The organism is Leifsonia sp. KNZ13-11D (assembly GCF_056754895.1).
On record NZ_JBPGWU010000001.1, the window covers coordinates 2,126,129 to 2,238,244 of the forward strand.

Annotated in this window: 109 protein-coding genes, 1 tRNA gene and 1 pseudogene (2 of these 111 only partly in view); 31 read left to right on the top strand and 80 right to left on the bottom strand. The window is 70.8% G+C overall.

Annotated features, from left to right (window positions below; translation table 11 throughout):
- Together ACR9Y5_RS10630 and polA are read right to left on the bottom strand one after the other, a co-directional pair.
- Positions 1-208, bottom strand: partial view of a DUF885 domain-containing protein gene (locus ACR9Y5_RS10630; protein WP_481297927.1) — the 5' end (the start) only. The gene continues 1,466 nt to the left of window position 1, outside the view; only the first 208 of its 1,674 coding nucleotides appear in the window; the start codon lies at positions 206-208; its stop codon lies beyond the left edge, outside the window.
- Positions 209-290: 82 nt separating this feature from the next.
- Entirely contained in the window at positions 291-2,963 is a 2,673-nt protein-coding gene (gene polA / locus ACR9Y5_RS10635) for a DNA polymerase I (protein WP_481297928.1), read from the bottom strand.
- Positions 2,964-3,020: 57 nt separating this feature from the next.
- Here polA and ACR9Y5_RS10640 point away from each other — a divergent pair, with 57 nt between their 5' ends.
- Positions 3,021-3,425 (top strand): hotdog fold thioesterase, encoded by a 405-nt coding sequence (locus ACR9Y5_RS10640; RefSeq protein ID WP_481297929.1) that lies wholly within the window; start codon positions 3,021-3,023, stop codon positions 3,423-3,425.
- Between the two features lie 115 nt (positions 3,426-3,540).
- On the opposite strand, the gene ACR9Y5_RS10645 is transcribed toward ACR9Y5_RS10640, so the two are convergent.
- Positions 3,541-4,146, bottom strand: a complete 606-nt coding sequence (locus tag ACR9Y5_RS10645; RefSeq protein WP_310129517.1) for an ANTAR domain-containing response regulator — start codon at positions 4,144-4,146, stop codon at positions 3,541-3,543.
- 38 nt (positions 4,147-4,184) lie between these two features.
- On the opposite strand from ACR9Y5_RS10645, the gene ACR9Y5_RS10650 reads away from it, so the two are divergent.
- Positions 4,185-4,267: transfer RNA gene (locus ACR9Y5_RS10650), tRNA-Leu, on the top strand.
- A gap of 52 nt (positions 4,268-4,319) precedes the next feature.
- Here the strand turns inward: ACR9Y5_RS10650 and ACR9Y5_RS10655 are convergent.
- A complete protein-coding gene (locus ACR9Y5_RS10655) occupies positions 4,320-4,820 on the bottom strand; it encodes an FBP domain-containing protein (protein WP_481297930.1) in 501 nt (166 codons plus the stop codon).
- A 100-nt stretch (positions 4,821-4,920) separates the two neighbouring features.
- On the opposite strand from ACR9Y5_RS10655, the gene trxA reads away from it, so the two are divergent.
- Positions 4,921-5,244, top strand: a complete 324-nt coding sequence (trxA, locus tag ACR9Y5_RS10660) for a thioredoxin (protein WP_481297931.1) — start codon at positions 4,921-4,923, stop codon at positions 5,242-5,244.
- 6 nt (positions 5,245-5,250) lie between these two features.
- Here the strand turns inward: trxA and ACR9Y5_RS10665 are convergent, their stop codons facing one another.
- Positions 5,251-6,060, bottom strand: a complete 810-nt coding sequence (locus ACR9Y5_RS10665) for an MBL fold metallo-hydrolase (RefSeq protein WP_481297932.1) — start codon at positions 6,058-6,060, stop codon at positions 5,251-5,253.
- Between the two features lie 47 nt (positions 6,061-6,107).
- Between ACR9Y5_RS10665 and ACR9Y5_RS10670 the strand changes: the two genes are divergently transcribed.
- Both ACR9Y5_RS10670 and ACR9Y5_RS10675 read left to right on the top strand, forming a co-directional pair.
- Positions 6,108-7,139 carry an LLM class flavin-dependent oxidoreductase gene (locus ACR9Y5_RS10670; protein WP_481299555.1) on the top strand — a complete coding sequence of 344 codons (1,032 nt, stop codon included), beginning with the start codon at positions 6,108-6,110 and terminating at the stop codon, positions 7,137-7,139.
- 131 nt (positions 7,140-7,270) lie between these two features.
- Positions 7,271-8,209: a hypothetical protein gene (locus ACR9Y5_RS10675; RefSeq protein WP_481297933.1), complete on the top strand. Its 939-nt coding sequence runs from the start codon at positions 7,271-7,273 to the stop codon at positions 8,207-8,209.
- Between the two features lie 19 nt (positions 8,210-8,228).
- Here the strand turns inward: ACR9Y5_RS10675 and ACR9Y5_RS10680 are convergent, their stop codons facing one another.
- Positions 8,229-8,696: a VOC family protein gene (locus ACR9Y5_RS10680; RefSeq protein WP_481297934.1), complete on the bottom strand. Its 468-nt coding sequence runs from the start codon at positions 8,694-8,696 to the stop codon at positions 8,229-8,231.
- Positions 8,697-8,762: 66 nt separating this feature from the next.
- On the opposite strand from ACR9Y5_RS10680, the gene ACR9Y5_RS10685 reads away from it, so the two are divergent.
- Positions 8,763-9,554, top strand: a complete 792-nt coding sequence (locus ACR9Y5_RS10685; RefSeq protein WP_481297935.1) for an SGNH/GDSL hydrolase family protein — start codon at positions 8,763-8,765, stop codon at positions 9,552-9,554.
- Positions 9,555-9,585: 31 nt separating this feature from the next.
- On the opposite strand, the gene ACR9Y5_RS10690 is transcribed toward ACR9Y5_RS10685, so the two are convergent.
- Complete coding sequence (locus ACR9Y5_RS10690; protein ID WP_481297936.1) at positions 9,586-12,030, bottom strand: phosphoketolase family protein; 2,445 nt, start codon at positions 12,028-12,030, stop codon at positions 9,586-9,588.
- Between the two features lie 161 nt (positions 12,031-12,191).
- Here ACR9Y5_RS10690 and ACR9Y5_RS10695 point away from each other — a divergent pair, with 161 nt between their 5' ends.
- Positions 12,192-13,034, top strand: a complete 843-nt coding sequence (locus ACR9Y5_RS10695; RefSeq protein WP_481297937.1) for an alpha/beta fold hydrolase — start codon at positions 12,192-12,194, stop codon at positions 13,032-13,034.
- Entirely contained in the window at positions 13,031-13,600 is a 570-nt protein-coding gene (locus ACR9Y5_RS10700) for a GNAT family N-acetyltransferase (RefSeq protein ID WP_481297938.1), read from the top strand. The genes ACR9Y5_RS10695 and ACR9Y5_RS10700 overlap by 4 nt, the downstream gene beginning before the upstream one ends.
- A 217-nt stretch (positions 13,601-13,817) precedes the next feature.
- Here ACR9Y5_RS10700 and ACR9Y5_RS10705 read toward each other — a convergent pair whose 3' ends face one another.
- Complete coding sequence (locus ACR9Y5_RS10705) at positions 13,818-16,235, bottom strand: DUF7927 domain-containing protein (RefSeq protein ID WP_481297939.1); 2,418 nt, start codon at positions 16,233-16,235, stop codon at positions 13,818-13,820.
- 211 nt (positions 16,236-16,446) lie between these two features.
- On the opposite strand from ACR9Y5_RS10705, the gene ACR9Y5_RS10710 reads away from it, so the two are divergent.
- The gene (locus ACR9Y5_RS10710) at positions 16,447-17,334 is read left to right on the top strand and encodes an EamA family transporter (RefSeq protein WP_481297940.1); all 888 of its coding nucleotides are present in this window, start codon (positions 16,447-16,449) and stop codon (positions 17,332-17,334) included.
- 104 nt (positions 17,335-17,438) lie between these two features.
- Here the strand turns inward: ACR9Y5_RS10710 and ACR9Y5_RS10715 are convergent, their stop codons facing one another.
- The 48 genes from ACR9Y5_RS10715 to ACR9Y5_RS10950 form a co-directional block, all read right to left on the bottom strand.
- Positions 17,439-18,347 carry an ABC transporter permease gene (locus tag ACR9Y5_RS10715; RefSeq protein ID WP_481297941.1) on the bottom strand — a complete coding sequence of 303 codons (909 nt, stop codon included), beginning with the start codon at positions 18,345-18,347 and terminating at the stop codon, positions 17,439-17,441.
- On the bottom strand, positions 18,334-19,269 hold the full coding sequence (locus tag ACR9Y5_RS10720) for an ABC transporter ATP-binding protein (RefSeq protein WP_481297942.1): 936 nt from the start codon (positions 19,267-19,269) through the stop codon (positions 18,334-18,336). The genes ACR9Y5_RS10715 and ACR9Y5_RS10720 overlap by 14 nt, the downstream gene beginning before the upstream one ends.
- Positions 19,266-20,333, bottom strand: coding sequence for a LolA family protein (locus tag ACR9Y5_RS10725; protein WP_481297943.1), 1,068 nt, complete (start codon positions 20,331-20,333; stop codon positions 19,266-19,268). Before ACR9Y5_RS10725 ends, ACR9Y5_RS10720 begins: the two co-directional genes overlap by 4 nt.
- Before the next feature lie 146 nt (positions 20,334-20,479).
- Positions 20,480-21,895 (bottom strand): pyruvate kinase, encoded by a 1,416-nt coding sequence (pyk, locus tag ACR9Y5_RS10730; protein ID WP_481297944.1) that lies wholly within the window; start codon positions 21,893-21,895, stop codon positions 20,480-20,482.
- Between the two features lie 80 nt (positions 21,896-21,975).
- Positions 21,976-23,433: a glutamate synthase subunit beta gene (locus ACR9Y5_RS10735; RefSeq protein ID WP_481297945.1), complete on the bottom strand. Its 1,458-nt coding sequence runs from the start codon at positions 23,431-23,433 to the stop codon at positions 21,976-21,978.
- Positions 23,434-23,475: 42 nt separating this feature from the next.
- Complete coding sequence (gene gltB / locus ACR9Y5_RS10740) at positions 23,476-28,053, bottom strand: glutamate synthase large subunit (protein ID WP_481297946.1); 4,578 nt, start codon at positions 28,051-28,053, stop codon at positions 23,476-23,478.
- A 167-nt stretch (positions 28,054-28,220) separates the two neighbouring features.
- Positions 28,221-29,210: a prolipoprotein diacylglyceryl transferase gene (gene lgt / locus ACR9Y5_RS10745; RefSeq protein WP_481299556.1), complete on the bottom strand. Its 990-nt coding sequence runs from the start codon at positions 29,208-29,210 to the stop codon at positions 28,221-28,223.
- An 84-nt stretch (positions 29,211-29,294) separates the two neighbouring features.
- A complete protein-coding gene (gene trpA / locus ACR9Y5_RS10750; RefSeq protein WP_481297947.1) occupies positions 29,295-30,095 on the bottom strand; it encodes a tryptophan synthase subunit alpha in 801 nt (266 codons plus the stop codon).
- Positions 30,092-31,303, bottom strand: a complete 1,212-nt coding sequence (trpB, locus tag ACR9Y5_RS10755; RefSeq protein ID WP_481297948.1) for a tryptophan synthase subunit beta — start codon at positions 31,301-31,303, stop codon at positions 30,092-30,094. The genes trpA and trpB overlap by 4 nt, the downstream gene beginning before the upstream one ends.
- Entirely contained in the window at positions 31,303-32,073 is a 771-nt protein-coding gene (gene trpC / locus ACR9Y5_RS10760; protein ID WP_481297949.1) for an indole-3-glycerol phosphate synthase TrpC, read from the bottom strand. The genes trpB and trpC overlap by 1 nt, the downstream gene beginning before the upstream one ends.
- A gap of 3 nt (positions 32,074-32,076) precedes the next feature.
- Entirely contained in the window at positions 32,077-32,307 is a 231-nt protein-coding gene (locus ACR9Y5_RS10765; protein WP_481297950.1) for a DUF6704 family protein, read from the bottom strand.
- 82 nt (positions 32,308-32,389) lie between these two features.
- Positions 32,390-33,151, bottom strand: a complete 762-nt coding sequence (locus ACR9Y5_RS10770; RefSeq protein WP_481297951.1) for a Trp biosynthesis-associated membrane protein — start codon at positions 33,149-33,151, stop codon at positions 32,390-32,392.
- A complete protein-coding gene (locus ACR9Y5_RS10775; protein WP_481297952.1) occupies positions 33,148-34,707 on the bottom strand; it encodes an anthranilate synthase component I in 1,560 nt (519 codons plus the stop codon). Before ACR9Y5_RS10775 ends, ACR9Y5_RS10770 begins: the two co-directional genes overlap by 4 nt.
- Entirely contained in the window at positions 34,704-35,120 is a 417-nt protein-coding gene (hisI, locus tag ACR9Y5_RS10780; RefSeq protein WP_481297953.1) for a phosphoribosyl-AMP cyclohydrolase, read from the bottom strand. The genes ACR9Y5_RS10775 and hisI overlap by 4 nt, the downstream gene beginning before the upstream one ends.
- Positions 35,117-35,881 (bottom strand): imidazole glycerol phosphate synthase subunit HisF, encoded by a 765-nt coding sequence (gene hisF / locus ACR9Y5_RS10785; protein ID WP_481297954.1) that lies wholly within the window; start codon positions 35,879-35,881, stop codon positions 35,117-35,119. Before hisF ends, hisI begins: the two co-directional genes overlap by 4 nt.
- Positions 35,881-36,720 (bottom strand): ATP phosphoribosyltransferase, encoded by an 840-nt coding sequence (gene hisG, locus ACR9Y5_RS10790; RefSeq protein ID WP_481297955.1) that lies wholly within the window; start codon positions 36,718-36,720, stop codon positions 35,881-35,883. Before hisG ends, hisF begins: the two co-directional genes overlap by 1 nt.
- Before the next feature lie 47 nt (positions 36,721-36,767).
- Positions 36,768-37,031 carry a phosphoribosyl-ATP diphosphatase gene (locus tag ACR9Y5_RS10795; RefSeq protein ID WP_481297956.1) on the bottom strand — a complete coding sequence of 88 codons (264 nt, stop codon included), beginning with the start codon at positions 37,029-37,031 and terminating at the stop codon, positions 36,768-36,770.
- 280 nt (positions 37,032-37,311) lie between these two features.
- A complete protein-coding gene (gene rpe, locus ACR9Y5_RS10800) occupies positions 37,312-37,974 on the bottom strand; it encodes a ribulose-phosphate 3-epimerase (protein ID WP_481297957.1) in 663 nt (220 codons plus the stop codon).
- Between the two features lie 20 nt (positions 37,975-37,994).
- Positions 37,995-39,401, bottom strand: a complete 1,407-nt coding sequence (locus tag ACR9Y5_RS10805; protein WP_481297958.1) for an RsmB/NOP family class I SAM-dependent RNA methyltransferase — start codon at positions 39,399-39,401, stop codon at positions 37,995-37,997.
- On the bottom strand, positions 39,398-40,321 hold the full coding sequence (gene fmt, locus ACR9Y5_RS10810) for a methionyl-tRNA formyltransferase (RefSeq protein ID WP_481297959.1): 924 nt from the start codon (positions 40,319-40,321) through the stop codon (positions 39,398-39,400). Before fmt ends, ACR9Y5_RS10805 begins: the two co-directional genes overlap by 4 nt.
- 79 nt (positions 40,322-40,400) lie before the next feature.
- Positions 40,401-42,443 carry a primosomal protein N' family DNA-binding protein gene (locus ACR9Y5_RS10815; RefSeq protein ID WP_481297960.1) on the bottom strand — a complete coding sequence of 681 codons (2,043 nt, stop codon included), beginning with the start codon at positions 42,441-42,443 and terminating at the stop codon, positions 40,401-40,403.
- A 2-nt stretch (positions 42,444-42,445) separates the two neighbouring features.
- Positions 42,446-43,639, bottom strand: coding sequence for a methionine adenosyltransferase (gene metK / locus ACR9Y5_RS10820; protein WP_481297961.1), 1,194 nt, complete (start codon positions 43,637-43,639; stop codon positions 42,446-42,448).
- Between the two features lie 60 nt (positions 43,640-43,699).
- Complete coding sequence (locus ACR9Y5_RS10825) at positions 43,700-45,007, bottom strand: bifunctional phosphopantothenoylcysteine decarboxylase/phosphopantothenate synthase (protein WP_481299557.1); 1,308 nt, start codon at positions 45,005-45,007, stop codon at positions 43,700-43,702.
- A 91-nt stretch (positions 45,008-45,098) separates the two neighbouring features.
- On the bottom strand, positions 45,099-45,359 hold the full coding sequence (rpoZ, locus tag ACR9Y5_RS10830; RefSeq protein ID WP_018191197.1) for a DNA-directed RNA polymerase subunit omega: 261 nt from the start codon (positions 45,357-45,359) through the stop codon (positions 45,099-45,101).
- Positions 45,360-45,466: 107 nt separating this feature from the next.
- Positions 45,467-46,390, bottom strand: coding sequence for a guanylate kinase (gene gmk, locus ACR9Y5_RS10835; protein ID WP_481297962.1), 924 nt, complete (start codon positions 46,388-46,390; stop codon positions 45,467-45,469).
- Entirely contained in the window at positions 46,383-47,252 is an 870-nt protein-coding gene (pyrF, locus tag ACR9Y5_RS10840) for an orotidine-5'-phosphate decarboxylase (protein WP_481297963.1), read from the bottom strand. Before pyrF ends, gmk begins: the two co-directional genes overlap by 8 nt.
- Positions 47,249-50,551, bottom strand: coding sequence for a carbamoyl-phosphate synthase large subunit (gene carB, locus ACR9Y5_RS10845; RefSeq protein ID WP_481297964.1), 3,303 nt, complete (start codon positions 50,549-50,551; stop codon positions 47,249-47,251). The genes pyrF and carB overlap by 4 nt, the downstream gene beginning before the upstream one ends.
- Complete coding sequence (gene carA, locus ACR9Y5_RS10850) at positions 50,551-51,765, bottom strand: glutamine-hydrolyzing carbamoyl-phosphate synthase small subunit (RefSeq protein ID WP_481297965.1); 1,215 nt, start codon at positions 51,763-51,765, stop codon at positions 50,551-50,553. The genes carB and carA overlap by 1 nt, the downstream gene beginning before the upstream one ends.
- Positions 51,725-52,267 carry a PH-like domain-containing protein gene (locus ACR9Y5_RS10855; RefSeq protein WP_481297966.1) on the bottom strand — a complete coding sequence of 181 codons (543 nt, stop codon included), beginning with the start codon at positions 52,265-52,267 and terminating at the stop codon, positions 51,725-51,727. The genes carA and ACR9Y5_RS10855 overlap by 41 nt, the downstream gene beginning before the upstream one ends.
- Positions 52,260-53,576, bottom strand: a complete 1,317-nt coding sequence (locus ACR9Y5_RS10860) for a dihydroorotase (RefSeq protein ID WP_481299558.1) — start codon at positions 53,574-53,576, stop codon at positions 52,260-52,262. Before ACR9Y5_RS10860 ends, ACR9Y5_RS10855 begins: the two co-directional genes overlap by 8 nt.
- A 2-nt stretch (positions 53,577-53,578) precedes the next feature.
- Positions 53,579-54,550, bottom strand: a complete 972-nt coding sequence (locus ACR9Y5_RS10865; protein ID WP_481297967.1) for an aspartate carbamoyltransferase catalytic subunit — start codon at positions 54,548-54,550, stop codon at positions 53,579-53,581.
- Positions 54,547-55,104, bottom strand: coding sequence for a bifunctional pyr operon transcriptional regulator/uracil phosphoribosyltransferase PyrR (gene pyrR, locus ACR9Y5_RS10870; protein ID WP_481297968.1), 558 nt, complete (start codon positions 55,102-55,104; stop codon positions 54,547-54,549). The genes ACR9Y5_RS10865 and pyrR overlap by 4 nt, the downstream gene beginning before the upstream one ends.
- Before the next feature lie 159 nt (positions 55,105-55,263).
- On the bottom strand, positions 55,264-55,992 hold the full coding sequence (locus ACR9Y5_RS10875) for a DsbA family protein (protein ID WP_481299559.1): 729 nt from the start codon (positions 55,990-55,992) through the stop codon (positions 55,264-55,266).
- Positions 55,993-55,997: 5 nt separating this feature from the next.
- Positions 55,998-56,414, bottom strand: a complete 417-nt coding sequence (nusB, locus tag ACR9Y5_RS10880) for a transcription antitermination factor NusB (RefSeq protein ID WP_310129583.1) — start codon at positions 56,412-56,414, stop codon at positions 55,998-56,000.
- Positions 56,415-56,978 (bottom strand): elongation factor P, encoded by a 564-nt coding sequence (gene efp, locus ACR9Y5_RS10885; RefSeq protein WP_310129585.1) that lies wholly within the window; start codon positions 56,976-56,978, stop codon positions 56,415-56,417.
- A 120-nt stretch (positions 56,979-57,098) separates the two neighbouring features.
- Entirely contained in the window at positions 57,099-57,536 is a 438-nt protein-coding gene (locus tag ACR9Y5_RS10890; RefSeq protein WP_481297969.1) for a type II 3-dehydroquinate dehydratase, read from the bottom strand.
- A complete protein-coding gene (locus tag ACR9Y5_RS10895; protein WP_481297970.1) occupies positions 57,536-57,919 on the bottom strand; it encodes a hypothetical protein in 384 nt (127 codons plus the stop codon). Before ACR9Y5_RS10895 ends, ACR9Y5_RS10890 begins: the two co-directional genes overlap by 1 nt.
- Entirely contained in the window at positions 57,916-58,995 is a 1,080-nt protein-coding gene (gene aroB, locus ACR9Y5_RS10900) for a 3-dehydroquinate synthase (protein ID WP_481297971.1), read from the bottom strand. The genes ACR9Y5_RS10895 and aroB overlap by 4 nt, the downstream gene beginning before the upstream one ends.
- Positions 58,992-59,531 (bottom strand): shikimate kinase, encoded by a 540-nt coding sequence (locus tag ACR9Y5_RS10905; RefSeq protein WP_481297972.1) that lies wholly within the window; start codon positions 59,529-59,531, stop codon positions 58,992-58,994. Before ACR9Y5_RS10905 ends, aroB begins: the two co-directional genes overlap by 4 nt.
- The gene (aroC, locus tag ACR9Y5_RS10910) at positions 59,515-60,723 is read right to left on the bottom strand and encodes a chorismate synthase (RefSeq protein ID WP_481297973.1); all 1,209 of its coding nucleotides are present in this window, start codon (positions 60,721-60,723) and stop codon (positions 59,515-59,517) included. Before aroC ends, ACR9Y5_RS10905 begins: the two co-directional genes overlap by 17 nt.
- Before the next feature lie 121 nt (positions 60,724-60,844).
- Positions 60,845-62,086 (bottom strand): shikimate dehydrogenase, encoded by a 1,242-nt coding sequence (locus tag ACR9Y5_RS10915; protein WP_481297974.1) that lies wholly within the window; start codon positions 62,084-62,086, stop codon positions 60,845-60,847.
- Positions 62,079-63,644: an endolytic transglycosylase MltG gene (mltG, locus tag ACR9Y5_RS10920; protein WP_481297975.1), complete on the bottom strand. Its 1,566-nt coding sequence runs from the start codon at positions 63,642-63,644 to the stop codon at positions 62,079-62,081. Before mltG ends, ACR9Y5_RS10915 begins: the two co-directional genes overlap by 8 nt.
- A gap of 1 nt (position 63,645) precedes the next feature.
- Complete coding sequence (gene ruvX, locus ACR9Y5_RS10925; protein ID WP_481297976.1) at positions 63,646-64,113, bottom strand: Holliday junction resolvase RuvX; 468 nt, start codon at positions 64,111-64,113, stop codon at positions 63,646-63,648.
- Positions 64,114-64,117: 4 nt separating this feature from the next.
- Positions 64,118-66,775, bottom strand: a complete 2,658-nt coding sequence (gene alaS / locus ACR9Y5_RS10930; RefSeq protein WP_481297977.1) for an alanine--tRNA ligase — start codon at positions 66,773-66,775, stop codon at positions 64,118-64,120.
- 42 nt (positions 66,776-66,817) lie between these two features.
- Positions 66,818-67,009 (bottom strand): hypothetical protein, encoded by a 192-nt coding sequence (locus ACR9Y5_RS10935; protein ID WP_310129598.1) that lies wholly within the window; start codon positions 67,007-67,009, stop codon positions 66,818-66,820.
- A gap of 58 nt (positions 67,010-67,067) precedes the next feature.
- Positions 67,068-67,499, bottom strand: coding sequence for a DUF948 domain-containing protein (locus ACR9Y5_RS10940; protein ID WP_481297978.1), 432 nt, complete (start codon positions 67,497-67,499; stop codon positions 67,068-67,070).
- Between the two features lie 141 nt (positions 67,500-67,640).
- Positions 67,641-68,264, bottom strand: coding sequence for a 30S ribosomal protein S4 (gene rpsD, locus ACR9Y5_RS10945; RefSeq protein WP_481297979.1), 624 nt, complete (start codon positions 68,262-68,264; stop codon positions 67,641-67,643).
- A gap of 190 nt (positions 68,265-68,454) precedes the next feature.
- Entirely contained in the window at positions 68,455-69,795 is a 1,341-nt protein-coding gene (locus tag ACR9Y5_RS10950) for a replication-associated recombination protein A (protein WP_481297980.1), read from the bottom strand.
- Between the two features lie 158 nt (positions 69,796-69,953).
- On the opposite strand from ACR9Y5_RS10950, the gene ACR9Y5_RS10955 reads away from it, so the two are divergent.
- The 3 genes from ACR9Y5_RS10955 to ACR9Y5_RS10965 all read left to right on the top strand — a co-directional run bounded on the left by ACR9Y5_RS10955 (position 69,954) and on the right by ACR9Y5_RS10965 (position 72,724).
- A complete protein-coding gene (locus ACR9Y5_RS10955) occupies positions 69,954-70,739 on the top strand; it encodes a peptidylprolyl isomerase (RefSeq protein WP_481297981.1) in 786 nt (261 codons plus the stop codon).
- 129 nt (positions 70,740-70,868) lie between these two features.
- A complete protein-coding gene (locus tag ACR9Y5_RS10960) occupies positions 70,869-72,047 on the top strand; it encodes a DUF349 domain-containing protein (RefSeq protein ID WP_481299560.1) in 1,179 nt (392 codons plus the stop codon).
- Between the two features lie 98 nt (positions 72,048-72,145).
- On the top strand, positions 72,146-72,724 hold the full coding sequence (locus tag ACR9Y5_RS10965; protein ID WP_481297982.1) for a type IV toxin-antitoxin system AbiEi family antitoxin: 579 nt from the start codon (positions 72,146-72,148) through the stop codon (positions 72,722-72,724).
- Positions 72,725-72,733: 9 nt separating this feature from the next.
- Here ACR9Y5_RS10965 and ACR9Y5_RS10970 read toward each other — a convergent pair whose 3' ends face one another.
- The 12 genes from ACR9Y5_RS10970 to pdxS form a co-directional block, all read right to left on the bottom strand.
- The gene (locus ACR9Y5_RS10970; protein ID WP_481297983.1) at positions 72,734-74,980 is read right to left on the bottom strand and encodes a RelA/SpoT family protein; all 2,247 of its coding nucleotides are present in this window, start codon (positions 74,978-74,980) and stop codon (positions 72,734-72,736) included.
- Between the two features lie 69 nt (positions 74,981-75,049).
- Entirely contained in the window at positions 75,050-75,418 is a 369-nt protein-coding gene (locus tag ACR9Y5_RS10975) for a rhodanese-like domain-containing protein (RefSeq protein ID WP_481297984.1), read from the bottom strand.
- A 9-nt stretch (positions 75,419-75,427) separates the two neighbouring features.
- A complete protein-coding gene (gene secF / locus ACR9Y5_RS10980; protein WP_481297985.1) occupies positions 75,428-76,447 on the bottom strand; it encodes a protein translocase subunit SecF in 1,020 nt (339 codons plus the stop codon).
- On the bottom strand, positions 76,447-78,177 hold the full coding sequence (gene secD / locus ACR9Y5_RS10985) for a protein translocase subunit SecD (RefSeq protein WP_481297986.1): 1,731 nt from the start codon (positions 78,175-78,177) through the stop codon (positions 76,447-76,449). The genes secF and secD overlap by 1 nt, the downstream gene beginning before the upstream one ends.
- Before the next feature lie 63 nt (positions 78,178-78,240).
- Positions 78,241-78,666 (bottom strand): preprotein translocase subunit YajC, encoded by a 426-nt coding sequence (gene yajC / locus ACR9Y5_RS10990; protein WP_481297987.1) that lies wholly within the window; start codon positions 78,664-78,666, stop codon positions 78,241-78,243.
- Positions 78,667-78,724: 58 nt separating this feature from the next.
- The gene (ruvB, locus tag ACR9Y5_RS10995; protein WP_481297988.1) at positions 78,725-79,762 is read right to left on the bottom strand and encodes a Holliday junction branch migration DNA helicase RuvB; all 1,038 of its coding nucleotides are present in this window, start codon (positions 79,760-79,762) and stop codon (positions 78,725-78,727) included.
- Positions 79,759-80,382, bottom strand: coding sequence for a Holliday junction branch migration protein RuvA (gene ruvA / locus ACR9Y5_RS11000; RefSeq protein ID WP_481297989.1), 624 nt, complete (start codon positions 80,380-80,382; stop codon positions 79,759-79,761). The genes ruvB and ruvA overlap by 4 nt, the downstream gene beginning before the upstream one ends.
- Positions 80,379-80,966 carry a crossover junction endodeoxyribonuclease RuvC gene (gene ruvC / locus ACR9Y5_RS11005; RefSeq protein WP_481299561.1) on the bottom strand — a complete coding sequence of 196 codons (588 nt, stop codon included), beginning with the start codon at positions 80,964-80,966 and terminating at the stop codon, positions 80,379-80,381. The genes ruvA and ruvC overlap by 4 nt, the downstream gene beginning before the upstream one ends.
- Before the next feature lie 15 nt (positions 80,967-80,981).
- Positions 80,982-81,746, bottom strand: a complete 765-nt coding sequence (locus tag ACR9Y5_RS11010; protein ID WP_481297990.1) for a YebC/PmpR family DNA-binding transcriptional regulator — start codon at positions 81,744-81,746, stop codon at positions 80,982-80,984.
- Positions 81,747-81,824: 78 nt separating this feature from the next.
- Positions 81,825-83,474, bottom strand: a complete 1,650-nt coding sequence (locus ACR9Y5_RS11015) for an FAD-dependent oxidoreductase (protein ID WP_481297991.1) — start codon at positions 83,472-83,474, stop codon at positions 81,825-81,827.
- Positions 83,475-83,498: 24 nt separating this feature from the next.
- Positions 83,499-84,155 (bottom strand): pyridoxal 5'-phosphate synthase glutaminase subunit PdxT, encoded by a 657-nt coding sequence (pdxT, locus tag ACR9Y5_RS11020; protein ID WP_481297992.1) that lies wholly within the window; start codon positions 84,153-84,155, stop codon positions 83,499-83,501.
- Entirely contained in the window at positions 84,145-85,047 is a 903-nt protein-coding gene (pdxS, locus tag ACR9Y5_RS11025) for a pyridoxal 5'-phosphate synthase lyase subunit PdxS (RefSeq protein ID WP_481297993.1), read from the bottom strand. The genes pdxT and pdxS overlap by 11 nt, the downstream gene beginning before the upstream one ends.
- 89 nt (positions 85,048-85,136) lie before the next feature.
- Between pdxS and ACR9Y5_RS11030 the strand changes: the two genes are divergently transcribed.
- Positions 85,137-86,447, top strand: a complete 1,311-nt coding sequence (locus tag ACR9Y5_RS11030; RefSeq protein WP_481297994.1) for an aminotransferase class I/II-fold pyridoxal phosphate-dependent enzyme — start codon at positions 85,137-85,139, stop codon at positions 86,445-86,447.
- A gap of 43 nt (positions 86,448-86,490) precedes the next feature.
- Complete coding sequence (gene pdxY, locus ACR9Y5_RS11035) at positions 86,491-87,342, top strand: pyridoxal kinase PdxY (RefSeq protein WP_481297995.1); 852 nt, start codon at positions 86,491-86,493, stop codon at positions 87,340-87,342.
- A gap of 168 nt (positions 87,343-87,510) precedes the next feature.
- Here the strand turns inward: pdxY and ACR9Y5_RS11040 are convergent, their stop codons facing one another.
- Positions 87,511-88,104, bottom strand: a complete 594-nt coding sequence (locus ACR9Y5_RS11040) for an HIT family protein (protein WP_481297996.1) — start codon at positions 88,102-88,104, stop codon at positions 87,511-87,513.
- Complete coding sequence (gene thrS, locus ACR9Y5_RS11045) at positions 88,092-90,089, bottom strand: threonine--tRNA ligase (RefSeq protein WP_481297997.1); 1,998 nt, start codon at positions 90,087-90,089, stop codon at positions 88,092-88,094. Before thrS ends, ACR9Y5_RS11040 begins: the two co-directional genes overlap by 13 nt.
- 231 nt (positions 90,090-90,320) lie before the next feature.
- On the opposite strand from thrS, the gene ACR9Y5_RS11050 reads away from it, so the two are divergent.
- From ACR9Y5_RS11050 to ACR9Y5_RS11060, 3 genes are all read left to right on the top strand, one after another.
- On the top strand, positions 90,321-92,573 hold the full coding sequence (locus tag ACR9Y5_RS11050) for a GH25 family lysozyme (protein WP_481297998.1): 2,253 nt from the start codon (positions 90,321-90,323) through the stop codon (positions 92,571-92,573).
- 188 nt (positions 92,574-92,761) lie between these two features.
- Positions 92,762-93,916, top strand: coding sequence for a cation:proton antiporter (locus ACR9Y5_RS11055; protein ID WP_481297999.1), 1,155 nt, complete (start codon positions 92,762-92,764; stop codon positions 93,914-93,916).
- Positions 93,917-93,978: 62 nt separating this feature from the next.
- Complete coding sequence (locus ACR9Y5_RS11060) at positions 93,979-94,284, top strand: DUF5652 family protein (protein WP_481298000.1); 306 nt, start codon at positions 93,979-93,981, stop codon at positions 94,282-94,284.
- A gap of 14 nt (positions 94,285-94,298) precedes the next feature.
- On the opposite strand, the gene ACR9Y5_RS11065 is transcribed toward ACR9Y5_RS11060, so the two are convergent.
- Entirely contained in the window at positions 94,299-94,703 is a 405-nt protein-coding gene (locus ACR9Y5_RS11065; RefSeq protein ID WP_481298001.1) for a universal stress protein, read from the bottom strand.
- An 86-nt stretch (positions 94,704-94,789) separates the two neighbouring features.
- Positions 94,790-95,164 (bottom strand): annotated as a pseudogene (locus tag ACR9Y5_RS11070) (universal stress protein); the annotation flags it as partial.
- A 70-nt stretch (positions 95,165-95,234) separates the two neighbouring features.
- Here ACR9Y5_RS11070 and ACR9Y5_RS11075 point away from each other — a divergent pair.
- Positions 95,235-95,753, top strand: a complete 519-nt coding sequence (locus tag ACR9Y5_RS11075) for a DUF2127 domain-containing protein (RefSeq protein ID WP_481298002.1) — start codon at positions 95,235-95,237, stop codon at positions 95,751-95,753.
- A gap of 24 nt (positions 95,754-95,777) precedes the next feature.
- On the opposite strand, the gene ACR9Y5_RS11080 is transcribed toward ACR9Y5_RS11075, so the two are convergent.
- The gene (locus tag ACR9Y5_RS11080) at positions 95,778-96,191 is read right to left on the bottom strand and encodes a VOC family protein (protein WP_481298003.1); all 414 of its coding nucleotides are present in this window, start codon (positions 96,189-96,191) and stop codon (positions 95,778-95,780) included.
- A gap of 173 nt (positions 96,192-96,364) precedes the next feature.
- Here ACR9Y5_RS11080 and ACR9Y5_RS11085 point away from each other — a divergent pair, with 173 nt between their 5' ends.
- Positions 96,365-97,045 (top strand): Type 1 glutamine amidotransferase-like domain-containing protein, encoded by a 681-nt coding sequence (locus ACR9Y5_RS11085; protein WP_481298004.1) that lies wholly within the window; start codon positions 96,365-96,367, stop codon positions 97,043-97,045.
- Here ACR9Y5_RS11085 and ACR9Y5_RS11090 read toward each other — a convergent pair.
- Positions 96,996-98,423: an FAD-binding oxidoreductase gene (locus ACR9Y5_RS11090; protein ID WP_481298005.1), complete on the bottom strand. Its 1,428-nt coding sequence runs from the start codon at positions 98,421-98,423 to the stop codon at positions 96,996-96,998. The genes ACR9Y5_RS11085 and ACR9Y5_RS11090 overlap by 50 nt on opposite strands.
- Positions 98,424-98,494: 71 nt before the next feature.
- Positions 98,495-99,547, bottom strand: coding sequence for a hypothetical protein (locus ACR9Y5_RS11095; RefSeq protein ID WP_481298006.1), 1,053 nt, complete (start codon positions 99,545-99,547; stop codon positions 98,495-98,497).
- A gap of 207 nt (positions 99,548-99,754) precedes the next feature.
- On the opposite strand from ACR9Y5_RS11095, the gene ACR9Y5_RS11100 reads away from it, so the two are divergent.
- Together ACR9Y5_RS11100 and ACR9Y5_RS11105 are read left to right on the top strand one after the other, a co-directional pair.
- Positions 99,755-101,389, top strand: coding sequence for an ATP-binding protein (locus tag ACR9Y5_RS11100; RefSeq protein WP_481298007.1), 1,635 nt, complete (start codon positions 99,755-99,757; stop codon positions 101,387-101,389).
- Entirely contained in the window at positions 101,281-102,612 is a 1,332-nt protein-coding gene (locus ACR9Y5_RS11105) for a helix-turn-helix domain-containing protein (protein WP_481298008.1), read from the top strand. Before ACR9Y5_RS11100 ends, ACR9Y5_RS11105 begins: the two co-directional genes overlap by 109 nt.
- On the opposite strand, the gene ACR9Y5_RS11110 is transcribed toward ACR9Y5_RS11105, so the two are convergent.
- Positions 102,613-102,885: a DUF4242 domain-containing protein gene (locus tag ACR9Y5_RS11110; RefSeq protein ID WP_481298009.1), complete on the bottom strand. Its 273-nt coding sequence runs from the start codon at positions 102,883-102,885 to the stop codon at positions 102,613-102,615. It lies immediately after the preceding gene.
- A gap of 260 nt (positions 102,886-103,145) precedes the next feature.
- Between ACR9Y5_RS11110 and ACR9Y5_RS11115 the strand changes: the two genes are divergently transcribed.
- The 5 genes from ACR9Y5_RS11115 to ACR9Y5_RS11135 all read left to right on the top strand — a co-directional run bounded on the left by ACR9Y5_RS11115 (position 103,146) and on the right by ACR9Y5_RS11135 (position 106,150).
- Complete coding sequence (locus ACR9Y5_RS11115) at positions 103,146-103,649, top strand: hypothetical protein (protein ID WP_481298010.1); 504 nt, start codon at positions 103,146-103,148, stop codon at positions 103,647-103,649.
- Between the two features lie 88 nt (positions 103,650-103,737).
- A complete protein-coding gene (locus ACR9Y5_RS11120) occupies positions 103,738-104,241 on the top strand; it encodes a hypothetical protein (protein ID WP_481298011.1) in 504 nt (167 codons plus the stop codon).
- A gap of 55 nt (positions 104,242-104,296) precedes the next feature.
- Complete coding sequence (locus ACR9Y5_RS11125) at positions 104,297-105,421, top strand: alpha/beta fold hydrolase (RefSeq protein ID WP_481298012.1); 1,125 nt, start codon at positions 104,297-104,299, stop codon at positions 105,419-105,421.
- A 51-nt stretch (positions 105,422-105,472) separates the two neighbouring features.
- Positions 105,473-105,727, top strand: coding sequence for a hypothetical protein (locus tag ACR9Y5_RS11130; RefSeq protein WP_481298013.1), 255 nt, complete (start codon positions 105,473-105,475; stop codon positions 105,725-105,727).
- A 51-nt stretch (positions 105,728-105,778) separates the two neighbouring features.
- Positions 105,779-106,150, top strand: a complete 372-nt coding sequence (locus ACR9Y5_RS11135; RefSeq protein WP_481298014.1) for a hypothetical protein — start codon at positions 105,779-105,781, stop codon at positions 106,148-106,150.
- A gap of 12 nt (positions 106,151-106,162) precedes the next feature.
- Here ACR9Y5_RS11135 and ACR9Y5_RS11140 read toward each other — a convergent pair whose 3' ends face one another.
- Positions 106,163-107,026: a PHP domain-containing protein gene (locus ACR9Y5_RS11140; protein ID WP_481298015.1), complete on the bottom strand. Its 864-nt coding sequence runs from the start codon at positions 107,024-107,026 to the stop codon at positions 106,163-106,165.
- A 117-nt stretch (positions 107,027-107,143) separates the two neighbouring features.
- Here ACR9Y5_RS11140 and ACR9Y5_RS11145 point away from each other — a divergent pair, with 117 nt between their 5' ends.
- Positions 107,144-107,503: a hypothetical protein gene (locus ACR9Y5_RS11145; protein ID WP_481298016.1), complete on the top strand. Its 360-nt coding sequence runs from the start codon at positions 107,144-107,146 to the stop codon at positions 107,501-107,503.
- 39 nt (positions 107,504-107,542) lie between these two features.
- Here the strand turns inward: ACR9Y5_RS11145 and ACR9Y5_RS11150 are convergent, their stop codons facing one another.
- Positions 107,543-108,475, bottom strand: a complete 933-nt coding sequence (locus ACR9Y5_RS11150) for an SDR family NAD(P)-dependent oxidoreductase (RefSeq protein WP_481298017.1) — start codon at positions 108,473-108,475, stop codon at positions 107,543-107,545.
- Between the two features lie 48 nt (positions 108,476-108,523).
- On the opposite strand from ACR9Y5_RS11150, the gene ACR9Y5_RS11155 reads away from it, so the two are divergent.
- The gene (locus ACR9Y5_RS11155; RefSeq protein ID WP_481298018.1) at positions 108,524-108,868 is read left to right on the top strand and encodes a MerR family transcriptional regulator; all 345 of its coding nucleotides are present in this window, start codon (positions 108,524-108,526) and stop codon (positions 108,866-108,868) included.
- An 81-nt stretch (positions 108,869-108,949) separates the two neighbouring features.
- Here ACR9Y5_RS11155 and ACR9Y5_RS11160 read toward each other — a convergent pair whose 3' ends face one another.
- The gene (locus tag ACR9Y5_RS11160) at positions 108,950-109,150 is read right to left on the bottom strand and encodes a hypothetical protein (protein WP_481298019.1); all 201 of its coding nucleotides are present in this window, start codon (positions 109,148-109,150) and stop codon (positions 108,950-108,952) included.
- Positions 109,151-109,390: 240 nt separating this feature from the next.
- Between ACR9Y5_RS11160 and ACR9Y5_RS11165 the strand changes: the two genes are divergently transcribed.
- Entirely contained in the window at positions 109,391-110,242 is an 852-nt protein-coding gene (locus ACR9Y5_RS11165; protein WP_481298020.1) for a lipase family alpha/beta hydrolase, read from the top strand.
- Positions 110,243-110,285: 43 nt separating this feature from the next.
- Here ACR9Y5_RS11165 and ACR9Y5_RS11170 read toward each other — a convergent pair whose 3' ends face one another.
- The gene (locus ACR9Y5_RS11170; protein ID WP_481298021.1) at positions 110,286-110,954 is read right to left on the bottom strand and encodes a DUF389 domain-containing protein; all 669 of its coding nucleotides are present in this window, start codon (positions 110,952-110,954) and stop codon (positions 110,286-110,288) included.
- 17 nt (positions 110,955-110,971) lie between these two features.
- Here ACR9Y5_RS11170 and ACR9Y5_RS11175 point away from each other — a divergent pair, with 17 nt between their 5' ends.
- Together ACR9Y5_RS11175 and ACR9Y5_RS11180 are read left to right on the top strand one after the other, a co-directional pair.
- Positions 110,972-111,139: a hypothetical protein gene (locus tag ACR9Y5_RS11175; protein ID WP_481298022.1), complete on the top strand. Its 168-nt coding sequence runs from the start codon at positions 110,972-110,974 to the stop codon at positions 111,137-111,139.
- 551 nt (positions 111,140-111,690) lie between these two features.
- Positions 111,691-112,116, top strand: the beginning of a protein-coding gene (locus ACR9Y5_RS11180) for an AbiTii domain-containing protein (RefSeq protein ID WP_481298023.1). The gene runs 627 nt beyond the window's last position; 426 of the gene's 1,053 nt are visible here — the first part of the coding sequence; it begins with the start codon at positions 111,691-111,693; its stop codon lies off the right edge, out of view.

A 112,116-nucleotide genomic window follows, 5' to 3' on the forward strand; every position in this document is an offset into this window, starting at 1 on the left:
GCTCCGCCGCCTCGATGCGGGCCAGAGCCTCCTTCACTTTGGCGACGGCGGTCTCGGCGCCCGCGGGAGAGTAGTCGGCGTACTCGCCCTCGCGGCCGGGCCGGCCGAGCCAGACGTGGTACTCGGGGAACAGTTCGAGCTGGGTGTCCACCCACTCCTCGGCGATCGTGTCGACCGGGGTGGGTTCGCGCTTCTGATCGTTGGTCATGCTCCGACCATACCGATCGGTGCACCCCTCAGGCAGCGGAAATCCCGCACTGTGCAGAACCCGCGGCCTGTGGAGGAACGGCTCAGTGCGCGGCGGCGTCCCAGTTCGCGCCCCGGCCCACCTGTACGTCGAGCGGCACCCGCAGGTCGGCGGCGCCCGCCATCCGGGCGCGCACGATGGCTTCCAGGGCGTCCCATTCGCCCTGGGCCACCTCGAAGATCAGCTCGTCGTGCACCTGGAGCAGCATCCGGGATTCGAGGCGCTGGTCGATGATGTCGCCCGCGATCCCCAGCATGGCGACCTTCATGATGTCGGCGGCCGACCCTTGGATCGGTGCGTTGAGCGCCTGCCGCTCGGCATTCTCGCGCAGCACACGGTTCGTCGACGTCAGGTCGGCGAACGGACGCCGGCGACCGAAGATCGTCTCGGTGAACCCGTCGACCCTCGCCTGCTCGACCACGTTGCGCAGGTAGTCGCGCACGGCGCCGAAGCGCTCGAAGTAGTCGCTCATGAGCTGCCGCGCCTCGGACGTCTCGATGCGCAGCTGCTTGGACAGGCCGAAGGCGCTCAACCCGTAGGCGAGCCCGTACGACATGGCCTTGACCTTCGTGCGCATGGCCGGGGTGACCTCCGCCGGCGGGACGCCGAAGACGCGCGACCCGACGAACCGGTGAAGGTCCTCCCCCGCGTTGAACGCCTCGATCAGTCCGGGATCCTCCGACAGGTGCGCCATGATGCGCATCTCGATCTGCGAGTAGTCGGCGGTGAGCAGTGTCTCGAATCCCTCGCCCTGCGTGAAGGCGGAGCGGATCTCGCGCCCCTCCTCGGTGCGGATCGGGATGTTCTGGAGGTTCGGGTCGTTCGAGGAGATGCGTCCCGTGCTCGTGCCGGTCTGGTCGTAGGTGGTGTGGATGCGGCCGTCGCTCTCGACGGAGCGCTCCAGCGTCTCGACGATCTGCTTGAGCTTGGTCGCGTCGCGGTGCTGCAGAAGGAGTCCGAGGAACGGATGCGGGTTCTTCTCCTGCAGATCGGCCAGCGATCCGGCGTCGGTGGAGTAGCCGGTCTTGGTGGCGCGCGTCTTCGGCATCCCGAGCTCCTCGAAGAGCACCTGCTGCAGCTGCTTCGGCGAGCCGAGGTTGATCTCGTGGCCGATCTGCGCGTACGCCTGCGCTGCGAAGTCGTTGGCTTTGTCGGTGAGCTGTCCGCGGAGGCGCGCGAGGACGGCGGAGTCGATCGTGACCCCGTTCAGCTCCATCTCGGCGAGCACGGCGACCAGCGGCAGCTCGATGTCGTCGAGCACTCCCCGGGTGCCCTCGTCGAGCGCGATCATCTGCCCCTCGGCGACGCGGCGGATGTACCAGGCCTCGGTCGCCGGGCTGACGGCGTCGTTGATCGGGACGAGCTGGTTCGGGTCGGAGACCGGCAGAGTCTCGCCGAGCACCTCGTACACCTGCTCCGCGAGAGACTGCGCCGCGGCGCCCGGCTTCACCAGCCAGGAGGCGATGCGCGTGTCGAAGGCGAGTCCGTCGACCACGAAACCGGCACGGCTCAGCGCCTTGAACTGCGGCTTGGCGTGGAAGAAGTACTTGGGCGCGCTGCTCGCGAGCCACTCCTCCAGCGCGGCGTAGTCCGGCCGGGCGGCCACCCACGGCACGTAGACGCTGTCGTCGGCGGTCGCCAGACCGAAGCCGGTGACCCCGGCCGGACCGCGCTCCAGCTGCACGGCGATGGCAGCGCCATCGGCGGACGCCTTCGACAGCCAGTTCGCGAGCTCTTCGTCGACCATCGTGCGCACGGCCGGCGCGCTCACGGCACCCGCATCGCCGACCTCGGCGACGGAGACGGCGCCGTCGAGCATCCCCTCTTCTGCCGCCGTCTTCATCAGCCGGTCGAGCAGGGTCTTGAACTGCAGGCGGGCGAAGATGTCGCGCACGGCGTTCTCGTTGAGCGGCTTGCGCTCGAGGTCCTTGGGACCGATCGGCAGCTCGACATCGTCGAGGAGCTGGTTGAGGCGCCGGTTGCGGAGCGCGTTCTCCTTCTGGTCGCGCAGGTTCTGCCCGACGACGCCCTTGATCTCGTCGGCGTGGGCCACGATGTTCTCGACCGTGCCGTACTGCTGCACCCACTTGACGGCGGTCTTCTCGCCGACCTTGTCGATACCGATCAGGTTGTCGCTGGTCTCACCGACCAGCGCAGCGATCTCGGGATACTGGTGCGGCTCGATGCCGTACTTCTCGCGCACGGCCGCCGGGTCGTACACCTTGAGCTCGGACACGCCGCGGACGTTCGGGTAGAGCAGCGTCACGTCGTCGTTGACGAGCTGGATGGTGTCACGGTCGCCCGAGACGAGGAGGACTTTGAAGCCCTGCTCCACGCCCTGCCGGGCGAGGGTGGCGAGGATGTCGTCGGCCTCGTAGTCCTCCTTGGCGATGGTGGTGACGTTCATCGCGTGGAGCGCCTCTTCGAGCAGCGGCACCTGGCCGGCGAACTCGGAGGGCGTCTCCCCGCGGGTGCCCTTGTACTCCGGGTACTCGCGCGTGCGGAAGGAGTAGCGGGAGATGTCGAAGGCCACCGCGAGGTGGGTCGGCTTCTGCTGCTGGAGCAGGTTGATGAACATGGCGATGAAGCCGTGGATCGCGTTGGTGTGCTGCCCTTCGCGGTTCACGAAGCTGTCGACAGGAAGTGCGTAGAAGGCCCGGAATGCCAGCGAATGGCCGTCGATGACGAGAAGGGTAGGCTTTTCGGAGTCTGACACCAGGCCAGCCTACAAGGGGCCGGTGACAGTCCAGACGACCGTCAGGAGAGGCCGAGGATGACCGACGACGCACTCACGTACGTGCAGCAGAGGGGGCTCGGCCGGCTGGCCGAGAAGATGGGCATCGAGATGCTCGAGTTCAGCGTCGAGCGGGCTGTGGCCCGCATGCCCGTCGAGGGCAACACGCAGCCGGCGGACCTCCTGCACGGCGGTGCGTACGTGGTGCTCGGCGAGTCCCTCGGCTCCATGTCGGCCAACCTCTACGCGGGCGAGGGACGCCTCGCGGTCGGCATCGAGATCAACGCGTCCCACACCCGTTCGGCGACGAGCGGCTACGTCACGGGCGTGTGCACGCCCATCCACCTCGGCCGCACTCTGACGACGCACGAGATCGCCGTGACGGACGACCGCGGCCGCCGCTGCTCGACGATCCGCATCACGAACCTGATCAAGGACCTGTGACGCGACCGGCGCGCTGACGATTTGTGCCAATTACTGGCTATTGAGCGCGCATGACCGCGATTTCGCACAAATCCTCGCCCCGGGACGCGCCCAAGGAGAGGGACGCGGCGGGCGGCTACTTCTTGGGGGCGAGCTGCTCGATGATCGCCTGGGCGACGTCGTGCATGGTGAGGCGGCGGTCCATCGACGCCTTCTGGATCCAGCGGAACGCCTCGGGCTCGCTGAGGCCCATCTTCTCGTTCAGGAGGCCCTTGGCGCGGTCGACCAGCTTGCGGGTCTCGAAGCGCTGCACCATGTCGGAGACCTCGGCCTCCAGGGCGATGATCTGCTGGTAGCGCGCGAGCGCGATCTCGATCGCCGGGAGCAGGTCGTTCGGCGTGAACGGCTTGACGACGTACGCGAGCGCGCCCGCCTCGGTGGCCCGCTCGACGAGCTCCTTCTGGCTGAACGCGGTCAGCAGCACGACGGGGGCGATGTGGTCCTTCGAGAGGCGCTCCGCGGCGGAGATGCCGTCGAGCTGCGGCATCTTGACGTCCATGATGACCAGGTCGGGCCGCAGCTCGGTCGCCAGGGCCACGGCGGTCTCGCCGTCGCCGGCCTCACCCACGACCTCGAAACCGTTGTCGCGCAGGATCTCGACGATGTCGAGGCGGATGAGCGATTCGTCCTCCGCCACGACGACGCGGCGGGGTGCGGTGGCGGTGTTCTCCTGGTCAGTCACGCACAAAAGCCTACGGTATTGTTCAGGTGTTGTTGTGCGCCGCCGTGGCGGAATGGCAGACGCGGAGCACTCAAAATGCTTTGTCCGGAAGGGCGTGTGGGTTCGAGTCCCACCGGCGGCACGACTCCCAGCATGACGTCAGAGGGGCGCCCGATCGGCGCCCCGCGGCCGCGTCAGATGCGCGCGCCGACCACCGTCGCCGCGAAGCGGCGCGCCCGCTCGGCCAGGCCGGCGATCCGCTCCTCCACCACCAGGTCGGCGTCGAAACCGACGTACGACGGCGGAGGGGTGCGGCGCACGTTGGCGCTGCATTCGAACGCGCCGCAGACGAGCGTGCCGACGGTGTCGCCATTGCGGCCGGCCGCGCCCGCCCGGCGCGCGGACCAGAACCAGACATCGTTGGTGAGGTGCACATCCTGGCACCAGCCGCACATCGAGGGCGCGTGCGACCGCATCGACGCCTCGGAGGCGCGCAGCACGATGCCGACGGGGCCGTCGTCGGTCGGGATGACGACGTAGCCGCGCTGCGGGAGCCGCGGGTCGCGCCAGCCGAGGTACTCGCGCCTCGCCCAGTCGACCTCGTGCAGGCCGGGAGGCAGGGGCAGCTCCTCGGCTTCGCTGCGGGAGCAGTTGACGAACGACTCGCGGATCTGCTGCGGGCTCAGGATCTCCATACGCACCTCCTGCCTCCATGCTCGCACAGGATGGGCGGGGCACCGCTCCGGCGTGTCGCCCCTTGACTCTGCCCCGAGGGTCAGGGATTAGTGTGCCGCCATGACCACGATCGAGAGCGTCACCGACGCCAGCTTCCAGGAGGATGTGCTCGCCGCCCCGGGCACCACCGTCGTCGAGTTCTGGGCGGAGTGGTGCGGCCCGTGCCGGGCCCTGTCGCCCATCCTGCAGCAGCTGCAGGACGAGCACGGCGACCGCATCCGCATCGTCAAGATCAATGCGGACGAGAACATGGACACAGCGGTCGCCTACAAGGCGCTGGCCCTGCCGGTGATGAAGGTGTTCCGCGACGGCGAGGTGGTGAAGACCATCGTCGGGGCGAAGCCGAAGCCGGCGATGGAACTGGAGCTGGCGCCGTTTCTCTGATGCGCCTCAGGTGAGGTGGTCGTACGCCCCGCTCACCCAGCCGATGTAGCGGTCGGCCGAGCGGAGGACCGCATCCCGTGCGCCCCGCAGCACGACGTTGCCGAGGTTGCCGTACATCCGGTCGAACGGCCGGTCGCACACCGTGTCCGCGATCCGCCGGACCACCGCCGCGGAGAGGGGGATGTCGTTCGGGAAGCTGCGCTGGAACGTCACCCAGCGCTGCGACGGTCCCGGGAACACGGTGTCGCCGCTGAGCACCACCCCGCGGTCCCAGTGCACCACCGCGCTGCCCGGGAAGTGACCGCCGATCGTCCGCAACGTCACGCCGGGCAGGACCTCGATCTCGCCGGTCCAGGACTGGATGGCCGGGTCCTCCCGCTGCACCCAGTGCCGGTCGGCCGCGTTCACGAGCACCGGCGGGTCGCCGAGCATCCGCGACCAGGTCACCTGCGCGCCGAACATGTGCGGGTGGCTCGTCGCGATGACGGCGACGCCGCCCAGGTCCTGCACCGCGGCGGCCGCGGCCTCGTCGACGTAGCCGGGCGGATCCCAGAGCAGGTTGCCGTCGGGGGTCCGCAGCAGCAGGCCCTGCTGCCCGATGCCGACCCGGGGTTCGCTGCGGAGTCCGTACAGGTCCGGCTCGAGCTCGGCGATCGAGATGCGCTCGCCGTCGCGCTGCAGGCGTTGCAGCGTCGTCCACTCCTGCCCGGTCGGCGGCACGTACTGCCGCTCGTCCTCGCAGATCGGACAGGACGCGGGTGGATGCTCCCCCGCGCCGAACTCCACCGCGCATGTCGCGCACAGCCACTCCGCCACACCGGGACTCTAGCGCGAGGAATACGCCGCGCCCAGGGTCGCTTGGACTGGATGTGAAACGCATCGGGTTCCTCAGCTTCGGGCATTACCAGCCCATCCCCGGCTCCGTGTCGCGCACCGCGGCGGACGCCCTGCACCAGGCGATCGACCTGGCCGTGGCCGCCGAGGAGCTGGGCGCCGACGGCGCCTTCTTCCGCGTGCACCACTTCGCGCCGCAGCTGGCGTCGCCTTTCCCGCTGCTCGCGGCCATCGGCGCCCGCACGTCGCGCATCGAGATCGGCACGGCCGTGATCGACATGCGCTACGAGAACCCGCTCTACATGGCCGAGGATGCCGCGGCGGCCGACCTGATCAGCGGCGGCCGGCTGCAGCTGGGCGTCAGCCGCGGCTCACCCGAGACCGCGCTGCGCGGCTCGGAGTCGTTCGGCTACGTGCCGGCCGAGGGCGAGACGGATGCGGACATGGCCCGGCGCCACACGGAGCTGTTCCGGGCGGCGGTCGCGGGCGCGGGCGTCGCGGAGGCGAACCCGGCGATGACCGGCGGACAGCGCGGAGCGCTCGCCATCGAGCCGCAGTCCCCCGGTCTCGGCGACCGGATCTGGTGGGGCGCAGGCACCCGCGCGACGGCGGTGTGGGCCGCCGAGCAGGGCATGAACCTGATGAGCTCGACGCTGCTGACGGAGGACACGGGCGTTCCGTTCTCCGACCTGCAGGCCGAGCAGCTGCAGCAGTACCGCGACGCCTGGGCCGCGGCGGGCTGGGAGCGCGAGCCGCGCGTCTCCGTGAGCCGCAGCATCCTGCCGATCACCACCGACCTCGACCGCCGCTACTTCGGGGCCTCCGCCCTGACCGAGCGGCACGACCAGGTCGGCCACCTCGACGGCGGCCTTGCCCGCTTCGGCAAGAGCTACGTCGGCGAGCCGGAGCGGATCGTGGAGGAGCTGCGCCAGGATGCCGCGGTCGCGGACGCGGACACCATCCTGGTGACCGTGCCGAACCAGCTGGGCGTCGAGTACAACGCCCACCTGCTGGAGACGATCGTCACCCGGATCGCCCCCGAGCTCGGCTGGCGCGACTGACACCCAGCTCGCTGAGCGAACGCTGTGTACCCCGAATGCGGCGTAGACGGCGTCACAGGGACTGCGATGATGGTCGTACCGCACACCCGAATCCGCGGTGACCGTTCCGTTCCGCGTTCTAAGGGTGTGCCATGCGAGCTCCGACTCTCGGCTCTGCGATCGCGTCGGCCGCGCTCGCACTCGCGGTCGGCGGGTCCCTGCTCGCGGCGGTGCCGGCGGGCGCGGTGACGCAGCGCACGGACGGCACGACGCCCACCTCCGCGATCACGGGGATGTGGGCCTGGGGCAACCCCATCGACCCGGCCTCGGACGCCCGCGGCGAGGGTCTGACGCAGTTCGAGCCGCAGGCGCTGGCCGGCTTCGCTGCGGCGCATCACCTCCGCACGGTCTTCCTGTCGGTCCCCTGGGCGGCCGATGAGGGCCCGTTCTCCACCTGGCTGACCGAGGCGGTGCACGCGCTCCACGCGGCCGGCGTGACGAAGGTCGCGGCGCTCGGCGGCGACCCGGCCTGGGCGGACGACCCGTCGCTGGCGGCCACGTGGACGTCCGCCGCCCTGCGCGCGGCGCCGTTCGACGCGGTGCAGTTCGACGTCGAGCCGTGGGCGGTCTCCTCCGACGACCGGCTTCCGGCCGTGGTGGCGCAGTTGCAGGCCATGTACGACGCGGCCCGCGCGGCGGCCGGGTCCGTGCCGATCGGCGCCGACCTGCCCTGGTGGCTCGCCGCCAAACCGCAGCCCGGCGGCGGGACCGCCTTCGACGCGCTCCTCCCCCATCTGACGTCGGTGGCGATCGTCGCGTTCAGCGACCACGCCGCGGGCACGGATGGGATCATCGCCCTCGCGAAGCCCGCCGCGACCGCAGCGGCCGGCAAGCGCATCCCGTTCAGCATCGGCGTCGAGACCGACACGCCGGAGGTCGCGGGCGGCCCGGCGGCGACGTTCGGCGACGACAGCGCGGCCCTGCTCGAGAGCGAGACCGCGAAGGTGCGCACCGCGCTCGGCGGGGTGCGCGGCTACTCCGGAGTGACGGTCGAGCACTTGCTCAGCTGGCAGAACCTGATCGCGCGCTGATCCGGGGAGTCGGCGGCCGTCAGCGGCCGTCCGCGGCCGCCTCCAGCGCGGCGATGTCGAGCTTCCGCATCCCGAGCATCGCCTGGTTCGCGCGTGCGGCGCGCGCAGGGTCCGGGTCGGACTGCAGCTCGATCAGCCGGCGGGGCACGATCTGCCAGCTGACGCCCCAGCGGTCCTTCAGCCAGCCGCACATGCTCTCCTCGCCGCCGTCGGCGGTGAGCGCATCCCACAGCCGGTCGACCTCGGCCTGGTCGTCGCACAGCACCGAGAGCGAGAACGCCTCCGTGAACCCGTTCGCGGGTCCGGTGTTCATCGCCTGGTACTCGACGCCGGCCAGGGTGAAGCGCAGCACGACCAGACCGTCCGGCATCCCCTCCCCGAATCGCTGGACCTCGAGGATGCGCGAATCCGGGATGAGAGACGTGTACAACTCCGCCGCCTCCTCCACGCCGCGCTCGAACCACAGGAACGGACTGACCTTCTGCATGGCATCCCCCTCTAGGCGTCGTTGCCGATGCCGCCCATGGTAGCCGCGCAGGGTAGCGTTGCACCTGTGTCGAGCAGCACCGGGTTCACCAGCTACATCGCCATCGGCGACAGTTTCACGGAGGGCGTCGGCGACGACCTCCCCGACGGCCGTGTGCGCGGCTGGGCCGATTTCGTCGCGCTCGGGATGGCGGCCGCCTCCGACGGGCCGTTCCGGTACGCGAACCTCGCGATCCGCGGCAGGAAGCTCGGGCCGATCGTGGCCGAGCAGGTCGAGCCGGCGATCGCGCAGCATCCCGACCTGGTCAGCCTGAACGGCGGCGGCAACGACATCATGCGGCCGCGCGTCTCGATCGAGAGCGTCGCGAAGACCCTGATGGATGCGGCCGACCGGGTCGTCGCCTCCGGTAGCCACATGCTGCTGCTGAGCGGCGCGAACCCGAGTGCGCACCTGCCCCTCGGCGGCCTGATCCGCCGGCGCGGCGAAGAGCTGGCCATCGCGGTGCGCGAGATGCTCCCCCGCGACGGCATCACGTTCGTGGACAACTGGGCCGACGAGGGCCTCGAGGACATCCGCTACTGGTCCGCCGACCGGCTGCACCTCGGACCGCTCGGCCATGCGCGCGTCGCGAGCAACGTGCTGACCGCGTTCGGCATCCCTGTGCCCACCGAGTGGGGCGTCGAGGAGGTCGCCGCGGCCCCGGGCGAAGAGCGCACGCGCCGGACCGCGGACTACTACCGCCGCTACGTGCTGCCGTGGATCGGGCGGCGGCTCACCGGACGCTCGTCGGGCGACGGTCGCACGGCGAAGATCGCGGAGCTCACGGTCGTCGACCCGGAGACCGCGCGGCCGCTCTGACGGCTCGCTCCCGGCCGGAGGCACGGTGCGCTCAGTCGTTGTCGCCGCCCGTCGTGTCGATCCGGGTGGTCCGCTCGCCGCCGCCCCACTTCCACTCCGCGACCTCGGGGATGTCCTCGCCGTGCTCGCGCGTGTACTGCCGCGCCCGCAGCCGCGCATCCTGCATCTCCTGGCGCAGCCCCGCCTCGCGGGAGGCGAGCCCCGGCACCCGGTCGATCACGTCGATGACGAGGTGGTAGCGGTCGAGGTCGTTGAGCATCACCATGTCGAACGGTGTGGTGGTCGTGCCCTCCTCCCTGTACCCGCGCACATGGAGGTTGTCGTGGCCGTTGCGGCGATAGGTCAGGCGGTGGATCAGCCACGGATACCCGTGGTAAGCGAAGATGACCGGCTTGTCGGCCGTGAAGAGAGCGTCGTACTCGCGATCGTCGAGCCCATGGGGGTGCTCGCCCTCGCTCTGCAGGCGCATCAGGTCGACGACGTTGACCACGCGCACCTTCAGGTCGGGCAGGCGGCGCCGCAGGATGTCGGCGGCCGCGAGCACTTCCAAGGTCGGGATGTCGCCCGCGCAGCCCAGCACGACATCCGGCTCCTCGCCCTCCACCTCCGTGCCCGCCCACGGGAAGATGCCGATACCGCGCGTGCAGTGCGCGATCGCCTCCTCCATGCTCAGCCACTGCGGTGACGGCTGCTTGCCTGCGACGACCACGTTCACGTAGCCGACCGACTTCAGGCAGTGGTCGTACGTCGAGAGCAGCGTGTTCGCGTCGAAGGGCAGGTAGACGCGGACGACGTCGGCCTTCTTGTTGACGACGTGATCGATGAAGCCCGGGTCCTGGTGGGAGGCCCCGTTGTGATCCTGCCGCCAGACGTGCGAGCTGAGCAGGTAGTTGAGGGAGGCGACCGGCCGCCGCCACGGCACCTCGCGCGCCTCCTTCAGCCACTTCGCGTGCTGGTTGAACATCGAGTCGACGATGTGCACGAACGCCTCGTACGACGTGAAGACGCCGTGGCGGCCGGTGAGCAGGTACCCCTCCAGCCAGCCCTGGCACTGGTGCTCGCTCAGCACCTCCATCGCTCGGCCGCGCGGGGCGAGATGGTTGTCGTCATCGATCGGCAGGTACTCGGCGTTCCACTGCTTCGAGGTCGTCTCGAAGACGGCCTGCAGGCGGTTGGAGGCGATCTCGTCCGGCCCGAACAGCCGGAAGTCCGTGGGGTTCGCGATCATCACATCCCGGAGCCAGTCACCCAGCACCCTGGTCGCCTCCGCGACGGTGTCGCCCGGCGCGCCGACGTCGACGGCGTAGTCGCGGAAGTCGGGGAGCCGCAGGTCGTGGCGCAGCAGGCCGCCGTTGGCGACCGGGTTGGCGCTCATCCGCCGCTCCCCCTCCGGAGCAAGCGACGTGATCAGCTCGACCGGACGGCCGTGCTCGTCGAAGAGCTCGTCAGGCCGGTACGAGAGCAGCCACTGCTCCAGCAGCCGGGTGTGCTCCCCGGTGTCGCGCGCGTCGGCCAGCGGCACCTGATGCGAGCGCCAGTTGTTCTCGGCGGGGTGGCCGTCGATCTCAGCCGGGCACGTCCATCCCTTCGGCGTGCGGAGGATGAGCATGGGCCACGCCGGGCGGGAGCCGAGGTCACCTGCCGCCGCGGCCTGCTTGATCGCGGCGATGCGGTCGAGGATATCGTCGAGCGTCGCCGCCATCCGCTTGTGCACCTCGCGCGGGTCCTCCCCGTCGAAGCCGCCCGAGACGAGGTACGGGTCGTAGCCGTAACCGCGCATCAGGTCGAGCAGTTCGGACTCGGGGATGCGCGCCAGCACCGTCGGGTTGGCGATCTTGTAGCCGTTCAGGTGCAGGATCGGGAGCACCACGCCATCCTGTGCGGGGTTCAGGAACTTGTTCGAGTGCCAAGCGGTGGCGAGCGGCCCGGTCTCGGCCTCGCCATCCCCGACGACCGCCGCGACCAGCAGGTCCGGGTTGTCGAAGGCCGCGCCGAACGCGTGCGAGAGCGCGTAGCCCAGCTCCCCGCCCTCGTGGATGGAGCCGGGCGTCTGCGGCGCGGCGTGACTCGGGATGCCGCCGGGGAACGAGAACTGCCGGAAGAGCCGGCGCAGCCCGTCCTCGCTCTGATCGATCGCGCTGTAGATCTCGCTGTAGGTGCCGTCGAGGTAGGCGCTGGCGACGACGCCCGGGCCGCCGTGCCCCGGGCCCGCGATGAAGAGGGTGTCGAGGTCGCGTTCCCGGATGGCGCGATTCAGGTGGGCGTAGATGAAGTTCAGGCCGGGCGTCGTCCCCCAGTGGCCCAGCAGGCGCGGCTTGATGTCGTCGCGCGACAGCGGGCGCCGGAGCAGCGGATTGTCGAGCAGGTAGATCTGGCCGACGGACAGGTAGTTGGCCGCGCGCCACCAGGCGTCGAGCCGGTCGAGCATCTCGTCGCTGAGGCCGTGCTCCGCGGACGCGGTGGTCGTGTCGGTCATCGTGCTCCCTCCGGTCGGCCTGTCGCGCGCCGGTGCCTCCGGACGCGGGGTGGCTTGTCGCGCATCCTACGGCCGGTCCGCTCCGAACAACAGGAGTGGAACAGACGATCGTCCAGACGGGTGCCGGGCCGGTGGCCGTGCGCCGAACAGTGCATGAATCCGTGCCGTCCACGAACGCGGTGGCGACGCTGCTGCTGCACGGCGCCGCCGGGTCATGGACGACCTGGCTGCCGATGATCGCCGCCGCGTCGGCGGAGCGGGGTGGGCCGGTGCCCGACCTCGTCGTGCCGGACCTGCCCGGCTGGGGCGATTCGCCCGCCGAGGTCGCGACGCTGGATGCCGAGGTGCTGGCGCGGGCGTCGGCCGAGGTCATGCGCACCCTGGGGTACCGACGGTGGCGAGTCGTCGGTCACTCGCTGGGCGGGTTCGTGGCCCTCGAGCTCGCGGCGCAGGAGCCGGCGGCGACCGAGTCGGTGGTGCTCGTGTCCGGGACCACGTTCGGCGGCAGGGCGGATGCGCTCGGTCCGCTGCGCCTGTTCGTCGGCGCGGCGCCGCTGCTGCTCCTGGGTGTCGGGATGCGCGGGCTCGCGGCGCTCGGCCCCGGCGGTCCGCGGCTGGTGCGGTGGTCGGAGCGAGCCGGGCTGCTGGCCGTGCTCGCCGCGCCGTTGTTCGCGCGAGGGGTTCCGGGTGTCGTTCACGAGCTCGCCCGCGATCTGCGGCCGGCGGCGTTCGTGCGGGCGCTGGCGTGCGCTCGCCGGTACCCGGCGGCCGAGCGCTGGGGGCGCATCCGCTGTCCGGTGCTGGCGATCCGCGGCCGCAGGGACCTGTTCGTGCCGGCCGGCGACCAGCGGCGGCTGGGGCGTATCGTGCCGGCGCTGCGGTCCCTGACACTGCCCGCGACCGGTCACTTCGCCCACGTCGAACACCCGTCGCTGGTGGCCCGGATCGCGCTGACCGACGGCCCTTGGCCGGTGACGGAGGTGCGCGCTAGCGTCGGGGCATGAGCGACACAGTGGTCCGGCCGGTGGACGACGACCTGTGGGGTGACCTCGAGACGGTGTTCAGCACCCGTGGGGACCCGGCGGGATGCTGGTGCCAATGGTTCCGGGCGCCGGGGAAGCGCTTCGCGGAACTGTCGGTGGACGACAGGCGCGAGCGGCTGCACGACCAGGTGCGCGGCGGCTCCCCGGGCGTCCTCGCCTGGGTGGACGGAGAGCCCGCGGGCTGGGCGGCCGTTGAACCGTACTCGGCGTATCCCAACCTGGCCCGCTCGCCGATCACCAAACGGCTCGAGGGCGACCCTGCCGACCCGTGGGCGGTGACGTGCTTCGTCGTCCGCATCGACTTCCGTCGGCGCGGTGTCGCGCGGGCGCTGCTGCACGGCGCGGTGGACCACGCCCGCGCGCAGGGCGCGGAGGTCGTCGAGGGCTACCCGGTCGACCCGGAGGTGCGTCCGTCGCTCTCGAACGCCGAGCGCTACCACGGCACCGTCTCGCTGTTCCTCGACGGCGGCTTCGAGGTGGTGCGGCGCCCGAGCGCGACGCGCGCGATCATGCGCCGCGCGCTCTGAGCGCGTCGCGCTCCGCCGCTGTCCGCGTCCCTCCCTCCTCCATCGAGGCCTCGTCGAGCCCCTCCGTCGAGTACACGAAAAGTGCACGCCCTCCTGGCGTGTCGCGTGCACAAATCGTGTACTCGACGGAGGGGGTGCGGGGGTGGTGCGGGCGGACAGCGCGAATGCGGGGCGGGAGGAGCGTTCGCTTCTCCCGCCCCGCATGTCGGGCGAACGGTCAGTTCACCTGGCGTCGGACCCTGCGCCGCAGGACGACGGCGAGGGCGACGATGCCGACCAGCACAGCCAGCCCGAGGAGGGCCCACGGCGCGCTCCACGCCACACCCGCGAGGGGCAGCGTCAGGGACGCGGCGTCCTGAACGGTGATCGTGCCTCCGCTGACCGAGACCTGGGCGTTGCCGCCCGGCGAGGAGAGTGTCAGGGAACCGTTCTGAGCCAGCGTGAAGCTCACCGGCTTCGCGAGCAGCGAATGGCCCGCAGGCGCCTTCGTCTCCTCCAGCCAGTAGGTCCCCGGCTGCAGGCCGCCGACCGTCAGAATGCCGGTCTGACCTTGCACCGGCGTCAGGGCGCCGTTCATGACCGGGGCGCCCGGAACTCCGGACTGGTCGGTGAGCAGACGGAACGCCGAACCGTCGATGGGCACGCTCGCGCCGCCGACCCAGCCGAGCTTCCTGACGGTCAGCATGAGCTGGGTGATCGGGGTCGACGTGCTGCAGGTCGCGGCGCACGAAGCGCCCGGGGCCGTGGAGGTCACCGTGTTCACGAGCTTCAGGTCACCGGTGGGCGGCGACCCGACGGTGACCGAGTAGCTGAAGCTCGTCGTCTGGCCCGCCGGCAGGGAACCGCTCCAGCGGAGGTGCGTCGGGTCCTCCAGGACGGCGCCGTTCGTGGCGTCGTTGTTGTAGGCCGCATCGTCCAGGATGCCGGTGAGGTCGTCACGCACCCAGACGTCGCTTGCCGCGAGATCCACCGTCCCGGTGTTGCGGATCGTGATCGTGTACGTGACCTTCTGCCCGGGGACCGCCGACGGGGTGTCCACCGCCTTGTCGTAGGTGTACGCCGGCGTGCCGGTCAGGGCGGTGACGGCCTGCGCGGTGTTGTTCGCGGTGGAGCTGTCGGTGTCGGCCCCGGCGACGGTCGCCGTATTGGTGAGGTTGACCTTCTGGTTCGGCGACTTCGCCGTGAGCACGATCGGCCCGAACGTCGCGCCCGCGTCGAGGACCGAAGGGAGGAGCGCACTGGTGTTGCCTCCGGACGGGTCGGCGACGGCCCAGTTCGACCCGTTCTCCGCGATCGTGAAGCCGGGCGGCGCCTTCGCGCAGGTCAGAACCGTGCCGGACAGGGAGCACCCGGCCGGGGCGGAGGTGATCCGGGCGTTCGTCATCCCGGCAGGGATCGCGTCCTTGATGACGAAGCCGTGCGAGTCGGCTGCCCCCTTGTTCGTGACGTTGAGCGTCCAGGACACATCGGAGCCCGCCGCGAGCGACGCCGGTCCGGTCTTCGTCACCGCGAGGTCGGCCACGGGGATCGCCGTCGAGAGGTAGTAGCCGGGCCCCTGCAACGGATAGGGATAGTCGATGTAGTTGCAGAATCCGTAAATGGCGTCCGGGTTGCAGGTGAAGTAGGGAACCATACCCTTCGTCGCCGCCGACACGGTCACGGACGACACCAGGCCGGCCACCTGCAGCGTCGCGCGCGACGGGATCGTGAGCTGCTCGGACTGCTCCCCCGAGCTCGGCTGCGTCGCACACCACGAGTTCGACTGGCTGGTGACGTAGTTCGGGTTCACCTTCACCGCGTTGGATCCGTAGGTGGCCCCCGCTCCGACGTTCAACAGGGAGACCTGTCCGGCCGCGGGGGCTGCGCCGTTGACCCCCGCGATCGTGGCGTCGTTCCAGTAGTAGGCGCACCAGTTGTACCGGCCGCTTCCGCCGCCCTGAACCGGGAGCAACCACGACTTCTGTCGCATGTAGGCCGACGCCAGGGTGATCTGGGGATTCGCCACGGGGTGGGGGAAGGTGATCGTGTAGGTCGCGGTCGCGCCGCAGTCTTTGACGACGTTGGTCGTGATCGTGTTCTGCCGGGACTCGACCGAGAAGCAGTTCGCGCCCTGGGTTTTCGCGAACACCGCGTCATCGACGAAACGCGGGCCGCTCGGGCCGGAAACCAGGGCGGTGGTCGTGAAGCCGGTGGAGCTGTCGATCGCGATATCGCCGAACGAGGCGAAGGTGCCCGGAATCGGCGCGACGGCACGGCTGCTGCTCGCCTGCGACCAGGTGCCGAGCTGGCTCGTGAAACCGCTGGTGGCCGAGAGGAGCGACACGCTCAGCTCGTCGGCCACGGCGGTGGCCGGTGCCGACTCGATCGTGACCGAGGAGCCGTCGTCGGGCGCGGGCGAATCCGTCGACGACGCATCCGGCGCGCCCGTCGCCGGCGCATCCGGCGCGGGCGCATCCGGCGCGGGCGCATCCGGCGCATCCGTCGCGGGCGCATCCGTCGCGGGAACATCCGTCGCGGGTGCATCCGTCGCCGGCGCATCCGTCGCCGGTCCGTTGCTGTCGACGGCGTGGGCGTCGGGCGCGGAGACCGCGGCGACGGTCACCGCCCCCGCCACGGAGGCCGCAACGAGGAGCATTGCTGAACTGACGAGGGCGACGCGCGCGATCTGACGCCGCCTTCGGGGCGACGCTGGGGATGTGCGACTGGACAGGATGAACCTCGAATCATGTCGGGGGTGCGTGGGGTCTCACCTATGGAGACGAAGCGATCCCCGCTCTATGACGCGCACATCGCAAGCATTCTCGGGATGCGCCGGGAGCGCCGGTGCCTGCGGCTAGGCTGATCCGGTGAGCTCCACCCGTCGCGACCGCATCGTCGGTGCGAGCACCCAGGTGGCGACGGAGGTCAGCATCAACTTCGGCTCGGCGCTCGCCGGGCTGCTCATCCCCGTCGTCGGTTCGATCGTCGTGGTGGCGGCGCGCCAGATCGTGACGGCCGTCGCGGTGCTCCCGTTCTATCGGCCGCGCCGCGCCGAGCTGACGTGGCGCCGGCTGTGGCCGGCTCTCGCGCTGGGCGTCGTGCTCGCGGCCATGAACCTGAGCTTCTACGAAGCGGTGGGACGGCTCGGGCTCGGGATCGCGGCGACGATCGAGTTCCTCGGGCCCTTCGCGCTCGCCCTCGCAGGGTCGCGCCGGCTCCTGGATGCGGGATGCGCGGTCGCAGCAGCCGCCGGTGTCCTGTTGCTGACCGCGACAGAGGGGGCGATCGACCCGATCGGCGTCGTGCTGGCGCTCACAGCCGCGGCGGCGTGGGCGGCGTACATCCTGCTCACCCGCCAGGTGGCCACGCGGCTGCCCGGACTCGAGGGGCTCAGCGTCGCGAGCATCGTGTCGACGGTGCTCACCGTGCCGCTGGCGCTCATCGTGGTCGACTTCGGCGCACTCGACACGCGCGTCCTCCTGCTGCTGCTCGCCCTCGGCGTGCTGTCGTCGGCGGTGCCGTACAGCCTCGATACGTTCATCCTGCGCCGGCTCACCCCGCGTCTCTACGCCGTGATCACGAGCTTCGGCCCTGTGGTGGCGACGATCTTCGGGGTGATCGTCCTGGGCGAGCGGTTCACGCTCGTGCAGCTTTTCGGCATCCTGATCGTCTGCGCCGCCGCGGGAACCGCCATAGCCACCCAGCGCGAGCACCCCCGCTCCCCCTTGGAGCAGACCGCCGAATCCATCCCCTGACCCGGCCCTCCGCCCACCGTCGACTACACGAAAAGTGCACGGAAACCGGGGTCGGAGCGTGCACTTTTCGTGTACTCGACGGTGGGCGGAGGGGGAGGCCGAGTTCAGCTGAGGATGTCTTTGGTGGTGAAGCGGCCGATGGCGAGCGCGCCGAAGACGGCGATGTAGCCGAGCTGGAGGACGGCGTTGGAGGTGAACGAGTCCCAGGCGAGCGGCTGGCGCAGGAAGTCGCCGAAGCCGAGCCAGTAGTGGCTGAACAGCCACGGGTGCAGGGCGTCGAGCTGCGGCAGCTGGTCGAGCACCTGCGACATCACCGCGAGGACGGCGGTGGCGGCCATCGCCCCCACCGGGACGTCGGTCAGCGTGGACAGGAACAGCCCGATCGCGCACAGCCCCAGCAGCGACACCACGATGTAGAGGGCGATCAGCGCCAGGCGGAGGTACGCCTCGCCGAGGCTGACCTGCACCCCCGACAGCAGGGTGACCGGTCCGATCGGGAAGAGCAGCATGCCGATCAGCGCTCCCGCCACCCCGACCACCAGGGCGGCCGCGACGCAGAAGACCGCGCAGCCCGCGTACTTGACGGCGAGCAGCCGCAGCCGCCCGGCCGGCGCGATCACGAGGTAGCGCAGCGTGCCGTGGCTCGCCTCTCCGGCGATCGTGTCGCCCGCCACCACGCCGATCGTCAGCGGCAGGAACAGCGGGACGCAGACGACCAGGGCCGTGAAGGCGACGAAGAGCCCGTTGCTGCTGATCTCGCTCAGGAACGCGGGCCCGCGCGAGCTGCCTCCCGTGATCCGCACCGCCACGGCGATCAGGACGGGGACGGCCGCCAGGGCGGCGAGCATCGCGTAGGTGCGCCAGCGGCGGAACATCACCGAGAGCTCCGAGCCGAGCAGCGCCCAGCCGGCGGCCGGGCGCTCGCGGCGGGCTGCATCCACTCGAACGTCAGCGGCCGCGGACGGGGCCGCCACGGCGGCCCCGGACCCTCCGACCGCGTCACTGCTCGACATCGAATCCCTCCCCCGTGAGCTCGACGAACCGCTCCTCCAGGCTGGACGACCGCACGGCGAACCCGCGGAGCCGGACGCCGTCACGGACGAGCGCCGCCGACAGGTCCTCCGCGGCGGGGCCGGGATCGGACAGCGACGCCTCCACGCCGGAGCCGGTCGCCACGGCGTCCAGTCCGAGGCGGTTGAGCACCCCGATCGCCAGCGACGTGTCCGGCGTCTCGACGGCCACCCGCGGGCCCGAGCCGCGCCGCAGCTCGTCCAGCGAGCCCTGCGCGACCAGCCGCCCGGCGCGCATGATCGCCGCGTGCGTGCACACCTGCTCGATCTCGGCGAGCAGGTGGCTCGAGACGAACACCGTCGTCCCCTCGTCGGCCAGCGAGCGGACCAGCGAGCGCACCTCGCGCGTGCCCTGCGGGTCGAGGCCGTTGGTCGGCTCGTCGAGCACCAGCAGGTCGCGGTCGGTCAGCAGGGCGCCGGCGATGCCGAGCCGCTGCTTCATGCCGAGCGAGTACGCGCGGACGTGCTTGCCTGCCGCATGCGAGAGACCGACCCGGTCGAGCGCTGCTGTCACCCGCGCGGTGCGCGTCGCGCGCGGGGCGTAGCGGTCCGCGGTGTCGCGGCGGACGAGGTTGGCGGTGCCCGAGAGGTACGGCGCGAACGCCGGTCCCTCGACCAGAGCACCGACCCGGGGCAGGATGCGGGAGCCGCGATCGGGCATCCGCTCTCCCAGCACGTGCATCTCACCCGCCGACGGCGCGATCAGGCCCAGCAGCATCCGGATGGTCGTCGTCTTGCCGGACCCGTTGGGACCGAGGAAACCGAACACCGACCCGCGCGGAACGTTCAGGTCGAGGCCGTCGACGACCGCTCGCGACCGGAAGCGCTTGGTGAGGCCACTGGTCGCGATCGCCGCGTCGGTCACCGCGCGAGTGCGGCGGCCGCCGCCTGCAGGGCCGACACCGGGACCGCGCCGGCGAGCACGCGCCCGTCCGTGGTCACGAGCACCGACACCAGCGAGGAGCTGAGGGCTCGCCCTCCGTCCACCGGCTGAGTCAGCTGGGCGACCAGCGGGTCGTCCGTCAGCGCGGCTGGCGCGGAGCCGGCCGGGAGCGCCACGATGGTCGACCATCCGGTGCCCGTCACCGTCGGCTTCGGGTGGTCAGCCGAGGGATGTGCGGCGCCGTCACGCGTCGGAAGCGTCTGCTCCGACACGGTCGCGCCCTTCGGCGGCGTGAAGGAGAAGAGCGAGGCGTCAGGCTTGTCGGTGCTGAACGCCGTGAACCCGGCCTCGAACGCCGGAGCGGTCGCGCCGCGGGCGAGCACCGACACCTTCAGCGGGATGCCGGTCTTGCCGTCGACCGCGATCGACACCGAGCCGACGAGGGTCGCGTCCGTCTTCGGCGTCAGGACCAGGTCGTAGGCGTCACGGTCGGCGACCCGCACGGGGTCACCGAGCGTCACCGAGGTCGACGGGTCGACCGCATCCAGGAAGCGCTGAGCGAGAGCGGAGGGCGTCAGGGTCGTGGCGTCGGGCGCCTCGGGCCGGGCCGTCCGCGTGGGCAGGGTCGCGTGCGTGACCTGCTTCTTGGCCGATTGATACAGCCACACGTCGGAGCCGTTGCGGATCGCATCCCTCTCGGCCAGCGGGTCGAGCACCTGCACGTGCACCCGGGTGGGCCCGTCGACCCAGACCTTCGCGGTGTGGTCCGCCAGGGCCAGCTCGAGGACGCTCGCGGCGCTCGCGTCGTCGGAGGTCGAGGACGGGGACGAGGTGGACGGCAGGCTCGGCAGCCCCAGCTCGGAGCTCTGCTCGACGGTGCCGGAGAAGGAGCGGGTGTCGCTCGCGGCGACGAGACGGAGCACGTCCGCCGGCGACTTCACGGGGAGGTCCCTCGCCCCCGCCGCGAGGGGCGCGACGATCACGGCCGCGGCGATCGCCACGGGGACGACGACGGCGGGCGCCCAGCGCATCCAACGGTGTTCCATAGCCCGAGGATACGCGCGCCGGAGGGCCGCCGACCCTCCGGATTCCATGGGAGAACGGGAGTTCATCCCCTGGTCGGATACGGCGTCATACCCGAGGACGACAGGCAAGAGGCCCCGCCACGGGGCGGGGCCTCTTCCTACCGGTGCTAGAGGACGTCGCCGACCTTGTGCACGCGGATGTCGTTCGTGGTTCCGGGGATCCCGGGAGGGGAGCCGGAGATGATGATCACCTTGTCGCCGTCGACGGCGCGGCCGGTCGACTTGAGGGCCTCGTCCACCTGCGCAACCATCTGGTCGGTGTGGGTGACACGGCCGACGACGAACGACTCGACGCCCCAGAACAGCGACATGCGGCGGCGGACCGACTCCTCGGGCGTGAACGCCAGGATCGGGATCTTGTTGCGCAGGCGCGCCATGCGGCGGGCCGACTCACCCGACTCGGTGAACACGCAGAGGAACTTGGCCTCGACGAAGTCGGCGACCTCGACGGCGGCCAGCGTGATCGCGCCCGACTGGGTGCGGGGCCGGGTGCCGAGCGGAAGGATGCGCTCCAGGCCGTGCTCCTCGGTGGACGTGACGATGCGCGACATGGTCTGCACGGTGACGGTCGGGTACTCGCCGACGCTGGTCTCGCCGGAGAGCATGACGGCGTCCGCACCGTCGAGCACCGCGTTCGCGACGTCCGAGGTCTCGGCGCGGGTCGGCACGGGGCTCGAGATCATGGACTCGAGCATCTGCGTCGCGACGATGACCGGCTTGGCGGCGCGGCGCGCCAGCTCGACCGCGCGCTTCTGCACGATCGGGACCGCCTCGAGCGGGAGCTCCACACCGAGGTCGCCGCGGGCGACCATGATGGCGTCGAACGCCTCGATGATCTCCTCCAGCGCATCCACCGCCTGCGGCTTCTCGACCTTGGCGACGACGGGGATCTTGCGCCCCTCCTCCGCCATGATCTCGTGCACGCGCTCGATGTCCCGGGCGTTCCGCACGAACGACAGGGCGATGAGGTCGGCGCCGAGCTTCAGGCCCCAGCGCAGGTCGGCCTCGTCCTTCTCGGACAGCGCCGGGACGTTCACGGCGACGCCCGGCAGGTTGATGCCCTTGTTGTTGGAGACGGGACCGGCGACGATGACCTCGGTGGTGACCACCGGGGCGTCGACGTCGATGACGCGGACGCGGACCTTGCCGTCGTCGATCAGCAGGTAGTCGCCCGGCTTCACGTCGTCGGGCAGGCCCTTGAAGGTGGTCGAGGAGATCTCCTTGGTGCCGATGATGTCCTCGGTGGTGATCTTGAAGATGTCGCCCTCGGCGAGCTCGTAGGGGCCGGCCTCGAACTTGCCGAGGCGGATCTTCGGGCCCTGGAGGTCGACGAGGACAGCGACCGGCTTGCCCGCGTCGTCGGCGGCCTTGCGCACGTTCGCGTAGACCGCCTCGTGCACCTCGTAGCTGCCGTGACTCAGGTTCATGCGGGCCACGTCCACACCCGCGTCGATGATCGCGCGGATGTTGTCGTAGCTGGAGGTCGCGGGCCCGAGGGTCGCGACGATTTTGGCCCTTCTCATGCTTTTCTGTTCGCTCCGTGATTCTGCGCCGACGGCGCGTGATTTCGTGGTGGCGCCCGGTCGTGCGGGCATCGCCTCGCTCAGACGAGGATGCCGCGGTCGGTGGGACGGATCGGAGACGGCAACTGCGTCTCCCCTTCAAGATACCGGTCCACGGCGGCCGCCGCTGCCCGGCCCTCTGCGATAGCCCACACGATGAGGGACTGACCACGGCCGGCGTCACCGGCGACGAAGACGCCCTCCTGCTCCGTCTGGTACTGCCCGTCGCGCGCGACGTTGCCGCGCTGGTCGAACGGCAGACCCAGCTGCGACGAGAGGTCCTGCTGCTCCGGACCGGTGAACCCGAGGGCGAGCAGCACCAGGTCGGCGGGGATCTCGCGCTCGGTGCCGGCCTTGGGCACGCGGCGCCCGTCCAGGTACTCGGTCTCGGCCACGCGCAGCGCCCGGACCTCGCCGAACTCGTTCGCCAGGAACTCGACGGTCGACGCGAGGTACTCGCGCCTGCCGCCCTCCTCGTGCGCCGACTGGACCTCAAACAGTGTCGGCGTGGTGGGCCACGGCTGGTGCTCGGGGCGCTCCGCCGGCGGCTGCTTGCCGATGGCCAGGTTGGTCACGCTGGCGGCGCCCTGGCGGTGCGCGGTTCCGATGCAGTCGGCGCCGGTGTCGCCGCCGCCGAGGACGATGACGTGCTTGCCGTCCGCCGTGATCTGGTCGGCGATGTCGTCGCCGGCGCCCGCCTTGTTCTGCTGCACCAGGTACTCCATGGCGAAGTGGACGCCCGAGAGCTCACGCCCAGGGATGGGCAGGTCGCGCGGCACCATGGCGCCGGTCGCGACGACGACCGCGTCGTACCGGGCGCGCAGGTCGTCCCAGGTGATGTCGGTGCCGATGTCGACGCCCGCACGGAAGCGGGTACCCTCGGCCATCATCTGGTTGAGCCGTGCCTCCAGGTGCTTCTTCTCCATCTTGAAGTCCGGGATGCCGTAGCGGAGCAGGCCGCCGATCCGGTCGTCGCGCTCGTACACCGCGACGGTGTGGCCGGCACGGGTCAGCTGCTGCGCGGCGGCGAGGCCAGCGGGGCCGGAGCCGACGACGGCGACGGTCTTGCCGGTCAGGCGCTCCGGCGGGTGCGGCTGCACCCAGCCGTTCTGCCACGCCTGGTCGATGATCGAGACCTCGACCTGCTTGATCGTGACGGCCGGCTGGTTGATGCCGAGCACACACGACGACTCGCACGGCGCCGGGCACAGGCGGCCCGTGAACTCCGGGAAGTTGTTGGTCGCGTGGAGGCGGTCGATGGCCTGACGGCCCTCCCCGCGCCACATCAGGTCGTTCCACTCCGGAATCAGGTTGCCCAGCGGGCAGCCGGAGTGGCAGAACGGGACGCCGCAGTCCATGCAGCGTCCGGCCTGGCGGCGCAGCTGCGCCGGGTCCTGGGCCTCGTAGACCTCTTTCCAGTCCATCAGCCGGACGGAGACGGGGCGGCGCTTCGGCAGCTCACGCTCCGTCACCTTCAGAAAGCCTTTAGGGTCAGCCACCGGTCACCTCCATTGCGACGAATCCTCGTGGATCAGGCAGCATCATCCGCCGGTCACCTCCAGAATCCGGTTCCACACGATGTCGCCGTCGGGGTCGAGACCCTCGTCGACGGCTTCTTGACGCATCTGCAGCACGGCCGCGTAGTCGCGCGGCAGCACCTTCACGAACTTCGCGACGGTCGCGTCGAAGTCCTCCAGCATCCCCGTCGCCAGCGCCGAGCCGGTCTCGGCGACGTGCTGCTCCAGCAGGTCGCGGACGATCTCGATGTCGGCGCTCCCGAGCGGGAGGAGCTCCAGCTCGCCGCTCGCGAGCGCATCGCGGTTCACGCGCTCGGGCTTCAGGCCGTGGACGTAGGCCGTGCCGCCGGACATTCCGGCGCCCAGGTTCCGGCCGGTGCCGCCGAGGATCACGGCGAGGCCGCCGGTCATGTACTCGAGCGCGTGGTCGCCCACGCCCTCGACGACCGCAGTCGCGCCCGAGTTGCGCACCAGGAACCGCTCGCCCACGATGCCGCGGATGAACATGCTGCCCTGCGTCGCGCCGTAGCCGATCACGTTGCCCGCGATGACGTTGCGCTCGGCGGGGAACACGCTGTCCCGCGGCGGCCGCACGACGATCCGACCGCCCGAGAGGCCCTTGCCGACGTAGTCGTTCGAGTCGCCCTCCAGCCGCAGCGTGATGCCCGCCGGGAGGAACGCGCCGAGCGACTGGCCGGCGGAGCCGGTCAGCGTGATGTCGATGGAGCCCGTCGGCAGCCCGTTCTCGCCGTGGCGCAGAGTGACCTCGTGGCCCAGCATCGTGCCGACCGCGCGCTCGGTGTTGCGGATCGGGAGCGACAGCTCCAGGTGGCCGCCGTGCTCGAGCACGTCGCTGGCCGCCTCGATCAGCTGCACGTCGAAGTGCCGCTCGAGCTCGTGGTCCTGCGTGCGGCCATTGCGCCGCGGCGCCTCCGGGCCGAACGCGGGGCCGTGCAGGATGGGTGACAGGTCGAGGCCGGACGCCTTCCAGTGGTCGATCGCGCGGTCCACGTCGAGCAGCTCGGCGTGTCCGATCGCCTCTTCCAGCGAGCGGAAGCCGAGGGCGGCGAGGTACTCGCGCACCTCCTCCGCGATGAACTCGAAGAAGTTGACCACGAACTCCGGCTTGCCCGAGAACCGGGCGCGCAGCTCGGGGTTCTGGGTGGCGACGCCGACCGGGCAGGTGTCGAGGTGGCAGACGCGCATCATGATGCAGCCGGAGACGACGAGCGGCGCGGTCGCGAAACCGAACTCCTCGGCGCCCAGCAGCGCACCGACGATGACGTCGCGGCCGGTCTTCAGCTGGCCGTCCACCTGCACGACGACGCGCTCGCGCATCCCGTTCAGCATCAGCGTCTGCTGCGTCTCGGCGAGACCCAGCTCCCACGGCGTGCCCGCGTGCTTCAGCGAGTTGACCGGCGAGGCGCCGGTGCCGCCGTCGTGCCCGGAGACCAGGATGACGTCGGCCAGCGCCTTCGCCGTGCCCGCCGCGACTGCGCCGATGCCCGACTCGGAGACGAGCTTGACATGGATGCGGGCGCTCGGGTTGGCGCGCTTCAGGTCGAAGATGAGCTGCTTGAGGTCTTCGATCGAATAGATGTCGTGGTGCGGGGGCGGCGAGATGAGGCCGACGCCCGCCGTCGCGTGACGGGTGCGGGCGACCCACGGGTACACCTTGGTGGGCGGCAGCTGGCCGCCCTCCCCCGGCTTCGCGCCCTGGGCGAGCTTGATCTGGATGTCGTCGGCGTGCGTCAGGTACATCGACGTCACGCCGAAGCGGCCCGACGCGACCTGCTTGATCGCGCTGCGGCGCTCCGGGTCGAGCAGACGGTCGAGGTCCTCGCCGCCCTCACCGGTGTTCGACTTGGCGCCGAGCCGGTTCATGGCGATCGCGAGCGTCTCGTGCGCCTCCTGCGAGATCGAGCCGTAGCTCATCGCACCCGTGGAGAACCGCTTGACGATGGACTCCACCGACTCGACCTCGTCGATCGGCACCGGCGGCCGCTCGCCCGTCTTGAGCGAGAACATCCCGCGCAGGGTCATCAGCGACTCGGCCTGGTCGTCGACCAGCCGGGTGTACTCGCGGAAGACGTCGTAGCGGCGGGTGCGCGTCGCGTGCTGGAGGCGGAACACCGTCTCCGGGTTGAAGAGGTGCGGCGAGCCGTCGCGGCGCCACTGGTACTCGCCGCCGGTCGCCAGGCGCTCGTGCGCGAGCGCGGCGCCCTCCGCCGGGTAGGCGCTCTCGTGGCGTGCCAGGTTCTCGGCCGCGATCACGTCGATCCCGACGCCGCCGAGCTTGCTGGTGGTGCCCGTGAAGTACTGGTCCACGAACTCCTGACTCAGGCCGACTGCTTCGAACGCCTGGGCGCCCGCGTACGACGAGACGGTCGAGATGCCCATCTTGGACATGATCTTGAGTACGCCCTTGCCGAGCGCCTTGATCACGTTCTTGACGGCCTTCTCGGGCGTGACACCGGTGATCATGCCGCTGCGGACGAGCTCCTCGCAGGTCTCCATCGCGAGGTACGGGTTGATCGCCGAGGCGCCGTAGCCGATCAGCAGCGCGACGTGGTGCACCTCGCGCACGTCGCCCGCCTCCACGATGAGACCGGCCTTCATGCGGGTCTCGGAGCGGATCAGGTGGTGGTGCACCGCGGCGAGCATGAGCAGCGACGGGATGGGCGCCAGGTCTTTCGTGGAGTCGCGGTCGCTCAGCACGATGAACTGCGCGCCGGCCGCGATCGCCTCGTCGACCTCGTCGCACATCTCGGCGAGCCGGCGCTCGAGCGCGTCCGGTCCGGCGTCCGACCGGTACAGGCCGCGCACGGTCGTGGTCAGGCGGCTGCCGGGGCGCGGGTCGATGTGCTGGATCTTCGCCAGCTCGTCGTTGTCGATCACCGGGAAGTCGAGCACGACCTGCTTGGCGTGCTCGGGACCGGCCGTCAGCAGGTTCCGCTCCGGGCCGAGGCCCAGCTTCAGCGAGGTGACGACCTCTTCGCGGATCGAGTCGAGCGGCGGGTTCGTCACCTGGGCGAACTGCTGCGTGAAGTAGTCGAAGAGCAGGCGCGGGCGCTCCGAGAGCACCGCGACCGGCGTGTCCGACCCCATCGCGCCGAGCGGCTCGGCGCCGGTGGTCGCCATCGGCTTCAGGAGGATTCGGACCTCCTCCTCGGTGTAGCCGAACGTCCGCTGGCGGCGCACGATCGACGCCGGGGTGTGCACGATGTGCTCGCGCTCCGGGAGGTCCTTGAGGTTGATCCGGCCCTCGTCCAGCCACTCTCCGTACGGAGCTCCGGCGGCGAGCTCGGACTTGATCTCCTCGTCCTCGATCAGCCGGCCGGCGACCGTGTCGACGAGGAACATGCGGCCGGGGCGCAGCCGGCCCTTGCGGACCACGCGGCTGGGGTCGATGTCGAGCACGCCGATCTCGGAGGCGAGCACGACGAGCCCGTCGTTCGTCACGACGTAGCGGCCGGGACGCAGCCCGTTGCGGTCGAGGGTCGCACCGACGAGGGAGCCGTCGGTGAAGACGATCGCGGCGGGGCCGTCCCACGGCTCCATGAGCATCGAGTGGTACTCGTAGAACGCGCGGCGGACCGGGTCGATCTCGGTCTGGTTCTCCCACGCCTCCGGCACCATCATCATGACGGCGTGGGGCAGCGGGCGGCCGCTCAGCGAGATGAGCTCCACGACCTCGTCGAAGGACGCCGAGTCGCTCGCCCCGGGCGTGACGATCGGGAAGATCGGGCGCAGGTCGCCGAGCAGCTCGCTCTCCAGCTGCGACTGGCGCGCGCGCATCCAGTTGCGGTTGCCCTGCACGGTGTTGATCTCGCCGTTGTGGGCGATCATGCGGAACGGCTGCGCCAGCGGCCACGACGGGAACGTGTTCGTGGAGTAGCGGGAGTGCACCAGCGCGAGCTTGGAGGCGAAGCGCTCGTCCGACAGGTCGGGGTAGAACGGCTCCAGCTGGAGGGTCGTCACCATGCCCTTGTAGACGAGGGTGCGGCTCGACAGCGACGAGAAGTACAGGTCGAGCTCGCGCTCGGCGCGCTTGCGCAGGAAGAAGGTCTGCCGGTCGATCGCGATGCCGGAGACCGGCTGGCCGTCGTCGCCCACCCGCGTGGAGGCGACGAACAGCTGCTCGATCACGGGCATGGCCTGGCGCGCGAGCGTGCCCAGCTCCTCGGGGCGGACCGGCACCTCGCGCCAGCCGAGCACCGTCAGCTCGTGCTCGCCGGCGATCGCTTCGACGGCGGCCTTGACCTCGGCGCGCTCGGACCCGTCGGTCGGGAGGAACGCGTTGCCGACGGCGTAGCGGCCGGCAGCGGGCAGCTCGAACCCTGCGACGGCACGCAGGAACGCGTCCGGCACCTGGGTGATGATGCCCGCACCGTCACCGGTGCCGGCGTCGGAGCCGACCGCGCCGCGGTGCTCCAGGTGACGCAGCGCCTCGAGCGCGGCGTCGATGATGTCGTGCCCGGCCGTGCCCCGGAGGGTCGCGACCATGGCGAGACCGCAGGCGTCCTTCTCGTGGGCAGGGTCGTACAGGCCCTGCGGGCCTGGCACGGTCCCGAAGCGGGAATGGGGAGGCGTGAGCGCCATCTGTCGACCGTCCTCACAGTGTCGTGGATGTGGGGATGTTGGGTGCGGGGACGCCATCGGCCCGGGCTGTGGATTCCGCCGCTCGCCGGGGGCCGTGTGTGGCCCCGTCCGGTGCGGTCAGGTGCGTGGGATCGCCTCGACGGTGGTTACTTCGAGCCGTCGGGGTTTCATCCGTTCGTGGGGCTTGTGGCCTTGGCCGAAGCGGACCCGGCAGGCACACCGTCGTCGTCGGTGGTGTCCGTCTCGTCCAGGTCCGTGTCGTCAGAGTCTACCTCAGCATCCGGTCGCACCCACTCACGACCCGGCCGGTACGGGCTGGGCTCCATTCCTGGGTGGCGCCTGGACTGGACGAAGAAGATCACGAGCCCGAGCACCACGGCGACGAAGGCGGCCCAGACGTTGGTCGGGATGCCCAGGAACGAGAACTCGCTCGGGTCGATGCGGATGGACTCCAGGTACGAGCGGCCCAGGCCGTACCAGACCAGGTACAGCGCGAACAGCTTGCCCCACTGGAGGTGGAAGCGGCGCCCGATGAGCACGAGCAGCACGACGCCGATGACGTTCCAGATGATCTCGTACAGGAACAGCGGCTGGAACAGGGTGCCGTCGGGCAGCCCGACCGGGATGGCCTTGTTGCCGGAGTCGATCTGCAGTCCCCACGGGAGGTCGGTCGGAAGGCCGAAGAGCTCCTGGTTGAACCAGTTGCCGAGGCGGCCGATCGCCTGCGCGAGCAGCAGCGCCGGGGCGAGGGCGTCGGCGAAGGTCCAGAAGCGGATGCCCGTCCAGCGGCAGCCGATCCAGGCGCCGACGGCGCCGCCGAGCAGCGAGCCGAAGATCGCGTTGCCGCCCTCCCAGATCGCGAAGACCTTCCAGAGGTCCGCGCCCGGGTAGAAGTAGTCGCCGGGGTGGGTGACCACGTGGTAGAGGCGGGCTCCGACGATGCCGAGCACGACCACCGGGATCAGGATGTCGAGGATGACACCCGGCTCGGCGCCGCGTTTGGTGAGGCGGCGCGAGGTCCACATCGCCGCGATGACGATGCCGATCAGGATCATGATGGCGTACGTCTGGATGCGCCAGTGCAGCCCGAAGATGTCGATCGGGATCTGCTGCCACTCCGGCCCGGGGCTGGGGATGCTGGCGAACCAGCTGCTCATGGTCAGGGCCACCGGATGACTACCTTTCGATCATGGGAATGCGGCGCGGAACGTCGCGCGTCGCCCGTTCAGTCTAGAACGCGGTCAGGAGCGGTTCGTGCCGCCGGCCAGGGCGGCCGCCACACGACCGGCCTCGGCGACGCCGCCGTCGCCGAGCGCCTTGACGAGCGCCGACCCGACGATCGCGCCGTCGGCGTACTCGAGCACCTCGGCGACCTGCGCCGCGGACGAGATGCCGAGCCCGACGCACGCGCTGGTCGCGCCCGCGTCGCGAAGGCGGCCGACGAGGGTGCGCGCCGCCGCATCCACATCCGTCCGCGCGCCGGTGATGCCCATGGTGGACACGGCGTAGACGAAGCCGCGGCTCGCATCGACGGCCTGCTTGAGCCGGGTGTCGGTCGAGCTGGGCGCCGCGAGGAAGACGCGGTCGAGCCCGGCGCGGTCGGAGGCGGCGAGCCAGTCGGCGCCCTCGTCCGGGATGAGGTCGGGCGTGATCAGCCCGGCTCCCCCGGCCTCCACCAGGTCGTCGGCGAACCGGTCGACGCCGTACTGCAGCACCGGGTTCCAGTAGGTCATCACCAGCACCGGGATGTCGACCCGGGCGGTGATCTCGCGCACGGCGGTGAAGCCGTCGCGCAGGCGGAAGCCGGCGCCGAGCGCCTGCTGCGTGGCGGCCTGGATGACCGCGCCGTCCATCACCGGGTCTGAGTAGGGCAGGCCGAGCTCGATGACGTCGACGCCGTTCTCCGCCAGGGCGACCGCGGCATCCACGCTGGTGCGCAGATCGGGGAAGCCCGCGGGCAGGTAGCCGATGAGGGCGCCGGCGGCTTCGGCGTTCCGCTGGGCGATGACGTCGGCGACGCGGCTCCCGACGACCGCGCTCACGACTGCACCGCGCCGGCGTCGAGGAGGTCGAAGTAGCGGCCCGCGGTCTCCATGTCCTTGTCGCCGCGGCCGCTGAGGTTCACCAGGACGATCCCGTCCGGGCCGAGCTCGCGCCCGAGCACCAGCGCACCCGCGAGGGCGTGCGACGACTCGATGGCGGGGATGATGCCCTCCGTGCGGCTGAGCAGGCGGAGGGCGTCCATCGCGTCGGCGTCCGAGACCGGGCGGTACTCGGCGCGGCCGATCTGCGCCAGCCACGCGTGCTCCGGACCGACGCCCGGGTAGTCGAGGCCCGCCGAGATCGAGTGGGACTCGATGGTCTGGCCGTCCTCGTCCTGCAGCAGCATCGAGCGGGCGCCGTGGAGCACGCCGGGGCGGCCCTTGGTGATCGTGGCCGCGTGGCGCGGGGTCTCGGCGCCCTCGCCGCCCGCCTCGAAGCCGAGCAGGCGCACATCCTCGTCGTCCAGGAACGCGTGGAAGATGCCCATGGCGTTGGAGCCGCCGCCCACGCACGCCGCGACCGCATCCGGGAGCCGGCCGGTCAGGGCGAGCACCTGCTCGCGCGCCTCCTCGCCGATGATCTTCTGGAGGTCGCGGACCATCGCCGGGAACGGGTGCGGACCTGCAACCGTGCCGAAGATGTAGTTGGTGTGCCCGACGTTGGTGACCCAGTCGCGCATCGCGTCGTTGATCGCGTCCTTCAGGGTGCGCGAGCCGGTCTTCACGGCCACGACCTCGGCGCCGAGCAGGCGCATCCGGGCGACGTTGAGTGCCTGGCGCTCGGTGTCGACCTCCCCCATGTAGATGGTGCACTCGAGGCCGAACAGGGCGGCCGCGGTCGCGGTGGCGACCCCGTGCTGGCCGGCGCCGGTCTCGGCGATCACCCGGCTTTTGCCGATGCGCTTGGTCAGGATGGCCTGGCCGAGCACGTTGTTGATCTTGTGCGAACCGGTGTGGTTGAGGTCTTCGCGCTTCAGGATGATGCGCGCGCCGCCCGCGTGCTCGGCGAACCGCGGCACCTCCGTGATGATCGACGGACGGCCGGTGTAGCTGCGGTGCAGCTCGTTCAGCTCGGCATGGAACGCGGGATCGGCCTTCGCCTCCTCCCACGCCGCCGACAGCTCGTCGAGCGCTGCGACCAACGACTCGGGGACGAACCGCCCGCCGAAGTCGCCGAAGTACGGACCCTGCTCAGTGCGGAGGGACATCAGACTCCCAGGAACTCTCCGAGCGTCGCGACGGGGTCGCTCGTGACGAGCGCCTCGCCGACGAGCACCACATCGGCGCCCGCCGCCCGGTAGTGCGCGACGTCGTCGGCCGACTTCACGGCCGACTCCGCCACGCGGATGACGCCGGACGGGATGCGGTCGGCCAGGCGGCCGAACAGGTCCCGATCCAGCTCGAACGTTGTGAGGTCGCGGGCGTTGACGCCCACGAGACCGGCGCCCGTGTCGAGCGCGCGGCTGAGCTCGTCAGCCGAGTGCGCCTCCACCAGGCTGGTCATGCCGAGCTCGGTGATCAGGCCGTGCAGCTCGACGAGCCGCTGCTGGTCGAGGGCGGCCACGATGAGCAGCACCAGGTCGGCGCCCGCGGCGCGGGCCTCGAACACCTGGTACGGATCGGAGACGAACTCCTTGCGGAGCACCGGGATCGAGACCGCCTCGCGGACGGCCTCCAGGTCGGCGAGGGAGCCGCGGAAGCGGCGCTCCTCGGTCAGCACGCTGATCGCGCTGGCCCCGCCGGTCTCGTAGGAGACGGCCAGCGCGGCCGGGTCGGCGATCTCGGCCAGCGACCCGCGCGACGGGCTCGCGCGCTTCACCTCGGCGATGATCTTGACGCGCTCCGCCGGAGCGAGCGTCGCCAGGGCGTCGAGGGCGGCGGGACGGGCGAGGGCCTCGGCCTCCACCTGGGCCAGCGGCCGCTCGGCGCGCCGGCGGTCAGCGTCTTCGAGCGCGCCGGCGACGAGGTCGGCGAGCACGGATCAGTGGCCCTTCGGGGTGTACTTGGAGCCGCCCACTCCGTAGCCCGCGCGCTTCATGACCCAGCCGACGATCAGACCGATGATGGCGAGACCGGCCGCCGCCCAGACGATGATCGGCGCGTCGAAGAAGAACGCGACGGCGCCGATGGTGAAGGCGACCAGCATGATGATCACGGCCGTCCATGCCGCCGGCGAGTGACCGTGACCGGGCTCGACTGACTCGCTGCTCATGGGACTCCTGCATGTCGGGTGCGCGCCCGACGGCACGCACGAGGGGATGGAACGCGTCCAGTCTAGTGGTTCGCGGCGTCGCTCACCTGGTGGGGTCGTCGCCGCGGGTGAGCTCGTCCCAGCTGTCGATCGCGGTATCGCGGTCGAGTGTCCGGGGTTCGTCGGGCGTGTCGCCGTCGGCCTCGTCGTCGCCCACCCCGGGCGCCTGCGCGGGGCGAGCGGCGTGGTCGCGGACCGTGGCATCCACCGTCTCGTCGGCGTCCGCGGCGTCCTCGGCGTCCGCGGCGTCCGCGGAGGCGACGATCTCCTCGACCGAGCGGCCGTCCTCGCCGGCGAACCGGGTCTGGTACTTGCGCGACGCGCCGGGCCAGAGGCGCGAGAAGACGACGACGGCCGCCGAAGCGAGCACGACGAGCACGCCGCCGGCCACGGCGACCCACGGCCACAGCTGGATGTCGACGGAGTGCACCAGGCGGCGGATGGACGCGTCGCCCGCCACGCCGGTCGCCGTCGTGATCGCCGAGGCGGACGCGCGCACCGCATCCGACACCGCGGTGATCGCCGAGATCAGCACAGAGACGCCGAGCAGAACGCCCAGCAACGCCAGGACGATCCGGAACACCGGCCCCGCGATCGCCAGCGCGGCGGTCAGCGCGAGCCCCGCCAGCGCCAGCGCGGTGAGCGCCGGAGCGGCGGTCGACCCGGCCACGGCCAGCGTGCTGGAGTGCTCCGCCGTGTCGGTGAGCCGGATGGTGAACCACGGCTGCGTCGCCGCGAGCAGGGTGAGCACGCTCCCCACGACGAGGAGCAGCATCGTCGAGTACTTGGCGCGGCGGCCGGTCACCGGTCCCCGTCCCGCGGCACCGGGCGCATCGCGTTGGCGACCGCCACCGCGCGCAGCGGCGCCGCCGCCTTGTTCTGCGACTCCTGGAACTCGCTTTCCGGAACCGAGTCGGCGACCAGTCCCCCGCCGGCCTGGACCCGCGCGACGCCGCCCATGATGGTGGCCGTCCGGATGGCGATCGCGAGGTCGGCGTCGCCGGCGAAGTCGAAGTAGCCGATCACGCCGCCGTAGACGCCGCGCTGTGCGGGCTCCAGCTCGTCGATGATGCGCAGCGCCATGGGCTTCGGCGCACCCGACAGCGTCCCCGCGGGGAACGTCGCGCGGAACGCGTCGACGGCGGTGGCGTCCGGCAGCAGGTCGCCCTCGACGGACGACACGATGTGCATGATGTGGCTGAACCGCTCGATGCGCATGAACTCGGTGACCTCGACCGTGCCGGCCTCGCACACCTTGAGCAGGTCGTTGCGGGCCAGGTCGACGAGCATGAGGTGCTCCGCACGCTCCTTGTCGTCGGCGAGCAGGGACGTCTCGAGTTCCAGATCCTCTTCGGGCGTGGCGCCGCGCGGCCGGGAGCCGGCGATGGGATGCGTGAACGCGCGTCCCTCCTGCACCTTCACCAGCGCTTCGGGCGACGACCCGACGATCTCGTAGCGCTCGCCGTCCGGCTTCTCCAGCGACAGCAGGTACATGTACGGGCTCGGGTTGAGCGCCCGCAGCACGCGGTACACGTCGAGGGCAGGGGCCGTGCACTCCAGCTCGAAGCGCTGCGAGATGACGACCTGGAAGATGTCGCCGTCCACGATCCGCCGCTTGGCGGTCACGACCGACGCGAGGAAGTCCTCCCGCCGCGTGCGCGACACCGGATCCGCCGGGGCGGCCAGGTCGACGTGCGCGAGCCAGGCCTCCGACGACTGGGCGAGCTCCCGCTGCATGCGGTCCAGCCGGCCCTGCGCATCCCGCCACAGGCCGTCGGTCTCCTCCACGCCGTCGGCGAGGGCGTTGGCGATCAGCTTCACCGTGCCGGTCCGGTGGTCGACCACCGCGAGGTCGGCGACGAACGCGAGCGCCTGTCCCGGAACGTCCATGTCGGCCGGCGGGGCGTCGGGCAGGCGCTCGATCTGCCGGATCGCCTCCCACCCGATGAAGCCGACGAGACCGCCGGTCAGCGGCGGCAGGCCCGGGATGCGCGGGGTCTGCCAGCGCGCGTGCAGCGCCGCGAGGGCGTCCAGCGGCCGGAGCGCGCCGTCGCTCCCGAGGGCGCGCTCGGCGGACAGCCCGTAGTCGAGCCAGCGGACGTCGTCCCCCTGCTGCGTCAGCACGCCGAACGAAGCGGCGCCGACGAACGAGAACCGGGACCAGATGCCGCCCTGCTCCGCCGACTCCAGCAGGAACGTGCCCGGCCGCCCGGCCGCGAGCTTGCGGTAGATGCCAACGGGCGTCTCGCCGTCGGCGAAGAGCTCGCGAACCACCGGGACCACGCGGTGGTCGGCGACCAGGGCGTCGAACGCGGCCCGGGTGGTCGTCGCGGCGTCGGTGTCGATCGCGGCGCCGGTCACAGGTCGGCCGCCTCGATCTCGGGACTCGCGCCCACGACCGGCTCCAGCACGTCGGCGTCGAAGCACGTCCGCGTTCCGGTGTGGCAGGCGGCGCCGATCTGGTCGACCGTCACCAGCAGGGTGTCGCCGTCGCAGTCGAGCGCGGCGCCCTTGACGTACTGGACGTGCCCGGACGTGTCGCCCTTGCGCCAGTACTCCTTGCGGGAGCGCGACCAGAAGGTGACGCGGCCCTCACTCATCGTGCGCCGGAACGCCTCGGCGTCCATCCAGCCCATCATGAGCACCTCGCGGGTGTCCCACTGCTGGATGATCGCGGGCACCAGACCCGTGTCGGTGAAGCGGATGCGCTCCAGCACGGCCCCCGGGTCGGCGATGTTCGTGGCGTTGGTTCCGTTGCCGTTCGTGGCGTTCATCGGCGGACCTCCATCCCGGCCGCGGCCAGTTCGTCCTTCACCTGTTCGATGGTCAGCTCGCCCTGGTGGAACACGCTCGCGGCGAGCACCGCATCCGCCCCCGCTTCGATCGCGGGCACGAAATCCTGCACCCGGCCGGCCCCGCCCGAGGCGATCACCGGGACGCTGCTGATCGCACGCATCTCTCGGATCAGCTCCAGGTCGAAGCCCTCCTTGGTGCCGTCGGCGTCGATCGAGTTGACGAGCAGCTCCCCCGCTCCCAGTCCGATCGCGCGGGCCGCCCACTCCAGGGCGTCGAGGTCGGTCTCGGTGCGTCCGCCGTGCGTCGTGACGACGAAACCGGACGGCGTCGCCGCCGAGCGCTTCACATCCAGAGACAGCACCAGCACCTGGGCGCCGAAACGGTCGGCGATCTCGGCGATCAGTTCGGGACGCGCGATCGCCGCCGAGTTGACGCCCACCTTGTCGGCGCCGTGGCCGAGCAGCTTCGCCACGTCCTCCGGGCTGCGCACGCCGCCGCCGACCGTCAGCGGGATGAACACCTGCTCCGCCGTCGCGCGCACCACGTCGTAGGTGGTGGCGCGGTCGTGGACGGTGGCCGTCACATCCAGGAAGGTCAACTCGTCGGCACCCTGCTCGAAGTACTGGCGCGCCAGCTCGACCGGGTCGCCCTGGTCGCGCAGGTTCTGGAAGTTGACGCCCTTCACCACGCGGCCGGCGGCCACGTCGAGACAGGGTATGACCCGGACCGAGACGCTCATCAGATCCGCGCAGCGTGGATGGACGTCACCAGGATGGCGCGCGCGCCCAGCTCGTACAGGTCGTCCATGATGCGGTTGGTCTGCTCCCGCTTGATCATGACGCGGACGGCCACCCAGTCCGGTTCGCCCAGCGGCGACACGGTCGGCGACTCGACGCCGGGCGTGAGCGCGACGGCCCGGTCGAGCAGGGCCACCGGGAGGTTGTAGTCGACCAGCACGTACTGGCGGGCCACCATGACGCCCTGCAGGCGGCGGACCAGCGTGTCGACGCCCGTCGCCGGCGCGGGCGACGAGATGAGCACCGCCTCCGACTCGAGGATCACGGGGCCGAAGATCTCCAGGCCCTGCTTGCGGAGCGTGGAACCGGTCTCGACCACGTCGGCGACCGCGTCGGCGACGCCCAACCGGACCGCGGACTCCACCGCGCCGTCCAGCTTGATCAAGGTGGTGGAGACGCCGTGCTCGCCGAGGAACGCGCCGACGAGTCCGGGGTAGCTCGTGGCGACGCGCTTGCCCTCCAGGTCGGTGAGCTCGGAGAAGACACCGGCGGGCCCGGCGAAACGGAACGTGGACGCGGCGAAGTCGAGCGCGCTGATCTCCGCGGCCGACGAGCCGGAGTCGAGCAGCAGGTCGCGGCCGGTGATGCCGACGTCGAGGGCACCGGAGCCGACGTAGGTGGCGATGTCGCGCGGGCGAAGGTAGAAGAACTCGACGCCGTTGCGGGCGTCGGTGACGATGAGCTCCTTGGGGTCGCGGCGGCCGACGTAGCCGGCTTCGTGCAGCATCTGCGCCGCGGTCTCGGAGAGGGAGCCCTTGTTCGGGACGGCGATCTTCAGCATGGGGATCTTTCGTGACGTGAGAGGACGATGGGATGGAGGTCAGGCCATCACAGATGTCGGTACACGTCGGCCGGGGTCAGCCCCTTGGCGAGCAGCAGGACCTGCAGGTGATAGAGCAGCTGCGACGCCTCCTCCGCCAGCGCGTCGTCGGACTCGTACTCGGCGGCCATCCAGACCTCGGCGGCCTCCTCCACGATCTTCTTGCCGATGGCGTGCACACCGGCGTCGAGCTCGCGAACGGTGCCCGAGCCCTCCGGACGCGTGCGGGCCTTCTCGGTGAGCTCGGCGAAGAGGTCGTCGAAGGTTTTCACCCTGCTACCCTACCGTTCCCGCCCGCGGCGCCGCGCGCCGCGCTCCCGCACCTCCCCCTCCGTGCTCGCGGGGCGACATTCGTGACGAATGTCCCCTCCCGCCGTCGCTGACGCGACATTCGTGACGAATGTCGCCTCCCGCCGTCGCTGACGCGACATTCGTGACGAATGCGTCGCTGACGCGGAAACGCCATTCCGCACGAATGTGGGATGTGGGACGCGGTTTCGCCGCATTCGGCACGAATGTGCGCAGAAGGGGCGCCGTGGGGTGGGGCGGGCGTCAGTGCGCGTGCGCCAGTGCGGCGTCGCGGAGCGCGGCGATGCGCTCGGCCGGCTCGCCGCGGAAGACGCTGGAGCCCGCGACGAACGTGTCGGCGCCCGCCGCGGCGGCCGTGGCGATCGTCTCCTCGGTGATCCCACCGTCCACCTGCAGCCAGACGTCGAGCCCGCGTGCCTCGACGGCGGCGCGCAGCGCCTGCAACTTCGGCATCGTCTCGGGCATGAACGACTGGCCGCCGAACCCGGGCTCGACGGTCATCACGAGCACCTGGTCGAACTCCTCCAGGAGGTCGAGGTACCGCTCGACGCCGGTGCCGGGCTTCACCGCGATGCCCGCGCGGGCGCCGATCGCCCGAAGCTTCCGGGCGAGGGCGACCGGGTCGTGCGCCGCCTCCGCGTGGAAGGTCACCGAGTACGCCCCGAGCTCCGCGTAGCCGGGCGCCCAGCGATCGGGGTCGTCGATCATCAGGTGCACATCCAGCGGGATGGGGCTGACGTCCTGGATTCGGCCCACCATCTGCGGCCCGAAGGTCAGGTTGGGGACGAAGTGGTTGTCCATCACGTCCACGTGGACCAGATCGGCGGTGCGGATGCGCTCCACCTCGCTCTGCATGTTGACGAAGTCTGCGGCCAGGATGCTCGGATTGATGCGGACGTGTCCCATGCTCCCAGCCTAGGCGGCGGCTACGCGGCGCGTTTGCGGAGCAGCGCGATGAACATGGCGTCCGTCCGGTGGCGGTGCGGCCAGAGCTGCACCGTCGCCGGATCGCCCGCCAGGTCCAGCCGCTCGTTCGCGAAGGCCTGCACCGTCTCGGCCGTGGCCTCCTGCTCGAGCACGTCGCCGTGCCGTTCCAGCGCGGACGCCACGATGCCGCGGGTCTCGCCGAGGTGCGGCGAGCAGGTGACGTAGGCGAGCAGGCCGCCGGGCTTGAGCGCCGCGATCGCCGAGTCGAGCAGCGCGGTCTGCAGGATGGTCAGCTCGGCCACGTCGCGCGGCGTCTTGCGCCAGCGCGCCTCCGGTCGGCGGCGCAGGGCGCCGAGGCCGGTGCAGGGCGCGTCGAGCAGGATGCGGTCGAAGGCCTCCGGATGCTTGGTGCCGACCGCGACGCCGTCGAGCTCCCACACCGGGACATCGAGCGGCACCGGCGCGAGCGCCCGGCGCACCAGCTCGGCCCGTGCTGGGACGAGCTCGTTCGCGACGAGGGTCGCCCCGCCGGCCAGAGCCTCCGCGGCGAGCAGCGCGGCCTTGCCGCCGGGACCGGCGCACAGGTCGAGCCAGCGCTCCCCCGCCAGCACCGGCTGCGCGCGGGTGAGCGCGAGCGCCGCGAGCTGCGATCCCTCGTCCTGCACCCGGATGCGGCCGCCCGACTCCTCGACCAGCCCCTGCGGATCGCCGCCGCCGACCGTGAACCCGGGCGGCGAGAACCGGTCCGGGCGCGCATCCTCCGGCTCTGTCGCGAGCCCGGGCAGCGCGATCAGGTTGACGCGCGGAGCCGTGTTGTCGGCCTCCAGGAGCTCCTCGAGCTCGTCGACCCGTCCCTCCGCCTCGAGCGACCGTCGCAGAGCGCGCACCACCCAGACGGGATGCGACGTCAGGGCCGCGATGCGGTCGTCCTCGTTCTTCGCCCGGCTCGCGACCTGGTCGCGCCACTCCTCGGGGGTGTGGCGGCCGATCTCGCGCAGCACGCCGTTGACGAACCCGGTGCCGGAGCGGCTTCCCACCTCGCGCGCGAGCCCGACGGACTCGTTCACTGCGGCGTGGGCCGCGACGCGCGTCGACAGCAGCTGGTGCGCCCCGAGCCGGAGCACGTCGAGCAGCGGAGGGTCGATGCGGTCGACGGGACGGCCCGCGGCGATGGCGATCACGCGGTCGTAGTAGCCCTGCATGCGCAGGGTGCCGTACGTCAGCTCGGTCGCGAGCGCCGCGTCGGCGGTCGACAGGGCCGCGCGGGCGATCCGCGTCGGCAGCAGGAGGTTGGCGTAGGCGTCGGACTCGCGGACGGCGGTGAGCACATCCAGAGCGACGCGCCGGGCGGGCTGCACGGCGGTGTGCTGCGGCCGCGCCGGTCCGCGACGCTGCTGCGCGCTCACGAGAGCACCACCGCTGCGCCCGACGGGGCGGTCGCGCCCCGGAGCCAGTCGGCCGCCGGCATCGCCCGCTTGCCGGCGGGCTGCACCGTGACGAGCTCCAGGGGGTCCGTGCCGGTTCCGACCAGAACGCGTCGGTCGCGCACCTCGACCGCCCCGGGCGGCAGCGGCGGCTCCCCCGTCGTGCGGTGCGCCTCGTGGATCTTGAACCGTTCCTCCCCGAGCAGCACGAACGCCCCTGGCTCGGGCGTCACCCCGCGGAGCCGCGCGTGCACCCGGTCCGCGGGCTGCGTCAGGTCGAGCCGCGCATCCTCGATCGTCAGCTTGGGCGCGAGGGTGACCTCCCCGGCCTGGGGCACCGCCTGCGCCGTGCCCGCCGCGAGAGCATCCGCGGTGTCGGCCAGCAGGGCGGCGCCGTCGCCCGCCAGAGCCTCGAGGAGCTGCCCCGCGGTCTCCTCCGGGCCGATGGGACGCCGCAGCTGGGCGTACACAGCGCCGGCGTCGAGCTCGGGCACCAGGTGGAACACCGCGGCGCCCGTCTCCGTGTCGCCCGCGATCACAGCGTGCTGCACCGGCGCGGCGCCCCGCCAGCGCGGCAGCAGCGAGAAGTGGAGGTTCACCCAGCCGAGGCGCGGGAGGGACAGTAGCGGCTCGCGCACCAGTCCCCCGTACGCCACGACGACGCCGAGGTCCGGTTCGAGCGCGGCGATGCGCTCGGTGACCTCCTCGCGCAGCCGGTTCGCCTTCAGCACCGGGAGGCCGAGGCGCTCGGCCGCCTCGGCGACCGGCGACGGCGTGAGCACGCGCTTGCGGCCGAGCGGCGCATCCTCGCGGGTGACGACGGCGACCACCTCGTGCCGGGCCGCGACGGCCTCGAGCGACGGGACGGCAACGGCGGGGGTGCCGGCGAAGACGATGCGCATGGGGAAGGTTCTTTCGGTCGGGACGGCGATCCAGCCTACTCCGCCCGCGCGTCCATCCACCGCTGCGGTCGACCGGAGGTCAGAGGATCTCGGGGTCGTCGAAGCGCACTCGCAGCGTCGGCGCCGGCCGGTAGCCCGGCTTGCCCGCGGGCGCGCGGCGCCGCCGCGTCGCGTTCTTCACGACGGCGGCCCGGACGGCCGCCGCCACGTCGCCGCCGTGGGCGTACTCGAACCGGAGGACCGCCCGGACCAGGTCCGGTCCCGAGCGGGCCGCGCGGGAGTCGGGCTCGACCGGGGCGGGGCCCAGCACATCCACGAGCAGCGCCGTGTCGACGGCGGCGATCACCTCGGACACCGTCGCCTCCGTGCCGGTGACGGATGCCAGGCGCACGGCGGGCGGGAACCGCAGCTCCCGCCGGTCGACCAGCTCCTCGTGGGCGAACTCGACGAGGCGGCCGGTGGCGAAGTCGCGCGCGAGCGGCCCGGACACGCCGACCAGCACCGTCGGCGCTCCGGGCGCGGCGAGACCGGCGGCGCTCTGCCACCAGCGCAGGCAGTCCTCGGCGACGTGCAGGCTCTCGCGGGCGAGCATCCGTTCGCCGTCGAGAAGCAGCACCGCCTGGTAGCCGCCCTCCGCGATCGGCTCGGCCCCGCGGGTGGCCACGACGAGAGCGGGCGCCGATCCGATGCGCTGAACGGGGTGGTCGCCGTCGGCGAGGATGACCCGCGTGCCGGGGAACGCGCGCCCCAGCTCCTCGGCCGTCCGGCCCGAGCCGACCGTCACCATCCGGAACCGGCGGTGCTCGCAGTGCTCGCACTGCCACTCGGTCGCGAGCCGCCCGCAGACGCTGCACGACGGCGGAGAGCCGGCGCGCGTCTGGTGCAGCGGCCCCTTGCAGTTCATGCACCGGGCGGCCTGGCCGCAATTCGCGCACGCGATCACGGGCGCGTAACCCGGGCGCGCCACCTGCACGAGCACCGGTCCGCGCGGCCGCCCGCTGTCGCCGTTCAGGGCCTCGCGCGCGGCGCGCCAGGCGGGCGACGGGATGCGCGCAGCCCGGGCCATCGGCTCCGGCGCCTGCTGATTGGCGGTCAGCACGACCTTCGGCGACGTGACGCGCTCGGGCCCGACGTCGCGCAGCCAGCCGAGCTCGACCAGCCGCTGCGTTTCGACGCTCCGGATGTTGCCGCTCAGCACGAGCGCGCATCCCTCGAGCTCCTGGCGCACGAGGGCGGCGTCGCGCGTGTGCACGTACGGGCTGAGGGGTTCGGCGTGGAGGGGGTCGCTGTCCTCCCAGACCACCAGCAGCCCCAGCCGCTCGGCGGGCGCGTAGACGACGGAGCGGTTGCCGATCACGATGCGCGGGCCGGACAGCGCCTCCAGGAACCCGCGGTACCGGTCGGTGTTCGCCTGCCCGGCGTCGGCCCGCACCACGGCGCCCGCCGGGGCCACGACGGACAGTGCGGCGGCAAGCTGCTCCAGGTCGCGGTGGTCGGGCACCGCGACGATCGCCGTGCGACCGCCGCGCCAGCAGTCGGCGGCCAGCGTCGCGAGGGTGACCGCCCACTCCCCGACCCACGTTCCGTCGGGCAGCGGGACCAGGCGCGGGATGGCGCGCAGCGCGATCCGCTCGTCGCGCGCGACCGCATCCTCCAGCACCCGCTCGCCGTACCCGCGCACCGCCACAGGCGCAGGCGTAGGCGCCGGCGCCGGCGCAGGGGCCTGGGACGCTCCCGGCGCCGCCGCGCGCGCGGCCAGCCACGCCTTCTCGACCCGCACCATACGGCCAGGCACCGCGAGGCGCAGGATGTCGCATGCCGTGCCCGCGCTGCGGTCCGCCAAGCGCCGCGCCAGCCGCCAGACGCCCGGCATGAGCACGCGCGCGGGCGAGACGACCGCCTCCAGCGGGCTCAGCGTCCCCTCGAACCCGTCGTCCGGGTCGCCCACCTCGACGAGATACCCGTCGGCCACGCGACCCGCGGAGCGCAGCGGCACGCGCACGCGCACGCCCGGCACCGCGTCGGCGGCGAGCTCCTCCGGGATGGCGTAGTCGAAGAGGTGGTCGAGCTGCGGGAGCGGCGAATCGATGACCACCCGGGCGACCCGTGCGGCCGCCGCCACCGCTAGATCCCCGCGGCCGAGCGCAGGTCGTCGACGCGGTCGAGCCGCTCCCAGGTGAACTCGGGCAGTTCGCGGCCGAAGTGGCCGTAGGTGGCGGTGCGGGCGTAGATCGGGCGCAGCAGATCGAGGTCGCGGATGATCGCGGCCGGCCGCAGGTCGAACACGTCGCGGATCGCGGCGATGATGCGCTCCTCGGGCACCTTCCCCGTGCCGAACGTCTCGACGTAGAGCCCGACCGGTGCGGCCTTGCCGATCGCGTAGGCGATCTGCACCTCGAGCCGGTCGGCGAAGCCGGCGGCGACCGCGTTCTTCGCCACCCAGCGCATCGCGTACGCGGCGGAGCGGTCGACCTTCGACGGGTCCTTGCCCGAGAAGGCGCCGCCGCCGTGGCGGGAGGCCCCGCCGTAGGTGTCGACGATGATCTTGCGGCCGGTCAGCCCGGCGTCGCCCTTGGGGCCGCCGATCTCGAAGCGGCCGGTCGGGTTGATCAGGGTGCGGATATGAGAGGTCTCGAGCCCGGCGGTGTGGAGCACCGGGTTGATGACCTCCTCGACGATCTCGGCCTGCAGCTGCTCGTTCGACACCTGCGGGGCGTGCTGCGTCGACAGCACGACGGTCTGCACCGACTTCGGCACGGAGCCCTCGTAGCCGATCGTGACCTGGGTCTTGCCGTCGGGTCGCAGGTAGTCGAGCGTTCCGTCTTTGCGGACCGACGCCAGGCGCTCGGCGAGGCGGTGGGCCAGCCAGATGGGGAGCGGCATGTACTGCGGCGTCTCCGTGGTGGCGTAGCCGAACATGATGCCCTGGTCGCCGGCGCCCTGACGGTCGAGGTCGTCGTGGCTCTGCTCGGCGCGGGTCTCGAGCGCGTTGTCGACGCCCTGCGCGATGTCGGGCGACTGCGCTCCGATCGAGACGGAGACGCCGCACTGCGTGCCGTCGAAGCTGACGTCGGACGAGTCGTAGCCGATCTCGACGAGCTTGTTGCGCACCAGCGCCGGGATCTCCACGTAGCCGCTGGAGGTGACCTCGCCGGCGACGTGGACGAGTCCCGTCGTCACCAGGGTCTCGACGGCGGCGCGGCTGTGCGGGTCGACGGTGAGCAGGGCATCCAGGATGCTGTCGGAGATCTGGTCGCAGATCTTGTCCGGGTGGCCCTCGGTGACGGACTCGGACGTGAAGAGACGCAGATCTGCCATGGTTCTCCCTGGTCGACGACGGGTGTGAGGGTCGCGGCCGGATCGTCTCGGACGCGCCGGCTAGGCGATGACGTCGAGGATACGGTCGGCCACCGACAGCTTGCTGCCCGAGGCCTCCATCACTATATCGCCGCCCTTTCGCAGGACCACGACCTCGTTGCTCTCCGTTGCGAAGCCCTGCGACCAGCCCACCTGGTTGAGCACGAGGAAGTCGCTGCCCTTGGCTTCGAGCTTCGTGCGGCCGAGGTGGATGAGCGCCTGGGGGTCCGGCTCGGTCTCGGCGGCGAAGCCGACGACCACCTGGCCGTCGCGCCGGTTCGCGGAGAGCCCGGCCAGGATGTCGGGGTTGGCGACCAGCTCGAGCGTCAGCGTGTCGCCGTGCTCGGACTTCTTGATCTTCGCGTCGCGGGTCTCCGCCGGGCGGTAGTCCGCGACCGCGGCGGTCATGACGACGATGTCGGCCGCCCGGGCGGCCTCCTGCACCGCCTCCTGCAGTTCGAGCGCGGTCTGGACGGCGATGAGCTCCACGCCCTCGGGCGGCTCCACCTCGAGATGGGCGGCGATCAGCACGACGTCGGCGCCGCGGGCCTGCGCCGCAGCGGCGATCGCGACGCCCTGCCGCCCGCTGGAACGGTTGCCGAGGAAGCGCACCGGGTCGAGCGGCTCGCGCGTGCCTCCGGCGGTGACGACGACGCGCTTGCCCGCCAGGTCGACGCCGCCCCGGGGCCGCTTGGCCGCCTCGTTCGCACGGCGGCGCTCGGAGAGCACGACGACGTCGTTGACGGCGGCGTCGGATCCTGCGGTCAGCGCCACGGGGGCCGGCGGCTCCACCGCGCGCGGGACGATTCCCGCGGCGCGGAGCGCGGACCGCACGATCACCTCCGGCTCCTCCATGCGGCCGGGGCCGGAGTCGGTGCCGGTGAGCTGCCCGCTTGCGGGGCCCACCACAGTGACGCCACGGCTCCGCAGGGTGGCGATGTTCGCCACGGTGGCCGGGTTGCGCCACATCTCGGTGTGCATCGCGGGGGCGATCACCAGGGGCGCCGTGGATGCGAGGACCGTGTTGCCGAGGAGGTCGTCGGCGATGCCCGCCGCCAGCTTGGCGATCGTGTTGGCGGTGGCCGGGGCGATGACGATGAGGTCGGCCGACTGCCCGATCGCCACGTGGCGCACCTCGGCGACGCCCTCGTAGAGGTCGGTCGCGACCGGGTTGCGGCTGATCGCCTCCAGCGTCGGACGGCCCACGAACCGCAGCGCCGCCTCCGTCGCGACCACGTGCACCGAGTGGCCTTCGAGGACCAGGGCCCGGATGACTCCGACGGCCTTGTACGCGGCGATGCCGCCGGTCACTCCGACGACGATGGTCAATCGTGGGCTCAACGGCGGCACCTCTCCTCGGCCGGGGCGCTGCCCGGCTGCGGTCGTCTGCGGCTCTACTGCTGCGTGCGGCGGATGCTGACTACTCGGCGGCGATCGGCTTCAGGACGAGCTTGTCCTCGTTGATCTCGTGCAGGGCGACCGAGAGCGGCTTGTCGTCGACGGAGGAGTCGACCAGCGGGCCCACGTTGTCGAACAGGCTGCCCTCGTGCAGGTCGGCGTAGTAGTCGTTGATCTGACGGGCCCGCTTGGACGCGAAGATCACGAGGGCGTACTTCGACTCGACACGCGACAGGAGGTCGTCGATGGGCGGGTCGATGATGCCGTTGTTGCTGGTTGCCATGCGGAGTGCTCCTTGTTCTGGCGATCGGGCGCAGTAGCCCGATCGACGGCCGCGTCAGGCGACCGGGGACGGTGGGCGCGTCGTCGGCACGACGTCGCAATGACGGCTCACGGACGCGACGGCGCCGCGCGGACCTTCATCAAGTCTACGACCTCGCGGGCCGCCTCTGCGACGTCGTGGTTGACCACCTTGTAGTCGAACTCGTCCTGGGCGGCCAGCTCGACCTTGGCGGTCTCCAGCCGGCGCTGCTGCTCCGCGGTGTCCTCGGTGCCGCGGCCGATCAGCCGCCGCACCAGCTCCTCCCACGTCGGCGGGAGCAGGAAGATCAGCCGTGCCTCCGGCATGGAGGCGCGCACCTGGCGGGCGCCCTGCAGGTCGATCTCGAGCAGGACGCTCCGCCCTGCGGCCAGCGCCGTCTCGATCGGCGCGCGCGGCGTGCCGTAGCGGAAGGCGTTGTGCACGGTCGCGTGCTCGAGCAGCTCGCCCTCGACGATCATCCGGTCGAACTCGGCGTCGTCGACGAAGTAGTAGTTGACGCCGTCCACCTCGCCGGGGCGCGGTCGGCGGGTCGTCGCGGATACGGAGAGCAGCACGTCCGGGTAGTGCTCGCGGATGTACGACGAGACCGTCCCCTTGCCGACCGCGGTCGGGCCGGCGAGCACGACCAGGCGGTTGCGCTGGCGGCCGGCGCGGTTCTCCCGCTCGATCAGGAACTGGCGGAGCCGCAGCCGCTGGTGCCGCCCGAGGCCGCCCAGGCGTTTGGCGGGCGAGATGGCCAGCCGGTCGAGCGCCTCCTGCATCTTGGTGGTGCCGATCGCCGGCACGCTGAGCAGGAACTCCGTGACCCGCAGGCGGCCCTCGACCCCGTCCGGGTCGGCGGTCGCGCGGTCGAGCACCGTGAGCGGCGACAGCTCGCGGGAGGCGATGGACGCCTTCACGGCGGCGCGGGCACGGCGCGCGGCGACGGCGGCCTGCGACGCGGCCTGGCGGTCGACCTCGGGCGGTGCGGGGCGGCTCGAGGTCTCAGCCATGGCTGGCGCGCACCTCCTCGGCGCGGCGCCCGATCGCGTCCGCGAGCGCAGAAGGACCCGCGGAGAGCAGCCCACGGGACTCGCTGACGATCACGCCGGACGCGAGGGAGCCGAACAGTCGCGACACGTCCTCCACACGGGCGCCCTGGTGGCCGAAGCCCGGCGCGAGCACAGGCAGCGCGGGGGTGCGCTCCCCCGCCGTCGCCACATCGATCCCGTAGTCGGCGAGCTCGACGGTCGCGCCGAGCACCAGCCCGGCCGATCCGTACGCGGCACGCGCGTCCTGCTCCTGATTGAACGAATGCACGTCTTCGATGATCGCACGAGCGACGGACAGGCCCGTCCGCGGCCCGCTCTGAACGATCGCCTGCTGCACGGCCACGGCTTCGGGATTCGAGGTCGCGGCGAGCACGAACAGGCCCTTGCCTGCGGCCGCGCCGAGCGCCATAGCGTCCGCCAGCGAGCCGACGCCCTGGTAGGCGGCGACCGTCATCGCGTCGGACTCCAGCGGTGAGCCGGGCGTCAGCCAGGCCTCGGCGTACGCCGTGACGCTGGTGCCGATGTCGCCGCGCTTGACGTCCGCGATCACCAGCAGCCCGGCCTCACGGGCGGCGGCGAGCACCTCTTCCAGGGCCGCGTAGCCCGCCGCCCCGAAGCGCTCGAAGAACGCGACCTGCGGCTTGACGATGCCCGCCCGGCCAGCGGCGGCCTCGACCACCGTCAGGCCGAACGAGCGGAGGCCGTCGGCCGATGCCGGCAGCCCCCACTCCTCGAGCAGGTGCGCGTGCGGGTCGATGCCGACGCACAGCCGCCCGCGCTCGGCGAAGGCGCGCGCGAGCCGGTCGCCGAACGCCGGCGTCATACGCGGGCGGCCCTCTCCTGCGCGTACACCTGCAGCGACTTCACGTCGAAGCCCTCGCGGATGGCGTCCAGCGACGCCACGGCCGCGCTCAACTCCGCGATCGTCGTGAACAGCGGCTTGTCCGCGGCGACGGCTGCCGCGCGGATCTCGTAGCCGTCGGCACGCGCCGACCGTCCGCTCGGGGTGTTGATCACCACATCCACCTCGGCGCGGTTGATCATGTCGACGATCGAGTCGCCGCCGCTCTCCTGCGCCTCGCTGTGCTTGCGCACGACGCGCGCCGCGATGCCGTTGCGGTTGAGCACCTCGGCGGTGCCCTCGGTCGCCACGATCTCGAAGCCGAGCTGGTGCAGGCGGAGGACCGGGAGGACGACGGCACGCTTGTCGCGGTCGGAGACCGAGACGAACGCGGTGCCGCCCAGCGGCATGCCGCCGTAGGCCGCCGACTGGCTCTTCGCGAACGCGGTCGGGAAGTCCTTGTCGATGCCCATCACCTCGCCGGTGGAGCGCATCTCCGGGCCGAGCACCGAGTCGACGACCGTGCCCTCCTTGGTGCGGAACCGCTTGAACGGCAGCACGGCCTCCTTCACGGCGACCGGCGAGTCCATCGGGATGCGCGAGCCGTCCTGCTCGGGCAGCAGCCCCTCGGCGATCAGGCCCTCGACCGTCTCGCCGACCATGATCCGCGACGCGGCCTTGGCGAGCGGGATGCCGAGCGCCTTCGACACGAACGGCACGGTCCGGGAGGCGCGCGGGTTGGCCTCCAGCACGTAGAGCACGCCCGCGCCGATCGCGAACTGCACGTTGAGGAGGCCGCGCACGCCGATCCCCTCGGCGATCTTCAGGGTCGCCTCGCGCACCCGGTCGATCTCGCGGCGGCCGAGCGTGATCGGCGGCAGGGTGCACGACGAGTCGCCGGAGTGGACGCCGGCCTCCTCGATGTGCTCCATGACGCCGCCGATGTAGAGCCGCTCGCCGTCGTAGAGCGCGTCGACGTCGATCTCGATGGCGTCGTCGAGGAAGCGGTCCACCAGCAGCGGATGCGACGGGCCGACGATGCCCTGCCCGGCGACCCGCTCGAAGTAGTCGGCGAGGGAGGCGCTGTCGTAGACGATCTCCATGCCGCGCCCGCCGAGCACGAAGCTCGGGCGCACCAGCACCGGGTAGCCGATCTGCTCTGCGACGTGGGCGGCGCTCGGGAAGTCGACGGCGGTCCCGTTGCGCGGCGCGACGAGACCCGCCTCATCCAGGATGCCGGAGAACAGCCCGCGTTCCTCGGCGAGGTCGATCGCCTCCGGCGTCGTGCCGAGGATGGGCACCCCGGCCGCCTCCAGGCCCTTCGCGAGCCCGAGCGCGGTCTGGCCGCCCAGCTGGACGACCACGCCGACCAGCTCGCCGGACTGCGACTCGGCGTGGATGACCTCGAGCACGTCCTCCAGCGTCAGCGGCTCGAAGTAGAGCCGGTCGCTGGTGTCGTAGTCGGTGGACACCGTCTCCGGGTTGCAGTTGATCATGATCGTCTCGAACCCGGCGTCGTGCAGGGCGAACGACGCGTGCACGCACGAGTAGTCGAACTCCACGCCCTGACCGATGCGGTTCGGGCCCGAGCCCAGGATGACGACCTTGCGCTTGTCGCTCGGCTCCACCTCGGTCTCCAGGTCGTAGCTGGAGTAGTGGTACGGCGTGAGCGCCGGGAACTCACCCGCGCAGGTGTCGACCGTCTTGTAGACCGGACGGACGCCGAGGATGTGGCGCACCTCCCGCACGTCGGCCTCGCCGAAGCCGCGCAGCTCGCCGATCTGGGCGTCGGAGAAGCCGTGGTCCTTCGCGAACCGCAGCGTCTCGGTGTCGAGTGTCGGCGCATCCCGGATCTGGTCGGCCACCTCGTTGATCAGCGCGATCTGGTCGATGAACCACGGGTCGATCTTGGTCGCCTCGAACACCTGCTCGGGCGTCGCACCCAGGCGGAGCGCCTGCTGCACGTCGACGATGCGGCCATCGGTGGGGGTCGCGATCGACGCGAGCAGCTCATCCACCGTGCGCCCGGACCCGTCGGCACTGGGCGGGCCCCAGTGGAACGACGAGCCGCGCTTCTCGAGCGAGCGGAGCGCTTTCTGCAGCGCCGAGCTGAAGCTGCGGCCGATCGCCATCGCCTCGCCGACCGACTTCATGGTGGTGGTCAGCGTCGGGTCGGCGGCCGGGAACTTCTCGAACGCGAAGCGCGGCACCTTGACCACGATGTAGTCGAGCGTCGGCTCGAAGCTCGCCGGCGTCACCTTCGTGATGTCGTTCGGGATCTCGTCCAGCCGGTAGCCGATGGCCAGCTTCGCCGCGATCTTCGCGATCGGGAAGCCGGTCGCCTTCGAGGCGAGGGCCGAGGAGCGAGAGACGCGCGGGTTCATCTCGATGACGATGATCCGGCCGTTCTCCGGGTTCACCGCGAACTGGATGTTGCAGCCGCCGGTGTCGACGCCGACGGCGCGGATGATGTCGATGCCGATGTCGCGGAGCTTCTGGTACTCGCGGTCGGTCAGCGTCAGCGCAGGCGCGACGGTGATCGAGTCGCCGGTGTGCACGCCGACCGGGTCGACGTTCTCGATCGAGCAGACGACCACCGTGTTGTCGGCGGTGTCGCGCATCAGCTCGAGCTCGTACTCCTTCCAGCCCAGGATGGACTCCTCCAGCAGCACCTCGCTGGTGGGGCTCTGGTGGATGCCGTCCCCGGCGATCCGGCGCAGCTCCTCCGGCGTGTACGCGAAGCCGGAGCCCAGGCCACCCATCGTGAACGACGGACGGACGACGAGCGGGTAGCCCAGGTCCTCCGCGAACTCGAGCGCCTCCTCGACGGTGTGCGCGATGTGCGAGCGCGCGACCTCGGCGCCCGCCTCCACGACGAGCTCCTTGAAGATCTGGCGGTCCTCGCCCTTCTGGATGGCCTCGAACTTCGCGCCGATGAGCTCGACGTCGTACTTCTCGAGGATGCCGTGCTCGTGCAGCTGCATGGCCGCGTTGAGCGCGGTCTGGCCGCCCAGGGTCGGCAGGATGGCGTCGGGGCGCTCCTTGGCGATGATCGTCTCGATGACCTGCCAGGTGATCGGCTCGACGTAGGTGGCGTCGGCGAAGTCGGGGTCGGTCATGATCGTCGCCGGGTTGGAGTTGACGAGGATGACGCGCACACCCTCCGCCTTCAGCACCCGGCAGGCCTGCGTGCCCGAGTAGTCGAACTCGACCGCCTGGCCGATGACGATGGGTCCGGAGCCGATGACGAGGACGGACTGGATGTCGTCGCGTTTGGGCATCAGACGTTCTCCTGGCTGTTCGAGGTGGACGGATCGGCGGCGCCGTGCTGCGCGCGGATCATGTCGAGGAAGCGGTCGAAGAGGTAGTTGGCGTCGTGCGGACCGGCCGCCGCCTCCGGGTGGTACTGCACGCTGAAGGCGTTCAGGTCGAGGCAGTTGAGCCCCTCGACGACCTGGTCGTTGAGCGAGAAGTGGCTGACCTCTACGCGGCCGAAGCCGGCCGGGGAGTCGAAGGAGGCGTCGATCGGCGCCCTGACGGCGAAGCCGTGGTTCTGCGCGGTGATCTCCACCCGGCCGGTGCGCTTGTCGAGCACCGGCTGGTTGATCCCGCGGTGGCCGAACGGCAGCTTGTAGGTGTCGAGCCCGAGCGCGCGGCCGAGCAGCTGGTTGCCGAAGCAGATGCCGAAGTACGGGAGACCTGCACGCAGCGTCTCCTGCAGCAGGGCGACGTGCTTGCCGGAGGCCTGCGGGTCGCCGGGTCCGTTCGAGAAGAACAGCGCGTCGACGCCGAGCCCGAGCACATCCTGAGCGCTGACCTGCTGCGGGAGCACGTGCACGTCGAGCCCGCGCGCCGCCAGGTTCTCGAGGGTGGACTTCTTCACGCCCAGGTCGAGCACCGCGACGGAGCCGACCTTCTCGCCGACCGCGGGAACCGTGTACGGCTCGATGGTGGAGACCTCGGCGGACAGGTTGCGGCCCTTCATCGGCGCGCCGGCGAGCACCAGGTCGAGCTGCTCGCCGTCGCTCAGCCCGAAGTCCTCACCCGAGAAGATGCCCGACCGCATGGCGCCCGCCGAGCGGATGTGGCGGGTCACCGCACGGGTGTCGATCCCGCTGATGCCGACGACGCCCTGCGCGACGAGGTCGTCGTCGAGGCTGCGCTGGGCGCGGAAGTTCGACACGACACGGCTGGGCTCGCGGACGACGTAGCCCGCCACCCAGATCTGCCGGGACTCCATGTCCTCGTCGTTCGTGCCGGTGTTGCCGATGTGCGGCGCCGTCTGCAGCACGATCTGGCCGGCGTAGGACGGGTCCGTCAGCGTCTCCTGGTAGCCGGTCATGCCGGTGGCGAAGACCGCCTCGCCGAGGGTGCGCCCTCGCGCGCCGTAGGCCCGGCCGACGTAACGGGTTCCGTCTTCGAGGACGAGCACCGCGGGTTCCGTTGCGAGCACGTCACACCTCCTTGTCGTTCGGACGGGACGGGCCCGCCGCATCCGGGGCATCCGCCCGCGGGACGATTGCTTCGACGGCCGCGATCAGTTGCGCGCGGCCGGCCGGGTCGACGACCCGGAAGTAGCTGTCGGCGGCGGTGCCGCCGCTGGTGGTCCAGCCGACCCGGACGAGGCCGTCGCGCTCGACCGCCCGGTCGATCGCGACGCTCGCGGCGCCGACTCCCGTGAGGACGGACGCCGGGACGAAGACGGCCGGTTCGCCGGTGACGGCGAGGGACACGCCCTCCGGCCGGACGGCGACCGTCGCCTTGCCGCGGAACGACAGCCCCGGCAGGGCGAGCCGCTCGAGGTGCTCGCCGCCGCGCGTGGTGGCGACGTACAGCGCCTCCACCTCGGCGACAGGAGCGCTCAGGGTCCCCGGCATCGAATACCCGCCGCCCGCCGAGGAGTCGCGGCGCACGCGCCGGCGCCAGCCGAGTGCGGCGAGTGCGATGACGATGACGACGACCGCCAGGATGCCGATGGTGGGGAGCAGTTTATCCACGGGCGCCCACCTCCTCGGCGTCGCGCACGGCGCCGTCGAGCACCGTCGCGCGGCCCTCGTGGAGGGTCGCGACGACCCGGCCGGGCAGCGTGAGCCCGAGGTACGGCGAGTTCACGCCCTTGCCTGCGAGGTCGGAGGTCGAGAACGTGCGCGAGGCCGTCGGGTCGTAGAGGAACAGGTTCGCCGGGGCGCCCTCCGCAAGCGCACCGCCGTGGCCGTCCAGGCGGCCGATCCGGGCCGGGGTGGCGGAGAGGACGCGGGCGATGTCGGCCCAGCCGAGCATCCCGTTGTCGACCACGCTGGCCTGCACGACCGACAGCGCCGACTCCAGCCCGACCATGCCGAACGCGGCGGCGTCCCACTCGCAGTCCTTCGACTCGATGGGATGCGGCGCGTGGTCGGTCGCGACGATGTCGATCGTTCCGTCGGCGAGGCCGGCGCGCAGCGCCTCCACGTCCTCGAGGCTCCGCAGCGGCGGGTTGACCTTGTAGCGGGCGTCGTATCCGGTCGCCAGCTCCTCCGTGAGCGCGAGGTGGTGCGGGGTGACCTCGGCGGTCACGTCGATGCCGCGGGCCTTCGCCCAGCGGATGACGTCGACGCTGCCCGCGGTGGAGACGTGGCACACGTGGAGGCGCGAGCCGACATGCTCGGCGAGGAGCACATCCCGCGCGATGATCGACTCCTCGGCGACCGCCGGCCAGCCCGCCAGTCCCAGCTCGCCGGACAGGGCGCCCTCGTTCATCTGCGCGCCCTCGGTGAGCCGCGGCTCCTGGGCGTGCTGCGCGATGACGCCGCCGAACGCCTTGACGTACTCCAGCGCACGGCGCATCAGCAGCGGGTCGGAGACGCAGTTGCCGTCGTCGCTGAACACCCGGACACGGGCGCGGGACTGCGCCATCGCGCCCAGCTCCGCGAGCCGCTCGCCCGCCAGCCCGACTGTGACGGCGCCGATCGGCCGGACGGTCGCGTAGCCTGCGGCCTCGCCGAGGCTCAGCACCTGCTCGACCACACCGGCCGTGTCCGCCACCGGCGATGTGTTCGCCATGGCGAACACCGCGGTGAATCCGCCGGCCGCAGCGGCGCGCGTGCCGGTCAGGACCGTCTCGCTCTGCTCGTAGCCGGGCTCACGCAGATGCGTGTGGAGGTCGACCAGGCCCGGCAGCGCGAGCAGCCCGTCCGCGTCGATGGCCGTCGCGCCCGCGGCGCTCACCCCGGTACCGGTCGCGGCGATAACGCCGCCCTCGACCAGCAGGTCGGTCCGCGAACCGTCCGCCAGCGTCGCGCCCCGGATCAGGAACTTCTCGTCCACACTCACCTCACACCGCCTGGCCGTACCTGCTCGGAACCGGCACCCGACAGCAGCAGGTACAGCGCTGCCATCCGCACGGAGACGCCGTTCGCGACCTGCTCCCGGACCGTCGAGCGCGGGGAGTCCGCGGCCGCGGCCGAAATCTCCAGCCCGCGGTTCATCGGTCCCGGGTGCATCACAATGCTATCGGGCTTCAACCGGGCCAACCGCTCCTCGTCCAGGCCCCACCGCCGCGTGTATTCGCGGGTGGTCGGGAAGAACGCGGCGTTCATCCGCTCGGCCTGGATGCGCAGCATCATCACGACGTCGGGACCCGCGGCGATCGCCGCGTCCAGGTCGTAGCCCACCGCCGCCGGCCAGCCGGAGACGTCCACCGGCAGCAGTGTGGGAGGCGCGACGAGCGTGACGTGCGCGCCGAGAGTGCGCAGCAGCCAGACGTTGGACCGCGCCACCCGCGAGTGCAGGATGTCGCCGACGATCGCCACGCTCACCCCGTCGAGGTCGCGGCCGCGGGAGGCCGTCCCGTGGATGCGGCGGCGCATCGTGAACGCGTCCAGCAGCGCCTGGGTCGGGTGCTCGTGCGTCCCATCGCCGGCGTTGAGGATGCCCGCGTCGATCCAGCCGCTCGCCGCGAGCGTCTGCGGAGCGCCCGACGAGCCGTGGCGGATCACCACCGCATCCGCCCCCATCGCCTGCAGCGTCTGGGCCGTGTCCTTCAGGCTCTCGCCCTTGGAGACGCTGGAGCCCTTCGCGGAGAAGTTGATGACGTCGGCGGAGAGCCGCTTCGCCGCCGCCTCGAACGAGATGCGGGTGCGCGTCGAGTCCTCGAAGAAGAGGTTCACGACGGTCTTGCCCCGGAGCGTCGGCAGCTTCTTGACCTCGCGATCCTGCACGTCCGCCATGTCCTCGGCGACGTCGAGCAGCTGGATGGCGTCCTCACGCGGGAGGTCGCGGGTCGAGAGCAGGTGCCTCATGCGTCCGCCCCCGGCTCCTCGATCGTGACGGCCTCGGTGCCGTCGACCTCGGCGAGCCGCACGTAGATGCGCTCGGACGCCGCCGACGGGAGGTTCTTGCCCACGAAGTCGGCGCGGATCGGCAGCTCGCGGTGGCCGCGGTCCACCAGGACCGCGAGACGTACGGCCCGCGGCCGGCCGATATCGCTGACCGCGTCGAGCGCGGCCCGGATCGTGCGGCCCGAGAACAGCACGTCGTCGACCAGCACGACCGTCTTGCCGTCGATCGGTCCCGGGAGCGAGGTGGGCTGCGGGGTGCGCGTGGGATGCCGTGACAGGTCGTCGCGGTACATCGTCACGTCGAGTGCGCCCACGATGTCGGCCGGCGAGCCGACCGCGGAGGGCTCGATGCGCTGGATGGTGTCGGCGATCCGCCGCGCGAGCACCACGCCGCGGGTCGGGATCCCCAGGATCACCAGATCGTCGGTTCCCCGGTTGGACTCCAGGATCTCGTGGGAGATCCGAGTCAACGCCCGGGCGATGTCAGCCTGCTGCAGCACGGTACGCGCCGTCATGCCGACCTCCTTCCCCGCCTCACAGGACGGCTGTTAAAGGATGCCTAACGCCTCCCACCCTAGCAGGCCTCCCGCCCGCTCCCCGGCAGACGCCGACGAGGGGTCGCAACACGCCGTTATCGGCTGGCCATAACGGCGTGTTGCGACCCCTCGTTGCGCTCAGTGGGAGGCGAGGAAGCGTGAGAAGGCCTTGGCGTCGTCCACGCCGCCGGGGTACTGCTTGCCGTTCACGAGAACGGTGGGCGTCCCCGTGATCGTGTCGAGGACCTTCTTGCCGTCGACCTCGATCGGGCCCTTCTGCGAGTTGGCCGTGTTGCCCTGCGCCCACGCCTGGTAGGGGCCGCTGTCCGACAGGCAGCCGGAGATGTCGCTCGCGCCCGCCTTCGAGGCGCGCGACGCCAGCTCCTTGTCCGTCAGGCCGCTGGAGTTCTCCTCCGGCTGGTCGGTGAACAGCGCCTGGTAGAACGGCAGGATAGCCGTGCGATCGGACACTGCGACGCACGTCAGCGCCGCGGCCGCCCGGGTGGAGTAGCCGGTTCCGTTCGACGCCGAGTCCAGGAACGTCAGCGGGTGCAGCCGGAGCGTGATCGACCCGTCGTCGACGGCCTTCGCCAGCGTGGCACCGTTGGCCTTCTCGAACGCGCCGCACACCGGGCACATCGCATCGAACCAGATGTCGACCTTCTTCTGGCCGTCGCCGACCGTGATGAAGCCGCCGTCGAAGTCGACGGCGCCGTCCGTGCCCTTCGGAGGCGCGTCCGTCGCGACGGGCACGTTCGAGGCGCCGCCGAGCAGCGAGCACCCCGCTGCGGCGAACACCACGCCGAGAGCCAGCGCGGCCGCCGCGGCGATCCGGCGCATCCGGCCGGTCACGCGCGCACCGCGCATGCCTGTCACGCAGTCCTCGTCTGCGCGATCTTGGCCAGGAGCCCGTTCACGAAGCCCGCGGAGTCGTCGGTCGACAGCACGGTCGCCGCCTCCACGGCTTCCGAGATGGCGACGCCGTCGGGCACCTCGTCGTTGAACAGCACCTCCCAGACGCCGATGCGCAGGATGGCGCGGTCGACGGCGGGCATGCGGGCGAGCGTCCACCCCTGGGCGTACGTCTCGATCTGCTCGTCGATCTCGTCCTGGTGCTCGATCACACCGTCCAGGATGTCGCGGGCGTACAGCCACGACGCCTCGCGCGCCGGCTGGGTCGCCGCACGCTCGGCCTCGGTCGCGAGCGCCTGGCGCAGCGGGATCCCGCGCAGGTCGGCGCTGTAGAGCACGTCGAGCGCGCGCTTGCGTGCCTTGGTCCGCGCGCTCATCTAGTCGTTGACGCGGCCGAGGTAGTCGCCCGTGCGGGTGTCGACCTTGACCTTCGTGCCGGTCTCGAGGAACAGCGGGACCTGGATCTGGTAGCCGGTCTCCACGGTCGCCGGCTTGGTGCCGCCGGTGGAGCGGTCGCCCTGGAGGCCGGGCTCCGTGTAGGTGATCTCGAGCACGACGGAGGCCGGGAGCTCCACGTAGAGCGGCAGACCCTCGTGCAGCGCAACGGTGACGTTCTGGTTCTCGAGCATGAAGTTGGCGGAGTCGCCGACGATCGGGCCCGGGATGGTGATCTGGTCGTAGTCCGACGTGTCCATGAAGACGAAGTCGGCGCCGTCCTGGTACAGGTACTGGTAGTCGCGGCGGTCGACGTTGGTGATGTCGATCTTCGCGCCCGCGTTGTAGGTGCGGTCGACGGTCTTGCCGGTGGTGACGTTCTTCAGCTTGGTGCGGACGAACGCGCCGCCCTTGCCCGGCTTCACGTGCTGGAACTCGATCACGGTCCAGAGCTGGCCGTCGATCGAGAGGACGACGCCGTTCTTGATGTCAGCGGTTGAAGCCAAGGGGATGTTCCGTTCGTTCGATGAGAAGATGCGGGTGGACGCCGCACGCGCCCGTCTCGGGGAGACGGAGCGGTCACGGCCCACGGCGGACCGCGCGGCGGTCCCAGGAGATTCTAGACGTCAGCGGGCGTTTCGGCGAATGAACGCCAGCGCCAGCCGGTACGACTCGAACCCGAATCCGGCGATCACACCCGTCGCGACGGCGGTGATGACGCTGGTGTGCCGGAACTCCTCCCGCGCGTGCGGGTTGGAGAGGTGCACCTCCACCACCGTGCCGCCGGCCCTGGTGACCAGCGACACCGCATCCCGCAGCGCGTACGAGTAGTGCGTCCAGGCGCCGGCGTTCAGGATGACGGGGGCGCGCGAGTCCGCGGCCTCGTGCAGCCAGCGCAGCAGCTCCGCTTCGTCGTCGGTCTGGCGGAGGTCGATCCGGTCGTCGCCGGCGTCGTCCTGCAGGAGTGCGCGCAGGTCGTCCAGCGTCCCCGACCCGTAGACGTCGGGTTCGCGCGTGCCCAGCCGGCCGAGGTTGGGGCCGTTGAGGACGAGGATGTCCGCCATCACTCCTCCCCGTCCTTCAGCGGACGCACGCGGACCGCCGACCACGTGTCGTCGACGGAGATGTTGCTGACGCCGCGCCAGCCGTAGGCTCGCGCCTCCCCCGCGACGACATCGCGGTTCACGTCCGCGCGGCCGCCCTTCGGGTAGACCACCCACACGGCCCGGGCGGATGCTGCCACCGGCAGCTGCTCGGCGTAGCGGGCAAGCAGCTCCTCCCGCGAGCGGACGACACTGGCGACGACCGCCGCCTCCGAGACGGCGGCCTCGGTGGCCCGGTCCGGGAGCGGTCCGAGGAGTGCCCGGTCGCCGTCCTGGGCGACCACCAGGGCGACGGTGTCGCCCGGCTTGGCCTGGAACCGCTGCAGCACGGTCTTGTCGGTCACGAACCCACCTCCTGGTATGCGGCGAACAGCAGGCTCTGGTCCGGGCCGGCGAGCACCGTCGGACGAGCCACGTCGTCGAGCACGATGAAGCGCAGCATACTGCCCCGCGCCTTCTTGTCGCGCTGCATGGTCGCGAGCAGCGTCTGCCAGCGTCCGAGCGGGTAGCTGACGGGGAGCGTGAGCGACTCCAGGATGCGGCGGTGCCGGTCCACGACCTCGTCGCTGAGCCGTCCGCTCAGCCGGGCGAGCTCCGCGGCGAACACCATGCCGACCGAGACCGCCGCGCCGTGGCGCCATTGGTACCGCTCGGCGTGCTCGATCGCATGCCCCAGCGTGTGGCCGTAGTTGAGGATCTCCCGCAGCCCCTGCTCGGTGAAGTCCTCCCCCACCACGCGCGCCTTGATGCCGATGGACAGCTCCACCAGGCGGCGGAACTCCGGCGTCTCCGGGTCGGTCGCCCGGGCGACGTCGGCCTCGATCGTGTCGAGGATCTCGGGCTCGGCGATGAAGCCGTACTTCACGACCTCGGCGAATCCGGCCAGCAGCTCGTTGCGCGGCAGCGAGGTGAGCGTGTCCAGGTCGCAGATCACCGCGGCCGGCGCGTAGAAGGCCCCGACGAGGTTCTTGCCCTCGGCCGTGTTGATGCCGGTCTTGCCGCCGACCGCCGCATCCGCCATCCCGAGCAGCGTGGTGGGCACCTGCACCAGGCGCACGCCGCGCAGCCAGGTCGCGGCCACGAATCCGGCCAGGTCGGTGACGGCGCCGCCGCCGAAGCCGATCACGGCGTCGGAGCGCGTGAAGTCGGCCTGCCCCATGATCTGCCACAGGAACGACGCCACCTCGACGCGCTTGGCGGCCTCCGCATCCGGCACCTCGGCCAGGAGCACCTCGTAGCGGCCGAGGAGCGATTCGCGCAGTTCCGCCGCCGCGGCCCCCAGGCTCGGCTGGTGCACGAGCAGGACCTTGTTCACGCCGGTGCCGAGGTGGTCCGCCAGCTCGAACCGCAGGCCGCGGCCGACCACGACCGGGTACGGCTGCGCTCCGGAGACGGTGATCTCGGTGGGGGCGTCGGTCATGCGTGTCCTTCCTTCTGCGCCCACTGGGCGATCTCCTCGACGATCGTGTCGATCGGCCGGGACGACGTGTCGGCGGTGTAGTCCGCGAGCGACCGGTAGAGCTCGCTGCGGGAAGCGACGAGCCGCTTCCAGGAGTCGAGGTCGGTGATCAGCGGCCGCTTGCCGTTGGTGATCCGCTTGGCGATCGCCTCCGGGCGCACGGTGAGCAGCACGACACGCGCCCCGGCCAGATCGGACTGCGTCGCCGGGTCGAGCACCGCGCCACCGCCGAGGGAGACGACGCCCGGGCGGCTGAGCGCCTCGGCGACGGCCGCGCGCTCCAGCATCCGGAAGTGCGGTTCACCGTGCGTCGCGAAGATCTCCGAGATCGGGCCGTGCTCGGCCACGACCACCGCGTCCGTGTCCACGAACGGCAGCCCGAGCAGCTTCGCCAGCCGTCTTCCGACGCGCGACTTGCCCGCGGCGGGAGGCCCGATGAGCGCGATCGTCGCGGGCGATCCGCCGGCGGCGGCGCCGGGCTCAGGCGTAGGGAGCACTGGCGCGTTCGGTGGTGAGGTTCGCGGGGATGGCGTCCAGGTAGCCCTGCAGATTGCGCGACGTCTCGGCGAGCGAGTCGCCGCCGAACTTCTCCAGGACGGCGTTCGCGAGCACGAGTGCCACCATCGCCTCCGCCACCACACCGGCAGCGGGCACCGCGCAGACGTCGGAGCGCTGGTGATGGGCCGGCGCGGCCTCGCTGGTGGCGACATCCACCGTCCGCAGCGCGTGCGGGACGGTCGCGATGGGCTTCATGCCGGCGCGCACGCGCAGCACTCCGCCGGTGCTCATCCCGCCCTCGGTGCCCCCGGCCTTGTCGCTGCTGCGGACGATGGTGCCGTCGTCGGCCAGCAGTTCGTCGTGCGCCTCGGAGCCGCGACGGGTGGTGGTCAGGAAGCCGTCGCCGATCTCGACGCCCTTGATCGCCTGGATGCCCATCAGAGCGGCGGCGAGCTGCGCGTCGAGCTTGCGATCCCAGTGCACGTGCGAACCCAGCCCCGGCGGGAGCCCGTACGCCAGCACCTCCACCACACCGCCCAGCGTGTCGCCGTCCTTGTGGGCGGCGTCCACCTCGGCGACCATCCGCTCGGACGTCTCCGGGTCGAAGCAGCGCAGCGGGTCGGCGTCGAGGGTGTCGACGTCCGAGGGACGCGGCAGCGGCGAGCCCTCGGGGACGCGCACCGACCCGATCGACAGCGTGTGGCTGACGAGGGTGACGCCCAGTTCATCGAGGAACGACTTGGCGACGGCGCCGAGCGAGACGCGCGCGGCGGTCTCGCGGGCGCTGGCGCGCTCCAGCACCGGCCGAGCCTCGTCGAAGCCGTACTTCTGCATGCCCACCAGGTCGGCGTGGCCGGGACGGGGACGCGTCAGTGCCGCTCCGCGACCGGAGTTCAGCACCTCGGGGTCCACGGGCTCAGGGCTCATGACGTCCACCCACTTGGGCCACTCGGTGTTGCCGATGCGCAGGGCGATCGGGCTGCCGAGGCTGAGCCCATGGCGCACCCCGCCGGAGATGTCGAGGGCGTCCTGCTCGAACTTCATGCGGGCTCCGCGGCCATAGCCGAGCTTGCGGCGCGCCAGATCGGCGCGGATGGCGTCGAGCGACACCGGGACCCCGGCGGGAAGCCCCTCCAGGACGGCGATGAGTTCGGGGCCGTGGGATTCCCCGGCCGTGAGCCAACGAAGCATGCTTCGATTCTGGCATAGCGCGGTGGAGCTCAGGGGCAGCGCGGAGCGATGCCGCGACCCCAGCGCCGAGGGAGCCTGCGACCGAGGTAACGGAAGGAGCCCCTGCGCACTGATGCCGAGATCACTCCTCCAGCGGCGCGCCCTGCTCGTCGATCCCGACGGCGTCGAGCATCGCAGCGAGCACCTCGGCCTCGTCCTGCAGCGGCTGCAGCGGGTCGCCCGAGACGAAGATGCGCACCTGCAGCAGCGCCTGATGGGCGAGCATTGCCAGCCCCGACACCACGCGCCCGCCGACCGACTCCCACTGGCGCGCGAGCGGTGTTGGCCACGGCTCGTACGCGACGTCGAACAGCATCGAACGACGGCGGGTGGAGTCCGTGTAGACGGCCTCCGTCACCGTCCCTCCCGGGAGGGTGCTGATCACGAGTCCCGGGACGTCGAGCGACCGGTCGGCCTGCGAGAACGGGCGGATGCGCACCCGAAGTCCCAGGTCGGAGGCCAGCGGCTCGATCCACGCGCTGCGTGCGAGGTCGCGGACGTGCACGTCGACGCGTTCCGCTCCGAGGTCGGCGGCGGCCACCAGTGCCGACGCGGCGGTCGCGCCTCCGCCCAGGATGTGGACGTAGCGGGCCTGCTCGAGCCCGGCGGCCTGCAGGGCGCGCACGATGCCGGGCACGTCGGTGTTGAACCCGCGAAGCTCGTCGCCGTCGAGCAGCACGGTGTTCGCGCCGCCGGTCCGGTCGCTGATCCGGTCCGTCTCGCTCAGCAGCGGGAGCACGGCCTTCTTCAGCGGCATGGTGAGGGACAGTCCGCGCCATTCGGGCCCCAGACCGCCGATGAAGCCGGGCAGAGCCTCCTCGGTCACGTCGACCGCCTCATACGACCAGTCGAGCCCGAGGGCGTCGTAGGCGGCGCGGTGCAGCTCGGGCGAGCGGGAGTGGCCGATGGGCGAGCCGAGCACCGCCAGACGCCGGCTCGGCGCCTTCTTCGCGGCGGGCTTGGCGGAGGACGCCTTCTTGGGCGTCGCCTTCGCGGGCTGTTTGGCCGGCTTATTCTCCGCTCCGAGGGCTGCCGGCTCGCCGGCGTCCTCGATCTCCGCGGGAGCCTCCGGCTCGGCCGGATCCTCGGACTCGGCCGGATCCTCGGACTCGGCGGGACCCTCGGACTCGGCGGGATCCTCGGACTCGTCCGCCGGCTCCTCGCGCTCCGCCGCCTCCTCGGCCTCGGCGACCGCGGCCTCCTCGGCTTCGAGCTCGCGCTCCCGCTCGACGAGCTCCGCGATCGACGCCTCCGCCGACGCCTCGGAGACGCCGTCCTCCACGGCCGCGTCGGTCGTCTCGTCGTCGCCCTGACGCTTACTCATAGCCGGGGTTGTCCTTCATCCACTGCTGCCATTTCTCGACCGCGGCGTCGTGCTCCGCCTGCGTGGTGGAGAAGATCGTCTCGCCGGTCTGGAGGTTCCAGGTGACGAAATACATCCAGGTGCCGTCGGCGGGATGCTGGACTGCGTTGATCGCCAGGTCGCCGGGGTTCGAGATCGGACCGACCGGCAGGCCGGGGTGCACGTAGGTGTTGTACGGGTTGTTCGCATCGGCGCGCTCGGCGTCCGTCGTCTCGACCCGGTCGGTGTGCCCGGTGCCGTACGCGACGGTCGCGTCGGACTGGAGGTCCCAGCCCTGCGCCAGGCGGTTGAGGAAGACGCGCGCCACCTTCGGGTAGTCGTCCCTGAGGCCGGCCTCGCGCTGCACGACGGACGCGAGGACGACGGTGTTCCACCGGTTCGCGGGAGCGACGCCCGCCTCGTCGAGCGCCTGGAACATCCGGTCGACCATCGTCTTGATCGCAACCTGCGCCGTCGTTCCCGGCGGGAAGGTGTACGTCGCCGGGAACAGGAAGCCCTCGAGGGACTTCGCCTGTCCGGGCAGACCGTACGCCGCCGGGTTCGCTGCCGCCGCCTGCAGGTCGGCCAACGGGATCTTCGTCGCGTCGGCCACCGTCTGCAGGACGTCCTTCTCAGCCGTCCCTTCCGGGATCACGGCGGTGTTCTCCACGCGCGACGAGGGGTCCTGCAGCGAGGCGAGCGCGGCCGCCGCACTCATCTTCTTGGCGAGCTTGAACACGCCGGGCTGGAACTGCGCCTCCGGCTTCTGCCGGAGCAGCAGGGAGTAGAAGGCGTCGTACGTCTTCACGACACCCGCCTTGGCGAGGTTGTTCGAGATGGTGGAGCCGTCGTCGCCCGACTTGATGGTGAACATCACCTCGCCGGTGCCGCTGCCGCTGTAGTCGTTGGCGGGCGGGAACAGCGCGTCGTGGACCTTGGCGATCTGGGGCTCGAAGATCGCATACGCCCCGCCCGCCATTCCGCCCAGGATGCCGAGCACGACGATGGTGACGATGAGGCGCTTGACCCAGCGGCGCTTCTTCGGGGGCTCGTCGTGCGACAGGTAGTTCTGCTGCCGCCAGACGAGGGGGTGCCCCTCGTGGACGGACTCGTCTTCGGTGTCCTCCAGCACGCCGAACACAGTACGCGCAGGATGATCGTGATGCGAGGACGGGTCCTCCGCCTCATGCCGGGCGGCCGCGCCGACCGGCGCGGGCTCGTCCACCTGCGCGATCGGGCCCGTGATCACCGCATCGAAGTCGAGACCCGCGAGGGCTGCGAGGTCGGACGGGGACTCCTGCGTCGGCGTCGGCGACGAGATCGGCTGGCGCAGCGACTGCTTCTCGGCCGCCTCGCGGGCGGCCCGGGCCTCTCGGCGGGTCATCGGCGGGCGGTCCGCGCCCGGCTGACCCTGCGGCGCCGCGTCCTGCGGCTGCTGCTGGTCGCCGCCCGCCGGCCGCTGCTCCTGAGGCGGCACCGGGCGACGATTCACCGCCGGGAACACGGGCGGCTCCGGCCGCTGCTCGGGGTTCTGAGACACGCTACTGTCCAATGCTCGTTTCGACGGGGTCACCCGGCGGACGGCCCGTGGCCCGTTCCGCATCGAGGGCGTGCTGCAAAATTATCGTGGCCGCCACCTGATCGACGACCGGACGCGCCTTCTTCGCGTTCCTGCCCGACGCCCGCAGCGCCGAGGCCGCCGACACGGTCGTGAGGCGCTCGTCGACCAGCCGGACCGGGACGCCGGCCTCGGCGGCCAGCGCCTCGGCGAAACCGATCGCGTCCGCCGTGGAGGCGGTGTGCGCGCCCGAGAGCGCCAACGGCAGTCCGACGATAACCTCGAACGCTCCGAGTTCGCTCACGATCTCCGCGATGCGGCGGCGATCCGCAGAATCCTCGGAGCGCGCGACCGTCTCGACCGGCGTGGCCAGCATGCCGTGCAGGTCGGACCGGCTCACGCCGATCCGCACCTTGCCGACGTCGATGCCCAGCCGCACCCCGCTGCGCACGGGACTATCCGATCGCCGACACGACCGCAGTCAGCGCCGCCGGGATCGCTTCGGCATCCGTGCCGCCGCCCTGCGCGAGGTCGGCCTTGCCGCCGCCGCCACCGCCGAGCACGCCTGCCGCGGTCTTCGCGAGAGCGCCCGCGTTGACACCGGCGTCGCGTGCCGCCTGGTTCGTGGCCACGATGACGACGGGCTTGCCGCCCGCGCGCGCGGCCAGCGCGACCGCCGCCGGGTCGGACCCGAGCCGCTCGCGGACCGTGGTCGCGAGCAGGCGCAGGTCGTCGGGGGTGTTCAGCGTGCCGGCGTCCTCGGCCACGACCGTCACCGCGCCGCGGCGGGTCGCGGCGTCGAGCAGCCCGGGCACCTTGTCGAGCACCGCGCGGGCTTCGAACGCCTGGATGCGCTTCTCGGCCGCCTTGAGGTTCGCCATGAGGTCGGCGATCTTCTCCGGCAGCTGCTCGCGCGGCGTCTTCAGCGAGCTCGACAGCTGCGACACGATCGTGCGTTCGACCGCCAGGTCTTTGAAGGCCTCGAGGCCGACGAGGGACTCGACGCGACGGTTGGTCGAACCGACCGACGACTCGCTCACCAGGTTGATCATGCCGATCTCGGAGCTCGTCGCGACGTGCGTGCCTGCGCACAGCTCGCGCGACCAGGGGCCGCCGATGTCGACCACGCGGACGACGTCGCCGTATTTCTCGCCGAACAGCGCCATCGCGCCGAGCGCCTTGGCCTCGGCGAGTGGCAGCTCGCGCGTCGTGACCTCGAGGTTCTGGCGGACCGCGTTGTTCGAGATCTCCTCGATCTCGCTGCGGGTCTCGGCCGAGAGCGCCTGGTTCCACGAGAAGTCGAGGCGCAGGTAGCCGGCCTTGTTGTAGGAGCCGGACTGGTGCGCGTTGGGGCCGAGCACCTGACGCAGTGCCGCGTGGATGATGTGGGTGCCGGAGTGCGCCTGTCGCGCCCCGCGGCGGTAGTCCGCATCCACGATGCTCGTCGTCGGCGCGCCGACGCCCACCTCGCCGCTGCGCACCAGCACCTTGTGGCTGATCAGGCCCTTGACGGGCTTCTGCACGTCGAGCACGTCGAGTTCGTAGCCCGGGCCGACGATGCTGCCCGCGTCCGCGTCCTGACCGCCGGACTCCGCGTAGAGCGCGGTGGCGCCGAGGATGATCTCCGCCACCTGGCCCTCGCGGGCACGGTCGACCGAACGGCCGTCGACGATCAGGCCGAGCACGCTCGACTCCGTCTCGAGCTCGGTGTAGCCGGTGAACACGGTCTCGCCCAGCGAACGGAAGGCGCTGTAGACGGAGAGGTCGGCCAGCGCCGTCTTCTTCGCCTTCGCATCCGCCTTCGCGCGGGCGCGCTGGTCGGCCATCAGGGTGTCGAACGCGGTGCGGTCGACGCTGAGGCCGGCCTCCTCCGCCATCTCGAGCGTGAGGTCGATCGGGAAGCCGTAGGTGTCGTGCAGCAGGAAGGCGGTGTCGCCCGCGAGCTGCTTCCGCCCCTCCTTCTGCGTTGTCGCGACCGCCGTGTCCAGGATGCTCGTGCCCGCCGCCAGCGTGCGCAGGAACGTCTCCTCCTCGGCATACGCAAGCTGGGAGATGCGGTCGAATTCGGTCGCGACCTCCGGGTACGCCGCCTTCATGGCGTCGCGCGACACCGGGAAGAGCTCCGGGAACGTGGCGGTCTCGACGCCCAGCAGGCGCATCGCGCGCACCGTGCGGCGCAGCAGCCGCCGCAGCACATAGCCGCGGCCCTCGTTCGACGGGGTCACGCCGTCGGCCATCAGCATGAGCGCGCTGCGGACGTGGTCGGCGACGACGCGCAGCCGCACGTCGTCCTCGTGCGCCTCGTTGCCGTACGGCTTCTCGGCGAGCTCGGCCGCACGGTCGAGCACCGGCCGCACCTGGTCGATCTCGTACATGTTGTCGACGCCTTGCTTGATGAACGCGACGCGCTCGAGCCCCAGGCCGGTGTCGATGTTCTTCTTGGGCAGGTCGCCGAGGATCTCGAAGTCCTTCTTGCCGTCGCCCTCACCACGCAGGTACTGCATGAAGACGAGATTCCAGATCTCGACGTAACGGTCGTCGTCCGTCGCCGGTCCCCCGTCGGCGCCGTAGGCCGGGCCGCGGTCGAAGAAGATCTCGGAGCACGGACCCGCGGGGCCGGGCTGACCGGTCGACCAGTAGTTCGTGTCCTTGCCGAGGCCCTGGATGCGCTCCGGCGGGAGGGTCGAGACGCGGGTCCAGATCTCGCGCGCCTCGTCGTCCTCCTCGTAGACCGTGACCCACAGGTCCTTCGGGTCGAAGCCGAGGCCGCCCTCCTCCTCGGAGGTGGTGAGCAGCTCCCACGCGAACGTGATGGCCTGCTCCTTGAAGTAGTCGCCGAACGAGAAGTTGCCGGCCATCTGAAAGAACGTGCCGTGACGCGGCGTCTTGCCGACCTCGTCGATGTCGAGCGTGCGGATGCACTTCTGCACGCTGGTGGCGCGCGGGAACGGCGCGGGCACGACGCCGGTCAGGTACGGCACGAAGGGCACCATCCCGGCCACCGTGAACAGCAGCGACGGGTCGTCGCTGACCAGGGAGGCGGAGGGGACGACGGTGTGGCCGCGCTGCGCGAAGAAGTCGAGCCAGCGGCGGTGGATTTCAGCGGTCTGCATGGGTTCCGGTCGATCGAGGTCTGCGAGGTGGGAGAAGGGGCGTCAGTCGCCCTGGATGGCCGAGCGGATCTCGGCCTCGCGCTGGCGGTAGCCGTCGGAGACGGCCTCGCCGAAATCACGCGCCTTCTGGTCGATGTTGCTGAAGAATTCGCGACCCTTGGCGGTCTCGTTGACCTTGTGGGCGACGGCGAAGCCGATGGCGACCCCGACGAGCAGCCACAGGAAACTCTTCATGCTTGATCCTCCCTCTCTGGATGCCGCCGCGGCGAGCCCCGGCGCACGGTACCCAAGTCTAGTGGGAGTCGGTGCGACGTCTCCGGGAGCGGGACGAACCGGTGGAGGAGCCGGCGCCCGTGGAGGAGTCGCGCGAGGCGAAGCCTCCGGCCGCCTTGAACGCGGCCCGCGCGGCGGCGCTGAATCCGGCCAGTTTGATCAGCGGACCGCCGACGGTCGCGGCGAACAGTGCCACGAGCGCCGACACGTTGCCGGTGACATCAGCGACGTTCTTGGTGATCACATCCACCCGTGCCAGCTGCTTGTTGGTCTCCTGCAGAGTGGTCGCCGTCTCGTCGAGGATCGGCGTGATGCCGTCGCTCGCCTCCTTGATGGCGTCCCGGGTCGAGTCGAGCACGCGCCCGAGCTTGATCAGCGGGATGGTGATGAAGCCGACCAGGACCGCGAACACGACGGCCGCGATCAGGCCTGCGATGTCTCCACCGGACACGGGGACTCCTTCCATTCCGCCACGGGCATACCGCTCAAGCGTAGCCGCATGCGGCGCCGCCGGGAACGCGGAACGGGGCCGCGGCGTGATGCCGCGACCCCGTTCCGGGAGCGTTGACGCCGAACGCCGGCGTCTCGCGTGTCAGCGAGCCGCGTAGTACTCGACGACCAGCTGGACCTCGCAGGTCACGGGGACCTCGGCGCGCTTGGGGCGACGCTCCAGGCGGGCCTGCAGCTTGTCGATCTCGACGTCCAGGTAGCCCGGGGTCTTCGGCAGCACGTCCAGGTGACCGCCGGCAGCCGCGACCTGGAAGGGCTCGGTGCCCTCGGAGCGGGCCTTGACGTGGATGAGCTGACCCGGCTTCACGCGGAACGACGGGCGGTCGACGATCTTGCCGTCGACGAGGATGTGGCGGTGCACGACGAACTGGCGGGCCTGCGTGATGGTGCGGGCGAAGCCGGCGCGCAGCACGAGGGCGTCGAGACGCATCTCGAGGAGCTCGACCAGGTTCTCACCGGTCAGGCCCTGGGTGCGACGGGCCTCCTCGAAGGCGATGCGGAGCTGCTTCTCGCGGATGCCGTACTGGGCGCGCAGGCGCTGCTTCTCGCGCAGACGCACCGCGTAGTCGGAGTCGGCCTTGCGCTTGGTGCGGCCGTGCTCACCCGGAGCGTAGGGGCGCTTCTCCATGTAGCGCGCCGCCTTCGGGGTAAGCGGGATGCCCAGGGCCCGCGACTCGCGGGTCTTGCTGCGGGAACGTGAAGACACGGTTTCCTTTCGGTTTTCTCTCTGAAGTAATGGATGCGGGCGCACACGCGCTGTTCATAGGCACAGTGCCCCGCAGAGAGAGGGATTGTCGCCAGGGAAGCCCGGCTACAGGGCCGTTCCCGTCGAGTCGTGTCTGCGGCAGCCGCACCTCGGACACGCTTCTAGGCGCAGAAAGTCTAACAGATCGCGGTCAGCGCCCGCGCACGATGCGGCGCAGCTTGGCGAGGCGCGCGGAGACGTCGCGCTCGTTGCCGTGCTCGGTCGGCGTGTAATACGTCGTGCCCTGCAGTTCGTCGGGGAGGTACTGCTGCTCGAGCACTCCGAGGGCGTCGTCGTGCGGGTACTTGTAGCCCTTCCCGTGGCCCAGGCGCTTGGCACCCGGGTAGTGCGCGTCGCGCAGGTGCTTGGGCACCCGCCCGATCTTCCCGGCGCGCACATCCGCGATCGCCGCATCGAGCGCCATGTAGGCGGCGTTCGACTTCGGCGCGGTCGCCAGGTGCACGACCGCCTGGGCCAGGGGGATGCGTCCCTCCGGCATCCCGATGTACTGCACGGCGTCGGCCGCGGCGACGGCCACGCCGAGCGCGTGCGGGTCGGCCATGCCGATGTCTTCGGAGGCCAGCACGATGATGCGCCGGGCGATGAACCGCGGGTCCTCCCCCGCCTCGATCATGCGGGCGAGGTAGTGGAGCGACGCATCCACGTCGGAGCCGCGCACCGACTTGATGAACGCGCTGATCACGTCGTAGTGCTCGTCCCCGTTGCGGTCGTAGCGCAACAGCGCGCGATCCACCGCCTGCGCGACCAGTTCGGCCGTGATCACCGGCTTCTTCTTCGAGGTGGCGGGCGTGGACGACGCCGCGGTGACGGATGCCGCCTCGAGTGCGGTCAGGGCCCGGCGGGCGTCACCCGACGCCAGCCGGATCAGCGCCGCGCGCGCCTCGGGGTCGAGCGTGTACTGCCCGCCGAGGCCGCGCTCGTCGGCGACGGCGCGGTCGATCACCACGCCCAGGTCGTCGTCGCTCAGCGTCTCCAGCGTCAGCAGCAGGCTGCGCGAGAGCAGCGGCGAGATCACGGAGAACGACGGGTTCTCGGTCGTGGCCGCGACCAGGATGACCCACCCGTTCTCGACGCCCGGGAGCAGCGCATCCTGCTGCGCCTTGGTGAAGCGGTGGATCTCGTCGAGGAACAGCACCGTCGAGACGCCGTACAGATCGCGGGTCGAGAGGGCCTCGTCCATCACGAGCCGCACATCCTTCACTCCGGCCGTCACGGCGGAGAGCTCGACGAACCGGCGGCCCGACGAATGCGCGATCGCCTGCGCCAGCGTGGTCTTGCCGGTGCCGGGAGGACCCCAGAGGATCACGGAGACCGAGCCCGACTGCCCCTCCTTGTCGGAGGCCAGGGCGACGAGCGGCGACCCCGGCTTCAGCAGGTGGCGCTGGCCGGCGACCTCGTCGAGCGACTTGGGGCGCATCCGCACCGCGAGCGGAGTCGCTCCCGTCCGGAGCCCAGGTTGCACGTCGACCACCCGACAAGCGTAGTCGCGGCCACCGACACTCCCGCTGTGAGCGTCGGAATCCTGGGAACGGCGAGTTGGCCGTGCATAGCGGCGACGGATAAGGTTCTCCATGATCCAGCGGGCGACGCCTCGCGGACATCCCCCGTACGGACCGCCGGAGGACACACGTGGCACCGAAGCAGAACGACCGCGAAGCGCGACAGGCGCGGGAACGCCTCCGCGCGTACCAGGCACGCCAGACCGTCCACGAGCACAGGGTCAAGCGCCGCAGGCGTGACAACTGGGTGGCCGGAATCGCGGCCGTCGTCATCGTGGCCCTCGCGGTCGGAACGCAGCTCCTCTACTTCTCCGCCGGCCCCGGTGCCGCGAAGGCGTCCTCATCGGCGTCGCCGTCGGCGTCGGCGTCGGCGTCGGCGTCGGCCGCCGGTGTGCCGCCGAAGACCCTCGCCGAGGACCGCACGTGGACCGGGACGATGACGATCAACGGCATCCCGCTCGGAGTCTCCCTCGACGGCAAGGCCGCACCGCAGGCGGTGTCATCCACCGTCTCCCTCGTCCAGAAGAAGTTCTACGACGGTCTGACGTGCCACCGGCTCACCGACGGCGGCTTCTACGTGCTGCAGTGCGGCGACCCGAAGGGTGACGGCAGCGGCGGTCCCGGCTACTCCTACGGCCCGATCGAGAACGCGCCGTCCGACGACGTCTACAAGGCCGGCACCATCGCCATGGCGAGGCAGAGCAACGACGCCTCGAGCCAGGGCAGCCAGTTCTTCATCGTCTACGAGGACACGACCATCCCGGCCGACCAGGCGGGCGGCTACACCGTGATCGGCCAGGTCACCTCCGGACTCGACCAGCTGAAGACGCAAGTGACCGACAAGGGCGTTCAGGGCGGCGGGACCGACGGCAAGCCCGTGGTCGCGACCACCATCGACAGCTTCAGCCTGCAGTGATCCCAGCACGTGCAATAGGCTGATTCCCAAACGTGGGGCGGCATCCCGCCCGTAACGCGCAGCAGCAAGGTGAGGCTCTTGGCTACTTCTGAACAGCACCCCTGGGGACGTGTCGACGAGACCGGCACCGTGTACGTCCGCGAGGGCGACGGCGAGCGTGTCGTCGGCGAGTACCCGGACGGTTCCGCCGAGGAAGCGCTCGCGTACTTCGAGCGCAAGTACAACGATCTCGCCGGCCAGGTCGGCCTGCTGGAACAGCGCGCCCGGCGCGGCGCGCCGGCCGCCGACGTGGCGAAGTCGGTCGCCAATCTCCGCTCCTCGGTCGAGGGCGCGAACGCGGTGGGCGACCTCGCCTCGCTGCTGAAGCGACTGGATGCCCTGGGCGGCACGGTCGAAGAGCTCACCGAGCAGCAGAGCGCCGAGGCGAAGGCCGCCCTCGAAGAGGCGATCGCCGAGCGCACCGCCATCGTGGAGGAGGCGGAGGCGCTGGCCGCGCAGGATCCGGCCCGCACGCAGTGGAAGTCCACCAGCACGGCGCTCGACGCGCTCTTCCAGCGGTGGCAGACGCACCAGCACGACGGTCCCCGCCTTCCGAAGAACGAGGCGAACGAGCTGTGGAAGCGGTTCCGCGCCGCACGCTCCACCATCGAGCACAACCGCAAGGCGTTCTTCGCCGAGCTCGACACGCAGCACCGTGACGTGCGCAACCGCAAGAACGCCCTGATCGAGCAGGCCGAGAAGCTCATCCCGCTCGGCGCCGACGGGGTGCCCGAGTACCGCCGCCTCCTCGACCAGTGGAAGGCGGCCGGCCGCGCGGGCAAGAAGAACGACGACGCGCTGTGGGCCCGCTTCAAGGCGGCCGGCGACGCCATCTACTCCGCCAAGGCCGAGGTGGATGCCCGCGACAGCGAGGAGTACGAGGCCAACCTGCAGGCCAAGCTGGCCCTCCTCGACGAGGCGGAGCCGCTGCTCAAGGCGACGGACCGCGAGTCCGCCCGTGCGGCACTGCTCTCGATCCAGGAGCGCTGGGACCAGATCGGTCGCGTGCCGCGCGAGCAGGTCCGGCCCATCGAGGACCGGCTGCGCCGCGTCGAAGCGGCCGTGCGCCGGCTCGACGAGGAGCACTGGGAGAAGAACGACCCGGAGAAGAAGGCGCGCTCGGAGGGGCTCGCGAGCCAGCTCAACGCGGCCATCGCCAAGCTCGAGCAGGAACTCGCGGACGCGCAGGCGTCCGGGGACAGCGCGAAGGTGAAGGCCGCTCAGGAGGCGCTCGACGCGCGCAAGATCTGGCTGGACGCGCTGGGCTGACCCGTTCGGCAGTCGTCCACACCCCGAGGGCGTGACGACTTCTCCCCCGATCTCCGGGAGCGATCCGGCCGCGCCGACGGTTCGGTGAGGCTGGGGTCATGACCACGATCACGCCTCCCCTGCTCGACTCGAGCGTCCTTCCGCTGCCCGAGCTGCTGTCCCTGTGTCTGGACGGCCACCTCTACCGCGTGGGCGACGCGTTCGCCCCGTCCGGCGAGCCGGACAGGCCGGAGCTGCGGGCGCTGGCTCTCGGCTCGACGATCCCCGGCTGGGCGATCGCCGACCGGGGCACCGCCGCCTGGGTGCACGGCACCCGGGCGATGATGCCGCCGCTCCCCCAGGTCTGCATCCCGCCCCACCATCGGGGCGGCCTCGGAGCAGCCGGCCTCGATGCCTGGCACCGCTCTCTTCACACGGACGAGGTGATGTCGGTCGGGTCGATCAGGCTCACCACGCCGCTTCGCACCGCCATCGATCTGCTGAGCGTGCCCACCGGCTTCGGCGCGGCGTCGGCGCTGGAGATCCGGCACCTGCTCGCTCTGGCCGACCTGACGCCGGCGCAGCTCGACGCGGCGCTGCGGTCCAGACGGCGCAAGGGATGCGCGCTGGCCCGCAGCCGCCTGCCCACGGTGGCGCGCACGCGCCTGCCGGCACCGGCTGCCGACCGGGCAGCCTGAATGCCTGAATCAGCCGCCGGTGACCCGGTACACGTCGTAGACGCCGTCGATACGGCGAACGGCGTTCAGCACACGGTCGAGGTGGGTCGTGTCGCCCATCTCGAAGACGAACCGGCTCAGCGCGAGGCGGTCGCTCGAGGTGGTGACCGTCGCGGAGAGGATGTTCACATGATGCTCGGAGAGCACACGGGTCACGTCGCTGAGAAGTCCCGAGCGGTCCAGCGCCTCCACCTGGATCTGCACGAGGAAGACGCTCTTCGAACTCGGCGCCCACTCGACCTCGATCATGCGGTCGGGCTCCTGCAGCAGCGACTGCACGTTGTGGCAGCTGGCCTGGTGGACGGAGACGCCCTGGCCCCGCGTGATGAAGCCGACGATCGGGTCGCCGGGAACCGGCGTGCAGCACTTGGCGAGCTTGACCAGGATGTCCGGCGCACCCCGCACGAGCACGCCCGAGTCGCTGTTGCGCAGCTGTCGGCGGCCCTTGACCGGGATCTCGAGCTCCCCGTCAGACTCCGCCTCGGTCTGCAGCGACGCCACGATCTTCTCGATCACGGACTGGGTCGAGATGTGGCCCTCGCCGACGGCCGCATAGAGCGCGGAGACATCGGGGTGCTTGAGCGACGCGGCCACCTCGACGAGCGCATCCTGTGTCATCAGCTTCTGCAGCGGCAGGTTCTGCTTGCGCATCGCGCGCGCGATCGCATCCTTGCCCTGCTCGATCGCCTCGTCGCGGCGTTCCTTGGTGAACCACTGGCGGATCTTGTTGCGCGCCCTCGGGCTCTTGACGAAGTTCAGCCAGTCCTGGCTGGGGCCGGAGTCGGGGTTCTTCGAGGTGAAGATCTCGACGACGTCACCGGTGTTCAGCGTGCTCTCCAGCGGAACGAGCCGCCCGTTGACCTTGGCGCCCATGGTGCGGTGGCCGACCTCGGTGTGCACGGCGTACGCGAAGTCGACCGGGGTCGCACCGGCGGGCAGCCCGATCACTCGGCCCTTCGGCGTGAAGACGTAGACCTCTTTGGCCCCGATCTCGAACCGGAGCGAGTCGAGGAACTCGCTCGGGTCGGCCGTCTCGGCCTGCCAGTCGGAGATGTGGGCGAGCCACGCCAGATCCGTGTCGACCTTGGCCGGGCCGCCGGAGCTCTTGCCGGTCGTCTGCTCCTTGTACTTCCAGTGGGCAGCGACACCGAACTCCGCCCGCTGGTGCATCTCCTCCGTGCGGATCTGGATCTCGACCGGACGGCCCTGCGGGCCGATGACCGTCGTGTGCAGCGACTGGTACAGGTTGAACTTCGGGGTGGCGATGTAGTCCTTGAAGCGGCCGGGCATCGGCGTCCAGCGCGCGTGGATCTGGCCGAGCACGGCGTAGCAGTCGCGCACGGTGTTCACCAGCACGCGGATACCGACGAGGTCGTAGATGTCGTCGAACTCGCGCCCGCGCACCACCATCTTCTGGTAAATCGAGTAGTACTGCTTCGGGCGGCCGACGACCTTGCCACGGATCTTCGCCGACTTGAGGTCGTCGTTGATGGTGTCGATGACGTGTTGCACGAGCCGCTCGCGCTCCGGCGTCCGCTGCTTCACGAGGCTCTCGATCTCGGCGTACAGCTTCGGGTAGAGCACCGCGAACGAGAGGTCCTCCAGCTCCCACTTGATCGCCTGGATTCCCAGGCGGTGGGCGAGCGGCGCGTAGATCTCGAGGGTCTCGGTGGCCTTGCGGGTGGCGGACGCGGCGGGTACGAAGCCCCACGTGCGCGCGTTGTGCAGCCGGTCGGCGAGCTTGATGATCAGCACGCGGATGTCTTTCGACATCGCGACGATCATCTTGCGCACGGTCTCCGCCTGCGCGCTGTCACCGTACTTGACCTTGTCGAGCTTGGTGACACCGTCGACGAGCATGGCGATCTCGTCGCCGAACTGGTCGCGCAGTTCGTCGAGGGTGTACTCGGTGTCCTCGACGGTGTCGTGCAGCAGGGCGGCGGCGATCGTCTTCGCACCGATGCCCAGGTCGGCGATGATCTGCGCCACGGCGACCGGGTGCGTGATGTACGGCTCCCCCGAGCGCCGTTTCTGACCGCTGTGCGCTCGCTCGGCGACGGCGTACGCGCGCTCGATGAGCGAGAGGTCCGCTTTGGGGTGATGCATGCGCACCGTACGGATCAGCGTCTCCATGGCGCCGGTCGGCTGTGCACGCGAGAAGATGCGCGGCACCAGACGGCGCAGAGAGGCGCTCTGCGATGTCGTCGTATCAACCATTCGCGCGCCTCCTGTCGTCCATTATGACCGTTCGGGAACACCGTTCTGTCACGGTGAACGCCGCCGGGACTAGACGATCGCTCCTGGCGTACCGTCGTCGCGCTGAACGGGACCGCCGCCAGCCTGCCAGGCGCCCATGCCGCCGTCCACGTTGGCCGCCGGATAGTTCGCCTCGTTCAGGGCGTCCGTCACCATCCGCGAACGCGCGCCGCTGCGGCAGATCACCAGGATCTGCCAGTCCTCCGGCAGCTCGTGCTGACGCTCCCCCAGCTCGCCGAGTGGGATGTGGTGCGCGCCAGGGGCATGCCCCGCCTCCCACTCGTAGCCCTCGCGGACATCGAGCAGCCAGGCCGCACCCTGATCGGCGAGCTCGCGGGCGCGCGCGGCGGAGACCTCGTCCTCGGTCAGGAAGCCGGAAGGTGCGGAGGCGTCGGGCATGCGTCGGGGTTACTCCGCAGCGGTCGCGACGACGTCGGTCTTGATCGCGGCCTTCGGCCGGATCGAGCGCACCTTCTGGTCGTGCTTCTTGATCGCGGCCTCGCCCTCGCGGAACTGCGAGTACATCGGCGCGGCCAGGAAGATCGTCGAGTACGTACCCACGATGATGCCGATCAGCAGGGCGAGCGAGATGTCGCGCAGGGTCGCCGCACCGAAGGCGTACGCGCCGATGAACAGGATGGACGCGACCGGCAGCACGGCGACGACGGCGGTGTTGATCGACCGCACGAGCGTCTGGTTGACCGCGAGGTTGACCGCCTCGGGGAAGGTCCGCCGGGTGAGCTCCAGCTCCTCCTTGGTGTTCTCGCGGATCTTGTCGAACACCACGACGGTGTCGTAGAGCGAGTAGCCGAGGATGGTCAGGAAGCCGATCATCGTCGCGGGCGAGACCTCGAACCCGACCAGTGCGTACACACCGGCGGTGATGATGAGGTCGTGGAACAGCGAGATGATCGCGGCAGCCGACATCTTCCAGGTCCGGAAGTACAGCGCCATCGCGATGAAGGCCAGCAGCAGGAACACGATGAGGCCCTGGATGGACTGCTGCGTCACGTCCGCACCCCACGAGGGACCGATGAACGTGGCGGAGACCTCGGACGGGTCGACGCCGTAGGCCTTCGCCAGCGCGTCCGACACGTCGTGCGTCTGCGTCTCGGACAGCTGGTCCGTCTGCACGCGGACGGCGTTGTCGCCGACCACGCTGACGTGCGAGACCGCGCTCGGCACGACGCTCGCCACGGCGCTCTGCGCCTTGGACGTGTCGGTGCTCGATACGTCGCTGATCTGGAACTGGGATCCGCCGCGGAACTCGATCGAGAAGTTGAACCCGCCCTTGACGATGGGGACGAGGAGCGACAGCACGACCATGACGGCCGCGATCGAGTACCAGATCTTGCGCCGGCCGACGAAGTCGACCGACCGCGCCCCGGTGTAGAGGTCGTTACCGAATTTCACCAGACGACTGGCCATCAGGAGTCCTTCCCCTCGGTCGAGCGATCCGAGGACGTCGTCGCGCCGGCGAGCTCGGCCGCCTTGCGCTCGGCGATGGTCTGGCGGCGCGCCGCCTCCTTGCTGCTGCGGGCGGCAGTCCCGGCGGGAACCGGGACCGTGGGCGCCCGGAACTGCGCCGCGCCGCGGTACACCGCGCCCAACGCCTCCGGGTCGAGACCCGAGAGCGGGTGACCGGAACTGAAGAACCGCGTGCGGGCCAGCAGCTGCAGAGTGGGGTGGGTGAACAGGAGCACGACGATGACGTCGATGATCGTCGTCAGCCCCAGCGTGAAGGCGAACCCGCGCACGTTGGCCGCCGCGAGCACGTAGAGCACGACAGCCGCGAGGAGGTTCGTGGCCTTCGACGCGTAGATGGTGCGCCGAGCGCGTCCCCAGCCCGCTTCGACCGCGGACTCGAGACCGCGCCCGTCGCGCAACTCGTCTCGGATGCGTTCGAAGTAGACGATGAACGAGTCGGCTGTGAATCCGATCGCGACGATCAGACCCGCCACACCTGCCAGAGACAGCCGGTAGTCGTAGTGCCACGACAGCAGCGAGATCGTCAGCCAGGTGAGCACGCCGGCGACGACGAGCGAGAAGATCGTGACCAAGCCGAGCAGGCGGTACTGGAAGAAGGTGTAGATGCCGACCAGGATCAGGCCGATGAGACCCGCGATCAGGCCGCTCAGCAGCTGCGAGGTTCCCAGCGTCGCCGAGATCGTGTCCTGGCTCTGCACCTTGAAGCTGAACGGCAGGGCGCCGAACTTGAGCTGGTCTGCGAGTGCCTTCGACGTGGTCTCGGTGAAGTTGCCGGTGATCTGCGGCTTGCCGTCGGTGATCGCCGCCTGGGTCGTCGGTGCGGAGATGACCTTGCCGTCGAGGACGATCGCGAACTGGTTCTGAGCGCCTTGCAGGGCCACGAGACGAGTCGTCACGTCCGCGAACTCCTTGGTTCCGGCGTCGTTGAAGACGATGTTGACCGCCCACTGGCCGGTGGTCACGCCCTGCGAGCTCTGCACGAGTCCGGCGCTCGCGTCCGCGATGTCCTGGCCCTTCACCTCGACCGGACCGAGCAGGTACTTGACCTGGTTCTGGTCGTCGCAGGTGATCAGCGGCTGATCGGTCGGTGCCGAACTCGTCGCCGTGTTGGCGTTCGCCTTGCAGTCGTAGGCGTCGAACTCCGCCTGGAGCTTCGGCGTCACCCAGGCGAGGTCGCTGCCGTTGGTGGGCTTCGTGGACGGCGTGGACTGGAGCCCCGGCGCCGGCGACGGAGCCGGCGTCGACTTGCCGTCGGCTCCGACCACCTCATTGGTCGGGCCGCCGGCCACGAGCACCGGGCGGAAGTCGAGGCGCGCGCTCGACTTCACACGGTCGAGCGTCGCCTGGTCCGGCGTGCCGGGCAGCGACACCACGATGTTGCGCGAGCCTTCGGTGGAGATCTGCGCCTCGGACACACCCGACGCGTCGATGCGCTGACGGATGATCGAGACCGCCTGGTCGAGCTGCTCCTGCTGCACGGACTGACCGTTCTCGACCTGCGGCGCGAGGATGATCTGCGTGCCGCCCTCGAGGTCGAGCGCGAGCTTGGGCAGCCACGTCGCGTTGCTGAACAGGACGCCGGCCGTGAGGGTGCCCAGGAGGACCACCACGATGACGCCGAGCCATGTCAGCGAACGCCAGGCTTTCTTGACCGGGGTCGACTTTGCCACCTAGGTACTCAGCTTTCTACGAGTGATCCGGCGCAGCGAGAGCGCCGGTCCACAGGGAATGTGTCAGTCGTCGCTCTTGTGCTTCTTGGCCGCGTCGTCGACCCGCTCGCCGTACTCCGGCGCGGTGGTGTCGGCGTCGGCCGCGATCGCGTGGTCCTGGTTGAGCTCGACACCCGGGGCCGCGGCGACGTCGCCCTCGGTCTCGGCGGCCGGCTCGGCCACCTTCGGCTCCACCACGCGGGCGAGGACCTGGCGGTGCACCTTCACGACGTGGCCGGGGCTGGTCTCGATGAGCGCGGTGTTGTCGTCCTCGTCGACGGACACGAGCGTGCCGTAGAGGCCGAAGTTGGTCATGACCTCGGCGCCGGGCACCATCTTCGAGCGGGTCTCGTCCTGCTCGCGGCGCCGCTTGCGGCTGTTGCGGAACATGAAGAAGACGAGTGCCGCCAGGATGACGATCATCACGATGGTCAACGGGTCAAAGACCATGGGAAGTTGCCGAACCTTTCATCGGGGGCAAGGGGGTTGGCCGAACGGCCAGCTTGGATTATATGTCATCGATCAGCGACGGAGGCTGGGAGGAATCCCTCGCCGGGCTGGGGATCCCCAGGTGCCTCCACGCCGCGGCCGTCGCCATCCGCCCGCGGGGCGTCCGCGAGAGCAGTCCGATCCGGACCAGGAAGGGCTCGACGACGGACTCGATGGTCTCCGCCTCCTCGCCGACCGACACCGCGAGCGTGTTCAGTCCGACCGGGCCGCCGTCGAAGCGCTCCAGGATGATGTGGAGCACCGCGCGGTCGAGACGGTCGAGCCCGAGCGGGTCGACGTCGTACAGCTCGAGGGCGGCGCGCACGGCCTCCACGTCACCCCGCCCGCCGTGCACGAGCGCGTAGTCGCGCACGCGCCGCAGCAGGCGGTTGGCGATGCGCGGGGTGCCGCGGCAGCGGCCCGCGATCTCGGCCAGCGCCTCGCGGTCGATGTCGAACTCGAGCATCGAGGCGGCGCGGCTGAGCACCTGCGTCAGCTCGGCGTCGTCGTAGAACTCGAGGTGCGCGGTGAAGCCGAAGCGGTCGCGCAGCGGGTTCGGGAGCAGCCCGGACCGCGTGGTCGCGCCGACCAGCGTGAACGGGGCGAGGTCGAGCGGGATGGACGTGGCGCCCGCTCCCTTGCCGACCATGATGTCGATGCGGAAGTCCTCCATCGCGAGGTACAGCATCTCCTCCGCCGAACGCGCCATGCGGTGGATCTCGTCGATGAACAGCACTTCTCCCGGTGTGAGCGACGACAGCAGGGCCGCGAGGTCGCCCGCGTGCTGGATCGCCGGACCGCTGGAGAGCCGCAGCGGGCGGCCGCTCTCGTGCGCGACGATCATCGCCAGGGTGGTCTTGCCGAGTCCGGGCGGCCCTGCAAGCAGGATGTGGTCGGCGGTCCGTTCCTGCATACGGGCGGCGGTGAGCAGCAGCTGCAACTGGCCGCGCACCTTCGCCTGCCCGACGAACTCCGCGAGCGAGCGGGGGCGCAGCGCGCCTTCGAACGCGAGCTCCGACTCCGACTCGAGCTCGGGCGCGGTCAGGTCGTCGCTCATCGCGCTCCCTGCGGAGCGGCGGGACCGAGCCGGGCCAGGGTGAGCCGGAGGAGGGTCTGCACGCTGTCGCGTTGCGCCTCGTCGGTGTCGGCGACGACATCCGCCACCGCCTCCGCCGCGACGCGCTCGGGCCAGCCCAGGCCGACCAGGGCGACGAGCACGCTGTCGGAGACCGACGACGTCGCCCGCGTCGCCTTCGCGACCGGCGCCGGGCGGCGGACCGCCGCCAGTTTGCCGGTGAGGGAGACGACGATGAGCTTGGCCGTCTTGGGTCCGATTCCGGACACCTTGCGGAAGGGTGCGTCGTCGTCCGCGGTGACAGCGGCGGCGATGTCGTCCGGCGAGAGCACCGAGAGCACGCCGATCGCGGACTTGGGGCCGACTCCCGAGACGCCGTTGAGGAGCTCGAAGACCTCCAGCTGCTGGCGGTCGGCGAAGCCGAAGAGCTGCAGCGCATCCTCCCGCACGATCAGGGAGGTGTGGAGGAACGCCTCCTCGCCCACCCGCAGGGACAGCACATGGTCGGGGGTGAGCTGCACGGCGAAGCCGACGCCGCCCACCTCGATGACAGCGGTTCCGCCGCTCGCCGAGAGCACGGTACCGCGAAGGGAGGAGATCACCGTGCCAGCCTACGGGGAGCCGCCGACGCCCGGGTGGAGCGCTCCGCGGCGCGCCATGCCGCCTGCGCCGGCGTCAGGCCGCCGGCCGCTCCCCCGGCATCCGGGGCGACCGGTCCTCCCCGCCAGGCGTGGCAGATCGCGATGGCCAGCGCATCCGCCGCGTCCGCCGGCTTGGGGGCCTCGTCGAGACCGAGGATGCGGGCGACCATCGCCTGCACCTGCTTCTTGTCCGCGGATCCGTAACCGGTAATCGCCGCCTTCACCTCGCTCGGGGTGTGGAGCCCGACCGGGAGGCCGCGCTTCGCCGCCGAGTGCAGGGCGACGCCGCTGACCTGGGCGGTGCCCATCACAGTGCGGAGGTTGTGCTGGGCGAACACGCGCTCGATCGCGACGACGGCGGGGCCGTGCTCGTCGATCAGTCGCTCGATGCCCGTCCCGACGGCGAGCAGCCGCTCCTCCAGCGGCATGCCCGGCGGCGTGCGGATGACCGCGACCTCGACCAGCGTCGCACGGCGGTCGGGACGCACATCCACGATGCCGACGCCGCAGCGCGTCAGACCCGGGTCGATGCCGAGCACCCGGATCGTCACGGTCGCGGCCTACTCGTCGTCTTCGTCGAGCTGCGACTGCACTTCGGGGCTGATGTCGAGGTTGGTGTAGACGTTCTGCACGTCGTCGGAGTCCTCGAGGGCGTCGATCAGGCGGAACACCTTGCGGGCGACCTCGGCGTCGGCCTCGACGTTGACCGTCGCGACGAACTCGGCGTCGGCGGAGTCGTAGTCGATGCCCGCATCCTGCAGCGCGGTGCGCGCGGCGACCAGGTCGGACGCCTCGGTCAGCACCTCGAAGCTCTCACCGCGGTCGGTGACCTCCTCGGCGCCGGCATCCAGGACCGCCGCGAGCACCGTGTCCTCGTCCACGCCGTCGGCGTGCGGGACGACGATGACGCCCTTGCGGTGGAAGTTGTACGCGACGCTGCCCGGGTCGGCCATGGTGCCGCCGTTGCGGGTCATGGCGGTGCGCACCTCGGCCGCCGCGCGATTCCTGTTCTCCGTGAGGCACTCGATCAGCAGGGCGACACCGCCGGGGCCGTAGCCCTCGTACATGATCGTCGTGTAGTCGATGGACTCACCGGTGAGGCCGGCTCCGCGCTTGATCGCGCGGTCGATGTTGTCGTTGGGGACCGAGGTCTTCTTGGCCTTCTGCACCGCGTCGACGAGCGTCGGGTTGCCGGACAAGTCGGCGCCGCCGGTCTTCGCCGCCACCTCGATGTTCTTGATGAGCTTGGCGAAGGACTTCGCGCGGCGGGCGTCGATCACCGCCTTCTTGTGCTTGGTCGTTGCCCACTTGGAATGCCCGGACACTGCTGCTCCCTCGGATTACGTTCTGAACCCGTCCATAATAGGCCCTCGGCAGCGCCCGGCCCGGGACGACGCGGCGCCTCAGCGCACCGCCAGAGCCCGGTGGACCGACGCCACGGCGCTGGCGCCCTCGCCCACGGCGGCGGCGATCCGCTTCATCGACCCGTGACGCACGTCGCCCGCGGCGAAGACCCGCGGCAGGCTCGTCTCGAACGGCAGCGGGCCGCGGCCGCCGTCCCCGGGAGCCGGCAGGTCGACGTCCGTGAGCAGGAATCCGCTCGCGTCGACGGCCGCCCCGGACAGCCAGGACGCGCCGGGCTCCGCACCGACGAAGCAGAACAGCGCGGCGGCGGCGACGCGCTCCGCGTCACCGGTCGCCGAGGAGGTGATGGTGACCTCCTCCAGCTGCTCCCCGCCGTGCAGTCCGGTGACATCGGAGGAGACGTGGACCCGGATGCGCTCGTGCGCGACCACCCGGTCGACCAGGTACGCCGACACCTTCGCCTCGATGGACGGGCCGCGCACGACGAGCGCGACGTCGCCGCCGAGCCCGGCGAGGAACAGCGCCGCCTGCCCGGCCGAGTTCGCGCCGCCGACGACGACCGAGGGACGCCGCGCGACGGTCCGCGCCTCCAGCTCCGTCGTGGCGAAGAAGATGCTGCCGCCCTCGAACTCCGCCCAGTTCTCCAGCGGCAGCCGCCGGTAGCGGGCGCCGGTCGCGACGACGACCGAGCGGGCGCGGAGGCTGTCGCCGTCGCCGAGTCCGAGCACGATCCCGTCCTCCTCGTGGCGCAGCTCGACGACGTCGGCGGGTGCGGAGAGTCGGACGCCGAACTTGAGCGCCTGGACGAGCCCCAGCTCGGTCAGCTCGGCGCCCGAGAGGCCGGAAGGGAAGCCCAGGTAGTTCTCGATGCGGGAGCTGGCGGCGGCCTGGCCGCCCGGGGCGAGAGCGTCGAGCACGAGGGTGCTGAGCCCTTCGGAGGCGCCGTAGATCCCCGCCGCGAGGCCGGCGGGCCCGGCCCCGACCACGACCAGGTCGAACGAGTCGCCGTCCCGGTAGCGGAAGGCGAGCCCCACGGTCTCGGCGAGCTCACGGGGTGTCGCGTTCGCGATCGCGGTGCCGCGGGTCAGGACGAGCGGGAGATCGTCCTCCGTGTGGCCCGTTGCCGCCAGCGCTTCGCGGCCCGCGTCGGTCCCCGCGTCGATCCAGCGGTGCGGCAGTTCCATGCGCGCGGCGTACCGGCGCAGGGCGAGCGCGCTCGCGCTGCCTTCGCGACCGAAGAGCTCGAGGGTGCGGTCCGCTGCGGCCATCAGCAGCCTCCGGCGAGCCCGGAATGCGTCGAGCAGGGTCTCCGAGAGTGCCGCATCCGTCGCCATGATCTGTTTGAACAGGGCGTTCGGGATGCGCAGCACCCGCCCCGGCTCGGTGATCAGCGCCGTGAGCAGCGACGCCTGACCGGTCAGCATGCTCAGCTCGCCGAGGAACTCCCCCGCCTGCCACTGCGCGACCGTCCGCGCCCGCGACCCGGGCGTCGCCTCCCGGATGATGTCCACCCGTCCTTCCTCCATCACGAAGAAGTCGAGGTTCTCGTCCCCGGCGCGGAACAGCGCATCCCCTGCGGCGACCTCCTCGGTCGTCCCGAGAGAACGCAAGCGGACGAGGGACTCCCGGTCGAGCACCGGGTTGGCGGCGCTCCCCACCGGCACACGGAAGGGCGGACGCTCGGTCATGGCGGTCCTCGCAGGCTCGGGTGACTAGGGACTCGCCGCGATCCTAGAGGCGCTGCGGTCCGCCGCACCATGCCCCGGGAGCCACCGGGCGTCCCGCACCTTGTGCAGGAAGTACTCGTGGAAGCGCGTGTCGCCCGTGATCTCCGGGTGGAAGGAGGTCCCGATCAGGTTGCCCTGCTCGACCGCCACGACCCGGCCGCCCTCCACCTGCGCGAGCGCGGTGGCCTTCCGGCCGACGCTCTCGACGATGGGCGCGCGGATGAACACCGCATGCATCGGCTCGTCGCCCAGAGCCGGGATGTCGAGGTCGGTCTCGAACGAGTCCACCTGTGAGCCGAACGCGTTGCGCCGCACCGCCACATCCAGTCCGCCGAGGCTCTGCTGTCCGGCGATGCCGTCGAGGATGCGGTCGGCCAGCATGATCAGGCCCGCGCAGGTGCCGTACACCGGCAGACCGCCAGCGATGGCCTCGCGCAGCGGCTCCGCGAGCCCGAAGGCGCGCGACAGCTTGTCCATCACGCTCGACTCGCCGCCCGGGATGACCAGGCCGGCGACCTCATCCAGCTCGGCAGGCCGTCGCACCGGGACGGCGTCGGCGCCCAGACCGCGCAGGACCGCGATGTGCTCGCGGAAGTCTCCTTGCAGGGCGAGGACGCCGACCCTTGGACCGTTACCAGCCACGCTCGGCGAGGCGGTGCGGGGCGGGCAGGTCGGCGACGTTGATGCCCACCATGGCCTCGCCGAGTCCGCGGGAGACCTCGGCGATGACGCTCGGGTCGTCGTAGAAGGTGGTGGCCTTCACGATGGCGGCGGCGCGCTGCTCGGGGTTGCCCGACTTGAAGATGCCGGAGCCGACGAACACGCCGTCCGCACCCAGCTGCATCATCATCGCCGCGTCGGCCGGGGTGGCGACGCCGCCCGCGGTGAACAGCACGACCGGAAGCTTGCCGGTCTCGGCGATCTCGCGCACCAGCTCGTACGGCGCCTGCAGCTCCTTGGCGGCCACGTACAGCTCGTCCTTGGTCATCGACCGCAGGGCGTTGATCTCCGACGTGATCTTGCGGATGTGCTTGGTCGCCTCGGAGACATCGCCGGTGCCGGCCTCGCCCTTCGAGCGGATCATGGCCGCGCCCTCGTTGATGCGGCGCAGCGCCTCGCCCAGGTTGGTCGCGCCGCACACGAACGGGACGGTGAAGCGCCACTTGTCGATGTGGTTCACGTAGTCGGCCGGCGAGAGCACCTCGGACTCGTCGATGTAGTCGACGTCGAGGGCCTGCAGCACCTGCGCCTCGACGAAGTGGCCGATGCGGGCCTTCGCCATGACGGGGATGGACACCTCGGCGATGATGGCCTCGATGAGGTCGGGGTCGCTCATGCGGGCGACGCCGCCCTGCGCGCGGATGTCGGCGGGGACCCGCTCCAGCGCCATGACTGCGACCGCGCCGGCGTCCTCGGCGATCCGGGCCTGCTCGGGGGTGACGACGTCCATGATGACGCCGCCCTTCAGCATCTCGGCGAGGCCGCGCTTGACCCGGCTCGATCCGAACGTGCCCTGCTCGCTGTCTGTCATCATCGCCCTCTCGTGGTACAAAAACGGTTTTGGCCTATGCCGAACGATAGCATCCTCGTCGCGGCTCGCTAGACTCGCAAGCCGGAGGGGACATGGACGAGCAGACCATCACGGGCAGCACCGCGTCCGAGATCGCGGCGAGCGTGCGCGCCCTGCACGAACGCGGTGCGCTGCGGACCGGGGATGCGCTGCCTCCCGTCCGCGAGCTCGCCGCCCAGCTCGGAGTGAACCGCAACACCGCCGTCGCCGCCTACCGGCTGCTCGCGCAGGCGGGCGTCGTGACCGCCCGCGGCCGGGCCGGCACCGTCGTCGCCGGGGTGACCGCCGTCGCGCAGGAGGGCTACGCGCCCGGCAGCGTGCTGCGCGACATCGGGACGGGGAACCCGGACCCGCACCGCATCCCGGACCTCTCCGGCGCCCTCGCGACCGCGATCGGCCGCCCCGTGCTCTACGGCGAGCCCGTCATCGACCCGGCCCTGGAGGAGCGCGCCGTCGCCTGGGTGAGCGCCGACCTCCCCGGCCTCCCCGTGCGCATCACCGTCACGAACGGCGCGGTGGATGCGGTGGAGCGGCTGCTCGCGCAGGCCCTGCTGCGTGACGACGCGGTCGCGCTGGAGGATCCGTGCTTCCTGGCGAGCATCCACACCGTCCGGCTGGGCGGCTACCGCGCTGTGCCCGTGCCCGTAGACGCGGAAGGCATGACCGTCGACGGCCTCCGCTCCGCGCTCGAATCCGGTGTCCGCGCCGTCATCTGCACGCCGCGGGCGCAGAACCCCACGGGCGCGACGCTCTCCCCCGCTCGGGCCGCCGCCCTGCGGGCCGTGCTGGCCGAGCATCCGTACGTGCTGGTGATCGAGGACGACCACTTCTCGATGCTGTCGCAGCGGACCTACGAGACCCTGATCGGGCCGGAGCACCGGCGGTACGCCCTGGTGCGCTCGGTCTCCAAGTCGCTCGGACCCGACATGTGCCTCGCCGTCGCCGCGACCGACCCGGAGACGGCGGACCGCCTCGCGATGCGGCTGAGCCCCGGCACGACCTGGGTCAGCCACATCCTGCAGCGGCTGGTGCTCGCCCAGCTCACCGACGAGGCGGCGCTGGCGCAGGTCGCCGCCGCCGGCCGCCACTACGCGGAACGGAACGCCGCCTTCGCCGCCCGGCTCACCGAGCGCGGCGTGCCCACCGAGGCCCGCGACGGCCTCAACCTGTGGGTACCGCTGCCGGTCGAGGCGAAGGTCGTCGCCGACCGGTTGATGCGACGCGGCTGGCTGGCGCGCACCGGCGACGAGTTCGTGCTCGGCGAGCGCACCTCCCCCTCGCGCCACCTCCGGCTCACCGTGCACGACCTCGCGGACGACGACGCCGCACGCCTGATCGACGACCTGGTGGACGCGGCCCGCTGACGCTGCGGCGGAACGCGCTCGTGCGGGGTGAGAGGATCGAAGGATGAAGATCCTCTCGATCCAGTCCGCGGTCGCCTACGGTCACGTCGGCAACTCCGCCGCCGTGTTCCCGCTCCAGCGCATCGGCGTCGAGGTGCTGCCCGTCTACACCGTCACCTTCTCCAACCACACCGGCTACGGAGCCTGGCGCGGCCCGCTGATCTCGCCGGACGACGTCCGCGAGGTGATCACCGGCATCGAGGAGCGCGGAGTGCTCGACGAGATCGACGCTGTGCTCTCCGGGTACCAGGGCAGCGAGGGCATCGGCGACGTCATCGTCGACGCGGTGGCGCGTGTGAAGGCGGCCAACCCGGACGCCGTGTACGCGTGCGACCCGGTGATGGGGAACGCGAAGTCCGGCTGCTTCGTCGCCCCGGCCATCCCGGTGCTGCTGCGCGAGCGGGTGGTCCCCGTCGCCGACATCATCACGCCGAACCAGTTCGAGCTGGGCTTCCTCACCGAGACCTCGCCGGACACGCTCGAGTCGACGCTGGAGTCGGTGGATGCGGCCCGCGCCATGGGCCCGCGCACCGTCCTCGTGACCAGCGTCGAGCGTCCGGATGCGCCGGCCGACACGATCGAGATGCTGGCCGTCGACGACGCGGGCGCGTGGGTCGTGCAGACGCCGCGCCTCCCGATGAAGGCCAACGGCTCGGGCGATGTCACGGCCGCCCTGTTCACGGCGCACTACGTGCGCACCGGGGATGCCGAGCTGGCGCTGCGGAAGACGGTCTCCAGCGTCTTCGACCTGCTGACGCGCACCCTGGAGTCCGGCGAACGCGAACTGCAACTCGTCGAGTCGCAGGACTCCTACGCCAACCCCCGCGAGCAGTTCCCCGTCACCCGGGTGCGCTGACCCGCCCCCTTCCGGGCACATTCGTGCCGAATGCGCCCTTCCGCGTCCCGTTTCGGCACATTCGTCACGAATGTCGCGCTAACGGGCGCGCAGTGGTGCGTGGACATTCGTGCCGAATGCGGCGAAACGCAGAGTTAGAGGCGACATTCGGCACGAATGTCGCCAGCCTCAGGGGTGAGGCCAGGCGTTCGCCAGGGACGCGCGGACCTCGCCGAGGAGCTGGGGCAGGGCCTTCGTGCGGGCGATGATCGGGAAGAAGTTCGCATCCTGCGCCCACCGCGGCACGATGTGCTGGTGGAGGTGGGCCGAGATCCCCGCGCCGGCGACAGCGCCCTGGTTCATGCCGATATTGAAGCCGTCGTTGTGCGACACCTCGCGGATGACGCGCATCGCGGTCTGGGTGATGCTGCCGATCTCGGCGACCTCCTCCGGGGTCGCCTCGTCGTACATCGCGATGTGACGATACGGGCACACCAGCAGGTGGCCGCTGTTGTACGGGAACAGGTTGAGCAGCGCGTACGCGTGCTTCCCGCGGGCGACGATAAGCGCATCCTCGTCGCTCATGCTCGGTGCGACGCAGAACGGGCAGTCGTCGTGACCGGGGTCGCCCTGCTGGATGTAGACCATGCGGTGCGGGGTCCACAACCGCTGGAACTCGTCCGGGACACCGACGAGGTACGACGGGTCGTCGACGCGGACGGGACCGTCGTCCCCGCCCGTGCCGGCGCCCTCGTCGTACGAGTCGAGGTTCAGTCGAGCCATGCCGTATCGATCAGCTCGTGCGAGCGGATGCTCTCGACGATCCGCTCGATCGCCTCGTCCACCGTCACGCCGTTGCGCTGCGTGCCGTCGCGGAAGCGGAAGCTGACCGTGCCGGCCGACGCGTCCTCCTCGCCGACGATCAGCTGGAAGGGCACCTTGGCCTTGGTGTGGGTGCGGATCTTCTTCTGCATACGGTCGTCCGAGTGGTCGACCTCGGCGCGGACGCCGCGCGCCTTCAGCCGCGAGATCACATCGTCGAGGAAGGGCGCGTACTGGTCCGCGACCGGGATGCCCACCACCTGCACCGGCGACAGCCACACCGGGAAAGCCCCGGCGTAGTGCTCCAGCAGGATCGCGAAGAACCGCTCGATCGACCCGAGCAGCGCGCGGTGGATCATCGCCGGCTGCTTGCGGGTGCCGTCCGCCGCGTTGTACTCCAGCTCGAACAGCTCCGGCTGGTTGAAGTCGAGCTGCACGGTGGAGAGCTGCCAGGTGCGGCCGATGGCGTCGCGCGCCTGCACCGAGATCTTCGGGCCGTAGAACGCGGCCCCGCCCGGGTCGTCCACGAGCTCGAGGCCGGACTCGATCGCGACCTCGCGGAGGGTCTCGGTCGCCGTCTCCCAGCTCTCGTCGCTTCCGACGTACTTGTCCGGGTCCTTCGTGGACAGCTCGAGGTAGAAGTCGGTGAGGCCGTAGCCGCGCAGCGTCTCGAGGACGAACTCGAGCTGGCGCGCGACCTCGTCCTTGATCTGCTCCTCGGTCACGTAGATGTGCGCGTCGTCCTGCGTGAGGCCGCGGACGCGGGTGAGGCCCGAGAGCGTGCCCGACTTCTCGTAGCGGTAGACCGTGCCGAACTCGCTGAGCCGCAACGGCAGCTCGCGGTACGACCGGCCGCGCGCGCGGAAGATCAGGTTGTGCATCGGGCAGTTCATCGGCTTGAGGTAGTAGTCCTGCCCTTGCCGGGTGATGTTGCCCTCGGCGTCGCGCTCCTCGTCGAGGTGCATCGGCGGGAACATCCCCTCCTTGTACCAGTTGAGGTGCTGACTGGTCTCGAAGAGGTGCGCCTTGGTGATGTGCGGCGTGTTCACCAGCTCATAGCCGTTGGCGATGAGCCGGTCGCGCATGTAGTCCTCGATCTCCTTGCGGATGATCCCGCCCTTCGGGTGGAACACCGCGAGGCCGGAGCCGATCTCGTCGGGGAAGCTGAACAGGTCGAGCTCCGCGCCCAGCTTGCGGTGGTCGCGCTTGGCGGCCTCCTCCATGCGGGTCTGGTACGCCCGCAGCTCGTCCTTGCTCGCCCAGGCGGTGCCGTAGATGCGCTGCAGCTGCTTGTTCTTCTCGTTCCCGCGCCAGTAGGCCGCGGCGACGCGGGTGAGCGCCCAGCCGTTGCCGATCATGCGGGTGTTCGGGAGGTGCGGGCCGCGGCAGAGGTCCTTCCAGACCGTCTCGCCCGTCCCGTCCGCACCAGCACGGGGGTCGACGTTGTCGTAGATGGTCAGCTCGCCCGAGCCGACCTCGACCGACTCGCTCTCGTCGAAGGCGGCGGTGTCACCGTGCTGCGCTCCGCCCTTCAGGCCGATGAGCTCCAGCTTGTAGGGCTCGCCCGCGAGCTCCGCACGCGCCTCCTCGTCGGTGACGACACGGCGGACGAACCGCTGGCCCGCGCGGACGATGCGCGACATCTCCTTCTCGAGAGCCTTGAGATCCTCCGGGGTGAACGCCTCCAGCACGTCGAAGTCGTAGTAGAAACCGTCCGTGATGGGCGGCCCGATGCCGAGCTTGGCCTCCGGGTTGATCGCCTGCACTGCCTGGGCCAGCACGTGCGCGGTGGAGTGGCGCAGGATGCTGAGCCCGTCGGGCGAGTCGATCGTGACCGGCTCGACCGTGTCGGTGGTCGTGACGGTCGTCGCGAGGTCTTTCAGCTCGCCGTTGACGCGCATCGCGACAACGGAACGGTCGGTGAAGAGCTCGAAGCCGTCGGCCACCTGTCCACTCCTTGATCGGGGTCGTATTCAGAACCCTCCAACTCTAGCCGGGTGCGGCGGGGCCGTCCGCGTCGCTGTCCGCAGCGGGGGGCCGCTTGTGGCCCATACGGGTGCATGCGCTCGCATCGGCCTTCGTCGTACACTGGACCGGCCTGCCCTGCCCCACAGCCTCCGGACGGACCCGACCGACTGGACACCACACCTCCGAGAAGAAGAGCGGATGTCCACCCCATGAGAATCGGTATCCTCGCGACCGGAGCGCTGCTCCTGTCCCTGATCGGCGCCTCGCCCGCACAGGCGGCGCCCGAGCCTGCGCAGACGCCGGCCGCGACGAGCACGTCCTCCCCGGCGGCGACCTCCGACGACACGGCGGCGCCCGCCGACGCGGCGACCCCCGCTCCGACGGCGACCCCCGCTCCCAGCGCGACGCCCGCTCCCACGACGCCGGCGCCCTCGGCGTCCACCCCGGCGGCCGACCCGTCGCTGGCCGTGCAGGACGCCGCAGGCGACCACGCGATGGGCTCGACGATCGAGGCGGTCGAGGGCCCGGCGGCCAGCGCCCGCACGATCACGCCGAAGGCGGGGCTCGGCGTCGGCGGCATCCTCGGCATGGACGTCAGCGGTTGGCAGCCGACCGTCGACTGGAACGCCATGTGGGCGAACGGCGCCCGCTTCGTCTACATCAAGTCGACGGAGAGCACCGACTACGTCAGCTCGCACTTCCCGTCGCAGTGGGCCGGCGCGACGAGCGTCGGCATGATCCGCGGCGCGTACCACTTCGCCACCCCGAACACGACGGACGGCGCCACGCAGGCCCGCTACTTCGTCGCGCACGGCGGCAACTGGGCCCCGGACGGCCGGACCCTGCCTCCGCTCCTCGACATCGAGTACGCCACCGACGGCAGCGGCACCTGCTGGGGCCTCTCCACGGCGGCGATGTCGACGTGGATCGCGGACTTCGTGCACACCATGAAGGCCCTCACCGGCATCGAGCCGGCGATCTACTCCACCGCCAACTGGTGGAACCAGTGCACCGGCTCCAACAACACTTTCGGGGCCTACCCGCTCTTCGTCGCCCGCTACGGCACCTCGACGCCGGGCGCCCTGCCCGCCAGCTGGCTGAACTGGACCATGTGGCAGTACGCCAGCTCCGGTGTCTTCGCCGGTGACCAGGACATCTACAACGGCACCTACGCGCAGCTGCAGTCGTTCGCGTACGGCGCGCAGAGCCACCCGCCGATCGGGTCGTACGACACGGCGACCGTCAGCGCCAACGGCCCGTTCTCCATCACCGGGTGGTCCATCGACCTGACCAACCTGGCCGCGTCGACGCAGGTGCGCATCACATGGAACACGCCGGCCGGTATCAGCACCTCGACGATCACGGCCGACGCGAACAGACCGGACGTCGGGAACGTGTACCCGTCGGCCGGCGCAGCGCACGGGTTCTCCGCGCAGGCCCCGTGGAGCGGCTACGGCCAGTACGGAGCGTGCATCACGGCCGTCGCGCTCCCCGGGGACCGCGCAGGAGACGGCGACCTGGGATGCAAGACGGCGTTCGTCTCGCCGGCCACGTCGTCCGCGCCCACCGCGACGCGCCTGGCCGGCTCCGACCGGTTCGCCACCGGCGTCCTGGTGTCGCAGAAGGCCTTCCCGACCCCCGGCGTCCCCGTCGTCTACATCGCCTCCGGGCTCGACTTCCCCGACGCCCTCTCCGCAGCTCCGGCGGCGGGCGCACAGCACGGCCCGGTGCTGCTGACGATGCCGGGCGCGGTGCCGGACGCGGTGCTCGCCGAGGTGCAGCGGCTGAAGCCGGCGAAGATCGTCGTGGTCGGCGGCACGTCGGCGATCGCCGACTCGGCCGTGAACCAGCTCAAGGCGGTGGCACCGGTCACCCGCATCGGCGGGGTCGACCGCTACGACACCTCCCGGCTGGTCGCCGCCTACGCGTTCCCCAACGCCACCTCCGCGTACGTCGCCGCCGCGAACAGCTATGCGGACGCCCTCTCCGCGGCACCGGTCGCCGCGAAGAAGAACAGTCCGCTGCTGCTCGTCAACGGCGGGGTCATCGATGCGGCGACGCAGTCGTACCTGGCCGGCAAGTCCGTGAAGTCCCTGACGCTGGTCGGCGGCTCCGATGTCGTCGGCGACGTCTGGGTCACACAGCCGCAGAGCACCGGAGCGACGGTCACGCGCATCGGAGGTTCCGACCGCTTCGCCACCAGTTCGCTGCTCGCCGCCTCCGCGTTCCCGTCCAATGGCGCGTCCACGGTGTACGTCGCCTCCGGTATCGCGTGGCAGGATGCGCTGGTCGCCGCAGCCGCGGCGGGCTCGGCCTCCCGGCCCCTGCTGCTCGCACGGCCCGCCTGCGTGCCGCGGGTGATCGGCGACCAGATGGTGCGCCTGGGCACGACGGCGATGAACATCGCGGGCGGCACCGCGGTGCTCACGTCGGATGTGGACACCCTGGGGGTCTGCTACTGACGTCGTCGGCGGTCCGCTGACGCGAAGCGGCATCCGGTCACGGCCGGGTGCCGCTTCTGCGTCCCCGCGAGCTGGTGGGCGGGACAGCCCGCGAGCCGGAGAGCCGGTGACGCGCGCGCGCTCCGCGTGCAGCACACTGAGGGGATGCGCACTCCCCCGCACCGCTGCCGCAGGCAGGGGGCGACGACATGAACCCGTCCGGTCTGGCGCTGGTCGTCGCCGTCGGTCTCCTCGGGCCGTTGCTGTCGGCCCGCAGCGTCTGGCGCGTCCCGGTCGTCGTCGGCGAGCTGGCGGGCGGCATCCTGATCGGGCAGACCGGGTTCCGGCTCATCGATCCGCAGGCCGACGGCCTCCGGCTGCTCGCCGACATCGGCTTCGGGCTGACCATGGTGGTGGTCGGTTCGCAGATCCCGCTGCGCGACCACCGGTTCCGGTCGAAGACCGGCCTGCTGGGCCTCGCGGGAGCGGCGGTCGCGGGCGCCGCGGCGGCCGTGCTCGCCACCGCGCTTTCGCAGTTCTTCGGCACCGGTCACGCGCTGGTGTACGGCATCGTGCTCGCATCCTCGTCGGCGGCGGTCATCCTCCCCATGCTCACGTCGCTCGGCTACGACCTCGGGATGCTGGGGCAGCTCGTCACGCAGATCGCCGTCGCCGATCTCGTGTGCGTCGTCGCCCTCCCGTTCGCGGTCGCACCGTGGCGGGCGGGGACCGCGGCCGTCGGGGCGATCGCCATCGCGGCGGTGTCGTTCGCTCTGGTCCTCGTTCTGCGCCGCCTCGGCCGGACCGGCGTGCGCCGGCGGATGCACGCCTACTCGGAGCGGCGACGGTTCGCCCTGGAGCTGCGTCTCAGCCTGCTCGTGCTGTTCGCCTTCGCCGCGATCGCGCAATTCGCCCAGCTCTCGATCATGCTGGCGGGCTTCGCGCTCGGCCTGGTGCTCTCGGCCGTCGGCGAACCGCACCGGCTGGCGCGCCAGCTGTTCGGGATGACCGAGGGGTTCTTCGGCCCCCTGTTCTTCGTGTGGCTCGGCGCCTCCGTGGACCTGCGCGAACTGGTTGCGCATCCCTCAATGATCCTGCTGGGCGTCGCGCTCGGGCTCTCCGCGGTGGTCGCGCATGCCGCCTCCCGAGCCGCCGGCCTCCCCTGGGCCCAGGCACTCGTGTCGAGCGGCCAGCTCGGGGTCCCGGTCGCGGCGGTGGCGCTGGGGTTGCAGACGGGCGGGCTGCTTCCGGGCGAGGGGTCGGCGATCCTGCTGGGCGCACTGCTCACGGTGGCGGTGGCGGCCGTGTCCGCCGGGCGGATCCGGGCGCGCCGGGAGCGACGGCCCGCGCTTCAGGAGCACTGACGCGGGGGTGTGCGACGAGCCGCTGACTTTCGGCCGGCGCCGCGCGGCGCTTGACTCTGTGCATGAGAGCCAATCAGTCGAGCATGTCCTGGATACGGGACCACGACGTCTCCGCCCGCAGCAGCGCGGTGGTCGCCGCCGTCGTCGCCTGGAGTCTCGCGTGGAAAGGCGTCTCGCTGTGGCGCGCCGCGCGCAACGACAGCAAACCGTGGTTCGTCGCGCTGCTGCTCAGCAACACCCTCGGCGTTCTGGATGCGATCTACCTCTTCGGCGTCGACCGTCCCCGTCGCGCCCGGGAACGGGACGAGGAGGCCATCCTCGCCGCCACGGGCGAAGTGGAGCAGCGCGACCATCCGCCGGAGGACTGAAGGCCGCCGGCCCGCTAACCGGCCCGCACGACGACCACCGGAGTCCGGAGGTTGACGAGCACGTCGTGCGCGACCGAGCCGAGCACAGCCCGCTCGACCCCGCGCCAGTCGTTGGTGCCGAGCACCAGCATCCGTGACCCGTCCGATTCGGCGACCAGTCCGCGAGCGGGTGAGGTCTCGAGCACCTCGGTGAAGACGGTGACGCCGGGATGCCGGGCGAGAACGGTGTCGGCAGCATCCTCGACCACCCGGTCGCGCGGGTCGTCCTCCGTCTCGTCCGCGACCCGTTCGTCGAGAAGCGGGTGGGAGAGGAATCCGGCGCACGCGATGGTGAGCGGGTCCCCGATCGCCTCCGCCTCTGCGGCGGCGAACTCGACCGCTGGATCCTCCGCACGTTCGCCGTCGACGCCGACCACCACACCGCGTCCCCCTCGTCCCAGCCGTGCGGGACGGCCGCGACGCTGCACCCGGCCGCGGCGGCGACACGGGCGGCCGCGCTGCTGGCGAACGCGTGCCGCCGCTCCGCTTCCGGGGGCGTGCCGATCACCAGCATCGCGGCGCCGATCGACGCGGCGGCGAGTTCCGCGGCGAGGCGCCCGTACCGCGTCTCGGTGCCGATCCCGAGCTCTGCCGGGGCTGCGGCGAGCGCGTGCGCCTTCTCCGCCTCCAGCAGCGCGGAGGACACCTGGACGAGCGACGGATCGGGCTCTCCACCACGGTCGCCCCAGGACGGCTCGACGACGTGGATGAGCTGCAGGCGCGATCCCGTGCGCACGGCCCGCGCTGCGGCCCAGTCCAGCGCGGCCCGGTGGGCCTGCTCACCATCCACGGCGACCACGATCGTCTCGGCCATCCGTCCTCCCGTCGCTTCTGCGGTCATCCTCCTCGCCCGCGACGGTCGCCCGGAAGTACCGCCTGCATTTCCGACCCACGCGGGTACCGTGTCTTGGGTGTCCGGCACTCGCAGACGCTCCCTGCTCGACCGCACCTTCGTCGTCGCACTGGTGCTGAAGGGGCTCGACGGCGTGATCGAGCTGGTCGCCGGAGTCGCGCTCCTGCTCGTCTCGCCCGCCCAGATCGAAGCGGTCACCCGTGCCGTCGCCCGACCGGAGCTACACGAGCACCCGAACGATCCCGTCGCGAACGCCCTCGTGGACTACGCGTCCGGCCTCAGTGTGTCCACGACCCTGTTCGGCGCCGTCTATCTGCTGGTGCACGGGGTGGTGAAGGTCGTCCTCGTCGTAGCGGTGCTGCGTGACAAGCTGTGGGCCTATCCGTGGCTGATCGGCGTCCTGGTCGCCTTCATCGGCTGGCAGGGTTACGAGCTGGTGGTGCACTTCTCGTGGGGGCTCGTAGCGCTCACGGCGTTCGACATCCTGATCGTCGCCCTCACCGTTCATGAGTACCGGATGCGACGGCGGGACCGGGAGGCCGTGGCCGAACCGCAGACGCGGGGCGCGCTCAGCTGACGTCGGAGGTGCTGCCCCGCTTTCTCAGCCGTTCCCCTGCTGCAGGATCCGGATCGCGTTTCCGAACGGGTCGCGGACCCCCATGTCGGTGCCGTAGAAGTGCTCCGTCGGCTCCTGGGTGAAGTCTGTGACGCCGCGTTCGCGCAGGGTGTCGTAAAGTGCGTGGACGTCGTCCGCGATGAACACGAGGCCCCCGCCGAGGGCGCCCTTCGTGATCAGCTCGCGGATCTGGTCGCCCGTCGCCTGATCGTGGATCGGTGGCCCCGGCTCCTCCAGCGAGATCTCGGTCTGGCCGCCGGGGACGCGGACGGTGAGCCAGCGGTAGGTCCCCTGCTGGACGTCGTTGCCCTTCTCGAGGCCCAGCTTGCCGACGTAGAAGTCGAGCGCTTGCTCCTTGTCGAGGACGAAGATGGAGGCGACGTTGAGTGCGGTGATCATGGTCCTGTGCTGCTCCGTTCGGTGTCATGTCCGATCCTAGGGACGTGCGCAGCGGATCGGCTGAAATGGGCGGACGAGACGTGGGCGACGACGGCCGCGGAGCGGATGACGAGTGCCCACGCCATTCCGGTCTAGTGTGATCCTCGGTTCGGCAGACTCGGGGGAGGTCGAGGATGAAGCTGCTGCTCACGTCGGGTGGAGTCACCAACGACAGCATCCGCGAGGCGCTGATCGGGATGCTCGGCAAACCGATCGCCGACAGCGACGCCCTCTTCATCCCCACCGCGCAGTGGGGGCAGCCGGCGTGCAGCCCGCAGAGCGTCTGGCGATCGACCGCCGGAAGAGACGATGACCGCCTGGTGGGCCTGGGCTGGAGGTCGGTCGGGGTGCTCGAGCTGACCGCGCTGCCGAGTCTCGCCGAGGAGCGCTGGAAGCCGTGGGTGCGCGCGGCCGACGTGCTGCTGGTCGACGGCGGAGAAGCGAGATACCTTGCGACGTGGATGCAGCGGTCGGGTCTGGCCGCGATGCTGCCCGAACTCGCCGACACCGTCTGGGTGGGCGTGAGCGCCGGCAGCATGGTGATGACACCGCGCGTGGGTGCGGAGTTCCTCGACTGGCAGCCGGACGGCCCCGACGACACCCTCGGCCTCGTCGACTTCTCGATCTTTCCCCACCTCGACTACCCCGGCTGGTCGGGCAACACGCTCGACGCCGCACGGCGGTGGGCGGAGCGCATCCCCGGCCGTTCGTACGCGATCGACGACGAGACGGCGATCGCTGTCGTCGACGGCCGGGCCGACGTGATCAGCGAGGGGCATTGGGAGCAGTACCCTCGGGCGGGACGTTCTGGTTGATGTGGAAGACGTTGTCCGGGTCGTACTGCGCCTTGACCGCCGCCAGCCGTGGGTAGTTCGCGCGGTAGGACGCTCTGACCCGGTCCGCTCCTTCGTCCATCAGGAAGTTCACGTAGCCTCCGCCCGCCGAACTCGGGTGCAGGGCCTGCCAGTAGTCCCGCGTCCACTCCGAGATGCGATCGGCGTTCGCCGGGTCCGGGTCCACGCCGACGATGACACCCGCCCAGCCGCCGTCGCGGTAGGAGAAGGCGGTCGCGTCCGGCGCCACGCGGCTCACGGCGCCGTCGATCGGGTACAGGTGCATCGTCGACTGCGCGGTGGGCAGCTCCGCCCCGAACTCGACGTGGGCGTCGATCGCCGAATCGGCGAGCTCGGTGAAGAAATCGGCGCGCCAGTACCACTGCAGTCCGGTGGGGTAGATCGCGTCGAATGCGGCTTGCAACGCGGAGTACGGCATGGGTTGGATGCCCACGAGCAGAGGCGATCCGAACGTCGTCACCGGTTCCAGTACCTCGTCCGCCCGCTCCGGAGGCCCCGCGTAGCACCAGACGATCCCGCACGCCCTCCGTCCCCAGAGCTCCTCGGGGAACGGCGGCCCGGCAGGGATGAAGAGTATCCCGAGCCAGCCGTTCAGCTCCTCCGGAAGGCTCGGCAGCGTCTCCCGGTACCAGCGCATCACCGCAGCGGTGTCCGCGAAGTCGTACAGCACCGGGCCGCCGACGATGGTCCCATGGTCGCCGATATCGTGGCAGCGGAACGTGAAGGAGGTGACCACGCCGAAGTTCCCTCCGCCGCCGCGGAGCGCCCAGAACAGGTCGGGGTGGTGGGTCTCGTCCGCCGTCACCGGGGAGCCGTCGGCGAGCACCACGTCCGCGGACACGAGGTTGTCGACCGTGAGGCCGAAGCGGCGGGCGAGGTAGCCGATCCCGCCGCCGAGGGTCAGTCCCCCGACCCCCGTCGACGAGACGATGCCGGCGGGGGTGGCCATGCCGGCGGCCACCGTCGCCTGATCGACCTCCGACCAGGTGCATCCGCCGCCGGCACGCACGGTGTGCGCCTCGGTGTCGACGGTGATCTCGCGGAGCGGTGACAGATCGATGACGAGCGCGTCATCCCAGACGCCGAGACCGCCGGCGTTGTGCCCGCCGCCGCGCACCGCGATCTCCAGACCCTGCTCGCGGCCGAAGCGGATGCACGAGGCCACGTCGGCGGCGTCGCGGCAGGAAGCGATCGCTGCGGGACGCTTGTCGATCATGGCGTTGTACACGGCCCGAGCCGTGTCGTAGGCCGCATCGTGCGGGGTCGTCACCGTACCGCTCACCTGAGCGGCGAGCTCTTCGAAGGCCGCGTCCACGGCCCCGGTTGTGTTCTTCAGCATTGTCGTTCTCCCTCGACTCGGACGTTTCCTGTCAGGGCCTGAGGCCCACTATCGCAGCGCCCTCCGCGGCGCTAGGTGCCGACTTCCTGCAGCACGCGCGGCCGGCTCCGCGCCACGGGGACCGGCGCAGCGGTCGAGGCCCGGAATCCCATCCGGAAGCGGGCCCGCAGCTCCTCACCGGCCGATGAGAAGGTGTGGACCATCGGCCTCCCGCGCACGTGGCTGCTGCCCACGATCTCGACGAGGCGTCCGGTGGATGCGTTCCGGTAGACGTAGTCGAGCTCCGGGCCGTCGAGCGTCGCGGTGAACTGCGCCTCAGCTCCGAGGCGGACTTCCGTCGTCTTCCCGGTCGTCGGGAGGATGTCGGCCGACCAGACCAGGAGGCAGTCGAGCCACGCTCGCACGTGGGCATCGACGACCGCGGCCGCATCGGGGCGCAGGACGCCGCCCTCCCACGCGATCCCCGGAAAGGTGTCGAGGTCTCGGCGAACGAAGTCGCGGGTCGCTTCGACCAGCTCGGGGAAGCGGTCCTCGGTGCCTTCCGCCGCGGCCACCTCGAACGACACCGTCCGGGCCGCTCCACCGTCGGGCCGGCCGAGCTCCACCGCCGCCAGCACCCGGTCGCAGAAGGCGGCCGGGAGACATGCTCCCCGTCGACAGGCTCGCGTACTGGTCGTCGCGAGTCCACCCACCGCATCGACTGCGGTCACATCCAGGAAGATGGACGCGCGTCGCCCGGCGCGCCCCGTCGGGCAGGGGTCGAGCGTCAGCTCCTCGAGGAGGAGTTCGACGCGGCCCACCCTCCCCGCCGGTGGCCGGCCCGGCTCCCTGACGACGGAGTCCGCCCCCGCTGTCGTCGTCACCGGCGCGCCGGTCGCGGCCCCATCCGTCTCGACCGCATCCGGCAGAGGCAGCGGCGACCGCGGGATCGCCCCGCGGAAATACGCCTCGACAGCGGGCCGGAGATCATGGGCGACGGTTTCGAAGAACGTCGCGAACTCGCGGTCGCGCGATCCTCCGGGGCCGAAGTGACGCTCGCCGTCCAGAACGAACCGCTCGAACGAGCGCAGTCCGGAGCGGTATCCCTCGTTCGACGCCGGCGGTCGGCTCGTCGTCACGGTCATGATGCCCTCCTCGGTGATCGGCCGATCGCACGTCCGGCTCCTCATGCCGACAACGCTAAGGACGCCGAGCACCGCGCACCTGACCAGAAGTGATCATCTTCACCCGACGTCCCGCCGACATTTCCGGCCAGCTACCGGCAGCATCGCCCGCGCTAGCCTGTGACAATGCGGGACCGGTCCGCCACGACCCTTCCGCCACGATGGGGAATGCCCGGTCAACCACCGTTCGTCGCCCGGCGCGGAGAGGTCGCGGAGCTTGAGACCGCGTGGTCAGCTGTGCAGCAGGGCGCAGGCCGCGCGGTGTTCGTCGAGGGCGCTCCCGGGATCGGCAAGTCCCGTCTGGTCAGCACGGTGTGCACGACCCTGCATGAGGGCGGCGGCGTCGTGCTCGCCGGGGCGTGCGTGCAGGACCTGGGCACGCCCTTCGAGCCGTTCGACGTCCCGATCCGCGACCTCCTCACCATGGTCCGCGTCGCCGATGACGACCGGGAGCTCGCGCGTTCGGTCGAGCTCCTCGAGCGGGCGTTCGGACGCCCGCCCGCGATCGACGGCATGGAGGCCGGGCAGGCGCGGCTCTTCCAGGCGGTCGTCGACGTGCTCCTGGCCGTCACCGCGGCGCATCCGATCATCCTGGTGGCCGAGGACCTCCACTGGGCGGCGCCGACCGCCCTGCGCCTGCTCTCGCGGATCGTCGAGAACACAGTGGATGCGCGCCTCCTCGTCATCGGAACGTTGCGTTCCACCCGCCCCGACCAGTCGGACCAACTGGACGACACGCTCGCCGGCCTCAGCAGACTCGAGGGCGTCCGCCGATGCGAACTGGCTGCTTTCACGGTCGACGAGATCTCGCAGTTCGTCCGGCTCACCGGCGACGTGCCTCCCGACGCCGCCGACGGATCCGCCGTGGTCCTCCATGCCCTCACCGGGGGCAACCCGTTCCTGGTACGTGCGACCTGGCCGCACGTCGTCGCCGCCTGGAGGTCCGGCGGCCGAAACGACACGGTGGTCGTCGAACTGCCGAACGCGACGCCCGACCTCCTGCGGTCGCGGATCGCAGCCCTGACCGGACCGCAACGCGATGTCCTCGCGCTGGCCGCCGTGCTCGGACAGGACTTCGACCTCGCCGAGCTGATCGCCGTGAGCCTCTCGCCGCTCGATGTCACGTTGTCGGCCATCGACGCCGCCACCGCCTCCGGGCTCCTGGAGGCGCCGCCAGCGTCGGGCGAGCCGCTGCGTTTCCCGCACGCGATCGCGCGGCAGGCGTTCATCGAGCACTGTTCGCGCGCTGACCTGATGGCGATGAACGCTCTGGTCGCCTGCACTCTCGAGGCCCGCTTTCCGGCGGCGCCCCGTCTCGTGCAGAGGCTCGCCCACCACTACTCCGAGGCGCGAGCACTGGGATACGGCGACAGGGCCGCCGCGTATCTGACGCTGGCGGCGGAGGCGGCCGACGCGCGGCTCGCGCACGAGGACGCCGCGCGGGCGTTCACTCGCGCGGCCGAGCTGAGCCCGGACGCGCCCACCCGCGACCGGCTCCGGCTCCGAGCCGTCCACAGCTGGATTCTCGCCTCCGACTTCGCGCGGGCCCGGTCGGCCTCGCTCCAGGTCGTCGAAGACGGCGATCCCCATCGCGGCTGCGAGCCGCGATCGAGTTCGAGGAGGCCTCCTGGCGGCCGGGACTGCCCGGCGACGAGGCCCGCGAGCTACTGGCCGCGGCGCTGTCGGCGATGCCGGTGCCCGAGGACGACCCGCTCCACATCCGGGGGCTGGCGGCCCTGGGGCGCGCCACGGCGTTCACCGGGGATTTCGACGAAGCGGCCGCGCTCGGCGACCGCGCGATAGCGGCAGCGCGCCGGCTGGGCGACAGAGAAGTGCTGGCCGAAGCACTGCGGGTGACCGTCACGCAGACGTTCCTCCCGCGCGACATCGTCGCCAGGCTCGTCCGGAGCAAGGAGCTGTCGCGCCTGGCCGGCGGCGCGGACGATGAGGCGTTCGGCGCCGCCGCCTACGTCCGCAGTGCGACCTCGTACGTCGCCGGCGACCGGGACGAACTCCAGCAGAGCGAGCTCGATCTGGCTGAGACGGCCCGGCACTGGGGGTCGTACTGGGCCTACTTCGCCTGCTGCACCCGCTTCGGCCGCTCGCTCGCCCGCGGCGCGCTGGACGACACCCGTGCGGCGATCCAGGCCATCCACCGTGCGGAGCACGAGTTCCGGTCCGACGTCACCTCGGGCGTCGGCGCACTGCAGGGCTTCATGCTCCGGCGCGAAAGCGGCGCGCTCGAGGCGATCCGCCCCTTCGTGACCGGCGACGAGTCGCCGGAGGCTCGGTGGGCCCCCGGCCTTCTCGCCCTCTACACGGAGCTGGGCCTGGCCGAGCCGACCCGCCGGGTCCTGAAGTGGATGCTCGCGCACGACCACAGGGCGGCGCACGGCTCCTCCGATTGGCCCGCCTCGCTGGCGTTCATGACCGAGGCCGCGGTGTGGCTCGAGGATCCCGAGCTCGCCGCCGCCGTCCATCCGTGGCTGCTCGAATACCAGGGCCTCAATCTGATGGCCGGCTACTTCGTGGCCGTGTTCGGGAGCACGGACTGCTATCTGGGCCAGATCGAGTCCCTGTGCCGGTTCGGCGCGCCCGGGGACCGCTTCGCTTCGGCACTGGAGATGAACGAGCGGATGGACGCCCCGCTCCACGTCGCCTACACACTCGCCGCGGAGGCCGCCTGGCTGCAGGACGGCGACCCGTACTCGGCGGAGGCGGCTGCACTGGTGGCGCGTGCCCGGTCGATCGCCGACCCGTCCGGGCTGAGGCGCGTGCTGCGGTGGCTGCCCGCGGAAGGCACCGAGCGAATCCCCCGTGCTCACGGCCTGACGGCGCGCGAGATCGAGGTGCTGCGGCTGGTGGCGGACGGGCGCAGCAACCGCGAGATCGCGGCGCAGCTCTTCATCACGGAGAACACCGCGGCGAACCACGTCAGGAGCATCCTCTTCAAGACAGGATCGAGCAACCGGACGGCCGCCGCCATGCTCGCCCGCGAGGAAGGGCTGCTCCGCCCAGTGCGGTGATCACGCGAGCGGAGTCAACTCCCCGTTCGGCAGGATCATGCCCTCCACTTCGACCACCGAGTCCACCGGCAGCCCGGCCCGTGCGGCCGCCGATCGGATCGCCTCGATCGACGGGGCCTCGTACAGGCAGTAGCTTTTGCGATGGTCGATCGAGAGGAACGAGTACAGCCAGCGGACGTCCTCCTCGTCGTTGATCACGTTGATCCCGGGAGCGGCCTCCAGAGGAACGCCGACCCGCTCCACATAGTTTCGTTCGATCACGAAGAACGGCATGGTCGACGCCCCCTTTTGCACTTGGCGCCAAAGATAGACCCGCTGGTCTCCGTCTGCCACCGTCATTGCGTGTCCGCGGCCTACTGCTGCACTCGGCTCATCGGACGGATGACGGGGTCGTGATCGGTGCCGAATCGGCGGCTCGGGCCTGCGGGCGCCCGGGCCATGCTGGCTGAGCCGGTATCGGGGTGACGTGCCCACGAAACGTCGATGACGCCGCGGTACTCGCTGCGGTTGTCGCTGCTGGTTGAATGAACGTCATGCTGGTCATCGTCCCGGATCCCTCGAACGCCGAATGGAGGGTGACCGCCACAGGGACGAACGACGGAGTTCTCTCGGATGCCTCGGTGGAGACGCGCTCAGCGAGCGGACTCGCCTTCACCATTCGCACACTCGTACGACTCGGCGAGCGAATCAGTGCCGCCGGATGGCCGCATGGCATCATGACTGACCCCGTCTCGTTGGCTGCGCTGGCGGCGACATCCCTGACACTCCAGGCAATCCAGCCAGGGCTGCCGCGGGAATTCACGCAGAAGCTGGCGAACACCGCCGACGCCGACTCGCAGGCGTTGGCACGCGACCGAGCCGGATGGGCCTTCTCACCGATGGAGCTGGCCGATGTTCCGTACACGCTGTGGCATCGGTCGCTCTACAGCGGCTTCATCGCGCACGCCGACCTCGGCAGCTGCGTCCTCGTCGCCTGGGGAGCCGGCGACCTGCCCCCGGAGCTGCTCCGGGTGCAACTCGCGGAATTGCCGTTGTAGAAGCCAGAGTGAGCAGCAGCGGCGTCCGGCGCCGCAGACGGCGCGCCGTCGCCCGCTGGGCCACTACGATCGTCCTCGGGGAGGAACGATGACGCTGAGACCACACAGGGGGACGGTGCGGATCGCGCTCGGCGCGATGGCCGTGTGTTGCGCATTCGTCGTGACGGGGTGCACCGCGGCTTCGGAGACCAGACCCCACTCCGATCCGCCGAGCGCCACACCGACGGCCTCGCCCGTCTTCTCGGACCCGCGCGACCGCATCGGCGAGAGCTGCGCGGTGCTCGCGTCCGTGGAGACAGAGCTCGAGAACGCACAGTTGCAGCACGCGAAGGGCGCACTCTCGGACCCGCAGTTCGTTGCGATCGTGAACACGGCCCCGACGACGCTGCAGATGCTGAAGATGCTCGTGAGCCACGGGCTGGAGAGCGACGTCGGAGCGCTCCTGGAGGACACCACGATCACGCCTCCGTCCGTCTCGGGCGAGACGTTCGACCCGTGGGGCGAGCCGTTCCGGGGAGACATGCTCCACGCGGTCTCGTCCTGCAACGAGAACAGCACACCGATGGGCGTTCTCATACCCGGGAGCGGATGATCGCGCGGCCTGCCGCCCTTCCGCGCCCGAGCGGCGCAGCAGTACCGTAGCCGTGATGAGCATCGACGACTTCAGCATCCACCTGTCCGATGACCTGCTCGATGATCTGCGTGCCCGGCTCGCGGCCACCCGATACGTTCCGCCGCTCGGTGCGGCCGCCTGGGAGGCGGGCGCCGGCGGCGCGGCGCTGAGGGGGCTGGTGGATGCGTGGCTCGCGTTCGACTGGCGCGCACAGGAAGAACGTCTGAACTCGTACGACCAGCACCTCGCCGACGTCGGCGGCCACCGCATCCACTTCGTGCGCATCCCGGCGGCCGGGTCGGCGGAGACGCGCGTGCCGCTGCTGCTGCTTCACGGCTGGCCCAGCGCCTACACGGAGTACCTGCCGCTGGCCGAGCGGCTCGCCCATCCGGCCGCCTTCGGCTCCGACGCGCGGATCGCCTTCGACGTCGTGGTGCCGTCGCTGCCCGGTTTCGTGTTCTCGGAGCTCCCCGAGCCTCCGCTGACGCGGCAGGCGATCGCGCGCGACCTGCACGAGCTCATGACCTCCGTGCTCGGCTACGACCGCTATGCGGCGTTCGGCGGCGACATCGGCGGCGGGGCGGCGACCTGGCTCGGGGTCGACCACGCCGACCAGGTGATCGGCGTGCAGCTGATCCACGGGCCCTTCCCCACGGACGACGAACCGCAGAGCGACGAGGAGCGCGCCTACCTGGACGCCGTCGCCGCCTACGACTCCGCCGACGGCGGCTACAGCGAGATCATGGCCACCCGGCCCGACACCATCGCCGCGGCACTGGCCGACTCCCCCGCCGGCCTGATCGCCTGGATCGCCGACAAGTGGCAGGCCTGGGTCGACGGCGACCTGGATGCGGTCATCCCCCGGGATGCGCTGCTGACGATCGCGACGCTCTACTGGGCGACGGGGACCATCGGCTCCTCCTTCCGCCAGTACTACGACTACGACTCCAACCCGCCCCGGCCGCCGATCACCGCACCGCTGGGCGTGCTGCTCAGCCGCGAGCCGGTGATGGACGGCTACCCCCGCTCCTTCGCCGAGCGCGCCGCGACGGATGTGCGCTCGTTCGAGCGCGCCCCGCGCGGCGGCCACTTCCTCGGCCTCGAGCAGCCGGACCTGGCGGCCGACCGCATCCGCGGGTTCTTCGCGGGGCTGGCCTGACGGTCGCGGGCTTTGCGGCATCGGGAGACCCGCCTCGCTAGAGTCGGCGTCATGGGGGAACGTCAGGGAGAACCGCGCTGGTTCCGTGTGGCCTTCGGGAAGCCCCGGATCTGGAACGGCGTGGTCTGGCTCGTCCTCGCCGCCTGCTGGTTCGCCGTCGCGATCGCGGACGGCGGCCAACCCTGGCGATATCTTCTCGCCGCGCTCTGGGCGGTGCTGGGTGGAGTGGTGCTGGCTGTCGCCGTCCGCGACCGTCGCCACGTCGGCGGGGCGTACGCTCCGCCCGTCGTCGAGCGGCAGGACTGAGTGCCGGCCATGCGTCGGCCATCGAGCACGCAGCGAATCGCCGTCGCTGCGATGGCTCTGTATGCGCTGACGCTGACCGGGTGCACCCAGGCGAGGATGTGCGGAGAGGAGATCACGCCGGCGCCACGCATCACGGTCGATGTGCACTCGTGGGTCGCGGCGCATCCGGAGACCAACGTGCGCGTGTGCGCCGAGGGTAGCTGCCTCACCGGGTTCAACGTCGTCGCATTCACCATGGACGAGCCGTCGACCCTGCCACACGACGGCGACAGCATGGCGCTCACCGCCGAGGCAGTGCAAGGTACGGACGCGGTCCAGTCGTTCCGTACGACCGCGCGACTCGTTCACAACCAGTGCGGGCAGGAAGGCTTGTGGCTGCGGATGGACGCCAGCGGTCGGTTCTCGACCACATCGCCGCAGTAGCGGCGGGCCGTCTCAACGGAGTCGCGGCCGTCTCCACAGGTCGGCGGGTGTGGCTCCCGCGCGGAATCCGAACGTCTCCGCGAGGATGACGGCCTCTGGGAAATTTGAGGCGAGCGCGTCCGGTGTGTGGGCGTCGCTTGCGAAACTGATCGCCCGACCCCCTTCCTCGGCCCACCACTGCGGCACCCACGACCAGAGCCGTCGCGTGTTCAGCTCGAGCGCCCGGCCGCTGTCGGCGACCGCGCGCATCGCGTGGCGGATGAGGCCCTCGAACCGTCGCGGGTCGAATGGACCGGCTTCTTCCGCCGGCCAGTGACGGAGGGCGTAGTCGATGTGGGTGAACACGTCGAACGCGTCCGAGCCCGTTACCATGACCGGGATCTCAGCGAGGTATGCGGTCATCACGTCTGCTGCAGGGTGTTCCTGCAGCAGCCTGCTCGGTTCCGCGCGACCGCCGCCCATGTCCAGGGTGTGCAGCGATCCGTTGATCCGATCGAACCGGTCCAGGTCCACCAGGGCGCGGGCCTCCGCCTCGAACAGGTGCGGCTGCCCGAACTCGACGCCCGTGAAGATGCCGAGCTCGGGGAACTCGCGGCGCATACGGTCGATGTCGTCGAAGTAGCCGTCGACGTCGAAGGGCTCGAACTCCACGAGGCCGTCCGGCTGCACATAGTGCCGCTGGTGCGGCATCAGGTCGCCCGGCTCCGCGCGCCAGGTGCCCGGAATGTCCAAGTGCTCGGTGAAGAAGAGCGCGGGTAAACCGATTCGGATCGCTTGTTCGCAGGTCTCCCGCATGCGACCGACGGCGGCGGAGTGCGGTCCGCCGGTGTCCCAGGACCATTCGCTGTGGACGTGGCTGTCAGCGGGCAACACCATAGCGGGATCGTAGTCCGTCGGTTCCGAGCCCCGAGCTCAAACGAGATTCATGGCCATTCTCTACGCGTCATCCCTGAGAGGGACGAGGCGACCCTCGTCGCCCAGTAGCTTGGCCCCATGTCCACGACTCTCGTGCCGCTGCGGCATCGTCGCCCGGTCCTGACCGCCGCGCTGCTGCTCCTGCTGCACGGCGTCATCGTCTTCGTCACGGTCATGCTCGGTCTTTCGATCGCCCTCACGATCGGAGGTCCCACCATCGGGAGAGACGAGCTGGGACGCATGGGACCGGCTCTGCAATTGGCTGTCGCGGGCGCGCTGGTGCCGTTCGCCTTCGCTCTACTGCTGACCGGATTGATCGGACCCTTGTCCCCGCGCCGCGTCTGGGTCGTGCCGATCGTCGGCATCTGCAGCAGCGTCGTGTTGTGGGTCACCGCGATGCTCTTCCTGCACGCGCCCGATCCGGTCCTCGGCGGCTGAGGCGAGCGCGCTGACGGCGAACCCGCCTCTGTCCGTCCTTCAGCTCGCGATGCGGGTGCCGGTCAGCCCCTCCGACACCTCCCAGAGTGCCGCAGCCGTCTCGAGATCGGTCGCAACCGGCTTGAACCGGTCCCCAAGAGCATCCGGGCGCGTCTTCGAACCGGTCGGGCCCCAGAACAACAGGGGTGACGCGTCCCGGTGCAGGGCTGCCGTCAGGACGCCGACGTCGGCCGGCCCGGGTTCGCGACCGATGGCTCCGGCGATGATCCGGGTCATCACCCGGGTCGCCACCGAGGGATACGTCGTGTGCAGGGGTGTGCGCGCCATACCCGGATGTGCGGCGAAGCTTCGTACGGAGCTCCCCGACTCCGCGAGACGACGACCGAGCTCCAGCGCGAACATGACATTGGCGAGCTTGGAGCGGTTGTGGGCGCGACCCGGCGAGTAGCCGGACGTGCTGGCGAGGTCCTCGAGATCGAGCTTCCCTGCGGTGTACAGGGCCGACGACACGGTGACGACTCGCGGGTCGGTCCCCTGCTCGAGGGAGGGCAACAGACGGGCGGCGAGAGCGAAGTGCCCTAGGTGGTTGGTGGCGAATTGGCTTTCGATGCCGTTGCGATCGTGCCGGAGTGGGACGCTGCTGATGCCGGCGTTCAGGACGAGCAGGTCCATCGGTGCGCCTGCGGCCATGCCCGCGAACCGCTCGATGGAATCGGGGTCGATGAGATCCAGCTCTGCGACGCTGATCCTGCCTGCGGGAAGGTCGTGCTCGGCCAGCAGGTGCGCGCGGGCGGCCTCGGCTTTCGTGACGTCCCGAGCGCCGATGATCACGTCGGCGCCGTGGAGCGCGAAGGTGCGGGTCGTGACGAGGCCGAGTCCGCTCGCGCCGCCGGTCACGACGGCGCGTCGTCCTGTGAGATCGGGCAAGGTGAGCAGCGGGCTCGTCAGTCGTGTGGGTGCGGGGTGGTCCATGCCGGAAGCGTAAACTTTGACATCGGTGTCAAGGTCAAGAGGAGTCTCATGCGGATCGGCGAGCTGAGTGCGCGGACGGGTGCGAGCCCGAGATCGCTGCGGTACTACGAACAGCAGGGACTGCTGACGTCGGAGCGGCAGCCGAACGGCTACCGGGAGTACGCACCGAACGCGGTCGCAATGGTCGAGACCATCAGGTCCCTGCTGGACATCGGACTTCCGACGGCGCTGGTCAAGGACGTACTCCCGTGCACCGTCGGGGAGCGGTCCGAGTCGGCATGTCCGGGGCTCCTCGAGCAGATCGCGGCGTTGCGGGACGACGTCCGGTTGCGCGCCGAACGGCTGACGACCATCGAGGCGTCGCTGACGACCTATCTGCGCACCAACGCGTAACCCGGGGCGCCGGTTGGTCGGACACTCCCTCGCTCCGGCCGGCGGGCGCAATTCATAGAACCGGACGGTACGGCCGGTTGCTCACGCGCCGAGCAGCACCAGCAGGTGATAGACCACGTAGGCCGGCCAGACGACCGCCTCGAGCAGACCGAGTACGACGCCCCAGAACGAGCCGTCCGAGACGGAGATGAAGTAGACCGCCGCGCCGATGTAGGCCAGCAAGAAGAAGAAGCCCCACGGCCCGTCCCGTACGATCGTCCGCGCGTTCGTTCCCTCAGCCATGTCGTGCTCCCGCTTCCCCGGATATGACGACAGCCTGACGCCCGTCACGCTCGGTTGGGAAGGGGCTTTCGGCCCTCCGCAGACGGTGCGCCTGGATGAGCACAGCCTCCGCCCGACCTCCGAAGCTCCTCAAAGCCGCTTGATCCCTCGGCTCCCGCGTCTACCGTTTCTGGCCGAAGCCGCGCCCGCGACGGATACCCCCGTCCGTCCCCCCGGAGGGCGCAGACGGAAGAGGTACCGATGTCGTTACTGAAGAAGCTGCTCATCGCCGCCACTACGGCGGCTCTCGGGTCGATCGCGCTCGCCGTGCCGGCGCAGGCGGACACCGTGTCCGTCTCTCCGCCGGGCGCGAACGACTGGTCCTGCGTGCCGTCCGCCGCGCACCCGTATCCGGTGATCCTCGTGCCGGGGACGTTCGAGAGCATGGCGAAGAACTGGGCGACGATGTCCCCGACCCTCAAGCAGGCCGGCTACTGCGTCTTCGCCCTCGACTACGGGCAGTACAACGGTGTCGATGCGTCCGGCCCGATCGCCGACTCCGCGAAGCAGCTCGCCCCGTTCGTGGACGCGGTGCTCGCGTCCACCAAGGCGTCCCAGGTCGACCTCGTCGGGCACAGCCAGGGCGGCATGATGCCGCGCTACTACCTGGGCTTCCTCGGGGGCGCGAAGAAGGTGCACCAGCTGATCGGCATCGCCCCGTCGAACCACGGCACCCGGGGTCTCATCGTTCCCGGACCGGACGGGCTGCCTGCTCTGACCACCGCCTCCCCCACCGCGTGCCCGGCGTGCGCGGACCAGACCGCGGGATCCGCCTTCCTGCAGAAGCTGAACTCCATCGGCGACACGGTGAAGGGTCCGTTCTACACGGTCATCTCGACCACACACGACGAGGTCGTGACGCCGTACCAGACCCAGGCCTTGAGCGGTTCGGCCTCACAGGTCACGAATCTGGTCATCCAGGACAAGTGCCCCGCCGACCCGATCGAGCACGACCAGACACCGAACGATCCCGTCGTGCAGCAGCTGGTGCTGGAGGCGCTGAGCGTCCCGAACGGGCCGGCCGACCCGGCCTACCAGCCGAACTGCGTGTGAGTTGCGCCCCCGGACGCCCTGCGGGTCGAGCGAGTGATTCGTGTCAGCCGCCCCCGCCCAGGTGGACGGTGTACGCGGGCACGAACTGCACGGTCACCTGGGCCGGATCGACGCCCTGGGCCTTCAGCGCCGCCTCCAGCGAACCGGTCTCGGGCACGGGAGGCTCGCCGGTGAGCGTCAGAGTGGCCTGACTGCTGGTCGCCTGGAGTTCGCTGATCTCCCAGCCGTTCTGCTGCGCCCAGGGCTGGGCGGCCTGTCGGATGGAGTTCTCCAGCAGCTCCTGGTCGGCGAAGCGCGTCGACGTGAGCGTCAGAGGCACGCCGATGATCAGCAGGGTCACGACGATCGAGATGATCGCCCGGTGGCGCCTCCCCCAGCCCCGCCGCGCATGGGTCTCGGCGGCGGCACCGGCGACCGCCCCGATCCGGTAGCCCGTGAGGATGATCACCCCCGTCGCGAGAATCGCTGCCACGTTCGCGACGAACAGGAGCAGCGCGCCGCCGGCCTGACTCCACGCCTGCGATTCGAGCGTCAGACCCACCACCGAGAGCGGTGGCACCAGCGAGATCGCGATCGCGACTCCCGGGAGCGTGTCCGAGATGTCCTTGCGCACCAGGGCGACCGTGCCGACGGCACCGGTTGCCAGCGCGGCCAGAAGATCGATGAGGCTCGGCGAGACCCGTGCGGCCACCTGGCTGTTGGTGGCGGCCACCACGATCCGCCGTCGAGATGGCCAAGGCCGGCATTCTGGTCAGCGACAACGGCGCGGACAACGCGCAACTGTCGGAGCTCGAGCGAATCGCCTCTAACGCTGGTGCGCAAAGCTCGGCGCCCGAAAAGCGCGAGGCCGGGCCGGCAAAGCCTTCTTTCCGCGCATGTATCCACAGGTTGGAATGAGGTTCGCTCAGGGCGGAACCGCCCGCCAAGCGGCACAAACGTAGTCCACACGGGTACGTACGTATCCATATGGATGGTTTCCCTACCGTTTAGGCCCGTCCATGACGCCAGACTACCGACGCGTCGTTCCCACTAGGTCAGAGAAGGTCTGTACCGTCGTAGGTGAGGAAGTTCCTCAAAACGAAGGAAACCCCGACCAAATTGGTCGGGGCCACCTCTTCGATTTGGATTCGAAAACGCCGGGTGCAACCGGCGAACGATACACCAGGAAGGGCACCGATGGTGACATCTGATAGACCGTTCTCGAGCAACGATAGCGGACGTAGCTTCATGCAGGCAGTAAAGGAGTGGGCCCGCGCCCTGTTTTCTCCGGGCGCACTGAGTCGAACGCGGAGCGTGTTGAGCATCTCGCTCGACATCGGCCGCGTGATCGACAAGGGTCTCGCCCTGTGGGTCGCTCTCGGCTTCCCGAGATGGGGCCACGCCTAAACAGTTGGTCGCTGGGCCGGCCCAAGATGGTCGGTCCAGCGTCCCATTCGACGGGATGAAGCATGACTCAGACACGACGCGAGGCAGCGCAGGAGTTGGCAGACGCCCTCTTGGATGACATCGACCTCTCACGGATTGGCGCGCCCGAACTCGTAAGGCGGACCGCTCGTCTAGCTCGCTTGCTCGATGACACCGAGGCACAGGAGTGGCTATCTCACGAGATGCGTGGCTACACCCCTTCGCCCGGCAGCCTCACAGCGGCGGAGGTGAAGGCTGCCATCCGCTCGGGCCGACAAACGACCAGTGAACTTGGGCGGCCGGAGTACTTCACAATCACAGTTGACCGATTGCAAGCAGGCGTAGAAGCCGCCAAAAAGCAAATGGAGGTGGCGGGCGATGTCTCAGTCAGCATCTCTACGGCAAATCCCGTTCAGCCCATTCATCTACCAAAGGGAAACGCCTACGAGCGCGCTGAGCTGAACAAGCTC

Excerpts from the sequence above, each read along its gene's own strand:
- ACR9Y5_RS10640 (WP_481297929.1), top strand. The coding sequence starts at position 3,021 with ATGACCGACGACGCACTCACGTACGTGCAGCAGAGGGGGCTCGGCCGG.
- ACR9Y5_RS10655 (WP_481297930.1), bottom strand. The coding sequence starts at position 4,820 with ATGGAGATCCTGAGCCCGCAGCAGATCCGCGAGTCGTTCGTCAACTGC.
- trxA (WP_481297931.1), top strand. The coding sequence starts at position 4,921 with ATGACCACGATCGAGAGCGTCACCGACGCCAGCTTCCAGGAGGATGTG.
- ACR9Y5_RS10675 (WP_481297933.1), top strand. The coding sequence starts at position 7,271 with ATGCGAGCTCCGACTCTCGGCTCTGCGATCGCGTCGGCCGCGCTCGCA.
- ACR9Y5_RS10680 (WP_481297934.1), bottom strand. The coding sequence starts at position 8,696 with ATGCAGAAGGTCAGTCCGTTCCTGTGGTTCGAGCGCGGCGTGGAGGAG.
- ACR9Y5_RS10690 (WP_481297936.1), bottom strand. The coding sequence starts at position 12,030 with ATGACCGACACGACCACCGCGTCCGCGGAGCACGGCCTCAGCGACGAG.
- ACR9Y5_RS10700 (WP_481297938.1), top strand. The coding sequence starts at position 13,031 with ATGAGCGACACAGTGGTCCGGCCGGTGGACGACGACCTGTGGGGTGAC.
- ACR9Y5_RS10705 (WP_481297939.1), bottom strand. The coding sequence starts at position 16,235 with ATGCTCCTCGTTGCGGCCTCCGTGGCGGGGGCGGTGACCGTCGCCGCG.
- ACR9Y5_RS10715 (WP_481297941.1), bottom strand. The coding sequence starts at position 18,347 with ATGTCGAGCAGTGACGCGGTCGGAGGGTCCGGGGCCGCCGTGGCGGCC.
- ACR9Y5_RS10725 (WP_481297943.1), bottom strand. The coding sequence starts at position 20,333 with ATGGAACACCGTTGGATGCGCTGGGCGCCCGCCGTCGTCGTCCCCGTG.
- pyk (WP_481297944.1), bottom strand. The coding sequence starts at position 21,895 with ATGAGAAGGGCCAAAATCGTCGCGACCCTCGGGCCCGCGACCTCCAGC.
- gltB (WP_481297946.1), bottom strand. The coding sequence starts at position 28,053 with ATGGCGCTCACGCCTCCCCATTCCCGCTTCGGGACCGTGCCAGGCCCG.
- lgt (WP_481299556.1), bottom strand. The coding sequence starts at position 29,210 with ATGAGCAGCTGGTTCGCCAGCATCCCCAGCCCCGGGCCGGAGTGGCAG.
- trpB (WP_481297948.1), bottom strand. The coding sequence starts at position 31,303 with ATGTCCCTCCGCACTGAGCAGGGTCCGTACTTCGGCGACTTCGGCGGG.
- ACR9Y5_RS10765 (WP_481297950.1), bottom strand. The coding sequence starts at position 32,307 with ATGAGCAGCGAGTCAGTCGAGCCCGGTCACGGTCACTCGCCGGCGGCA.
- hisI (WP_481297953.1), bottom strand. The coding sequence starts at position 35,120 with ATGAACGCCACGAACGGCAACGGAACCAACGCCACGAACATCGCCGAC.
- hisF (WP_481297954.1), bottom strand. The coding sequence starts at position 35,881 with ATGAGCGTCTCGGTCCGGGTCATACCCTGTCTCGACGTGGCCGCCGGC.
- hisG (WP_481297955.1), bottom strand. The coding sequence starts at position 36,720 with ATGCTGAAGATCGCCGTCCCGAACAAGGGCTCCCTCTCCGAGACCGCG.
- rpe (WP_481297957.1), bottom strand. The coding sequence starts at position 37,974 with ATGGGACACGTCCGCATCAATCCGAGCATCCTGGCCGCAGACTTCGTC.
- fmt (WP_481297959.1), bottom strand. The coding sequence starts at position 40,321 with ATGCGCATCGTCTTCGCCGGCACCCCCGCCGTTGCCGTCCCGTCGCTC.
- metK (WP_481297961.1), bottom strand. The coding sequence starts at position 43,639 with ATGGCAGATCTGCGTCTCTTCACGTCCGAGTCCGTCACCGAGGGCCAC.
- rpoZ (WP_018191197.1), bottom strand. The coding sequence starts at position 45,359 with ATGGCAACCAGCAACAACGGCATCATCGACCCGCCCATCGACGACCTC.
- gmk (WP_481297962.1), bottom strand. The coding sequence starts at position 46,390 with ATGGCTGAGACCTCGAGCCGCCCCGCACCGCCCGAGGTCGACCGCCAG.
- pyrF (WP_481297963.1), bottom strand. The coding sequence starts at position 47,252 with ATGACGCCGGCGTTCGGCGACCGGCTCGCGCGCGCCTTCGCCGAGCGC.
- carB (WP_481297964.1), bottom strand. The coding sequence starts at position 50,551 with ATGCCCAAACGCGACGACATCCAGTCCGTCCTCGTCATCGGCTCCGGA.
- carA (WP_481297965.1), bottom strand. The coding sequence starts at position 51,765 with ATGCGGCGGGCCCGTCCCGTCCGAACGACAAGGAGGTGTGACGTGCTC.
- ACR9Y5_RS10865 (WP_481297967.1), bottom strand. The coding sequence starts at position 54,550 with ATGAGGCACCTGCTCTCGACCCGCGACCTCCCGCGTGAGGACGCCATC.
- pyrR (WP_481297968.1), bottom strand. The coding sequence starts at position 55,104 with ATGACGGCGCGTACCGTGCTGCAGCAGGCTGACATCGCCCGGGCGTTG.
- ACR9Y5_RS10875 (WP_481299559.1), bottom strand. The coding sequence starts at position 55,992 with ATGCGCGGTGCGCGCGTGACCGGCCGGATGCGCCGGATCGCCGCGGCG.
- nusB (WP_310129583.1), bottom strand. The coding sequence starts at position 56,414 with ATGAGCGCGCGGACCAAGGCACGCAAGCGCGCGCTCGACGTGCTCTAC.
- ACR9Y5_RS10890 (WP_481297969.1), bottom strand. The coding sequence starts at position 57,536 with ATGGCGGACATCCTCGTCCTCAACGGCCCCAACCTCGGCCGGCTGGGC.
- aroB (WP_481297971.1), bottom strand. The coding sequence starts at position 58,995 with ATGACCGACGCCCCCACCGAGATCACCGTCTCCGGAGCGCAGCCGTAC.
- aroC (WP_481297973.1), bottom strand. The coding sequence starts at position 60,723 with ATGCTTCGTTGGCTCACGGCCGGGGAATCCCACGGCCCCGAACTCATC.
- ACR9Y5_RS10915 (WP_481297974.1), bottom strand. The coding sequence starts at position 62,086 with ATGAGTAAGCGTCAGGGCGACGACGAGACGACCGACGCGGCCGTGGAG.
- alaS (WP_481297977.1), bottom strand. The coding sequence starts at position 66,775 with ATGCAGACCGCTGAAATCCACCGCCGCTGGCTCGACTTCTTCGCGCAG.
- ACR9Y5_RS10935 (WP_310129598.1), bottom strand. The coding sequence starts at position 67,009 with ATGAAGAGTTTCCTGTGGCTGCTCGTCGGGGTCGCCATCGGCTTCGCC.
- ACR9Y5_RS10965 (WP_481297982.1), top strand. The coding sequence starts at position 72,146 with ATGACCACGATCACGCCTCCCCTGCTCGACTCGAGCGTCCTTCCGCTG.
- ACR9Y5_RS10970 (WP_481297983.1), bottom strand. The coding sequence starts at position 74,980 with ATGGTTGATACGACGACATCGCAGAGCGCCTCTCTGCGCCGTCTGGTG.
- ACR9Y5_RS10975 (WP_481297984.1), bottom strand. The coding sequence starts at position 75,418 with ATGCCCGACGCCTCCGCACCTTCCGGCTTCCTGACCGAGGACGAGGTC.
- secF (WP_481297985.1), bottom strand. The coding sequence starts at position 76,447 with ATGGCCAGTCGTCTGGTGAAATTCGGTAACGACCTCTACACCGGGGCG.
- yajC (WP_481297987.1), bottom strand. The coding sequence starts at position 78,666 with ATGGTCTTTGACCCGTTGACCATCGTGATGATCGTCATCCTGGCGGCA.
- ruvB (WP_481297988.1), bottom strand. The coding sequence starts at position 79,762 with ATGAGCGACGACCTGACCGCGCCCGAGCTCGAGTCGGAGTCGGAGCTC.
- ACR9Y5_RS11015 (WP_481297991.1), bottom strand. The coding sequence starts at position 83,474 with ATGACCGAGCGTCCGCCCTTCCGTGTGCCGGTGGGGAGCGCCGCCAAC.
- pdxS (WP_481297993.1), bottom strand. The coding sequence starts at position 85,047 with ATGATGACAGACAGCGAGCAGGGCACGTTCGGATCGAGCCGGGTCAAG.
- ACR9Y5_RS11030 (WP_481297994.1), top strand. The coding sequence starts at position 85,137 with ATGGACGAGCAGACCATCACGGGCAGCACCGCGTCCGAGATCGCGGCG.
- pdxY (WP_481297995.1), top strand. The coding sequence starts at position 86,491 with ATGAAGATCCTCTCGATCCAGTCCGCGGTCGCCTACGGTCACGTCGGC.
- ACR9Y5_RS11040 (WP_481297996.1), bottom strand. The coding sequence starts at position 88,104 with ATGGCTCGACTGAACCTCGACTCGTACGACGAGGGCGCCGGCACGGGC.
- ACR9Y5_RS11050 (WP_481297998.1), top strand. The coding sequence starts at position 90,321 with ATGAGAATCGGTATCCTCGCGACCGGAGCGCTGCTCCTGTCCCTGATC.
- ACR9Y5_RS11055 (WP_481297999.1), top strand. The coding sequence starts at position 92,762 with ATGAACCCGTCCGGTCTGGCGCTGGTCGTCGCCGTCGGTCTCCTCGGG.
- ACR9Y5_RS11060 (WP_481298000.1), top strand. The coding sequence starts at position 93,979 with ATGAGAGCCAATCAGTCGAGCATGTCCTGGATACGGGACCACGACGTC.
- ACR9Y5_RS11080 (WP_481298003.1), bottom strand. The coding sequence starts at position 96,191 with ATGATCACCGCACTCAACGTCGCCTCCATCTTCGTCCTCGACAAGGAG.
- ACR9Y5_RS11085 (WP_481298004.1), top strand. The coding sequence starts at position 96,365 with ATGAAGCTGCTGCTCACGTCGGGTGGAGTCACCAACGACAGCATCCGC.
- ACR9Y5_RS11090 (WP_481298005.1), bottom strand. The coding sequence starts at position 98,423 with ATGCTGAAGAACACAACCGGGGCCGTGGACGCGGCCTTCGAAGAGCTC.
- ACR9Y5_RS11095 (WP_481298006.1), bottom strand. The coding sequence starts at position 99,547 with ATGACCGTGACGACGAGCCGACCGCCGGCGTCGAACGAGGGATACCGC.
- ACR9Y5_RS11100 (WP_481298007.1), top strand. The coding sequence starts at position 99,755 with ATGCCCGGTCAACCACCGTTCGTCGCCCGGCGCGGAGAGGTCGCGGAG.
- ACR9Y5_RS11110 (WP_481298009.1), bottom strand. The coding sequence starts at position 102,885 with ATGCCGTTCTTCGTGATCGAACGAAACTATGTGGAGCGGGTCGGCGTT.
- ACR9Y5_RS11115 (WP_481298010.1), top strand. The coding sequence starts at position 103,146 with ATGCTGGTCATCGTCCCGGATCCCTCGAACGCCGAATGGAGGGTGACC.
- ACR9Y5_RS11120 (WP_481298011.1), top strand. The coding sequence starts at position 103,738 with ATGACGCTGAGACCACACAGGGGGACGGTGCGGATCGCGCTCGGCGCG.
- ACR9Y5_RS11125 (WP_481298012.1), top strand. The coding sequence starts at position 104,297 with ATGAGCATCGACGACTTCAGCATCCACCTGTCCGATGACCTGCTCGAT.
- ACR9Y5_RS11130 (WP_481298013.1), top strand. The coding sequence starts at position 105,473 with ATGGGGGAACGTCAGGGAGAACCGCGCTGGTTCCGTGTGGCCTTCGGG.
- ACR9Y5_RS11135 (WP_481298014.1), top strand. The coding sequence starts at position 105,779 with ATGGCTCTGTATGCGCTGACGCTGACCGGGTGCACCCAGGCGAGGATG.
- ACR9Y5_RS11140 (WP_481298015.1), bottom strand. The coding sequence starts at position 107,026 with ATGGTGTTGCCCGCTGACAGCCACGTCCACAGCGAATGGTCCTGGGAC.
- ACR9Y5_RS11145 (WP_481298016.1), top strand. The coding sequence starts at position 107,144 with ATGTCCACGACTCTCGTGCCGCTGCGGCATCGTCGCCCGGTCCTGACC.
- ACR9Y5_RS11150 (WP_481298017.1), bottom strand. The coding sequence starts at position 108,475 with ATGGACCACCCCGCACCCACACGACTGACGAGCCCGCTGCTCACCTTG.
- ACR9Y5_RS11155 (WP_481298018.1), top strand. The coding sequence starts at position 108,524 with ATGCGGATCGGCGAGCTGAGTGCGCGGACGGGTGCGAGCCCGAGATCG.
- ACR9Y5_RS11160 (WP_481298019.1), bottom strand. The coding sequence starts at position 109,150 with ATGGCTGAGGGAACGAACGCGCGGACGATCGTACGGGACGGGCCGTGG.
- ACR9Y5_RS11165 (WP_481298020.1), top strand. The coding sequence starts at position 109,391 with ATGTCGTTACTGAAGAAGCTGCTCATCGCCGCCACTACGGCGGCTCTC.
- ACR9Y5_RS11175 (WP_481298022.1), top strand. The coding sequence starts at position 110,972 with ATGGCCAAGGCCGGCATTCTGGTCAGCGACAACGGCGCGGACAACGCG.